Source organism: Mariniradius saccharolyticus AK6, from assembly GCF_000330725.2.
Lineage (GTDB): Bacteria > Bacteroidota > Bacteroidia > Cytophagales > Cyclobacteriaceae > Mariniradius > Mariniradius saccharolyticus.
Genome location: NZ_AMZY02000020.1, coordinates 1 through 115,343, shown reverse-complemented (window position 1 = coordinate 115,343; position 115,343 = coordinate 1). Strand labels below are relative to the sequence as shown.

Genomic DNA, 115,343 nt, shown 5'->3' with positions numbered 1-115,343 from the left:
AATGCGATTCTCTTAGGAAAGCCAACGGTCAAAGGAACGCGAATTTCGGTTGAACATATTGTGGGCCTTTTGGCAAACGGATGGACTGAGCATCAAATATTGGAAAATTATCCTCGATTAAGCCCGGAGTCTTTACAGGCGGTTTTCGCCTATATCCACGAGTGCCTTAAAGACGGTCTTTTATACTCCAACCCAATTTCAGAACAGTCTTGAAGTTTCTTGCAAATGAAAATGTGCCCCTTGCGAGCATTACTCGGCTGAAAAATTCCGGGTTTGATATCAAGGCGATTGGTTCGGATAATCCAGGTGTTTCAGACGCAGAAGTAATGATGCTTTCCATTGACGAATTTAGAACAATAATCACCTATGACAGCGATTATGGTGAGTTGATATTCAAATATGGATATCGGCCAATGGCTGGAGTAATTTTTATAAGGAATCAACCTGCCGATCCGTTTGAAACTGCTACCATCATCGACAAACTGACCATGAATAAGGGGATCACTTTTGAAAGGGCGTTGACGGTGGTCGATAAAGACCATATCAGGCAAAAACGGTTCTGAACAACTACCCCACAAACGACTCCCGTAAATACTTCGCTGTGTGAATACCCTCTTGCTGCATCAGCTCTTCTGGGGTGCCTTCAAAGGTGATATGTCCGCCCTTTTCCCCACCTTCCGGTCCCAAGTCAATTACCCAATCTGCCGCCTTGATGACCTCAGTGTTGTGCTCGATTACGATCACAGAGTGGCCTTGGTCTACCAGTGCATTGATGGAGTACAATAACTTCCGAATATCGTGGAAGTGCAAGCCAGTCGTGGGTTCATCAAAAATAAAAAGGATATGGTCGCCCGGCTTGGTGCCGCCTTTTCCCAAGAAAGACGCCAACTTGACCCGCTGCGCTTCGCCACCTGAGAGGGTGTTCGAGGATTGTCCCATGCCGATATATCCCAAGCCAACTTCCTGAAGCGCCTGCAAGCGGCCCGTGATTTGGGTCTTGCCATTGAAAAACTCCAAGGCCTCGTCGATGGTCATGTCCAATACTTCGGATATGTCTTTGTCGTGGTATTTGATGTCTAGGATTTCGTTCTTGAAGCGTTTGCCTTTGCAGGATTCGCAGGTAAGGTGAATGTCTGCCATAAACTGCATCTCTACCGTGACCGTTCCTTCGCCTTGGCAGGCTTCACAGCGGCCACCGTCCACATTGAAGGAAAAGAATGCAGGCTTATAGCCACGCTGTTTGGCCAAAGTTTGCTCGGAGTAGAGCGTGCGGATGGCATCATAGGCCTTGACATAGGTGACGGGATTCGAGCGGGAGGACTTGCCGATGGGGTTTTGGTCCACAAACTCCACTTGGGTGATCTTTTTATAATCACCCTCCAATTTGTCAAAACGGCCCGTCTCATCGATGACCGTTCCCAGGGTTTTTCCCAAGGCAGGATAGAGGACTTTCTTGATCAGCGTGGACTTGCCGGACCCACTGACACCTGTCACTACGGTCAGCGCCTGCAAGGGAAAGCGGACAGTCAGGTTCTTCAGGTTGTTTTCCCGAGCGCCTTTGACTTCGATGTATTGCCTCCATTTGCGGTTGGAGCGCTTGTCTTGGATTTTCTCTTCCCCCCGAAGGTATTTGGCTGTGAAGGTATTGGCTTCCACGAGCATGTCCTTCAGATCTCCCTGATACACCAAGTGTCCTCCTTTGACTCCCGCTTCTGGTCCGATATCGATGATTTGGTCCGCAGCTTTCATGATTTTTTCCTCGTGCTCGACCACGATGACGGTATTGCCCAGGTCCCGTAGGGAATTCAAAACCTCAATCAATCGGTCCGTGTCCCTCGGATGGAGTCCGATACTTGGCTCATCCAAAATGTACATCGAACCTACCAAAGCAGACCCGAGCGAGGTGGCCAGTTTGATCCGCTGATATTCACCACCCGAAAGCGTGGAGGTCAACCTATTGAGCGTCAGGTACCCCAAGCCAACTTTTTCGATGTATTCGAGCCTATTCAGGATTTCTTTAAGCAGACGGTTGGCGACCTTTTGATCAGTTTCTGAAAGCTCCAACTGCCTGAAGAAATTGAGGCATTTTTCGATCGGCAGGAGCACCAGGTCGGTGATGGACTTGCCGCTGATCTTGACATAGGAGGCATCCTTTCTGAGCCTTGTGCCCCGACAATCGGGGCAGGTGGTCCTTCCCCGGAATCGGGAAAGCATCACCCTATATTGAATTTTGTGGGTCTTCGTTTCGAGGTCGGCAAAGAAGTCGTTGAGGCCTTGGAAATACTGGTTGCCCGTCCACAACAGATCTCGGTGCCAATCTTCCAATTCCTCATAGGCCCGGTGGATGGGGAAATCGAAATAGATCCCCTTTTTGACCAAGGGTTCGAGCCATTTGCTGCTGCTTTCTCCCCGCCACGGAGCGATCGCACCTTCGTAGATGCTGAGGCTTTTGTCCGGGAAAACCAAATCAGGATCGACGCCCAGTACATTTCCAAAACCCTCGCAGCGCTTGCAGGCGCCGTAGGGATTGTTGAAACTGAAGAAATTGACCGAGGGGATTTCGAAGCTCATGCCATCGAGTTCGAAGCGGTCCGAGAAGGTTTTCCTGACCTTATCGGGCACAGTGACTGTGCATTCCCCATGGCCCTCAAAAAATGCCGTCTGCACAGAATCGGCTGTTCGGAATTGATTGTCTTCATCCCCAGGCACAATGGATATCCTATCGATTAATATTTCCAGGTTTCCTTTGGGCAAGCTCGGCGCATGTACCATATCCTCGACGAAGTAGGCATCGCCATCAATCAGGATACGGGTAAATCCCTTTTGGAGCAGCAGTTCGAGCTCCTGCTTCACGTTCCGCCCAGATGCAATATGCAGGGGGCAGGAGATCATCACTTTTTCCCCTTCTTCAAATCCCTGGATGAAATCCACCACATCCGTTACGGTATGGTGCCTGACCTCTTCCCCACTTACAGGCGATATTGTACGACCGATCCGGCTGAAAAGCAATTTGAGGTAATCATAGATTTCTGTGGTCGTTCCGACAGTGGATCGGGGGTTTTTTGTTGTGACTTTTTGTTGGATCGCAATGGCTGGAGAGACACCCTTGATGTATTCGACGTCGGGTTTTTCCATCCTTCCGAGAAACTGCCTTGCATAAGAACTAAGGCTCTCCACATACATCCGTTGTCCTTCCGCAAAAAGCGTATCGAATGCCAGGGAAGACTTGCCCGAACCTGAGAGACCGGTCACCACCACCAGCTTGTTGCGGGGAATGGCAACGCTGAGGTTTTTGAGATTGTTGACCTTGGCATTTTTGATGATGATAAACTCCTTGGGGTCAAGGTGATCTACGGAAATGGCAGGTAAGGAAGTTGGATTATTCATAAACCGCGAAGATACCCAATCAACCTCGGAAATGGTAATTTGTTGAAAAGATTAGCCCTCGATCCGCCAAAGCGCATAGGCATACAAAAAGTAACGTGGAAATCGGTACAGGCTGTTGATGAGGTATTCTCTTCTTCCCAATCCGCCGGCACCTCCCAAAAGGGAGACCAAGCTGAAAGGAATTGGGCTGGTAGCGGCCACGATCACCAATTCGCTCCCGTATTTTTCGAACATAAGCCTATATTTTCTGACCAACTTGCTTTTTCCGTGAAGCCAGTCTATCCTATCCCTTAGGAATCGGCCCAGAAAATAATTGAAAGCACCAATGCAATATGAAAAAATAGAAAGTATGCAGATACTCCAAGCGTAGGGGCCGAGGTATTGGGTCTGCATGGCCCAAAGCATAAACAACTCGGGCGGTATGATTCCAAATAACAACTCGGAAGCGAAAAACAGCACCATGACCAAATTTGGCCTTTCATACAAGGGCTGCATCCAATCAAACCGCTCGGATTCGGTAAAGTTGAAACGTATCAGGTGTAGTGCCAGGATTAATATCCCAAAGCCCAAAAAACCCTTGAGGATGTTACTGATCAAAAACCTGTGCCTGTCGTAAAGAGACCGAGGTGTTTTCATTTTTGATTTATTTTCCTCAATATATTGAATCCCGTAGAGATTCTCCTTCTGTCGGTCAATGGTATTTTTGTCTTATTTTTGCGCCAGCCTACCAAAAAATAACATGGAGAAAATTGCACCAAACAAAGTCGTCGCTATCAGCTATGAACTGCACGTGGATGACGGGGAATCCGGCAAAACCTTCCGCGAAAAAGTAAGTCCCAGCGCGCCTTTTCATTTCCTATTCGGAACCGGACATGTATTGCCGGCTTTGGAGGCAGCTATTGAGGGGAAATCAGCAGGGGATAGATTTGAGGTGTTTATAGACTTCGAACATGGATATGGGGACTATGACGACAGCAAAAAGGTCATCCTTCCCAAAGCCAACTTCAAAGAAGATGGGAAGAAAAACAAAGACCTTCTCAGAGTCGGCAAGGTCATTCCCATGCAGGATGATAAGGGAAACCACCTGCGCGGAGAAATCACCAAAATCGATTATCGTGGCGTGCACATGGACTTCAATCCGCCTTTGGCCGGTTTCGATTTGTATTTTACGGGACAGATTGTTTCTGTACGTGATGCGGACCCCGAGGAAATTGCCCATGGACATGTGCATGGTCCGGGAGGGCATCATCACTAAAAGTGTTTTTCGGCAATGATTTAGGAAACTTTTTCCTTATTCGGGCCGGGTTTTCCAACGTTCATGCATCCAAACCCATTGAAGTGGGTCTTTTTGGATGAGTCGTTCGGAGGCTTTTGAAAGCATTTGGGTATTGGTAATCAAATCAAGTTCCTCGTTTCCTGTTGATACCATCTCCAAAGCGGGGTAAATCGTCAAATGTTGCTGCAAATCCTCACCCAAGCACATGCCCATCGGTACGACTTTGGCGCCTGTGCGCAACGCGAATAGCGCCGCGCCTACAGGCGTAGCTGCCGGAATACCCATAAAGTCCACAAAGACACTCTTCACCGTGGTATCCTGATCGATCAACATGCCCACTACGCCCCCTGATTTCAGGTTGCGGACCACCTTTAGGTTGTCTTTTCCGCGTTCGATCGCCTCTGCTCCCCTTCGGCTGCGATTTTCCATCATCAGGGCGTTCAGTTTGGGATCCTTAAGTTGCTTTCCGATGATCTGGGGCCGGAGATCCATCAGGGCGAGGTATGTTCCGATCATTTCAAAAGCCCCAACATGGGCACTGAGCACAATTACGCCCTTTTTAGATGCCAAAGCTTCTTTGAGATTTTCTTCGCCGACGACTTCCACCACTTTCTTAAAATCCCCGAGCTCCTTCATGTTGACTGACCTGAATACATCTGCGGCATTCTTTCCTATCATCTTGAAAACCCGCAGACCTATCGCTTCAATCTCGGCTTCAGTTTTTTCCTTCCCATAAACGAGCGTCAAGTTGTTGATCGTCTTTTGTCGGGGATCCTTGAGAAGTCTAAAGGCAAGGGCCCCTAATCCACCACAAAAAATAAGCAAGGGCCTTCGGGGGCAAATGCTGGCAAGAAAAAGCAAGGCACGCACGAAAACCAGCAATAACCAATACTTTATTCTTTTGGGAAAGGGTCTCTTTTCGTTCATGATTTGGGACATCTTTCTGGCACAGACAAAATAGAGGGCTATGTACCCATTACAAGGGTATAAACGGCATTCCGGCTGTAAAAATAAATTGCCGTGATAAATTTTGCACCGAAAATTGCCTTATGGTTTTTATAAGGCTTTTTTTTCATTTTTGAACATGAAAAAAATCCTCTGCATCCTTCTCTCCATTTCAGCTTGTTTTCCCGCGTTTTCACAGGGTAAGTACATAACGTTATTCGAAAAATCCGGCGGAAAAGAAACTCCTGAATACGGGGCAGTGATCGATTATTTCCAGCTTCTGGCACGGGATTTCAAGGCTGTGAAAATCGTTGAGAAAGGCATGACGGATGCTGGATATCCTCTTCATGTCGTCCTTTTTGATCAGCAGGGCGACTTTGATCCGGCCAAGTGGCACAAGGACAAGCGACCCGTCCTGTTTGTCAACAATGGTATCCATCCCGGTGAGCCGGATGGGATAGATGCCTCCATGATGTGGCTGAGGGATATTCTCTTGGGAAAAATCAAAGTACCCACCGACCTCGCAATAGCCATCATCCCAGTCTACAACATCGGCGGGCATCTCAATCGGGGTTCCTTCAGCCGAGTCAACCAAAATGGCCCAGAGGCCTACGGATTCCGCGCAAATGCCAGAAACTACGATCTCAACAGGGATTTTATCAAGGCTGATACACGCAATGCGCAAAGTTTTCAGGAGATCTTCGCTTGGCTGAGTCCACACATAATTGTCGATACGCATGTGTCCAACGGCGCCGATTACCAGCATGTGATGACCCTGATTTCTACCCAACACAATCGACTAGGCGGAATGCCGGGAAAATACCTTCGGGAGGAATTGGATCCGATGTTGTATGAAAAAATGAAGTCGAAAGGATTCCCCATGATCCCCTATGTCAATGCCTACGGCTCGAAGCCGGAGGATGGCTGGAACCAATTCAAGGATTCGGGACGGTACAGCAGTGGGTTTGCAGCACTTTTTGGGACCTTGAGCTTTATGCCTGAGACACACATGCTCAAACCCTATGACCAAAGAGTGAATTCCACCTATGCGCTCTTGGAGGTTTTTTTGGATGTGTTGGCCCGTGATGGTCAGCGCATTGCCGATATGGTCAACGCGGACCGAAAGGCGAAAATCAACCAAGTGAACTTCGGACTAAACCACACCATCGACAGAAGCGAATACCGCGAGTTTGAGTTTCTTGGCTACCGCTCCGGACAAAAAACATCCGAAGTCTCCGGACTGCCGAGGCTCTATTACGACCGCGAGCAAGCTTTCACGGCGACAATCAAGTTTTATGACGGCTACCAAGAAACACTGACGATCCAAAGGCCGAGGGCCTATCTCATTCCCCAAGGTTGGTTTACCGTCATCGAAAACCTAAAACGGAATGGTGTCAGGTTGGAGCGATTGGAAAAGGACACCCTCCTCACCGTAGCCGCCTACCATATCGCCGATTTTCAGACTGCCCAAAGGCCATTTGAAGGGCATTACTTACACTCCCAAATCAAAGTGACCAAATCCACAAGGGCGATTACCTTCCGAAAGGGCGATTACCTGATTCCGATGAATCAGGAGGCAAACCGCTATATCATCGAGGTGCTGGAACCCGAAGGCGAGGATAGTTTCTTTGCTTGGAACTTCTTTGATACCATTCTGCAGCAAAAGGAAGGCTATTCTGCTTATGTCTTTGAGGACCTTGCGGCATCGTACCTGCGTGAAAATCCGAGCCTTCAAAAGGAACTGGAGGCTGAAAGGGCCAACAATCCTGAATTTGCCAAGAACGCCTCCGCGCAACTCCGCTGGGTCTACGAGCGCTCGCCGTGGAAGGAAAAGGAACACAACCTGTATCCTGTTTTCAGGTTGGAATATTGAGTTTGAAAATACAGTTTGGGTGTTTTGTTGTTTCTTTGGGGCTTGAAAACAGCTGCTAGTTTTTACTTATGAGTAATCCACCACCTAATTTCCTCCAAAGACTCCAATCAAAATGGAACCTGCAAAGCCTTCGGCAGGTCCTATTGGTGTTGCTCGTTTTTGCCCTGACGGGATTCACGATCCTGTTTATCAAAAAACCCATTTTCGATTTTCTCGGCATCAGCATGGAGCGGGGTGGGTTTTGGAAGACGGTGGTTTACCTCCTGCTCGTGTTGCCGCTGTACCAGATTTTCCTCCTGGCTTGGGGATTTGTGTTCGGGCAATTCGCGTTTTTTTGGGAAAAGGAAAAGGCATTATTCAGGAGGATTATCGGAAGGAAGTGATTTTCCCAAAGTTCTTTGTGTAGAAAGCCTGTGAAATAAAGAACGGGTTTTTCATTCTGTCGCTTTTTTCCACATATAAAAAAATCAAACAATGGGCTTCCACGCTGGATTGAATCCTTAAATTTGAGCCCGATTTGATTTTCAATTCATTATTATCATGGCCAAAAAAAGAGGCAATGCCCTTGAAGAACATGAGAAGCGTAAGCTGAACAAGCAAAACCTAGGCAAGCTCAAAGGGATTTTTCGATTTGTTTGGCCCTACCGGGCAAATTTTTTCTGGGGAATGCTTTTTCTGCTTATGTCGAGCCTTACGCTGCTGACATTTCCTTTTGTAGCAGGAAAACTGATAGATACAGCTTCCGGAAAAGAATGGCTTTTGAATGACATCAACAGCATTGCACTTGTTCTTTTGGGAATTTTGCTGGTGCAAAGCGTCTTTTCATTCTTTCGGGTATGGCTGTTTGCCAAGGTTTCGGAGAGCAGCATGCGGGATATCCGGACTGCTCTTTATGCAAAATTGGTACAGTTGCCGATGACCTTTTTTGACAAAAGGCGAACCGGGGAATTGATCAGCAGGATCACTTCCGACGTCAGCCTGCTGCAGGATACGTTTTCTGTGACTTTGGCCGAATTGTTCAGGCAGATCATCACGCTTTTGGCCGGTGTTGGGTTCTTGATTGTCACCACACCAAAGTTGACCCTGTTCATGCTGGCGACTTTCCCTGTTTTGATCATTCTGGCCATGGTCTTTGGGAGATTTATCAGAAAGCTCTCCAAGCAGACCCAGGACGAACTCGCGGCCGCAAATGTGATCGTAGAGGAGACGCTGCACTCGATTATGACCGTAAAGTCCTTTACAGGAGAAGATTATGAATCCAACCGCTACAAACGCGGTCTTGACCGGGTCGTCCAAATCGCGATGAAAGCAGCGGGCTACCGTGGTGCGTTTATCTCCTTTATCATTTTCGCTTTGTTCGGCGGGATTGTAGCTGTGATGTGGTATGGTGCTTCCTTGGTTGCTTCAGGAGAGATGAGTGTGGGCGATTTGGTGTCATTTGTATTGTACACCACGTTTATCGGCGGTTCGATTGCTGGCTTGGGTGATATCTACGGACAAATCCAAAAGGCCATTGGTTCCTCCGAGCGTGTCTTGGAAATCCTCGACGAAGCTCCGGAAGCTTCGACGGCAGATTATCAGGCAACTCCGATTTCAGGCGAAATTTCTTTCCAAAACGTCAAATTCCAGTACCCCACAAGGCCCGAGGTCGACGTGCTCAAGAATGTCACGTTCCACATTGGCGCCGGCGACAAAGTGGCCTTGGCCGGACACAGCGGGGCCGGCAAATCCACCATTATCCAGTTGCTCCTGAGGCTATATGAGCTAAACCACGGCAGTATTCTTGTAGATGGGAAACCTTTGGAAAAATGGAACTTGAAGCAATTGAGAAGAAATATTGGAATTGTTCCGCAGGAAGTGCTGTTGTTTGGGGGAAGCATTCGCGAAAACATCGCCTATGCCAAGCCCGGTGCGAGCGATGAGGAAATTATCGCAGCCGCCAAAAAAGCAAACGCCTGGCAGTTTATCAGCAAGTTCCCCGAGGGCTTGGATACCAAAGTAGGCGAGCGAGGCGTCAAGCTGTCGGGGGGACAGCGGCAGCGCGTGGCCATTGCACGGGCGATTTTAAAAGATCCGGCGATTTTGGTTTTGGATGAAGCTACTTCTTCGCTAGACGCCGAATCAGAGGCTTTGGTTCAGGAGGCACTTGACAAGCTCATGAAAGATCGGACGACGATCATCATTGCGCACAGGCTCGCCACCATCCGCAAAGTCGACCGAATTTATGTCCTCAAAGAAGGCGAAATCGTGGAACAGGGTTCACACGATACATTGGCGAAAAAATCTGAGGGCTTTTATGCCAATTTGGTCAGGTTGCAGTTTGCAGATACCTGATCGGAAATTTCAGTTAAACAACATTTCATGAAACCGTACACTCCTTTTTACATTCTTTCGATTTTTTTGCTCGGCGCTTGTTTTTCAAAAGCCAATAAAGACTTCCCCGAATCTCCAACCACTTGGGAAATCTTCGAAACGGGAACCGATATCTCAATCCGCGGGCTTTCCCCAATTACCGAGCAAATCGTATGGGCGAGCGGCTCAAAAGGTACTTGGCTGAGAACGTTGGACGGAGGAAATACCTGGGAATCCGGTATCATCGACGGGCTTGACTCCGTCGATTTCAGGGATATCGAGGGCTTGGATGCCAAAACCGCCATCGTGGTAGCGGCAGGACAGCCGGCAGTCATCTACAAGACCAATGACGGTGGACAGACTTGGGAAAGGAAATACGAAGGACCGGCAAATGCATTTTTGGATGGCCTTTCCGTCAACCAATCCCATATCTATGCGATCGGCGACGTTGTTGACGGCAGATGGATGGTTTTGGAATCAAGAGACCAAGGAGAGACGTGGACTTGGCTGGAACTATCGCCCGATGGCCCGGATGGAGGCGGTTCCTTTGCTGCTTCCGGATCGACGATCCTTGCGGATGGAGACTATATCTGGTTTGCGGCAGCAGGCACCAACAGCAAGATTTATTGGTCCAATAACAAAGGTTTTCATTGGGAAAAATTTGAAGTCCCGATGCTGCAAGCGGAAGACAGTCAGGGTATTTTTTCTTTGGAAAGGATCGACCAAAGTACCTTGGTGGCCGTGGGAGGCGATTTTGCGAAACCTGACCTCTCTGAAAACAATGCGATGATTTCTTTGGACAGCGGCAAAACCTGGAACTTATCGAAAGGGAATTTCCCAACAGGCTATAGGTCAGGTGTAGCATACTTCCCTAGATACAACTGGCTCATTGCCGTGGGCCCAAATGGAAGCGATTTTTCCAAAAATGTGGGCGAAAATTGGGAGCGATTCTCCGATGAGGGGTTTCATGCGGTGAAGTTGGACCATACAAAAACCTCTGTTTGGGCTTCAGGCGCCAATGGGAGGATCGCCCGGTTGAATTAATATCCGGTTTTTCCAAAATCTGCTGCAAATTTGCCAGAAATCGCATAAACTTTTGGGCGGGGTTTGTCAAATAGCTCTAAGTTATGCTATCTTTAAAACTCCCGAAAGTAGTATTTCCAATACCGTTCGGCGTTCCAGTTTCCACCTCAACCTATTCAAAGCTATGTCAGATTTCGATATCATTCCGTCCATTTGGCTGATCAACGGGAAGTGTGTCCGTCTCAAAAGAGGGGATTTCTCGACAGAAGAAGTGATTTCTACCAATCCACTCGGTATTGCCCAGGCTTTTGAGGATCATGGGATCAAATGGCTCCACTTGGTTGATCTGGATGGTGCGAGAAGGGGTGAACCGAAGAATTACCACGTATTGGAAGCAATTGCGGGCTATACCGACTTGATCGTGGATTTTACTGGGGGGATTTCGACGGACGGGGATGTCATCAAATGTTTTGAATTTGGAGCCAAAACAATCACCGCTGCTTCTGTAGCAGCTACTTACCCCGAGCGCTTTTCGCAATGGCTTGTATCCCATGGCCGCGAAAAAATCATTCTTGCCGCCGACACCAATCCACAGGATATGAAAATCAAAACCCGCGGATGGCTGAAAAAGACCGAGATCGATGTGATGGATCATATCGAATATTTCTACGAACGTGGGCTGAAATACCTCAAAGTCTCCGATGTGACGCGTGATGGGGTGATGGAAGGACCAAATTTTGATCTTTATAAAAAGATCGTCGAAAAATTCCCCAAAATCCACTTGGCAGCGAGTGGAGGCGTACGCAATATCGATGATTTCAAACGCCTCAAAGATATTGGCGTGACTGCCGTGGTTTTTGGCAGGGCATATTATGAAGGACTGATTTCACTCAAAGACTTGGACAGGTTTATCGCCGAGAATGTCTGAAAAGGTCTATTGACATAGGCTATCCCCACAATTCAATAAGAGAATTTAAAAGAAGACAGGTCATCCTGTCTTTTCTTTTTTCGGGAAAGTTCGATTTGGTAGAGGTACTCCCCCAACTCCGCGAAAAACGGGAATGCAATCTCCTCGTACTCGTATTTGTCGTCGTTCAGCGTTTCGTCGGAATTGGCATAAATGATCGCCGACACAAAAAATTCTATGCCATTTTCGAAATCCACAAAATAGCTTCCATCCAAAAGATGACCATACGCATTCCCTGTTTTGTTGAAAATCCGGAATTGGGCTGGAATAGGGCTTTTGTCCGTGCCGAACTTGAAAAATTTCGAGTAGCTGTCGTAGTATTCCGGCAGCGTATATTTTGGATAATCGGATTCACCGGGCAGCATGGACATGTATTTCAAAATGAACTGTCGATCAGCTTCAGAGACTTGAAAACGCTCTGAAGGTTTGAATTTCTCGGGAAACACAATCCGCTGCACCACGCCATGAAGATCGCTCAGGGCAAATTTGTTTTTGTAAGTGAATTCCATCGGCTGCTCGACCAACTTGCCGCCGCTGTAGTAAGCCTTTCCGATCGTTGGGTTTCCACGATTGACGTAGACGGATGTCGTTTCCCTGCCAGGGATGGCAAGGACCGTCTTCCCAGTAGCATCCACAAAACGAACCGGATTGAAATGTCTGTTTTCAGCCTCTGACATAGGCATGCTCAGGCGATGGTTGATAACAGTGTGGATGAGGCCCTTTTCGCGCATTTTTTGGTTGATGTAGTCCTGTCCAAGCAATTCGTAGAGCCTGTTATAGGCGTCATTGTCACTGACAAGGAGTATCTTCTTGATGTAATGAGCGATGCTGGGAAGGCCGCTTGCTGAAGTATTATCCGTCCAAGCGGGTATTTGGGAGGCGCGGACCGAATCGGTCAACATCGGGGTGTCGGCTGTGAGTCCCGGAACCTGCTGCTCGCCTAGCCATTCCAAAGCCAAGATGGCAACCGGCAATTTCACCGTGGACGCTGGGTAGAAATAGACTTCATCATCTAGGCGATAGTCAAAATTCCGCCAGGATGGGTTGTTGTTCTTGTCCCGGTCGATTTGGGAATAAAGAATTTGTGCCTTGTAAACGTCCGGATTTGCAAGGACTTTTTGCAAAACTGGATAGGTGTCGGGTATTTTGGAGAGTGGATCCTTTTTTTGGGCAGATGCAGTAAACCCTGCCAAAACAAAAAGGAAAAAGAGAATAGACTTTAACCCCATATCGATCTGTATTTATACTTGGTTCATCATGAACAATTCTGTCAATACCTGATCCAAACGCTCCAAATCGGTTACTTCGTGGGCCGCAGAGACAACGATCCGATTGATACATGGATCATTAGACGTAGGATAAGGGAAAGAGGAAACGATGAAACCGAATTTTTCCAAATGATCCACCCAAGCGACATCTTTTAATCCGTACACAGGGAAGTTCGGATCATGTTCCAATTTCCCAAAGGTATCGAGGGAATTAGCAAGGGACATATTTGCATGCAGCTTTTTTCGCTGATTTTCGAAAAGATCCAATCCCTCCAGAAAGGCAAAAAGATAGGCAGGAGGCGGTGGGGAAGCACCCCGATAAGTGGCTGTCATCCGAATCTTTCCCAGTATTTCTTTTGGTCCAAGAATAATCCCGGCTGGCATTGAAAGGCCCTTTCCCAATGATCCTGAAACGAGAAAATTGACTGGCAAATGCTTCCACAGGTGATAACATCCATAAATCCCCTCGCCCAATACGCCGAAGCCGTGACTGTCGTCAATCAGCAAAGTATATTCATGTTTGGACGGAAGCTCCCTAATCCAATCAAAATGATGGACAGTTGGATGCAATACATCTACCGAATTGGAAAGGATCAGGATATTCGAAGCGGGCAATTTCGCTGCTTCATCCTCACACCAAGTTTTCCAAGCTTCCCGAGACGAATGGGATTGGATTGAAACTTCGGAAGGAAGCACAGCAGGATGGGTCCCCGGCGCTATCCAAATGTGTCGGTGTCGCGTTCTTAAAAAATCAACAGCTGTATTTCCTGCCAAAAATCCTGAGCTCCAAACGATAGCATCTGGTGCCCCAGCATCCAATGCAAAATGACTTTCAAATTTTTCATAGATATCCAGCCGGACATTGTTGATGCGACTCAAGCCATGGCTGATACCGTAGCGGCGGAGTCCCTCGGTGATTTTTTCTTCAAATGCCTTCACTTCACCCATACCCAAGTAGGAAGTACCGCTGAAGAAGGAAAAGTCCTTACCCTGGTAGCGAATTTTTGTCCCGATTTTTGAGCCTAAGGTGTAAATGGAATCCATGAAAGCGGACATCTTGATGCTTTCAAAAATACAATTATTTCCGTGCAGCAATTGCCGAAGGGCCCTTTGTCCATTCAAAATATGTCGGTAACAGATTTTTTTCTTTCTTTGCAAGTCCTCCCAGCACGCGCGAAGATTACCCAACTTACATGGAATTTGGAAATGCCCATTAAACCCTCTTTAGTAAATCTCTTCTGTTCCATCCTCTTTGCCGCACTGTTCAGTCTCAGCAGTTGTCAGGATACAGCCTGTGGCTGCGACCCCGAGACCTTGGTTTATTCCAATGATTTTTCAAAATTGGATTTAGCAAACTTTGAAAATGGTCGCCTATTTGTATTCCAGCGGGATACCTTGTTGGGAAATTACCACAATGAAGAAGTAACGGTGACGGTTCCCAATTTGCCTAGTCACAATATTGTAAAGGTCACGATCGAACTTTGGACGCATGACAGCTGGGACGGGAATCCCGATGAAGGTATTTCGGGTCCCGACTTTTGGTACATGGTCTTGGACGGTCAGGAGGTCTTTAGGACAACTTTTTCCAATAGTCCCTGCGTCTCCACTTTTTGCTTACGGCAGTCATACCCCGATATTTTCTTTCGACAAAATGATCCAAAAACAGGGGCGATTCGGACTAACCTTCCGGGACTTTGCCTCTTTTCTGCGACGCCAAACTACACCACGATATATAGCTTTTCCAAGCTGATCGAGCACGATACAGACTCGATCAAGATCACCTTGGGCGATGAGTTGCGTCAAACGAATAGCCCAAATCCAAAATGTGACGAAAGCTGGTCAGTTGGGAAAATCACGGTCCACACATTGACGGTGTTATGAAAGCGCGGAAAAATATCTTGACCATTATCTTCTCGGTGATTTTGGCTGCCCTAGGGTTTTTAAGCCCTGCTTTAAAAGCCCAAACCGTTCCTTTGGGTACGCCGGTGTTGGAAGAATACATGCGCCGCATGCAGCTGTTGGGAAAATTGGACAAAAACGTTTCCTTCAATATCCGTCCACTCTATCCCGTAGAGGCGTTTCAGCGGACGGTTGGTTTCGATTTGGATAGCACATTTACCAATGTGGACACCTCAGAATTTCATCAGCGATGGGGTGAAAAACACCCGCTGACCATTCTGGTTCTCCCAATCACGAACCGCCTGCAATTCACTTCCAATTATGCATTTGGCGCCAATGACGGAGCGATGATTCCGAATCGGGGTTTTCAGAACATTTTCAGTTTGGGAGTCCACACAAGTTTCTGGAAATTTAGTTTTCAGTTTCAACCTGAGATCCTGACTGCGCAAAACAAGGACTACCAAGGGTTCCCGATCGAGCATCAATCCACTATCCTGTATTACTATGAATACCTAAACCGCATCGACATGCCCGAGCGATTTGGGGAGGGTTCCTACAACCGGTTCTTGCCTGGGCAGTCGAGCTTCAGAATCAACCACAAAGGCTTGTCGCTTGGTGTATCCACGGAAAACCTATGGTGGGGCCCAGGTAAACGGAGTTCGCTGCTGCTGAGCAACAATGCGCCGGGATTTCTTCATTATACCCTCAACACCCAAAAACCAATACAGACGAAAATTGGGGGATTTGAATGGCAGCTGGTCGCTGGGACTTTGAAAAATTCGGGTTATTTGCCTCCGCATTCCGATTACATTTTCCAACAAAACCCGGTCTTTTTCCCGAAGCGCGAAGGTGAAGACAGGTATATGTCAGGGCTAATAATCAGTTATCAGCCCAAGTGGGTCCCGGGGTTTTCTATCGGCTATGGCTCGGTCAACCACATGTACAAGGCCGACATGGTCAAGTTTGAGGATTACTTGCCGATTTTCAATGGAGAAAAAGGGTTGTACAATGTATTCAACCCCGAACGGGACAGACGGCAACAATTCAGCTCTGGGTTTTTCCGCTGGGTAAGCCCCGAGGGACATTTTGAGTTTTATGGTGAATACGGCACCCGCGGCAATTCGATCCGGGCTGCTGACTTTCTGATCACCCCTGAGCGTAATCGCGGATTTACCCTTGGGTTTTCCAACCTTTTCCCTTTGAAAAAGGAGCGGCAGTTTATCCAAGTCAGTGCCGAGATGACCCAAACGGGACAGACCATCCGGCAAAGCATCCGCAATCTCGATACTTGGTACATCCACAACCATGTGCGTCATGGTTATACCCACCGCGGACAAGTCATGGGTGTGGGATATGGGCCTGCCGCCAATGTCAACTGGGTAGAGATCGGCTGGGTGAGGGATTTCAGCAGGATCGCTTTCCAGTTTGAGCGTATCGTGTACAACAATGATTTTTACAATTTCCGCTATGAGGCTTCCAAGGATTGGCGAAACAAGTATGTGGATTTGGTTCCCTCTTTGATTGGGGAATGGAGATTTGGAAACTTGCTGGTGCACGGCAATTTCCAATTGGTAAAGACGCTCAATTACAAATGGTATCTCGAGAATGTCCCCGATATCTACTTTGTGCCAGGCTTGGATAAAAATAACTTTGTGGCCAATATTGGATTGACCTACATCCTCAAATAGAAAAAACGCCACAAGAACCATGTGGCGTTTTTTGCAAGGTAAAATCTGTAATGTCAGATTGAAACAATTTTTTCTTCGTGCTCGAGATTACCGCAGGTGAATGTCAATGGATTCACCCTAAGGCAGGAAATGTTCCAGATTAATCCAGTCTGTTGCGCTCTTCGGTGCTGCCGCTTCTATTGGACACACGGAAGTTCTCGCCCTTGGCAAACTTATACCTCAGCGTGAATCGGACACCTTGGTTGCTTCGGTACTGTTCAAATTTAGTGTCAATGTTGTCAAACTGCACGTTGGCGCGGATAATCTGCGTACGGAACAAGTCGGTTCCATTTACTGTCAGGCTCAATTTATCCTTGAGGATATCTTTTGAAATCCCTGCATCCACCCATCCGAAACCTTTGATGCTTGCCTGTCCATATTGCGCCGGACCGACATACATACCCATAAGCTCTGCTCGGAATCCCTTTGGCAAGTTGATTGTGTGCTGAGATCGGACGGTCAATGAGGTCTGGGACACATCGAGAAGTGCATCGCCAATCATTGATTTCCATCTGGAGTTGGTCACTTGCACCATGTTGTTGGTATTCCACCATTTTTTGATCTCGAAAGGAATCATCGCCCTGACGTTCCAGTTTTGGGCCTTGTCAAGGTTGGCAGTGAAAGTCGTGGTAGTCCTGGATTCCTCGTCTTGTGTGAATATCTGCTGAAATGCATCCGTCGTCAGTGAATATCCAAGCGTCAGCTGGTAAGCACCTTTGTACACATGGTTCATTTCCAGATTATTGGAATATTGTGGTCTCAGGTACGGATTTCCCGTTTCCGTGGTCAACGGATCGATGTAGTAGACGAAAGGATTCAAGAGGCGATAATTAGGTCGATTGATTCTCCGGTTTGCATTATACACGATTTGGTAGTCTTTGCTGACCTGCTGCTGTATATAAAGGCTCGGGAACAGATCGATGTATTCCTGTTTGTCAACACGTCCAAGTGTGACTGAGTTGCCTTTGATGTCGGAATATTCAGTCCGCAAACCAGCTTGGAAGCTAACTTTCTCTGAGAATTTGCTTTTGTAAAGTGCATAGGCTGCAAGTACATTTTCCTCATAAATGAACCGATTGCTATTTGGATCTGGCTCAAAGGGCTCTTCCTCCACCGCTTTGCTGAGGTCAAGGTCATTGTCTGAAGTTACCCAACTTCCTTTCAGACCGGTCTCGAGTACCCGGCCTTTTCCGAGAGGCTTGACAAAATCCACTTTTGAGGTAAAAATCGAGTAATCCATCTCATTCAAAGTCAGGATGTAATCTTGGCCTGCGTTGAGTTCATTGTCGTTCATCCACCTGTTGTTGGTCAGGAGGGAATTGGAATTGCTTTTCATTCTGGTAAAATCCATGTCAGCACTCAACTTGGTTCCAAGTGTATCCAACTGACCTACATAGTGGAAATTTCCAAAGATTCTCTTGTTGGCTGCCTCGGTATCATTGAATGAACGTAGGAAAAACAGGTCGACGGTTCCGGGGTTAGTGATTTCGGTCAGTGACTTACCGATGTTGTCGCCATTGTACTGGGAAGCCTGCAGATTGACGCCCACGCTGTGTTTGTCGTTGATTTCATAATCGGATCCTCCGTTGAAGAATAGGCTTCTATTCTTCATCGTGATCGAGCTGTGTTGGTCAAAATTGGAGACACCCTCCTCTAACTGGAAATTCCGATTGATGCTGATGTCGTTCACGAAATTGAATTCGTTGTAATTCAGGCTGGCTTGGTTGGTCCATTTGCCTTTTTTCACATTGAGGCTCATGCCTGTATTGGGACCAAAAAGTCCATTGTACATCCCTCCTGCCTGTATGTTTCCAAACATGCCGTTGATGTTGTTTTTCTTCAATCGAATATTGATCACGCCTGCCGTTCCCTCCGCGTCAAATCTTGAGGTGGGATTATTGATGATCTCGATGCTCTTGATGTTGTCGGCAGGCATAGAGCGGAGGAAATTGGCCAAGTCGTTGGCGCTCATATAGGTCTGCCGGTCATTGATCATCACAGTAACCCCTGATCGGCCATTGAGGTTGATGTTATTGTTTTCGTCCACGTACACTCCCGGAGACCTTCCAATGACATCAAGGGCCGAGTTGCCCTCAGCCATGACGGTTCCTTCTACATTGACGATGGTCTTATCCGCTTCCACGATGATATCCGGCCGAGTCGATCTTACCGTTACCTCGTCCAGATTTCCCAATTCCTCTTCAATGGCAATCAAACCAAATTCCTTCACAACTCCGGGTTTGATTTCAAAGACTTCCGTCTTCAAGGATTGGTAGCCTATGGAAGAAATCGATAACTGGACTTTCCCGACCCTGGCAGATTCGATAAGGAATTTTCCTGATTCATCGGTAACGGCTCCCGTAATCATTGCGCCACTTTCTGCTTCGAGCAAGGCGACGTTTGCAAATGGGACAAACTGGCCCTTTTTGTCCTGCAGTTGTCCGGAGATCTGACTGAATTCCTTTGCCGCCAGATTGCTCAGGCCGAGAAAGAAAGAAAACAGCATCAGAAAAATTTGAGTGGAGATTTTCATAATAGTTGGTTTAGCAATCAATTGTCTGTGCCATCCATTATGAAAATTCGGTGCCAAGGAAAAAAAATAACATTAAAATACTGTTTTTCAGTTATTTACAAGTTTGATGAAAATAAACCCATGTATCATAACCGTACACTCTGGACGTTCGGATCGGTACAATTCATGCTGAAAATTCCAATATCCAATAGTTCCTCTGGCACGATTTGGGCATAAAAAAACACCCCGAGGCTGGTCCCGGGGTGGTAGTTCATAAAAGCGAATGCTTATTTCGCCGCAGCGTATCGTTTGGCGACCTCATCCCAGTTGATCACATTCCAAAATGCGGCGATGTAGTCAGGTCTCCTGTTCTGGTAGTGCAAGTAGTAGGCATGTTCCCATACATCCAAGCCAAGTATTGGAAACCCTTTTACCTCAGCAACGTCCATCAGGGGGTTGTCTTGGTTGGGTGTTGAACTCACAACCAGCTGTCCGTTTGCAACGCTCAGCCAAGCCCATCCAGAACCAAATCTCGTGGCAGCAGCTTTGTTGAACTCCTCCTTGAATGCATCAAATGAACCGAATTTCGCATCGATAGCGGCCGCTAATTCACCTGTAGGTTTGCCGCCTCCATTTGGAGAAAGTAGGTTCCAAAACAAGCTGTGGTTATAGTGACCACCTCCATTGTTTCTTACGGGAGTATTGCTGCCCGCCACTTTCATCAACTCCTCAAGGGATTTGCCTTCAAGGGCTGTGCCGGCGATGGCATTGTTGAGGTTGGTCACGTAGGCGTTGTGGTGCTTTCCATGGTGGATTTCCATGGTTCTGGCGTCGATATGCGGTTCTAGCGCATTGAAGTCGTAGGGTAGTTTTGGAAGTTCAAAAGCCATATTTGCTTGTAGGTTTTGGTTAAACATGAAAATTTATTGTCAGAAGTTAAGCTTCTGGTTTTTCAACCATTTCAAAATCGAAATGGTTCGAAAAACTTTTGTTTCGCTTCAGTTTCTCAATTTTCTAAAAAAATTATCCAACAGCTTTTTGGATTCGTCAGCCAAAAGTCCTGAGACTACTTTTGTTTTAGGATGCAGTAGGTTTTCTTGATGACGGGTATATCCTCTTTTTGGGTCATCGGCTGCATAGTGGATTTCGCCCAACTGTGCCCAAAAGCATGCCCCTGCACACATGCTGCATGGCTCCAAGGTTACGTATAATTTGCACTCTGGAAGATACTTGGCGCCAAGGGCATGGGATGCGGCGGTAATCGCCAGTATCTCGGCATGGGCCGTGACATCGGTGAGCTTTTCGGTTTGGTTGTAGGCCTTGGCGATAATGCGGTTTCGGCAGACAATTACTGCACCCACGGGAATTTCTCCCTCCTCAAAGGCAATCTGGGCCTGCTTGAGGGCCTCATTCATAAAATAAGCGTCCGAGAATAAATCCATATCCAAAGTTAATCGGGGGAAAAACAAAAATGGCGCTGATTTCCAAGAAACCCGCGCCATTTACACTCTTATGGCTGGACTAAATCAAGCCAAACAATGCAAGAAATTCTTTCCTGACCCCCTCATTGATAATCAGCGCCAATACCAAGGATACGACGAGACCGATGCTTGCCTTAAATATGTCTTTCCGGGTAAGGTAAAGTGCCCTGAAGATATTCACCCTTCGTTTCTCGACCTTCTTTGATTTTGCAATTGCGATTGCCAATTCCCTGCCGGCAAGCAAACCAATGAAGACCCATGTAGTACTCATGGGGATGTTGTTGGCCATTTTGAAGTAAAAGAGGATGACCGCATAGACCAAGTCCACAAGTGTGGCTGCCCTAACGTCAGTGACCCTTGTCTTTTCGTTGACGACGGACTGTATACGATCTCCCTTCATGTAAAATAGGAATCCCAATCCAAGGAAAATAAAGCTGGTAAACCCAACAAATTCCCAAAGACCCAGCTGTCTCGGCAAAAACACGGCGATATTGGCCGCATCCTGCATAATCCACACCGACCAAAGCACCGCCGAAGTAATCCACTGGAAAACATCCCAAATTGGACTGGGTTTGCCCTTGAGGTAATTCTCGACGAATTTCTCCAGAATGAACCAAACGATGATGGCCAATACAAATGCCAGACCATACCCGATGAAGGACTTCTTCATAACATCTACGATGGTGCCGGCTTTGTAGGTGAATACGTTGAGCAGCAAGAATGTCGTCGAAACGGGCATTCTCAACCTGGTAAGCACCAACAATACGATGGGGGCTGCCAGCTGTAGGAAAACAAAGCTTTCGGGTGCCTTCTCCAAACCAGGGACCATGAGTCTTTGGTAACTCACATCCCCGTCGTAGGTCACCCAACTGTAGGTGACGGTTCCGACAAAAACCAAACCCATAAACAACCAAAGCCAATACCACTTCCTGTTTTGGTTCGAAGCAATGAAGGTACCGATCGTCTGGATACTGTCGTTGGCGATCGCAGAATACGCAGCCAAACCAAACCCGAACCACATGGCCAAGTAAGTATATGGTGTGATGATACCAGCAATCGAAATCAGGATACAGATGATTATCAAAAATGATCGTTCTTTCTTCGTAAAATCAAAAAGTGCATAGGAGGCTTTAGATAATGCATCCTGGTTGATGTTTTGGTCTTTGAGCTTGGCCATGCAGAGTTTTTTTGTGGAAAATTGATTTCCGGTGCAAATTTATGGAAGAAAATCCGGGACCTATGTTAACAAATTGTTAAGGCTTTCTGCCTCACAAAGATAGTTTCTTATTTTCAGGGAAATTTATTATTGGATAAACAATAATTTGATTGGTCAAAAAAGTTTGAATCCTTAATTTTAGCAAACAAGTAACAGGAACAGCCGCAGGAATGGATAAGTTTGTTAACATAAGGTTCATGGCAATTATCCCGGTTTCTGAATCCTTTGAGTTTATTTTGCGATAAATTAGAACAGAACTCGAACCCCTTCCCTGAGGGGTTTTTCTATATATGACCGAAACCACCCAAGCCAAACCAAAAGCCGGCAAGTTGCGGAAAGCAATGATCCTGCTGTTAGGACTCCTGCTTTTCCTGTTTTCGATCGATTTGTTGACGCTGTCGATGATCCGGCTCAACAATGACTTGGTGGAAGAGCTGCTCAATGCTACAGACAATCCCTTTATCGGGTTGTTTGTTGGTTTGTTGATGACCGCTTTGGTTCAAAGCAGCTCGACCGTGACCGCGATGGTCGTGGCGGTCGTTGCTTCCGGCAGTCTAACCTTGTCCCAGGCAGTACCCGTGGTCATGGGTGCGAATATTGGCACCACCATCACAAGTACCCTTGTAGCGTTTTCATTTTTCCTCAAAAAAGGCGAGTTCAAGCGGGCGATGTCTGCGGGGGTAGTCCATGATATCTTCAATATCCTCACGGTGTTGATCCTATTTCCACTAGAATTTTATTTTGATTTTTTGAGTAAACTTGCGACAAGGCTCACCATCTACTTTTTTGATGCAAACAATGTCTTGGACACTTCCTACACCTACAATGTATTGTTTACTAGACCAGTGACCAATTGGCTTTACGAATTGTTGAATATGCCAATTCTCACTTTGATCCTTGCGGTGGTGTTGTTACTGCTTTCGATTAAGTTTCTGTCTTCGGCCGTTTTGGACACCTTTATCACCCAAGATGTGAAAAACTTAAACAAGCACATATTCAAAGATCCGTTTATTGCCTTCTTGTACGGAATGATCGCGACGGCGGCAATTCAGTCCAGCACGGTTACCACTTCGCTGGTGGTACCCGCAGTTGCCAATAGGAAAGTCTCCCTGATGAAGGTTTTTCCGTTTATCATCGGCGCAAATATCGGCACCACAATAACGGCTGCTATAGCCGCGATTTATAAAACAGAAGCTGCAATTAGTTTGGCGATTGTCCATTTTCTATTCAACCTTATGGGAGCCTTGATATTTCTTCCCTCAAAATCCCTGAGAAACATCCCTGTGAGACTCGCAATTTTTTTGGGCAGTAAATCCGCGGATTTTAAGATCATCGCCTTGGCTTATATCCTGTTGACGTTTTTCATTATTCCCTTCTTGCTCATCTATTTCAACAAACAATAGAAAAATCTCCCGAGGTATTTCTCGGGATGCAAATTCACAAGTTGAAAAAGTAACGAAGGTTTGGAGCATTATTTCAAAAAACCAGCGGGAAAGACACCCATTGGGCCTAAGCTACTTTTGACTTTATTGGATTCCAGCAACTATTTGAACGCCTGAACTTGTCCCAATCCTATCTGCACCTGCTTGAATAAGCCCGACGGCTTGTTCGTAGGTTTTGATGCCGCCGCTTGCTTTGATTCCCACGCTGCTGGGAAGGTTGGCACGCATAAGGCGGATATGTTTTTCCTTGGCTCCTTCCGGGGCAAAACCCGTGGAAGTCTTCACAAAATCCGCCCCGGCATCCGCACAAATACCGCAGGCCTCAATGATCTCCTTTTCGCTGAGATAGGCTGTTTCGATGATGACTTTAAGGATTCGCTCTTGCTGGTGGCAAACTTCAGCGATGCGGGAAAGCTCGATTTTTGGCCAATTCATTCCAGCCTTGAATGCGGTCAACGACCATACGACATCAATTTCATCTGCACCCAATTTGATCAGCTGCTCGGTTTCAATAACCTTGGTTTCCGTGAGGCTATACCCCAAGGGGAAACCCACGACGGTCACCAACTGGATGTTTGCGTCACCTATCTCACGTTTCGCTTTTTTGACCCAAAATGGAGGGACACAAATTCCCACAAAGCCATATTGCTTTGCCTCTTTGACAAGATTTTCGATGTCAGCATCGATGGTTTGGGCCTTCAGGACAGTTTGTTCGATGTAGCGCTCAATGTTTTTCATATTTCTTCCTCATTGCCTTCCACAAAATCCTTTAGGAAAAAGAACTCCAAAGTCAGATCTCCGTCTTTGGCAATCGTTGCCTTTTCAAGAATTCCGGATGATTCCTTCAAAAGTTCGGGAATAAAATTCCGCGTCAGTTGATCTCCAAATTCCTCGGAGGCATCCCTAGGAAGCTCTGTTGGCAGGTTGTCGATTGCCATCACAGAGATGCTGTTTTGCTTACCAAAAGCCTCCAATTCCTCAAAGGTGTATCGGTCGATATCGTAAACCGGATGATGGACAGAAGATGGACGGATAGTGGTAGGAATCGACCCGTCTATGTCACAGGTGATATCGGCTATGACTGAGAGATTGAAATCCTCAGATTGGATATGCTCCCACTCAAACAGCCGTGGTGCCCGTCTATCCCAATAGGCCCCTGCCATAAGTATGTCGGCGACCTCAGCATATTTCAGAAAGTGGCTCTCGTATATTTCCGGGGTTTGGTAAAACTGCTCCTTCTCGAAGCCTCCGTCTGTTTTTCTGCGGTTATAGTCGGCACAGGAGAGCGCCGTGAATACCGGTTCCTCAAAGTATTGGAATAGGATTTCCTTGGGTGATACTTGTGCGATGCCTACGGTATTGAGTACTTCCAAAATACCTTTTCCGACTCGGCCCGAACCTGTCACGATGATTTTGATTGGGGGAAGTTGAACCTTTTTGAGTTCGGTGTCTAGTTCGGTCCGATCAAAACACTCGTAAGCACGCTTGATATCATAGAGTCCGCTTTTTTTACCATAGGTCCAAAGTCCATTGTAAGCACCTACAATTCCCGCCCACCTTCCAAAGGCTACAGTTCTATTCCCTGCCTCATCCTTCAAGACTTCGTAGTCCAGTAAAGTGATGTTTTTTTCCAACACAGACTGCAACAGCGCTCGGTTGTGCTTTTGCTTCTTGATAGTATGAGAAAAGAAAATGTACTTTTTCTCGGGAATGAGCAAATGGACAGGCACTTCTTTGATGCCCATCAGTAAATCGCAAAAAGAAATATCTTCGACCACCGGGATACCAGCCAATTCAAATTCTTCATCTGAATAGCATCTGTGGGGACTGGATTGGACGTAAAATGACAATTGGTCAGGATATTGGTCAGAAAGCGACCTCATTTGGTTAGGTGTGAACGGGGTCCGTTTGTCAGGCTGGGTTTTCCCTTCCCTGATGATTCCTATTCTCATTTGTGGGAAATTAAATGGCCAAACTGTTCGGAAAATTCAAAAAGTATACGCATACATTCATCGGCCAACATCGGTTTTGGGTATTTTTTATTTGTTTGATCATTTAGGATATTGGCAAAAAAAGTGATTTCCATGGGCTATTGGGTTTTGGTTATTTTTTGGGCTTCGTTCTATTTTCTGCATTCTGTATTTGCAGACATGAAGATAAAAAGAAAATTCAAAGGTTGGTTGGGGCCAAAGTTTATCTGGTACCGCTTGCTATATAGCCTATTCGCCACGATCCATTTCCTTGGGATTTTCGTGTTTACGGGTACACTTCAGGAAATCCCCATCTTTGCCACTTTCCCGCTAGCCAGCTACTTTGGATACATGTTAGCCACCTTCGGCACGATCATATTGGTCAAATCTTTCCAAAAACTCAGCCCGTTTGAATTTATCGGATTTTCACCTTCGGACGAATTCACAAAAGCCGACCGATTGGTTGTTTCCGGACTGCACGCCCATGTACGTCATCCGATTTACTCAGCGCTCATCTTGATTTTTGTGGGGTACACATTGGTGCAGCCTATGCCGTCTTCAATGATACACTTGGGAATGCTCATTATCTACCTGCCGATTGGGATTTATCTGGAAGAGAAAAAGCTGATCGAAAAATTTGGACAGGCTTATATAGACTATAAGAAAAAAATTCCTGCCTTGATCCCAAGAAAAAAATAAGGACCGGCCTTTGCCGATCCTTATTTCATTTCAATCCAATCCGAGGAATTCAACATCAAACACGAGGACGGAGTTTGCCGGGACCCTTTCGACCGTGGTCCGGTCTTGGTAGGCCCAAGGCGAAGGAATGATTAGAACTCCTTTAGACCCGCTTTTCAAGTTCCTGAATCCCACATCAAATCCCCGAATTGCTTCGGAGCCACCGAGGGAGAACTGGAAAATTCGATATTGGCGGTTTTCGTCGTAGATATCGTTTTCTCTTGCGACAGATTCGCTGTTTGTATCAAACACGATTCCGTCAAGGAGTCTTCCGGTATAGTTACAGTAGATAAGATTGCCAACAGATGGCTTTATCCCATTTCCTTCTTCCTGAACGATGATCACAACGCCGCTTGCATCATGAATCCTGTATAGGGAATCGATTGGGGCCGTCTTCAAGAAGTCGGCGATGAGAAGGCTATCTCTTTTCAGATTTCCCGCAAAGTCATAAACAGGACCACCGAAAGGATTTCGCGGGGTACATGACCAAGCGGCAATTATACCTAGCAAAACCAATAAAATTATGTTGCTCTTTCTCATGGAAGCTCGTCCTCTACTTTAATCTTTTTCACTTCTATAAGATCCAGCTCGAATACCAGCGGAGAGTTTCTGGGAATGCTGCCCACTTCTTCCGATCCATATCCATAGAGAGAAGGCATAATTACCGTGGCTTTATCACCTTGCTCCATTTGCAGAATTGCAAACTCAAAACCTGGGATTGTAAAACCAAAGCCGATGGGATACCGGAGTGGCTCATACTTTCGGCTAGAGGAAAATATGTTATTCGCCCGGGCGACAGATTCTATCGAAGTGTCAAAGACACGGTTATCGAGAAGCTTTCCGGTATAGTTTACACTGATCGTATCGCTCACTTCGGGCTTTTTGCCACTGTTAGAAACAGACGTCCAGTAGATCCTAATACCAGTGCCATTGTCTACCAGTTCCTTTGCGGAAGGGATTGGATTTTCGTTGACATACTTTTCGATCGCTGCCAAATCCCGCTCCAAGATAATCTGTAAGTTTTCATCATCAGAAACACATCCAGTCAGTAATCCGACCAAGGCAATCAACAGCAAGCTTAACTTTTTCATTATTTTATTTTTGAACGTCTGTGATCTCTACGTCAAAGATGAGGATAGAGTTAGGCTTGATCATTCCGCCTGCACCCCTTTCGCCATAGGCCAATGTGGAAGGAATGAAGAATTTGGCTTTGTCTCCTTTTTTCAACAATCCTAGACCTTCGTCCCATCCTGGAATAACCCTACCTTCGCCTACGGCCACTTCCAAAGGAGCGTAACCGCCCATGCTGTCTCTTTGCTCATTGTAGACGCCGTTGGCTTGCGCCAATTCCTTCATGGAAGTGTCGAAGATGGTTCCATCCAACAGGTATCCCGCATAGTGAACAAAGGCCAAATTCCCGGTTTCAATCTCTGGACCTTCACCTTGTTTCTCTATGACGTAGTAGAGCCCCGATTCTGTCTTGGAAGCTTGGATATTTTTTTCCTTGAGATAATCCTCGATCAATTGCTTATCAGTCGCCAATTGTTTGACGGCATTTTCTTCCATCTTTTTGATTTGGGCTTCCTGGAGCGCATTGAAGTAAGTCTCCACGCCTGCTTGGTCAGTCACGTCGATGACGCCTATCTGGACCTTCACGTCCTGATCTTTTTTCAGGAACATCGGGATGTTGTTTTCGCCGAAAATCTTTTCAGCCTTGGCTACCAAGGTGATACTGTCTCCTTTTTTTAAGCCAAGGAAAATCTCGTCCATTCCGCTCTCTTTTGGAAGAGAGTCGTTGTACAGGATATAGCCTGGCATATTGGAGTCGTAAGTGGAAATGAAGGTGGAATCCTTGTCGTTTTTGACGATCAAGTGGTACAATATGTAGTCACCGTTGTTAGGCTTGGTGTCTCCTTCCTTGACAAAGGTGTATTCGATACCATCGGAAGTGGTCATTTTCTTCTTGCAGGACATCAATCCACTAGCCGTTGCAAGCAACATGACCGAAAATACAAATGCATTAATTTTTTTCATGAACAAGTTCAGGTTGAGTAAATAGAGAGGTATAATTTTGTTTGATTAATATTTCAAATTTTTCAGTGGTTTCGTCCAAACTGAGTTGGGACTTTCCTCCTGAGGCATTTTTATGCCCTCCGCCGTCAAAATATTCCGCGGCAAACTTATTGACCGCTACATCATCGGTGGACCGAAAAGAAATCTTGATGCCATCTTCACGCTCGGTAAAGAGCGCGGCGACATGGATCCCGTCCAAAGATAAGGCATAGTTTACGAGACCTTCTGTATCCCCGGTTTGGGAATCGAATTTCTTGAGATCTTTTTTGCTGATTTTGAAATAGGCAGTCTTCAAATCTTGAAGAATCACTAGCCTTCGCGTGATTGCAAAACCGATAAATTTCAAGCGATTGATACTATTGGTATCGTAGATCAGCCTTGAAATCTTGGTATTGTCAGCGCCGATATCGATAAGTTCGGCCGTGATCAAGTGCACATTCTTGGTCGTATTGGGGTGCCTAAAGCCACCTGTATCGGTCATGATTCCTGCATAGAGACAATCGGCAATATCCTTGTCGATCATATGCTTGCAGCCAATATTTACGATCAGCTCGTATACCAACTCGCAGGTCGCAGCCGCAGCCGTGCTCCAGTATCTGAAGTCGGCAAAATCCTTTGGATCCTGGTGATGGTCGACGTTGACTTTATAGGCTTTTGATTTATCCACGTAGGGAAGCAGTCCATGCATTCGCTTGGGGCAGGAAAAATCCAAACAAAAGATTATCCCGGCTTCCTTCACCTTTTCAATCGCAAGTGGCTGCTCCTTTGGGTCTTCAAAATTAAGGACCTCCTCGTTGCCTTTCATCCAATGCAAAAACGACGGATAGTCAGAGGGAGTGACAACTGTGACCTCGTGTCCCAATTTGAGAAGGAAATTAGCCATCCCCAAGCATGAACCAAGAGCGTCGGCGTCGGGCTTGTGGTGGGTGGTGATGACTACTTTTTGGGGAGAGGAAATATGGTGTTTGAATAACTCTAATTCGCTCATTGGATAGCAATTGCAGTGTCCTTAGCAAAGCACACAGTCCGCAAATGTCAGGATTATTTTTGAAAAATCCCAATTGGCCTAACTTGTTAACGTTGAAACAGATAACAGAGAATTCACAGTCCCAATATGGAATTTCATTGATTTCACTTAATTTTGCACCCACATTTAAACCTACAAATATCATTATAATGGCAGGGAACAGAACATTTACCATGATTAAGCCTGATGCTTTTGAAGCAGGCAATTCGGGAGCGATATTGAAAATGATCGAGGAGGCAGGCTTCAAAATCGTAGCGATGAAAGCCACCCGATTGACTCCTGAGTTGGCAGGCAAATTCTACGAAGTACATAAAGCGAGGCCCTTCTACGCCGACCTTTGCAACTATATGTCATCCGGTCCGATCATCGCGGCCATTTTGGAAAAAGACAATGCAGTGGAGGATTTCAGGACCTTGATCGGTGCCACCAACCCCGCCAATGCCGCTGAGGGCACCATTCGCAAAATCTTCGCAAAATCCATCGAAGCCAACGCTGTGCATGGCTCCGACTCAGACGAAAACGCCAAGATCGAAGGCGACTTCTATTTCAGCCAATTGGAACGCGTACTCTAATTAAACTATACTAGAAGCCCTAGGCCCCATGTTGTCAAAGCATGGGGTTTTTTGTTATCCGGCAGAACCGATTCCCTTGGCCATCAGTCCAGCCAAAATGGGTATCACAAGAAGCAACAAAAGCTCAAGCCTCAAGGACCAAAAAATCCCCTTCGGCACTGCGATTTCTTCCTCAGGATCGCCCTTTCTGTTTTTTAAAAAGAACACCGTCGGATATATCGACAAAATCCCTATCAATACGAAGAGCGTGAGTTTGACATGGAAAATCGGGTTTTTACTGTAAAAATCCGTAGGCTTTCCGATACCACCCAACCAAAGCGTCATCCCAACGCCAAGCAAAACCAAAGCCGCAAGCCCATACACCGCATCGATTTTGGACAGTCTATCCAGTTCCCTCCTTGAGAGAGTATTTTTCAACAGCAAATGCTCGGAGACAAGCGAGCCCACAATGGCAAAAATGCAGATGAAATGGAGGTAGCGAAGGATGATTTCAGTGGTCATAGGAAAAAGATAATTTTACATGATTTCAATATCCGACAATTTAGCCGAACAAGCAAAATCCAAGCATTAAACAAAAAAGGCCGGTCTAGGGAGAGATTGCCACCCAATGACCGGCCTAAAATGACACAAAACAAATATTACATCTTTGCGGAATAATTTGGCGCTTCCCGCGTAATGCTGACATCGTGTGGATGTGATTCCTTTACGCCGGCTGTTGTAATTTTTACAAACTTGCCGTTTTTCTGTAGGTCCTCTACAGTCTTGGTGCCGCAGTAGCCCATCCCAGCCTGAAGTCCTCCAACCAATTGGTACAAGACTTCCGAAACAAGGCCTTTGTAGGCAACCCGGCCGACGATTCCTTCAGGAACGAGTTTCTTGATGTTATCTTCGGCGTCCTGGAAATAACGGTCTTTGGAACCTGATTCCATCGCTTCCAAGGATCCCATGCCGCGGTAAGTCTTGAATTTTCTTCCTTCGTAAATGATCATTTCGCCCGGGGCTTCTTCTGTTCCTGCCAATAACGACCCGATCATGATAGAACTTGCTCCCGCCGCGATTGCCTTGACAAGATCGCCGGAATAGCGAATACCACCGTCCGCAATCACTGGCACATTTTTTCCTTTAAGGGCTTCGGCACATTCAAACACAGCAGAAAGCTGTGGCACTCCGACACCGGCAATGACTCGGGTAGTACAAATACTGCCTGGGCCTACGCCCACCTTGACGGCATCCGCGCCAGCTTCCGCCAAGGCAATGGCCGCTTCCGGCGTGGCGATGTTTCCGACAATGACCTCCAAATCAGGGAAAACAGACTTGATTTTTTTGCAAGTATCAATCACACCCTTGGAATGCCCGTGAGCGGTATCGATGGAAACCACGTCGACGCCCGCGTTTTTGAGGGCTTCGACCCTTTCGACAATATCCGCAGTCACACCGACAGCTGCGCCTACGCGTAGTCTTCCGTATTCGTCCTTGCAAGCGTGCGGCTTATCCCTCCTCTTTAAAATGTCTTTGTAAGTGATCAAGCCAGTCAGCTTATAATCCTCATCTACAATCGGCAGCTTCTCAATCTTAAACTCCTGCAGAATCTCCTCCGCCTGCTCCAGCGAAATCCCAAACTTGGCCGTAATCAGATTCTCCGAAGTCATGATCGTTTTGATCTTGACGTTTTGATCTTTGATGAAGCGCAGGTCGCGGTTGGTAATAATCCCTTTGAGAACCCGGTCACTGTCGACCACAGGAATACCTCCAATGTGGAACTCCCGCATGATAGCCTCTGCATCCCTTACCTTGGCTTCGATATCCAGCGTAATCGGATCCAATATCATCCCAGCCTGCGATCTTTTCACCTTGCGGACTTGGGCTGCCTGCTTTTCGATGGACATGTTTTTGTGGATAAATCCGATTCCACCTTCCAATGCAATCGCAATGGCAAGCTCCGCCTCTGTCACTGTGTCCATTGCCGCGGAAACAAGCGGAATGTTCATTCTAATGTTCTTGGTGAGTTGCGAGGAGGTATTGGTGTCGCGGGGGAGGACTTCGGAGTAACCCGGTACGAGAAGCACGTCGTCGTAGGTGAGCGCTTCAAAAAGGAATTTATCGGAGCTTCGATTCATGGCAAATTGGTTAGGTAACCCTATTTGCCCGCCAAAGATACTAACATTTTCCCCAGCCAATCAATTCGGCTCGGAATAATATTCTTCCAGTCAGTCTAATTAGAGAGATATGCGAAAAACCATTTGGAAATTGCCCGAGTCCAAACCTTCTTCCGTTTCATTCGGGGAGCGTTTCTTTTTTCCGTTAGGAATATTTGGAAAAAATTAGATTTCTCCTGTCATATAATTCCGACTTTTCCACACCAAGTATCAGACATGCAGCACGAGCAACTGGAACAAACCGTCAAAGCGCTTCACCGTGACGCCTACATTTGGGCACGGCAGTGTTGTCGATTCGACGATGAGATGGCCAAGGATGTGCTGCAGCAGGTGTATTTGAAGATATTGGAAAGCAAGGCCGTCTACGGCGGGAAGTCCTCAGTCAAGACTTGGCTGTTTTCTGTCATCCGATTTACGGCAAATGGTTCCATGGCACAGGCGAATGCGATCCTGCCGCTTTTGGAGGACTACGATGTGCCTGATGAAATGGTGTCCGGTTACGCGGACCAGTCTCCCGAAGAGCTGATTCAGCTATTGCCCGCCAAGCAGCGAGAAGTACTTTTGCTGGTATTTTACCATGGATTGACTTTGGAAAAGGCAGCAGAAGTGATGGAAATAGGACTTGGCACAGTGCGAACACATTATGACCGGGGAAAGAAAAACCTGAAAAAATTGATCGAAAAATCCAGAATCGAACAGTGATGAAAACCGAACACGATAAAGAAATCGAAAGCTTCTTCGCCCAATTGAAGGAAAAGGATAACGAGATTCAAATCCCTGATTTCCCGAAAGCGAAGAGACAAAGAAGTGTCAATTGGTGGATTCCGTTGGGGATCGCGGCTTCTTTGGTAATGGCTGCTTGGTTTTTTGCGAGGGATGAAGCAGTGCAATCCTTGGAACAGGACGTAATCATCATAACCCTTGAAGAAAAACCCAACCATGAACTCCAATTCAAGATCGAACGAACATCCGAGTTGGAGTCTTGGGAATCTCCTACTTCCTCATTATTGAATGAATTTTAATCGAAATTGTATGAAAAAGATATTGATAATTGTGATGATCCTCAGTTCAGGTGTCACCTATGCACAGGACATGTTCGAAGAGGTGCTTTTTACAGCCAATCAGGTTTTCCAACACAGATTCACCATTTCCCTTTCTGACCAGCAGGCAGAAAAAATAAACAAAATAAATAGTCAAAATTCCAGTGAATTCAGTGAGATCAAATGGGATTTGGACGAGGCTACCGTAAAATTGAGGAAATTGCTACAAGAGACTAAGGTAAATACTGAGGAAGTTTCAAAGCAAATGGACCTTATCCTCAAATTAGAAAACTCGTTGAAGCGTAAGAAATTGTTGACTTTGGTTGCCATTAAAAATGAACTTAGCGTAACCCAGCAAAAGCAGCTTCAGGAACTTAAAGAGATTAGTGACATATCAATTCCATTTTCCCATGGCAGAAGCAAAACGGCGACTGAAGCCAGCCCCGATCCAAGCATAAAACTTAAGGTTTCCGCAAATGCCGATAATAGCCCATTGATGTTATTATCAACAAAGGATGGGAAGGTGCCTATTGTAGATATTGAAAAAATAAATCCTGATGATATTCAAAGCATTGAGGTTATAAAGGACAAATTTTTACTCGAGAAATATGGTGAGAAAGCCAAAAATGGAGTTGTTATTATCACACTCAAAAAAGACAAGTAGGTTAAATGATCCCCCAAGACTTCCAAACCCTTGGGGGATTAGTTTTTTTCATCAATCCAAAAACCTCCAGCTGCTCTTGAAGTTTCTCGGGATTTTTTCCTCCTTCATCCGCGCGCGGAGCAGCTCGATTGGCATGTAGTTTTGGGTAATAAAGAAATCGTGGAACTGTTTCTCGGTCATTTTTCCGGACTGGACCATTTCATTTTTCAGCGAATAGACCTGCAAACCCCCAATCATATAGGCCAATTGGTACAGCGGTCCATAGTTGCCCTCAAATGAACGCCTGACTTCGGCTTCTGCATTGGCGCGCTCGTGGCCCACTTTGTCCACCAAGAAGTCGATGCATTGCTGCGGTGTCCACTTGCCAAGGTGGTAATTGAGCGAAAAGACAATCCTCGCCGCCCTGTGCATCCTCCAGAAAAGCATACCGACCCGGTCTTTGGCATCACGCGGAAACTGCTTGTCCCACAGGTTAAACTCCCAATACAGTGTCCATCCCTCGATCCAAAAAGGCGTGTAGAACAACCTCCTGTGGGGGAAATACCGCTGGTTCATAAACTGCTGCAAGTGGTGTCCGGGGATCAATTCGTGTTGGACGGTCGCACGGGAAAAATGCGGATTGTTGCCACGCATGCTCATCATCTTCTCTTCGTGGGTCATCGTAGAGGTTGGATAGGAAATGATGATCGTTTCTCCTCCGAGGAAAAATGGACTCACCTTTTGCCGCTCGGCTGACATCATCGTGGTCCGCCAGGTCTCCTTGGCCATTTCCGGAATCGTGATCAAATCCCTCGTTTCCAAGAACTGAATCGCTTCTTCTGCCATTTCCCCGACCATCTCGGGCCATTCGCCTGCGGGGACATAGGTGTTTTTGACGGATTCCAATGCCGCTTTCCAGTCATTTCCAAATCCCAATTCCTGTGAGGCTTTGAGCATTTCGCGCTCACACCAGGCATATTGCTTTTCCCCTTCCTTGAGGAGTTCCTCGGCGGTGTAGGGGATCATGTTGTAGGCCAATTCCTTTTCGATGGCCAGTTTGCCGACCGGCTTGCCGATGATACCCGAACCGTCATCCTTTACCACAGTGTTGACAAAGTGGGTTTTCAGGAATGCTGCGTAATCCTTCAGGGTTTTGTCCAGGCTTTTCCAAGGCTCTTTCATCCACCAGGTGAAATCCGGATCATAGTCGTAGTAGAAATTGTATGCCTCCTCGGTGCTTTTCCGGAGGGATTCCACCACTTGGGAAGCGAGGTCGGCTTTTTGCCAACTGTCATAAGGAGTGGTTTTCTTGGTTTGCTCCCACTTGGTCTTCACAGCCTTCTCCACTTTTGCAAACTCGGCAGCCAAATCCTGTGCCTTGGGCTTCACGGCCATCCGGCGGGTTTGGTAAAATTGCTCCAAGGGCGCCGCCACATCGGTGACGTTTTTGACCAGCTTGAAATCCTCGTAGGCGGCTTGGTGGAAGAACAGCTCCTTTTCCAGGTGGTTTTTCATCAATTGGTAATCCAGTTTGCCATCCATGGAATAGGAATCGTATGGCATTCTTTCCAAGGCCTGCAGCCAATCCGTGTAAAGCCGATCCATGCGCACAAAATACTCCTCCGAAAGCCGGTTGTTGTATTTTCGATTCAAGGCGCCGAGATCTGCCTGAAAGCTCATCACGGCGTGGTACATTTCGGTTGCCGAGACTTGGAAGCTCAGAAGGAAGAGAAATAAAAAGATCGCCTTTTTCATAGAATGACAGCTTTGGGGAGTTCTTTGATTTTCATCATAACGGTATTCCAAATTCAGCATAATGAGCGTAAAAACCCAATCTCCCTATGACCAAAGCTGAAATAGTTTGGATAGATGGGTGGCTTTCAAAATATTCAGCCATGGGTCGAAACATTTCCTCATTCGAAATGAGTTATTTTCCAAACTTGCGAGATGCCAGCCTCTAGTACCGATAAAGTATTGACCCCGGAGCTTGTCCGAATATTGAAAATCTTCGGGTTGGTTTCGATATTGCTCGTGATCGGTCTGTCGTTTTTCAATGAAAAAAGGGCCAACAACTCAGGAACCGCACCTTCACCCATGCGGGTAACGGATGCGGAACGGATATTTTTTAAAAATGTAAGATCGATTGCCTATGATATCGAAAACCTCAAAGAGGCGAAGATGGTGGCCTACAGGCATTCCAAGATATCCGAAAACAGCCAAGTTACCAGCCTTCCTGTAGCCATCCTTCTCAATCGAACCAAGGACGAAGCTTACCTCTACTGGGAATTTCCCAATGACAGTATTCCGATTGTGGTGAACTGGGAAAATCCCAGCAACGGCAAGTCAGGCGAGATTCGTTTTGAAGGTGGAGACAAATTTGCCCACCTCGCTTTCGGGAAGGACATTTTCCCCCTGCTATCCAATGAAGAGGTGAATTTTGGGATCAATTTTTCGGGTAAAAAGATAAAGATCTTGGAAACCGAAGACGCTCGGATGCCGGTCTTGACGAGTCTAAAGGATTATTTCAAACTCATCAACAATACCGGCAAATAAAAAAAATCAATTGCCACAACTATTTGAATGACAGAAAGATGCTTGCTTATTTTTTGCCAAAATAATTTTTTGAATTATCAGAATTTACCAAAAACAGAAACGTAAAATGATCTTTGTTGCAGTCATTTATTCGTTCATTTGGGTATTCATCTCCATTTTTAGTAGCCATGAAAAACTCCCCAAAAGTTATCCGAATCTCAGCGTTATTGACGCTTTGTTTGTTGTCTTTTTTAACATCCGTCCAAGCCCAGCGCCTGATGGCTGTTTCTGACAACCTTCTAAAAAACGGAACTGCATATCCGGTAACATGGAATGGTATGTCTACTTTTCCCAAGTTCCGATTTCATACCTTCCAAGTTGTAGAGGGTAAAACTGGATTTACAAAAACCAAATACAACTCCAAGCTATTCGACCGTTTGGAAACCTCAAAATCTGACCACAACGGCTCATTTTTGATATTATCGCTAGCTGGCGATTCAGCAATGGTCAATTTCAGCAGAAACCTTGACTACCGGGGACTCACGAGCGGGGGTATCGTCATTGGAGGAATCCAATTTGGGGGAGGTGACGAAGAGGTTTTGGAATCCAAGGACAACTATGCCGCTTTGATCGAGACGAAACCAACAGAAACGGCTTGGAAACTGGTAGTTACGAAAAACTATGGCACAGAAGTCGGCTCAAATTTCTTCGGATGGTTGACGGATGGCAACCGCAGAATAGATATCAAAGCGGTGTTTGACTACCAAGAACCAGGAAAAAAAGGAGCTATGGAACTCATGATGGGTAGTGAATTTTGGCACAAAGGATTTGAATTTTTTGAGGATGCCCGATCTATTGGTGCAGTGCAGTTGGGGCCTAACAAAAAACAATTTGTGATTTGGCTTGCAAATGACTTGGATCCGTTGACAGAATTGGTGTTGGCATCTTCTTGCATTGGTCTCCTGCGGGATTTTATGATCGTGCTACAATAAAAACCGGTTGGAAAACACAGTGGCATACCATGTTTTCCAACCGGCTATTTATTAAAACTTCAGCTTTAGGCCAGCTAAAAAATTGGTCCCCGCTTGGGGATAGAAGAAATTCTCCGTCACCAGTTCCCGCCCGGTATTTGCTTCATTCGCGACAAAATAGCTGAAAGTATAGCCGTTGGGCTCGTAAAGCTGGTTGAAGATATTGTTGACCAAAAGGGTAAACTCGAGGTTTTTCACAAACCTTGGTCGCAGCGCATAATTGAACCTCAGGTCTTGGGTCATGAAAGGATTGAGGCTTCTCGCTTCGTTTTGGGTATTGTCGAGAAACTGCCTGCCGACATATTTGGAGAGCAAGTTGACCTCAAATCCAGGAAAAGGTCTGAAGTCAATCACCGCAGCGGCGACTACATTGGGGGAAAATGCGATGTCCGTATTGGTGTGGACAATTGTCTCCTGCCTAAAGTCGTCTGTGGAATAGTCGTCCAAATATTCCGTGAACTCGTCGATTTTGTTTCTACTGAGTGTTAGGTTACCCGCCAACGTCCACTTCGGCGACAAACGGTACGATGCGTCCATCTCGATACCGGCTCGGAATGAATTCGGTACGTTTTCGCGGATATAGGCACCCACGTCATTCAGTTGGCCCGTAAGGACGAGCTGATCCCTGTAACGCATGTAGAAGAAGTTGAAGTTGTAATTCCAGTTCCCCTCTTGGGTACGCACACCCGCCTCGATGTTTTGGAGGTTTTCGGGTTTTGGCGCTTGACCGCGTTGGCTGTCCGTAAAGTCGTTTCTGACAGGTTCCCGGTTGGCAACGGCATAGGACGCGTACCAAGTTTGACCGGATTCATTTTCGTAAGAAATACCCAATTTGGGGTTGAAAAACCGGAACGTATAGAATCCTTCGATATCCCGCCGGTCGTCGTTAATGCCATTGAAGCGGTAGTTGATTCCGCGGAATTGTAGGTCACCAAACAAGAACAATCCTTTGGAAACCTCATAGGTCGCTTTGGTATAAAGGTTCAGGTCGTCTTTTACCGCATTGTTGTCATAGTAGCGGTCACGGATTTGGGTAGGTCCGGCCGTTCCCATCCAAATGATTTCCCCAAAATGATCCCCATCGTACCGATTGGCGCCGCCACCCATGATGACATTCCATCGGGAATCGTCGGAGATATAGTTCAAAGAGAACACAGCACCGTAAAAATCATTGTCCAGCCACCTTCTGCGGATGATATCGGTACGGGTTATCACCGAATTGCCTATCACGATCGGATCCAGACCATAGCGCGACAAGCGGTCATCTTCCCTGAACTGTTCGAAAAAACCGCGACCGTAAGTGTAGTGTAGTCCCGCGTTGGCCTTCCAGTTCGCGTTCCAATTTCCCGTATAGAGCAATTGATAATGGTCCTGCTGGTAATTGTCGGTTTGATTGTCGTAGGTATAGGCATTGAAGGTCCGGTTGGTTTTCAATAACGCTTCCGGTACGCCTTCCCAGGCTTGGTAGGTTTGCTCTTTGCCCGAAAACATGTTGACTTTGACGACGTGCTTTTCTCCATAATATCCTCCCGAAAGAAAATAGGAGCGCAGATCCGAGAATGCCCGATCGATATAGCCGTCAGACGTAATTTGAGACAGCCTGGCATCAAAGGCCCAGCGATTATTGAGGAGGCCTGTTCCGACTTTGACCATATGCCGCCAAGTATTGAACGAGCCAAAAGAGTTGTCCACTTCGCCAAATGCCTCTTCCTGGTGTTTGTCCGTTTGGATATTCATGCTCGCACCGAACGTAGCTGCACCGTTGGTGGATGTTCCGACGCCCCGTTGGATTTGGATGTTTTCGACGGAAGTCGCGAAATCCGGCTTATTGACCCAAAAAACGCCGTGGGATTCGGCATCGTTGAGCGGGATGCCGTTGATGGTGACATTGATCCGGGTTTGGTCGGAACCACGAATCCTCAGCCCGGTGTAGCCGACTCCGGCACCCGCATCGGAGTGTGTCACGACCGAGGGCGTGAAGTTGAGAAGGACAGGAATATCCTGGCCGAGGTTCAGTTTGGCAATTTCCTCCCTGCTGACAGTTTTGAAGGTAGTCGGGGTACGCTCAGAGGCGCGGGTGGCGTAGACGATAAATTCCTCCGACAGGATACTGCTTGGATTCAGGCTAATTTCCATTAGTCCGGCAAGAGGCGATTCGACTTCCTGCAGGTAGCTCTCATATCCCATGTAACTCACGCGGAGGTTGTATTTCCCGGAAGGAACGTTTTTGACTTCGAAATAACCATTCAGGTCTGTCGTCGAACCCCTCCCTGTCCCGGTCAGGACGACATTTGCACCGACGAGGGTTTCGCCGTCCTTGCTTCTGACGACGCCTCGGATTGTGGACTGCGCGATCGCAGCCGAACCTATGAGCAGCATTGCCCAGAGGAAAAAGATTTTTTTCATGATGTACGCTTGTACCGCTTGTCGCAGTGATTTGGTGAAACATCGGAAAACCTAGGGGCGGTCTTCCTTTTTTGTTTGACCCATCCAATGCTGAAATCCTATCCTATGCGCGCAAAACGCCGACATACGCCAGCGGACTTTAAGTCATTTCTCCGAAAAGAAACTCTGGATAGTATTACTGCAATTGGTTACTCATTTCCCTTCGCCGGCACTACCCGGATCAGGTCTTGTGGGTATGATCTCAGCCCGTTGTATTAAGGCACCCCTCATGATCTGTGACAAAGTTATGTTGGAATGTTTCAGATTTCAAACCCATCGGTCAATAAAAAATTTCCGTTTTGAGTAGGTCCTGATTATGCCGAGCGAAAATATGGAGAAGAATTGGCGGTATCAATCAGCTTTCGGGAACTTGGTATTTGAATCCCAAAGGGCAAAAAATTGTCAAAAAAAAAGCCAAAGCATAACGCCTTGGCTTTGATATTTTTCGGTTAGGGTTCTTTTAAACTCTACCCAATTCCCGCAGGTGGTTCACGTGTGAGACAAAGGCGTGGCGCATTTTGGAATGTTCCAAATAGGGTATGTTGTATTCTTGGCAGGTTTGCTTGATAATCTTACTGATGGCGGGGTAATGCACGTGGGAGATATTCGGAAACAAATGATGCTCAACTTGATAATTGAGCCCACCGACCAGCCAAGATAGTACCTTGTTGTCCGTGGCAAAATTGGATGTCGTCTTCAACTGATGTATCGCCCAATCGTCCTCCAATTGGTGGGATTCGGCATCTGGAATTGGGAAATTAGTCTCCTCCAGCGAATGTGCCAATTGGAACACGACACTGAGGAAAATCCCCGTAGAAATGCCAAATGTCAAAAAACCAATGATCCAAGCAGACCATCCGAGCATGTAGACCGGAATTGCAACGAACAGTACCAGGTGCAGCAACTTAAATCCCCAAAATGAGACGTGGTCCATTGCCTTCATGGGTTGGAGGGGAGTACCGCCGACACGCCGCTGTACGTATTTTTTGTAGTCCGTCACAAACACCCAATAGAGATAAAGAATGGAGTATACAAACAGGAAATAATGGTGCTGGTAACGGTGGATTTTGTAATGTTTTTGGGCTGGACAAAGCCTCAACAAGGGCCGAGCATTCATGTCATCATCCATTTCGGGAATGTTGGTGAACGTGTGGTGGGCCACATTGTGCTTGGTTTTCCACATAAACACGTTGGCTCCTAGGAAATTGATGGTGACGCCCGCGAGTTCATTGACCCATTTTTTGCTGCTAAAGCTGCCATGTGCGCCATCGTGCATCACGTTGAAACCTATTGCAGAGGCTAAACCTCCCAGGAGTATACACTCCAACAAGGCTACTGCCCAAAATGGTGTAAAAAACACCAAATGGACATAGGTGGCAACGAACAAGGTCACCAACAAAATGGCTTTCCAATAAAGGGATAGATTACCGGTTGGTTTGAGTTTTTGTTCGTTGAAATACGATCTGATCCGCCCTCTGAGTTCTGACTGGAAGGGCGTTGCTTTACTGAATTTTGGAATTTGCATTGGGTAATTCAATTATTCGAGGGTATTCTAATTTTAGTGTAAAAAGTGAAATTTGCACAAGATACGACAAATACTTGGAGAAAGCACTAGCAATCAGGCGGTTTTATTGAATATTCAAAACGCAAAGCCCAGCTGAAGCGCAAATTCCAATGAAGTCGGACGATTGGCACCGAAGCGGACCGGTACCGGAACGGTCATGAACCAGCTCGTATATTCCCCCACCCGGAGGGTTTTGGATATCACCGGTGTCAGGCCATACCGACCTGATGTTTCGAAAGAAGCGAGGGCGTTGAAGTTCCAGCCACCAGGTATGTGGAATTGGATGCCGGGATTGAAAACAAGGTTATCCATCCTACTGGTACCCTCCGAAAAAGCGATGATAGGCACCAATTCGAATATATAGCCGTAGCGTCCACTTTTTGTGGCCAAGATAAAACCTGCCGGGAAACCCATGGCAAATCCATCGCTGAAGTTGGAGATACTCTCGCCATCTTGGAATTTCACCAATGGCATCAGGTAGCTAAAGTAGCCTGTGACCCGCGCCACTTCGGTCGGATTTGGTTTGTCTTGTGCGGAAGTTTCATGCGCCGCCGCCGCAAAAAAAAGTACCGCGATAAAAAGGAGTTTTTTCATTTTGTCAATGTCTTTGGGGTTTACTGAAATGATCAAAAATGATTTCTAAGGTCTTAAAAATAAACCACATTTCTACACAACATGTGGGGTCGTTTTCTAGTGATATTTGAAAAAAAGCAGGTAATTATTCAATCCCCAACAAGGCTTTCACCTGAGCGATAGCCGTTTGAAGTCTTGCTGATTTATCACCCGAAACCACATAAAAAGGAACTCGGGAGGCTTCAAGCGTCTCATGGTATTTCCTAAAAAAATATTGCCGCATCTCCGGAGCGGGGTGCTCACGCAGTGGATCGTCTTGCCAAGGGATATCGATATTGGCCAATAGGTAAAGATCATATTTCCGAGCTTTGATCTGATATTCTATCCAAGGATCAACTTTTCCAAACCGATGTTGGCTCCAAATCTTGATCACCTGCAGGTCAGTATCACAAATGAGTAGGCCTTCATTATTTGAAGCCATTTGATCCTCAAGATTTGTTTGGCCTTTTGCGATTGCGAGCAGGTCCTCGTATCGATACTGCCTGCCGAGATTCTCCAAATACTCCCTCGCATATTCCGGAACCCAATCGCATCCAAAGTGTGCGGCTAAAGCTTCCGAGATAGTGCTTTTCCCTGTTGACTCGGGACCGATCACGACCACTTTCCTAAGCATATTGCTCGACGTTGGTTTTGGCTGCTTTGATCCAGGCAAAAAGTCCGATCACAGCGAGCACCGTGAAAAACAAAAACTGGAACGATGTGAGCAGCAATTCCTTGTGAAAATACAGGGGCACAGATGCGACGTCAGTCACAATCCAAGCGATCCAATTCTCCACTTTCTTTTTTGCCATTAGCCACATGCCCACGAATGCCGAAGCCGTCGTGAAGGAATCCCAATAAGGCACATCCGAATCGGTGAAGTTGCTCAGCACGAATGAGAGAACAGCGTATGACCCAAAAAACAGGGCCAAAGAATAAATGATACCCATGCGGTCAAGCCAGGTTACGGGAAGCGCTTCCTTCTCCTTTTGCGGACGAGTCCACCAGAACCAACCATAGATGGACATCGAAAAATAGTAAGCATTGATGCCCATATCCGCGTAGAGCTTGAATTTCAGACAGATGTACACGTAAATCAGGGTGCTGATCATCCCCGTTGGGAATACCCAAATATGTTTTTTGATCGAATAAACCACACTCGCAATTCCAAAAAACACAGCAATGCCCTCAAGCCAAGTAATCTGCGCGATGCCTTGCCTGATTCCCTCCCAAAACCATTGAAAATCCATAGGGCGAATAAAGCGAGAAATTCAGTGATTGAAAAATTATTGTAAAAGCGGCTGAAAAAGGAAATTGGATTTCGGTCCAAAATTTTTCTTTCCCCAAAGATATAATTAGATTTAGGTGACTTGGGATTTTTCGATCCAAAAAGTGGAAACGCGCCGGGGACACATATTGCCTTTTGCTGAAGAGGCGGATTTGGGAAGACGGAGCAGGCAAATCAGAACAATAAGTTTTTTTAACAGTATGATCGCGAGAAAATTCACTTTGGCAGACCTTCCCCTTCTCAACGATTGGCTTCAGACTGAGCCTGCAAGGAAGTATTTTGGCGTGCCCGAGGATTGGCTCCACGAGATCGAGGCCAACTTGGATGCCGATTGGATACATCATTTCATTGTCGAGGACGGCAAGCCTTTTGCCTTTGTCCAGCATTACGATGCCCATTTGGCACCCTTGGGCATTTGGTCAGAGGCACCTTTGGGATCAGCGGGGATTGATTTCTTGATCGGGGAATTGAGTTTTTTAGGGAAAGGGTACGGGTCAAAATTGGTTGAGTTCCTCGTACGGGATATCCGTGCCACCGGAGGATTCGAGCATGTGGTCGCCGACCCAACCCCAGAAAACAATGCTTCAATAAGGCTGCTTGAGAAAGCTGGCTTCAGCGCCCACTCAAGTGGACTGTACATCAAACGGCTATCGGACGTGCCTTGGAGCTACTACCTCGCCAAGGAAACGGATATCCCGGAGATCACCGATCTTTTTTACAACACGATCCAATTTGTCAATATCAAGGATTATACGAAGGAACAAGTCGACGATTGGTCCTATTGGCACTCGGCCATGGACAAATGGCAGCATGGGATTTGGCATGACTTCTTTGTGAAGGCCGTGGACGGGGCCAAAATCATCGGGTTTGGTTCCCTGCGGGAGGATGGCTATTTGGATTACCTTTTCACCCACAAAGACCACCAACATCAAGGAGTGGGTCGTGGACTTTACCAGAAACTCGAAAATCAGGCGCGCGCAAAAGGTCACAAGTCGATCTATGCCGATGTGAGCATCACAGCCAGGCGTTTTTTTGAAAACCTGGGGTTTGAGGTGGAAATAGAGCAATTGAAAAAATCGCACTTTCTCGAGTTGGTCAACTACCGCATGAGGAAGGCACTTGATTAGCCGAGCCCCTGTTTGGTTTTCATACATCCTTTGCAATCGCTCCATTTGTCCAAAATCACAGGTCTGTATGAGTTGATTTTGATTAACTTGCCTCTCTTGAACACAAGCTGGATGAAGGAAATACTGATCGTAGGTGTAGGCGGAGGAATCGGAAGCATTTGCCGGTACGGGCTGAGTCTATTGTGTCAAAAATTCATCCCGAGCACATTTCCCTTTGGGACTTTCATGGCTAATATGTTGGGTTGCGTGCTGATTGGGGTATTTCTTGGGATTTTTTACAAACAGGCGGAAATCCCAAAAGAATGGTACCTCCTCGGGGTCACAGGCTTTTGCGGCGGATTTACGACCTTTTCCACTTTCTCTTCCGAAAACCTTCAAATGCTGCAACAAGGAAATATTTCCCTTTCCCTCATTTACATTGGCGTAAGCGTCGCATTGGGCCTATTGGCCGTCCTGCTGGGTTTTTACCTGGCGAGATGATTGCTTGGAAAACAATTTTCAGGTTTGCAGGCTTTTGTAGAAAATGAATAATCCCATGAAGCAAGTATTGATAACAGGAGGGTCGGGCCTGGTCGGCAGAAAAATCACCGCGCTGCTGGAATCCAAAGGACATACTGTAGCCTGGCTTAGTCGCGACCCAAAGCGCAACAAGCAACTTTCCTTTGCCTGGGATGTAGAAAAACAGTTCATCGACCCAAAGGCGATTGCTTGGGCCGATGCCATCATTCACCTTGCCGGAGAAGGTGTGGCCGAAAAAAGATGGACAGCCGAACGCAAGTCAGCGATTCTGACCAGCAGGACAGCCTCGACCGCGCTCCTTCTTGAAGCAATCAGGATATCTCCCAAGGTCCCAAAGGCATTCGTTTCGGCATCTGCGGTGGGGTACTATGGATTTGATACCCATGACGCATGGGTGGATGAAAATTCAGAGTCAGGTGGCGATTTCTTGGCAAGCGTAGTAAAGGCTTGGGAAAACAGCGTGCAGCAGATCGCCAGCCAAGGCCTGAGGACGGTTTTGCTTCGGATAGGAATCGTGCTGGACAAGGACGGCGGTGCATTGAAGGAAATGATGAAACCACCGGTCACCGCGCCTTTGGGCACGGGCCGACAGTGGATGAGTTGGATACATATCGAGGATTTGGCGGGGATGTTTTTGTGGGCATTGGAGAATGAAAAAGCCTCAGGCATCTACAATGCCGTCGGTCCAAACCCCGCTACAAATGCTTCATTGACAAAAGTGGCTGCGAAGTTTGCCGGGAAACCCTATGTCGGTATCGGCGTACCTGCTTTTGGATTGAAGCTGGCCTTGGGTGAAATGGCGCAAATGGTGCTTGGCGGCAACAAAATTACCTCCAAAAAAATCCAGGAAGCAGGGTTCAAATTCAAATATCCGGAGTTGGAAGGTGCGCTGCGGGAGGTTTACAAATGAAAGTCGCTATTTTGCTGATCAAGAAATCGTGATGATTCACCAAATGCAATATGAATAAATTGATTTTCTTGACATTTCTCTTAATTCCTTTCCGAATTTTTGCGCAAGTGAACTACGATGAAATAAGAAGTAAGGTATTCTATTCCGCCGATTTTGACACGATAGACGAAAGTATCCTAATTATACACAAGAAATTTGCAATTGTGATCTTTAAGCAAAGTGAAATGGATTCAATGGTTCAAGCAACACGCAATTCTGCGGATTTAGAGTCCTTTAGGTCCTTTGAACGACACGATCACTTAGTGAGCCTTCTCAATGAAAATCATCAAAAAATTTCTTTGACTGACTATTGGTTTGACTACTCAGATTCCGAGCGAAAGGAAATGTTTGGTCATTCAAATTACTCTAATCCTGATAAAGCCATATTGGAACAATTATTCTTCGTCGGAGGAGATTTGATTCTGGGTGGCAAAGTGATGATCATTGATAGCAAAGAAAAAAAGATTGTCAAAAGCAAAATGAAAATCAAGCGTGTAAAAGGGTTATTTGGAACCAGATACGTGGAATTTAGACTGCCTAACAAAAAAGCGTTTTGGAGAATTACGACAAGCCTTGGAGAATAAAAAGCTCTAAAGATTCATAACACATTGTCGCTTTTTTTCAACGAACAAGTCCCGGTTGATTAACTTCAAAAACCCGGAGTTGGAGGCTGCGCTGCGGGAGGTGTATGGAAAGTGAAATCGAAAGAAACTGGATGGTTTTGCAAACCTATTCACCAAGCTCTCCTTTTTCGCGAAAGTGCTTTACTTGTTTTTCCCAAGATTTGTAACGTTGACTTTGAAAATAGTCAACCGATGTCTCTCCGTCAAATTCTTCGGGTGGTGCGGGTTCGTTACCGCTTAAATATCCGCTTATCCAATATCTCGACTCTTTCGACATTTTGGTTATCTCGCAGAGCGATATGCAAAACGTGGTGTCTTTTTTTGGGCAATAGGCATGTATACGACCTTTATACGTGTGCGGATTCCCCAAAAGAAAATGCTTCCCATCGCAATGGCCGATTTCTATCCAAAGCACTTTATTGTATTTCAATTTCTCGTCCATTGGCTGCCTCTTTCTGCCATTAAATAGCTCGATTTCTTCAAAAATCAAATCAATTGCTCGATTATCTTCATAGGCAGAAACATCTTGCCTGAGGTATGAAGTTTCTCAAAACCATACTGCAGGTAAAAGTCAACTGCCTTATTGTTGATTGGGTCGACAACTACTGCCATGGCACCGATACTCTCGTTTGACAGCACGTAACTTCTGAATAATGCATCTAAAAGTAGAAATTCACCAAGTCCGTTACCTTTCTGTGAAACATCTCTCGCTAGACGCCCTAACAAAATAACAGGCGCATTGTAGCTTTTGGGTACTTGTTTTATAAACCTTTCCGGAATCATTTCTCTTCCAAGGCTTTCACTAGACAGCGTATAATATCCCAAAACCTTTTCGGCATCATTTATTGCTACGAAGCATGTTGCAAGCCGCTTCCGAACGTCTTGACTCACTTGCGTCTTAATATATTCTGTCAAGGATTCTTCTTCACAATAAAATTCATGTCGATTATGGCTTTTTTCCAGTAAAACAATCCTCACAACAATGCAATCTTAGATTTGTACCTTTTCGCGGCCTCAATCAACCTCTTGTTCGGTTTTTGGCTACTAAACACAGCTTCAAAAAACTTTTCCCGATCTTGTTCGCTCGCGATGATTACCTCATTTTTTGCGATAATCTCCGTAGCCTTTTCTTTGACTATGCGCACCAAAAAACTGCTAAAGGATTTGTCTCCACTCATTTTTTGGGCTTTCAAAAAAACCTGCTTGTCGGCAGCGGAAATCCGAATCTCAATGCGCTCGTCTTTGCTGGAAGTTGATATTGTATCCATGGCGAATTTTTTTACGAATGTACGGCAAATAGTCGTACATAACAAATTGAATAATAGTCGTATCAAATCGTTCAACTTTGACATCATTCAGATTGATTACCCTCTTGGAATATGATCCCTTCCGACAGCCAATCGAAAATTCCCGCTGGGCAAAATGCTCGTTAAGTCTTTGTCGCAGACTTCCTCCCAATCACAAACCACAGTACCGTGCCCAAGAGGGGCAGGAATAAGACAATCAGCACCCAGATGAGTTTGTCGTTGTTCCCCGCAAACTTGCTGCTGACCACATCATAGATCGTATAGGCATAAATCAAGACGCCCAATATTCCGATGCCGAACATATTTTTGTTTTTTTATAAAACTTAAAAACACTTTTTCACTGGAAAATCCATGAGGCTGCGGACACCATAGAGTATCCAAATTTTACCTCTCAAACGAAAGTACAGAATTTTGTTCTCAAAAAGGACTAAAATCGACCCCGGTTCATTTCTTCAATCCTATGCATTTACGCCTGAAACTTGCTCTCTTTCTCCTTTTTGCCCTCCAGACCATCGGTATTTCGCAAACGGATCTGGGCTATTATTTGCCAAAAGGATATACCTACGACCCCAAAGTGCCCAAGCCAAAAGATATCCTCGGCTTCGAAGTGGGGGACTGGCATGCCTCGCATGACCAAGTGGTGATGTACATGCAAGCTTTGGCGGCATCTTCCAATCGGGTCAAATTGGAAGTCATCGGCAGAAGCTACGAGATGCGTCCACAAATCGTGTTGACAATCACTTCCCCAGCAAACCATGGTAAGCTGCCCCAAATCCTGGCTGAGCGTCAAAAACTCCGTGACCCGGCAGCCAATCCCAACCTTCAAAACATGCCTTTGGTGATGTGGGCAGGCTATTCGGTACACGGCAATGAAGCGAGCGCCGTGAATGCATCCTTGCTTGCAGCCTACCATTTTGCAGCAGCCAATGAGATCGCAGCTGATCTAGACAACATCATCATTCTCCTCGACCCAGCGCTCAACCCCGATGGCGTCAACCGATTCGCCTCTTGGGTCAACTCCCACAAGAGCTACGTGATGAACGGAGATGCCAACAACCGCGAACTCAACGAGGCCTGGCCGAGGGGTAGGACCAACCACTATTGGTTTGACCTCAACCGCGATTGGCTACCCGTGCAGCATCCCGAGTCCCGCAACCGCGTCGCCAAGTTCCAGCAGTGGCTTCCCAATATCCATTTGGATTTTCACGAAATGGGCACCAATTCGACCTTCTTCTTTCAGCCCGGCGTACCAGCGAGAAACCATCCCTTGACTCCCAAAAAGAACTTCGAACTCACCGAAAAGATTGGCCTTTACCATGCCAAGTATCTGGACAGGATCGGATCGCTGTACTACACGCAGGAGAATTTCGATGATTTCTACTATGGAAAAGGCTCCACCTATCCGGATGTCCAAGGCTCGGTCGGGATTCTTTTTGAGCAGGCCTCTTCTCGGGGACATTTGCAGGAGAGTATCTATGGCCCGGTGACATTCGCCTTTACGATCCGCAACCAGTTTGTCTGCACACTTTCTTCCTTCGAAGCAGCCAAGGATATGCGGGTGGAAATGAACACATACTTGAGGGATTTCTACAAAGAAGCTAAAGCCGAATCCGATGTAGATCCCAACAAGGCCTACATTTTTGGCGCAAAAGAGGACGGCGGCCGTACTTACCATTTGGCAGAAATGATCCTCCAGCACAAGATCGACCTGTTCAAACTCAACGAGGATATCACCGTCAATGGCGTCCAGTTCGAAAAAGACAAGGCTTACATCGTGCCGCTAAACCAGCCCCAATACCGACTGATCAAATCCCTCTTCGAAACCCGCACAACTTTCCAAGATAGCTTGTTCTACGATGTTTCGGCTTGGACCATGCCGATGGCTTTCAATCTGGATTTCATGGCACTGAACAGCAAGATCCTCAACCTTGCCAATGTCGAACAGGTGAACCAAAGCGCTCTGATGTTGAAAAAAGGCAAGGTCTTGGGAGAAGTGGGCAGCTACAGCTACCTATTTGAATGGAATGAATACTATGCCCCCAAAGCAGCGTATGCCTTGATGGAAAAAGGATACCTCGTCCGAGTGAGTCACGAGCCACTGATTCTCCCTGACGGAAAGCCCATGGCACGGGGCAGCATCCTCGTCAGCAGGGGTCAATCCAACCGCAGCGAGCAGGATTTACACAATGATTTGGTGAAAATCGCCGCAGAGACGGGAATTGATATCCACGGCATCCAAACCGGCTACACCCAAGGCGCAAATATCGGTTCACCAAAAATCGACGTCCTCAGCAAGCCTTCCATCGCCATCCTGGTGGACGGGGGTGTCAGCAGCAATGAGGCAGGCGAAATTTGGCATTTGTTGGACCAGCGCATGCAGATGCCTGCGACCTTGCTGCCTCTGTCCAGGATAGGTGCTGCAGATTTGTCAAGGTACAACGTCATCGTGATGCCTGAAGGCGGCTATGGACAACTCGGAAAATCCGGCGCTGAAAAGCTCAAGGACTGGGTCAGAAGCGGCGGTACGCTGATAGCCCAGGGCAATGCGATGTCCTGGCTTGACCAGCAGGAAGTCGCTGCCTTCAAATTCAAAACTGTTCCGTACGAGGACAAACAAGTCCAAAGACGCTATGCCGATTTTGAAAATGCCATGGGCGCAAGGGTCACAGGAGGTGCCATCATGAACGTGAAGCTGGACATTACTCATCCTTTGGGCTATGGCTATACCAAAGCCGAGCTTTTCTCATTCCGGGACAATAACCTCTTTCTCCAAATCTCCGAAAATCCATACGCCAATGTGATGGTCTATCCGGAATCGCCTTTGGCTTCAGGTTACTTGCATCCTTCCAACCGCGATCAGATCAAAAATACCGCTGCCATCAAAGTCTCTGGACAAGGGCAAGGTCGTGTGATTGGCATGGCAGACAACGCCAACTTCCGCGCCTTCTGGTTTGGCACCAACAAGCTGTTTCTTAACGCGGTCTTTTTTGGGCAAACCATTAATTCGGGAACTGCGAGATAGTTTCACCAAAGTTGAATGAGCCTTCAGGACCGCAATCCTGAAGGCTTTTTTATTTCCCTTCGGGTATCATTTCTGCCATGATTTTGGCGGAAAGCAGACAGAGCGGAATGCCGCCCCCGGGATGGACGCTGCCGCCGCAGAAGTAGAGGTTTTTGATCTCGGAGGAAAAATTGGCGTGGCGCAGGAATGCCGCATACTTGTTGTTCGAGCTGTTGCCGTAGAGCGCACCATTGGCACTTGAGGTGCGGGATTCGATCGTTCTTGGGTCGAGGATATCCTCTACTTCAATCAGGGACTCGACATCGGTTTGCAGGATTCGATTCAGTTTTTGAAGGATGTTTTTTCGAGCCTCTTTGATCAACCTATCCCAATCCTGACCCTGGTTGTTGGGTACATTGATCATGGTAAACCAATTCATGCAGCCCTCGGGAGCGTCGTCTTTTTTGTAAACCGATGTGATATTGATGTAGACCGTCGGATCGTGGTAGATCGTTCCCTTTTGGAAAATATGGCTGAATTCCTCCCGGTAGTTTTCCGAGAAAAAAATGTTGTGCAAATCCAATTCGGCGAAGTCCTTTTTGATCCCCCAATAGAAAATCAAGGCCGAGCTCGATTTGGGTTGGTTCAACAGTAGTTTTGGCTGCTTTTGCTTCCGCAGGATGGTCTTGTAGGCGTTGACCATGTCCATATTGGTCACCACAAGTTCGGCGGTATGCCGGGTCCCTTTGATGCTGACACCAGATGCCTGTCCATTTTCGACGAGGATTTCCTCGACTTTTTGACCAAAATGGAATTTCACACCCAAGTCCAAAGCCAATCGGTAAAGACTCAGCGTGATATCGTGCATGCCTTTGTTGGGAAAGAATGCTCCGATATTGAATTCCAAATGCGGAATGATGTTCAAGGTCGCCGGGGTCTCGTAAGGATTGGAGCCGTTGTAGGTGGCGTACCGATTGAACAGCTGCACGACTTTGGGGTTTTGAAAATGCCTTTCATTCGCTCGGTTCATCGTGCTGAAAATCCCCAACTTGCCCATCCTTAAGTAAGACTTGAGCGCATCCTTATTGACCCAGGTGCCGAAACGGTGCAGTGAGCGGTGCATGAACAGCGGTGCCAAATGCTGATAGATGTACGAGGATCGTTCCAAAGCCTTATGTACATGCGCTGCCGGCTCGCCGAGTTGCTGTTCGACTTCCTGCGCAAATTGATCCAAATCGGCAAATGCATTGAGACGCGTACCATCCTCCCAGAAATAATGGCAAACAACGGGAAGTTTGGTGTATTGGAAATGTTCGTCCGGGTTTTTCCCCGAAATCCGAAACAGCTCCTCCACCTGTTCGGGAAGTGTGAAGAGCGATGGCCCCGCATCAAACCGATAGCCTTGGATCTCAATTTCCGAAAGTTTCCCACCTGGATACGCGTTCGCTTCGAAGACCTCCACCTGGTAGCCCTTGTTGGCCAAGCGAATCGATGCCGCGATCCCCGCAATCCCCGAACCGATGATGATGGCTTTGTTTCCCATGCTATTTTTTGATATGGAGCTTAACTTTTGAAATATGGGGATTTGTTTTGAAAAGGGAAAAATGCCGCGGATTTATTAAAAGAAAAAGCCCCTTGCTGGTCTTCAAGGGGCTTTTTGATTAGAGTTTTTCGAAAATGCGCCTGAAGCTGCAAGCTTCCGTCAAGCGGCTGTGTAGCTCGGCAATCGGAACGCGCTCCTGTTCGGTCGTGTCCCTGTGACGAATCGTCACCATGTTGTCTTCCAAAGTCTGGTGGTCGACGGCAATGCAAAACGGCGTCCCGATCAAATCCTGACGCGTGTATCGCTTACCGATCGAAGCCGCTTCTTCATAAATAATGTTGAAGTCATATTTCAACAAATCCACGATTTCGCGTGCTTTTTCGGGTAATCCATCTTTTTTCACCAAAGGAAGAATGGCGGCTTTCACAGGCGCTATGGCCGGGTGCAAGCGCAAGTAGGTCCTTTGCTTTTCCTCGGATTGCTCGTCCACGTAGGCGTTGCAAAGCGTCATCAAAAAGAGCCTGTCGGCACCGATGGAAGTTTCGATCACGTAAGGGATGTAGTTTTGGTTGATCTCGGGATCGAAATATTGCTGTTTCTTTTTGGAGTATTCCTGGTGGCTTTTCAAGTCAAAATCCGTGCGGGAGTGGATACCTTCCACTTCCTTGAAGCCAAAGGGGAACTCATACTCGATGTCCATCGCCGCATTGGCGTAGTGGGCGAGCTTCTCGTGGTCGTGCCTGCGTAGTTTTTCCTCAGGAATACCCAGTGCCTTGTGCCATTGCATGCGCGTGGCGGCCCATTCCTTGTACCAATCCAACTCAGAGCCTGGACGAACGAAAAACTGCATCTCCATCTGCTCAAACTCGCGCATCCTGAAGATGAATTGTCTGGCAACGATCTCATTCCTAAAGGCCTTGCCGATTTGGGCGATACCAAAGGGAACCTTCATCCTTGCCGTCTTCTGGACATTGAGGAAATTCACGAAAATACCCTGTGCGGTCTCAGGTCTGAGGTAAATGGTGGAAGCATCTTCCGCTACCGACCCCACTTGGGTGCTGAACATCAGGTTGAACTGACGCACTTCTGTCCAATTGGACGTACCTGAAATCGGGCATTTGATGCCTTCGTTGACGATCAATTCGCGCACGGCAGCAAAATCCTCCGCTTCCAAAAGTCTCGCCAGCGCGGCTGTAAGCGATTTCGCTTTTTCCACTTGGCCTTCTTTTTCCAGCTTGGCGGCGTGTTCTTCGACAAGGACATCCGCCCGGTAGCGTTTTTTGCTGTCCTTGTTGTCGATCATGGGATCATTGAAGCTATCGACGTGCCCTGATGCTTTCCAAGTCGTCGGATGCATAAAAATTGCCGCATCGATGCCCACGATGTTCTCGTTGAGGCGGGTCATCGTTTCCCACCACAGGCGCTTGAGGTTGTTTTTCAACTCCACCCCATACGCTCCATAATCGTACACAGCCTGAAGGCCATCGTAGATTTCGGAAGATGGGTACACAAACCCATACTCTTTGGCATGGGCGATAATATCTTTCAGTTGCGTATTTTCCGCAGTTTGTTCGGTTTTTGCCATAGGCCGCAAAATTAAAGAAATTGGTCGAATAGCAAGGAGGAAAAATGAACTGCAACGATTCCTCAGACTCCTCCTTCGTCGGAGTGACAACGAAACGCATTGCCCTTTAGCAAAGTCCAATTGACAGATAGGGCTTCAATTTGTCGTCCCGAAGTCCCGATTGCTATCGTAGAGAGGGACCTATCAAAAAGCTGGGTTGTGCTGCTTTTCCGAAAACAGCACTTTCTTGGCAAGAGCTGATACACACAAAATCCTGCTTCAAGGGAAGCTGGATAGCGAAAATCACCCCAAGACAACCCTCCTACCTTCTTGATGGCTTTTGAAAGCGGCCTCAATTATCTCCAAAACCACAATCGCTTCCTCCATTTTCACCTGAAGCGCGGTCCTGCCCAAAATAGCATCGGCGATATTTTGGTAGAAAAGCCGATAGTCTCCCCTCAATGTCGGTTGGGGTTGGGTTTCGTTTTCCAGGTAAAGTTTACCCCAGGATTCCTCGGGTTCCACACCCCAATCATCTCCCCTTGGCGGAATACCAGCCTTCATGGCTTTTTCCTGCACGTCGAGGCCGTATTTGGAATAGCTGCCCTTTTCTCCCAACAGCAAGAACCTTGGCAGTGGTGCATTCACCATGACTGAGGCTGTCAGCCTGACTTTCAAATCCCCATACATCAGCGTAATATCAAAAAAATCATCCGCCGCGGCTTCGGTTCGCTGTTTCAGGATGTCTGCATACACCCAATCCGGCTTTCCAAAGAGCACGACTGCTTGGTCGATCAAATGCGTACCGAGATCATAGGTAATCCCGCTTCCCGGCAAGTCCTTTTCCCGCCAGTTGTTGACCAAATGTGGCCTGAACCGGTCAAAGTGTGACTCGAAATGCACAATCCTTCCCAAGGTGCCCTGTTGGAGAATCTCTTTAACAGTTAAAAAATCCCCGTCCCAGCGCCGGTTTTGGAATACCGACAACAGCCTTCCTTTTTCCGTTGCGAGCGCATCCAATTGCTTGGCTTGCCCAGAAAATACCGTCACCGGCTTGTCCACGACGACATGGAGACCCGATTCCAAGGCGAGTTTGGCTTGCGGAAAATGCAGCTCATTGGGCGTGACGATCACGACCAAGTCAGCCACTCCGGCTTCCAACAGTGACTCCAGGCTTCGGAAAACCTTCACATGGGGATACTTCTCTTGGGACTTTGCATGGTGCCGTTCGACCACGGCGGTAAGCTCCAATTCCGAATTCTCGTGGATCAGCGGGGCGTGGATTTTTTCTCCCACGGAACCATACCCAACGAGTGCGACCCTGATCTTTTTCATATTCCGATATCGATGGCTTTTCTGATAAGTTCGCTGACTGAGCTTACTTTCAACTTGGAGTGGATCTTTTTTCGATGCGCCTCTACGGTGAACAAACTCAGGTTAAGGCTTGCCGCAATTTCTTTGTTGGTCATGCCATTTTTGATCATGCGGAGAATCTGTGTCTCTCGCTTGGAAAGCTGGAATTTGAGTTTGTAGTAGTCCGTGTATTCGTCAGACTCGGTTTGCTGCTGAAGCTTGGAGTAGCTGGGAAGATAGTTCCCTTCGAATACCTCCCGGACCGTATAGATCAATTCATCTGGATCGGAGTTTTTGAGCACATAGGCATCGGCTCCGAGTTTCATGCTGCGGTTGTAGATTGCCTCGTCGTGGTACATGGACAATACGATGGCTTTGGTCTTTGGACTGGTTTTTTTGATGGCTTCCAATACCCCCGCCCCGTCGAGCACAGGCATATTCATGTCGGTCAGGATGACATCGACTTCATGGGTTTTCAAAAAGTCAAGTAAATCCTTTCCATTGGAAAAAATCCCGTCCACGCGCAGATCGTCCTCTTCCTCCAAAAGGCCCGCTATGCCTTTTGCAAACATTTTATGGTCATCGGCAAGCGCTATTCGGATCATGGTGATTCAATGAATCGAAAATATAGGGGAAGAAAGTCAATTCGGCAAAAGGAGTTTGACCTGTGTACCTTTTCCCGGGGCGGCAATGAGCTCGAGTTTACCACCGATGGTTTCCATGCGGTATTGGAGATTGCGGAGCCCCTGTCCGTTGGATTGTTGCCTGAGGTCAAATCCTTTTCCATCATCCTTGATCAAAATCTCTGTTGGTGATTTCCCTGCATTGATTTCGATCGCAATCATACTAGGCTGCGCATGTTTGATGGCATTGTTGAGGCATTCTTGGATGATGCGAAACAGCACCAACTTTTGGTCCTTGCTCAATGTGAGGGATGGCCCATGGCAGGAAAAATCAACGGTACAAAAGTCGAGGTTTCCGATTTTTTCCAATTCCCTCTGGATGAAATCCTCTAGGCTTATCGTTTCGACCCAATCGAGGTTCAGCGCCTTGCTGAGTGAACGTACCTCTCTGATGATGTCATTGAGCATGTTCTTACCTTCGGAGATTTTCTCGGGCTTGGTGCTGGAAAGATTGAGTTTGGCGAGGGAAAGTAGCTGACCGACGTTGTCATGAAGCTCCCTGCCGACAAAGGAAAGTACGTCCTCCCTGATTTCCTTTTCCACGTTGAGGATGGTCTTTTCGTATTCAGTTTGGATGGCTTTGAGCCTTTCCTTGTTCTTGATCTGCTTCTGACGGTGGTAAAGCAGCATCAGTACGATAAACGAAACCATCAAGAGCATCAGGAAGAAGCCCAAGAGGATGATTAGAAATAAGTCTGATCCTTCATCTTGCATGGATAGCCGTTTTTTGCATTTTTTTCTTACTCCAGATATTTAGGCATCAAGATTTACTTGTTGCCAAATCATTTGGGAAATCATCCTGATTTCCTTCCCTCAGCAAGGGGAGATAATAGACCAAACCAAAAGATAGATACATTGTGCCTCCGATCAACTTCAACATGAAATTCAGCGTGCCCCAAAGTTTGGCATCCATCGCGATTACCTTTGGGAAAAACGCGAAAAAAAGAAAAGAGGAACTGAAGAAAAGTAGCAATAGCGTTGCCACCCAAAAATCAGGGATTTTCCACAGTTGCTTTTCGAGATAATAATCATAAAACATGATTTCAAAAAAGTAATAAAAACAGCCAAAGATAATTAATAGGCTTGCTACAGTTACGCTGAAATTGTGGAATTGATCAATTGGACGAAAGAAGATCGTGTACACAATCGAATATAAGAAAAACGCTCCTGCAGTTGACCGAAGCAAAAACTTGCTTTTTTGATTATTTACAGCAACTGCGAGGAAGAACAATATCAAGATCGTTTCTCCATATACGGCGCCAATATTGTATATCCAACCGTTGTTAATCCCGCGTAGGCCCAGATACTTCCCATAAAACTCGACGGCAGACACCAGTGTCAAGATTATGAATACCAGTCTGTGGCTACTTCTAAACTCTTTCAAATCCAAAAAAAAACAGGGAATGCTGAATAGCATCCCTGCCCAAATCATAAGGTTGTACCAGTTCAATAATCCCACTTGCTTTACGGGTTACAATTAGGCGGACATAGTTGCCCAAGGTTTCTGACGGATTCCCCAGAGGATTGGGATCTGAGAGCAGGATCGCTGTTTTCACCCGTTACATCAATAATCCCCCTTTCAGTCCTGTTTGCAGCTGCGATCGCAATCGACATTCTACCGATATAATCTTCCCTATCCTTGCGGTCTAGGGGAATGATATCCAGGTTTTCCTTGTCGTATTGTCCAAAATACATCTTGAGCCCACCTGCCTTGGGGTCGGTCATATCGAGTAGGGACTGTATCAGGTCCCGGTCGAAGAATACCCAATCGGATTGCTCGGCGATATCCTTGCCGTCCTTGTTTTTGCCTTTGACGCATTTTTTGACGGACTTATCATAAGCCCGCCGGAATAGCTCCAGTTGTTCCCGAGTCATGTTTGGTTTTTTAATTGGTGAAAAATCAAACCGAATCCCTCAGCTCAAATGCCTTTTATGTAGGATTTTTTCATAAATCAAAGGAATAAAAAATGCAAAACCAAATACAAAATACATCGTCCCGGCAATAAACCTATTGAACCCAAAGAGCACTTTTACATTGGCAAGGACAAAATCGGGGATGAATTGATACGCTCCAAAAATCAGGAGTGCCTCCAAATAGAAGAAGATAATGGCGGTCGGAATCCAGAAATGCGGCAACAAAAGCAAGTTCCAATCTTCAAACATTCGAAGGTTGAGGATTTGGCTGAGGAGCCTTCCTGATAGAAACAGAATAAAAAGACCAAAGGGCAAAAAAGCGAAATATTGAAAGACGGTTCGGATATCCTGAAGCTGAACCGAGACAACCATGCCCCAGACCGACAGAAAAAGCGTGACAAGAAGGATGATCTTTCTGAAAAACAGGGATTTCTCCATAAAATAAAAATAGCCTATCAGCAGCAGGGATTCCAGGTATACAAAACCAATGTTGTATCCGAGGGAGTTGTTGATGTGCTGTCTTGCTGTAAGCAGGCCGATTGTTTCCAATACCAACACCATGGCGAGGATGCCTAAAAAAATCCGTTGTGAAGGATGATCGGTTTTCTTATCAAAGACCAAATACAAAGCCGATGCAACGAGGCCAAAGGCGATGACTGTCAAATAAATGCTTCCAAACATTGGTCTAATTTTGTTTGAAAGTTAAGCGATACATTAAAACGAAAAAATCCCCTGTTTGGGGTATTTTTTCGAAAAAGCAGAAAAAAAGGGCGGCAATTCCCAGAATCACCGCCCTTTTTCAGCCAAAATTGTTTCGTTTAGGCCTTTTTCTTGGCAGGGACAACTTCTGCTTTTTCCGCTTCAAGCTCTTTCTTCATCAAATCCACCACGATTGGGGAAGCAATGTAGATAGACGAATAAGTACCCACGACGATACCGACAAACAATGCAAAGGAGAATCCTCCCAATACCTGTCCGCCAAATAGCAAGAGGACGATCACCACAATCAATGTCGTAAAGGAAGTGATAAGCGTTCTTGAAAGAGTCTGGTTCAAAGCGTCATTGAACATTTGGGTAAGCTTCGTAGTACCCCTTACCTCGAGATTTTCGCGGATACGGTCAAATACGATCACCGTGTCGTTGATAGAATAACCCACCACGGTCAATATCGCAGCGATAAAGACTTGGTCAATTTCAAAATTTGCACCCAAGGCATTGGCAATCGCAAAGGCTGCTACCACAAACAACACGTCATGAACCAAAGCTACAATTGATCCCAAAGAGAACTGCCACTTGCGGAATCTCAACAAGATATAGAGGAAGATTGCAGCCAAAGCGAAGAACATCGCCTCAGCAGAAGATTTCTTGATATCGTCTGCAACGGTTGCACCTACTTTGGAAGATCCTGTGATTGCAAACTGGCCGGATCCCAAATTGCTTGCGTCAGTGGCATAGGTCAGTCCAGTTACTGCAGCGATTCCGTCACGAACTTTTCTCTCGACTTCTGCATTGGAGTTGTCATCGTCCTCATTGATCATGTAGGAAGTGGTCACTTTCATGATGTTGTCGGCACCGTAGGTTTTGACTTCCACGGATCCTTCGAATTCATTGTCCAAACCCACCTTGAGGTCGGATGCAGGCAAGGCCTGGGAGAAAGCTACGATATAAGATCTACCTCCCGTAAAGTCCACACCAAACTTCAAACCATTGATCATACCGATCGCCAAGCCCAACACGATTATGCTTGACGAAATGAGATAGGCAACCTTACGCTTGCCCATGAAGTCAATATTGAGGTTGTTGAGCAAGCCTTTTGCAAATGGGGTAGAGAAGGAGATATTGCTCTTGTCGCCTTTTTTGGACATCCAATGCACGATCAGCCTCGTGATAAACACAGCTGAGAAGAATGAAGACGCAATACCGATCATCAATACAATCGCGAAGCCCTTTACCGGACCTTGGCCCAAAGCATACAAAATCGCACCGACCAAGAAGGTGGTCAGGTTGGAGTCAAAGATGGATGAAAACGCCTTGCTGTAACCCTGGTTGATGGCGGCAAGCAGATTTGACCCATTTGCCAATTCTTCCTTGATCCGCTCGAAGATCAACACGTTGGCGTCAATCGACATACCGATGGTCAACACAATACCCGCGATACCTGGCAAAGTCAATGCAGCACCCAATTGGGCAAGGATACCGAGGATAAAGAAAATGTTGAATACCAGCGCGGCGATGGCTACCAAGCCGCCCTTGGAGTAGTAGGCAATCATAAACAATACAACCAATACCAAGCCTGCGACCATCGAAATGATACCCTGGCTTTGTGCTTCTTTACCCAAAGTTGGGCCGATGATGGCTTCTTCCACGATTTTGGTTGGGGCAGGAAGGGAGCCTGATTTCAGGATGTTTGCCAAGTCCTTGGCTTCATCGATCGTGAAGTTACCAGTGATTTCAGACTGTCCAGAAGGTATTTCACCTTGTACCATCGGAGCTGTGTAGACGAAATCGTCAAGCACAACCGCGATTCTTCTGCCGATATTGTCCCCTGTCAATTTTCTCCATTTCCTTGCGCCATCAGCATTCATTTGCATGCTGACTGCAGGGCGGGAAGTCTGGTCCAAAGTCTGACGTGCGTCCGTGATGACATCTCCTTCCAATGGCGCTTGGTCTCCCGTCCTATCAGTTTTGATACCGAACAATTCCAAAAGCTCAACGCCAGTCGTATTGTCAGGCTTTACAGACCAAAGGAACTTGGTGTTTCTTGGCAACAGGGATTTCACGTCCTCGCGTACGAAAATCCTGTTGATCGTCACCGTGTCGCGAACCTCATATACGAGAGCGCCCCCACCTTTGGAAAGGGCGAAAATGGGGGAAACTGAAGAGGAAAGGTCAAGAGAATCAGTTCCTTTTGACAATTGCTGTTCCAACTCACTAGCCGCCAAGCTGTCTTGCTGTGCAGGAGTGGTCGCTCCGGTATCTGCGGCCTTTTTTGCCACTGCTTCGGATACGAGGAAGTCATTGACCGCCTGCAACTCCATGAAGTACTCATTTGGCTCGGCAACTTCCCAAAACTGGAGCTTAGCCACACCTTGGAGCAGGTTTCTAACCCTTTCAGGATTGGACACTCCAGGAAGTTCGATTTGGATTCTACCTGAGCCTTGGATACGCTGGATATTTGGCTGGGAAGTACCAAAACGGTCCACCCTGGTCCTCAAGATATTAAAAGAACGGTCGATCGCATTTTCAACCTCCGTGTCGATGATCTGAAGGATGTCGCTATCAGAGGATTCCAAAGAAATCCTGCCACGGTTTGCAGCGGTAGCGAATACTGAGCTCAGGTTCTTACCGGCCGCTTTTTCTTGCCAAGCGCTGTAAAATAGGTTGACGAATTTCTGGTTGGAGGTTTTCGCCTGCTGGGTAGCGTCTTCCAATGCTGCATTGAATGCCGGGTCTTTGCTATTACCGGAGAGTCCCTTCAGAATTTCCACCGGGGAAACTTCCAAAGTGACGTGCATACCACCCTGAAGGTCAAGACCTAGACCAAGCTCGGTTTCCTTGATTTCTTTGTAGGTGAATTTGGCACCGAGGAAGTTGTACACCGGCTCTCTATAGATCGAGTCGAGGTACGCTTGCTTTCTGTCGAAGTCGACGTTGCCTGCAGCATCAGTCGCGAAAGTTTCAGCTTTCTGCTGAATATTGTTGGATACGAATGTGAATGACAGGTAATACAGACACAATGCTGTAATGACTACCGTCAAAAACACGATAACGCCTTGGTTACGCATATTGATTGTTGATTTGTTTTAGTTACGAATTGGATTGTAATCCCAAAGGGATCAAGTGGATGAGTTAAAAAAACGAATCAGGGAGCATTGGGAGAGATGATGCGCTCGAGCAATATTTCCCAAAAAGGATAATTCAAAGGGGCAGAGACCGAATGACCTGACCGGACTGGCGGTTCAAAACTGACATATTCGTAAATCAGGTGAAAAACCTGTGAAGCAAGACCCGCGGCAAAGGGCACAACCGCGTCTACAGCGACGTTGAGGTAGGTTTCGTTTCCCGAAGAAGAATCCTGTGCGGATTTATCAGTCTGTTCGGTGCCGTCGAATTGCTTACTTTCTAAGGGAAAATACTCAGACGCCGATACCAAAAGGCAAAAAACAAACACGAGCAGCAGGCTCAGTCTTTGTTTCCACAGATTGGTATGGTTCTTCGTTTTGGTCATGGGACGCAAATATAGAAAGAAATGTGATTTCCAAAGGGAAAAGTAGGAATTATGCAAAGGGAGTGAAAATCAAAGTGAAACCTTAGTTTTAGCCCGCAGGTAAGTTCGGATGACATCTAAGGCTTTGTCAAAATTCCGATTGTTGGTCACAATGAGGTCGGCATCGCTCTTGAATGGCTCAATATACTTCTCGTAGGTCGGCATCACGTGCATCTCATACCGGTAGAGTACGTCGTCAAGGTCATAGCCCCGCTCGACCTTGTCCCGCACGATCCTCCGCTTTAGCTTGATGTATTCCTTGGCATCGATAAAGATTTTTAAATCCAGCAAATCAGCCAATTCGGGATAGTAGAGCACAAAAATACCTTCGACCACAACGACCGGCGCAGGTGCGAATTCAAGGATTTTTGGTTTTTTGTTGGGATTGTTGAAGGTGTATTCTTGTCTGTAAACTGTCTCTCCGTTTTGGATTTTACGGATATCCTCGGCGTATTGGGCGAAATCAATGGAGCCCGGCGTATCAAAATTGTGGATACCCATGTCATCGACCGGCTGCAGGTGGCGGGGCTTGTAGTAGTTGTCCTGGGAAATAAGACATACCTCGCCAGGGCCAAAGGCATGCAGCAATTTATCCAAAAATAAGGTCTTGCCAGAGGCACTACCACCCGTGATACCGACAATAAACGGTTTTTTCATGGGGGTCAAAAATACGGAATTATTTCAGAAAGTCAGCCAAGGCCTTGACGGCCTTGCCTCGGTGACTGATGGCGTTTTTTTCTTCCATGCTCAGCTCCGCAAAGGTTTTTTCAAATCCCCTTGGGCGAAAGACAGGATCATATCCAAAGCCTCCCGTGCCGATCCTTTCCTGCAGGATTTCCCCTTGCGCTTCACCGACAAACGCATATTCCTTCCCATCCAAAATCAGGGCAATCACCGTCTTGAAACGGGCCGCACGGTTCGTTTGTCCTTTCATTTTTTCAAGCAAAAGGGAAATATTCCGCTCGTCGCTGCGTGGTTCACCTGCAAATCTACCCGAATAAACCCCCGGCGCCCCAGCTAAAGCATCTACTTCCAAGCCCGTATCATCGGCAAAGCAATCCACGCCATAGTGGTCCTTGACATAACGGGCTTTTTGAAAAGCATTGGCTTCGAGCGTATTGCCGGTCTCAGGAAGCTCTTCCCGACAGCCGATAGCCTCGAGCGAGACGATGTCGAAGTCAGGGCCCAAGGCGGCTTTCACTTCGGCGATTTTCTTGGTGTTGTTTGTGGCGAAGCAGATTTTCATGGCGGTAAAATTAGACAGAAATCCTCCAATTGGGAGGCCGTCCGAAGGAATGATGTATTTTTGAAAATCAAAAATCGAAGTCCATGAAAAAAATCACTGTCTACTGCGGTTCCAATAAAGGAAAAAATCCCGCCTACGCCGAGGGTGTCTTGGCTTTGGCCAATGAAATGGCAAAGCGCGACTTGGCACTTGTCTATGGCGCGGGGAATGTCGGCTTGATGGGTGTGATTGCTGACGCCCTGCTCGCCGCCGGCAAAGAAGTGTATGGCGTCATCCCCCAAAAACTCGTAGACATCGAAGTCGCCCATCGGGAACTCACTGAACTTACCGTAGTCGAAACCATGCGTGACCGGAAATGGCTGATGGCCGAAAAAGGCGACGGTTTTATCGCAATGCCGGGCGGGATAGGCACTTTTGAGGAGCTATTCGAAATCATGACCCTCAACCAACTCGCCTATATCCAAAAGCCGCTCGCACTGTATAATCTCCATGGATATTATGACAAGCTCCTTGATTTCCTTTCCCATGCCTGCCGGGAAGGTTTTTTGCACCAAGCCCAAATGGACCTTTTGATCGTAGATGAAGATCCCGCTTCGCTACTCGACAAAATGCTGGCCTTTGAGCCAAAGTATATCGAAAAGTGGGAAGTGAAATAAGGGGGATTCGAAAATTGGGAGATCAGGAATTTGAAAATTGAGTCGTAGTCCGATTGAATTGATAAGTCACGGAATCCGCTTGGGCTAACCCGATTTTTTTTCCTCTTTATCGTTTTTTGGAAGACCGAGAAGATAGTGGATCGGCATCGGGCCGTTTTTGACATGTCCGATTTCCCAATCAAATTCGTGTTGGTTTTTCAGCCTTGTGACTATACCCCGCATTTCTTTTTCTGAATAAACCCGAATGATCGAGGCGATACCGTCCCAAAGGATATACAAAGGAACCAAGGGCAGCAGGTAGATAAACGGGATCACATTCCAGCGTACGGGTCGCATAAAAAGGGTAAAGATCAGGACATTGGGGATGACAAAAAGCATCGAGAAAATGCTGCCCGCATTTTTCCCCACTGGTTCAAAAATGGCAATCGGAGAACGGGTGTCGACGGCATTTTGGAGAATCATTTGCGCATCTACAGGTCTAAAATGGTGGAAGGCCCCAAACAAGGTCCTGAACTTGCCTTGGAGATTTGCGGGGGCTGATTTGGCATCTGTTGGTACCTGTTCGTAGCGAAACAATTCTGGGTCTATGGCCACCGTTTTTTCAAAAGCCTGGATATTCGGGTAAAAATCGGTCAGCGTAATTTTTACGTTGGGCATTTCTTCCTTCAGTTTTTTACCCAAATTGATCAAACCACCGCCTCCCCCTGAAGCCAAATCAATCCATTCAGCCTTTCCGCTTGCGGAAATTCCCCGCTTTAAGATCGGAAGGATCGGCTTATAAATATCAAACTTGGTGGCGATAAATTGGAGATAGTCGGTCCCATAGTCCCGCCAACTTTTTGGGAACCAAGGCAAGTCCTCCCACTCGAGTGGATGAAATCTTCTCATCTCGATACCAATTTGATAAGTATCTAAGTTCGGATAAAATCTGGTTTTTGTAAATGAAAGATTAAAAAAGAGAAATTTATCGTGATCAATCAGTGACAAACGATGAAAAAGGTCACTTGATGATTCATTAAACTTTTCCGATTAAGCTTGAGAATCCACAATTGCCATCAATTGTTCCAAGTAAGCTACATCGTCTTGGTCGAAATCATCCAAACGGTCGCTGTCTACATCAAGCACAATCCAGACTTTCCCCTCCCTGAATCCGGGCACGACGATTTCGGACTTGGATGCCGAGCTACAGGCGATGTGCCCCGGAAAAGCCTCCACGTCGGGCACCAAATGTGTTTTGGCTTCCTTCCAAGCCGTACCGCAGACACCTTTTCCAAATCCTATCCGTGTGCACGCCAATGGTCCCTGGAAAGGTCCCAAAACGAGTTGCTCGCCCTTGACCAGGTAAAAACCCACCCAGAAAAAGCCAAAAGCCTCTTTGAGCACGGCAGCCACATTGGCCAGGTTAGCATAAGTATCGGATTCGCCCTGGATCAAGGCTTCCACTTGGGGCAATATGGCTTCATATTTCTCGGCTTTGGAGGCTGCCGTAGGGATGTAGAGTGATTCTGCCATGGTTATTGATTTCTGAAATAAATTGTAAGCTTGTCGTTTCCGATTATTGTTTCGTGTTCAATTTTTCCAATCAAGAGTGGCGCCTCAATCCCTTCTCCAAAAACCGTATCCGATCTAAAAACCCTTGCTTCGTCCCAAAGGTTCTGGTCAATGAAACTTTGAAGCAGCTTGGCCCCTCCCTCGACAATGATGCTCTGGATTCTTCTACCGTAGAGATCTTTCAAGACGGCTCCCAGTTCAAATCTTTCACCCAAAGCCACGAATTCCAAGTTTTCCCGCTTTTCGGAATAGTCTCCGGTGTAGCAAATCGTGGCTTGGCTTTGGTCGAACAGATTCAGTTTTTCGTCCAGGGCACGGTGTTTATCCAATACGATCCTAGTCGGATTTCGGCCGGCCCAATCGCGGACATTGAGCTGCGGGTCGTCGTATCGGGCGGTATTGGTAGCAACCATGATGCCGTCCTCCTCCGCACGCCAGCGGTGCACCAACTGACGGCTGAGCGAATTACTGATCCATTTGGAATCAAAATTTTCCCTTGCGATAAAGCCGTCTGCAGTTTGGGCCCATTTGAGGATGATGTAGGGTCGTTTCTTTTCCATGAAACAGAAAAACCTGCGGTTTTGGAAACGGACCTCTTGTTCCAAAATACCTGAAACGACTTCTATCCCTGCTGCCCGGAGAATCTGGATTCCTTTTCCGGCGACGAGTGGATTTGTATCCAATGCCCCGATTATGACTTTTTTGACTTTCTTCTCTACCAAAAGATTGGCGCATGGGGGTGTTTTTCCCCAATGGGCACATGGCTCCAAGGTGACATAAACCGTAGATTCCGAAAGCAAATCCTGATTTTTGACCGCCGCGACTGCATTGGGTTCGGCATGTGGACCTCCATATTTCTCATGATAGCCTTCGCCGATGACGGTGTCACCGTGTACGATCACACAGCCGACCATGGGATTGGGGCTGACGCTACCGAGTCCTTGCTGGGCCAATTCAATGGCCCTGCGCATGTACATTTCGTCGAGAGACATTCCGATCATGGCCGGGCTCGCAAAGTGATGGGTTCGAGTCGGGTGCTTGTTCTGGCTTTCACCTCCACGCCATTCCGGATCTCTGGCAAATACTTGGAGTTGAAAGGAACGATTGAAAGCGTATGCAATCCCAACAAGCCCCGGACGGTGAATTTCCCTGAGGATTTCTCCACACCACTGACCGCCACCGTATCGGTGGCTTTTATTGCATAAATGACAGCCCCTTCACCGCTTGGGCGGATACTGCCAGTGATTTGGCCGGTGGTGGAAGAATCAAATGCGCGTAACTGAGGGTCAAAAACAAAGACCGAATCCGGATTTTGCAGCAGGCTAATGGATTTGAAAACCTCCAGGTCCATAAAAATGTCGTGGGAAAACGCGGCCTCAAGGGGAATGCGCACCGCTATCTCTGGATTTTGATCCCCTTCTGATGCAAATACCAAAGGGTACTCCTTGCCTTTGATGACGACATAGTTTGTCTCTCCCAGCTGAAGTCTTAGCTTCGTGATATTTCCGACTTGCAATTCTCCGCGTCCGACCAGAAAAGTATTGTCGGCCAAAAGCGCCATCAGATTGACCTTCTTGTTGGGAAGGATATTGGGGAAAAAAACCGGATCTGAGTTGTCCTGTCCCCGCGTCCCGGGTCCTTCTACCTCCACGCCGAGCACTTCTACCCATACTTCGTCAAAATCCGCCGGTGCATCCACCAAGAAAATATTGGCCAGCGCCGTCGTACGCTCTGAATCCGCCGTGCAGGCTATCAAGAGCAAAAAGGCCGGAATTAACAAATAGGAGTACTTCATGACGGGGTAAAATTACTATTTTTGGCCATGATGCAATGGGAAAAGTTATTGGCAGCAGACCGGCTAAAAGCCGGAAAATCCGCGGCCATCTCGGGGGAATCCTCCCGAACGGAGTTTGAAATTGATTATGACAGGATCATTTTTTCGGCTCCTTTCAGAAACCTACAGGACAAGACCCAAGTATTCCCGCTCCCCGAGCATGATTTCGTCCATACGCGTTTGACCCATAGTTTGGAGGTATCCAGTGTCGGCAGGTCCTTGGGCAAGGCAGTGGGTGACTTTTTGCTCGAGAAATATCCCCATCTCAGCCAACATGGAATCGCCGCCTCGGACATCGGGGCCATTGTTTCCGCAGCGGCTTTGACGCACGACATAGGCAATCCTCCCTTTGGTCATGCCGGCGAAGAGGCGATCTCGGATTTCTTCAAATTCCATCCCCATGGAAAAGTTTGGCAGGAACTGGTCGAAAAGGCCGAATGGCAGGATTTGTGTCAGTTTGAGGGAAATGCGCAGGGATTTCGCATGCTGCTTTCCAAAGTAGCGGGACTGAAGCTCTCAGCGGCTACGTTAGCTGCCTTTACCAAGTATCCCCGCCCAAGTCTGGTGGATCAGCGGGACAAGTCCCGGCGCAGCCAAAAGAAATACGGCTTCTTTGCCAACCAAAAGCAAGAATATGCCGAGCTGGCAGTGGCACTCGGTATACCTGCGGTCGCCGAAGACTGCTACCTTCGGCATCCGCTGGCATTTTTGGTGGAGGCGGCGGACGATATCTGCTATAGCATCATCGATTTGGAGGATGGCTGCACCTTAGGACTTTTGCAACTGGAGGAGGCCGTTTCCCTATTGGCCCCGATCTTGGGAGGCCAGTTCAAACCAGAAAAGTTGAACACCTACCCCAGCCAAAGCCAAAAATTGGGCATTTTGCGTGCGATGTCCATTCGCCAGTTGGTAGTGGAATGCGTGGAGGTTTTCAAGGAAAAAGAAGTAGAAATCCTCTCCGGCACTTTTGACCAAGCGCTGACAGATATCATCCCATCGGCGGCGGCATTGGCAAACATTTCAGCAGTTTCGGTGAAAAAAATCTACCGCTCCAAACCTGTTTTGGAAAAGGAGGCCGCTGGGTTTCAAGTTTTGGAAGGCTTGTTGGAGGTTTTTGCAAGGGCGCTTTACCATCGCTTTTATAGGACGGAACATTTTTCTGGACAGGACAAAAGTATCTTGCGGCTGTTGCCCGAGACCTTCCCCATGGAGGGTTGGGGAGAAGACATCAACCCCTATCCACTTTTGCGGAGCTTGATCGATTTTGTATCCGGCATGACGGATAAGCATGCATTATCCCTTTATCGACGGGTGAAAGGGATTTCGCTGCCTGGGGCCTAGTGCATCGACCATTTTCAAAAAGGCTGAATTCAACCTATGATTACTTCACTCACTGGGAGATTTGCCACAGTGGCTTTGCTCCGAAATCCCTATGCATTGTGCCCCTGAAACACTATTTTAGCGGCCGAAAATAACCATCCCTAAATATGAGCATCAGAATTGAAAAAGATACCATGGGGCCTGTTGAGGTGCCCGCGGACAAATATTGGGGCGCACAGACACAGCGCTCGATCAACAATTTCAAAATTGGTGGTGAAAAGAACCGCATGCCGATCGAGATCGTGAGGGCTTTTGCGATTCTTAAAAAATCCGCCGCCTTGGCAAATGCCGAATTGGGGGTTTTGGAACAGGATAAGGCCAAAATCATTTCCCAAGTCTGCGACGAAATCCTCGCAGGCAAGCATGACGACCAGTTTCCATTGGTCATCTGGCAAACAGGTTCTGGAACCCAATCCAACATGAACGCCAACGAAGTCATTGCCTATCGGGCACATGTGATTCTCGGGGGGTCTTTGGAAGATGCAAAGAAGAAAATCCATCCCAACGACGACGTCAACAAATCCCAATCCTCCAACGATACCTTCCCGACAGCCATGCACATTGCGGCCTACAAGATGGTGGTGGAGACGACCATTCCGGGCGTCGAACTCCTACGCAACACGCTAAAAGCCAAATCGGAAGAATTCATGGGCGTGGTCAAAATCGGCCGTACGCACTTCATGGATGCGACCCCCCTTACCCTGGGGCAGGAGTTTTCGGGCTATGTCGCGCAATTGGACCATGGCCTGAGGGCGCTGCGCAATGCACTTCCACACCTGACCGAGTTGGCATTGGGCGGTACTGCGGTAGGCACTGGGTTGAACACGCCGAAAGGATATTCCGAGTTGGTTGCCAAAAAGATTGCCGAGCTTTCCGGCCATCCATTCATCACGGCACCAAACAAGTTTGAAGCCCTGGCTGCCCATGATGCCATCGTGGAAGCCCACGGCGCCATCAAGCAATTGGCAGTAAGCTTAATGAAAATCGCCAACGATATCAGAATGCTTTCCTCTGGTCCAAGGTCCGGAATCGGTGAAATATTGATCCCCGAAAACGAACCCGGATCATCGATCATGCCGGGCAAAGTGAATCCCACACAAATCGAAGCCATGACTATGGTCGCGGCACAGGTGATGGGCAACGACGTAGCGATCGGCATCGGCGGTTCCAATGGACATTTTGAGCTCAATGTCTTCAAGCCGATGATCATTGCCAACTTCCTGCAGTCGGCGCGCTTGATCGGGGATGCCTGTGTCTCCTTCAATGACAACTGCGCCGTGGGTATCGAGCCCAATCACGCGATGATCAAAAGACATCTGGAAAACTCCCTGATGCTGGTGACTGCACTCAATCCCCATATCGGCTACGAAAATGCGGCTGCCATCGCCAAAAAAGCCCATAAGGAAGGCACAAGCCTTCGCGAAGCAGCTTTGGCCTTGGGACTATTGACCAATGAGCAGTTTGACGCTTGGGTCAGGCCTGAGGATATGATCGGAAGCTTGAAGTAGGTGCGAAGTTAGAAATACGAAGTTATAAGTACGAAGTATGAGTGCTTCGACCGTACTGAACGGATAGGATCGATCAAATGCAAGTGAAAAAAGAGAAAGCCTGGGATTTCCCGGGCTTTTTTTGTTCCCCACAGGCTCGTCAAAAGAGTCCTCAAGGGGCTGCAAAGAGTTTTGGAAATTCAAACTTCGATTGCAGGTTTTTATATAAATATTTACTTATAATATTCATTTTAAATATAAATAAAAACTAATCATTTGAATCCGCCAAATTTGCACCGTTAACCAAAAAAACACCGAGGATATGACAAGGATAACAGTAGCAAAGGGCGACGGAATCGGCCCGGAAATCATGGATGCCACGTTGGAAATCATCTTGGCAGCAGGTGCCAAACTTGAAATCGACGAGATTGAGGTGGGAGAGAAAGTGTACCTCGCCGGCAATACTTCAGGCATCGCAGCAGAATCCTGGGACACGATTCGCCGCAACAAGATTTTTCTCAAGGCACCCATCACAACACCTCAGGGTGGTGGCTACAAGAGTCTGAATGTGACTACGCGTAAGTTTCTGGGACTTTATGCCAACGTGCGCCCTTGCATGAGTCTGCATCCCTTTGTAAGTACCAAGCACCCGGTGATGGACATCGTCATTGTCAGGGAAAATGAGGAGGACCTGTATGCCGGCATCGAGCATCAGCAGACCGACGAAGTGGTCCAATGCCTCAAGCTTATCAGCCGTCCAGGTTGCGAAAAAATCGTACGCTATGCCTTTGAATATGCAAAGCAGCAGAATCGCAAGAAAGTAACCTGCTTCACCAAAGACAACATCATGAAGCAGACAGATGGTCTGTTCCACCAAGTATTTGACGAGATCGCCAAGGAATATCCCGAAATAGAAAACGAACACTGGATCATCGACATCGGGGCAGCCAAAATGGCTGATACGCCGGAGGCCTTCGATGTAATCGTTATGCCCAACCTGTATGGGGATGTTTTGAGTGACGTGGCCGCGCAGATTACTGGCTCGGTAGGATTGGCTGGTTCGGCCAATATCGGCGAAGAATGCTCCATGTTCGAAGCGATCCACGGTTCGGCACCAAGAAGGGCAGGTCAAAATGTGGCCAACCCATCAGGGCTTTTGCAAGGTGCCATCATGATGCTCAACCATATCGGGCAAACTGAGGTCGCCGAGAAAGTCCAAAACGCCTGGTTAAAGACTTTGGAAGATGGTATCCATACTTATGACATTTTCAAAGAAGGAACCAGCAAGCAAAAAGTCGGCACCAAGGAATTTGCACAGGCAGTGATTGCCAACTTGGGCATGAAGCCATCCATCCTTAAGTCTGTCTCCTACGCCAACAATTCGGCCCTGAACCTACCGAAGTACAAGCGTAGGGCTGCTGCCAAAAAAGAACTCGTGGGAGTGGATGTGTTTGTGCACTGGGCAGGACTTGATCCAAACGAGCTGGCCGAAAAGGTGAAAAGCATTGGAACCGGCGGTATCGAATTGACCATGATCACCAACCGCGGCATCAAGGTATGGCCCGACGGGTTCAAGGAGACATTCTGCACCGACCATTGGAGATGCAGGTTTAAGCCAAAAGATGGTGCCAGCATCACCAAGCAAAGCATTGTGGAACTGCTCAAAAACGCGATTGATCAGAATATCGATTCGATCAAAACAGAAAATCTCTACGCCTTTGACGGGAAGGCCGCATACTCCTTGGGTCAGGGGCAATAGTTTCCCTCCTCCAAGTCGGATATAATTTATCTTCTTTCAGCCTATTGAAACCTAAAACCTTGTTGGGGGAAAATTCCAAATCGGAACAATCCTCAGGCAAGGTTTCTTTGTTTCTTCTCTTTTGAACAAAAAAACAGCTTTCGATAAAAAGACCATTTTTAGGGTAGGAATAATGATTAACTAATCGGATATTTATTCAATTTGACTATGGCCTCACTTGTGGCTGTCACAGTAATCAATTTTGGTTGACTTTATGAGGAAACTGTTTCATTCACTTCTGATCGGGTTTGGGATGATTATATTGATTTGGATATGGGCTGATTCCGTGTTTTCAGATATGTGCGGAAATCAAATCGTGTCGGAGACCTATTCCCCCAACAAAAAATACAAAGCGGTGATTTTTGTCAGAGATTGCGGCGCCACTACAGGATATTCCACTCAGGTGGCGATATTCGAGCATGATAGCCAGCTAAGTAATAGCATGTGGGGAAATGTATTGATTGCGAGTGACGACTATTACGGTGAACATTCCAATGACTTTGGCGGTCTTGACGTTAGAGCGATTTGGACAGACAATCAAAACGTCACCTTGATCTTTGACCACAAAGCAGATGTCGACATCAAGGAAACTGAATTAGACGGTATAACCATCAAACATCAAGATGTGCAATAAATCCAGGTACTCAAGTTCTACCCGGCAAGCTCCAAGGTATCTTCTGCTCCTTTTTATCTTTGCCGCCTGTTCACCAAAAAATTCGGGCAAGGCTAAAAATGCTGATTCTGGTTCGGAGGGAGAGAGCTTTCCAGTTTCTTCGATTTTGTTGACTGAATCAGAACTTGGGGAAATGGATTTAAAAAAACTTTCACAATCCAATCTAATTGAAGAAATCAATACTCATTTCCCAGGTTTCCTTATCTCAAAAACAATTGGTCAACAAGACGGTCCAAATTTTGACCTATATCTTGTGACCCAAAAGGAGCAAGAAGTTTTCTCGATTGCGATGAAGCACGATGAAGATTCAGTGGTTGACTATCTGGTAATCGAAAGCAATATGATTGAGGATATGTATGGCGTGTCCGTTGGTTCGAATATCGAGCATGCGATTAAAAATCGCCCGAATCTAGTATTTTATACCGACTTGCATTTCAATGTTTACGCTAGCTCGGAAGGGTCCAGAATACAATATCGACTGAAAGGAGACCTGAAATTGCTCAATGATTCCACCCTTGTAGCTGAGGATTTTTCGGTGGCACAATGGCAGGTTGAGAAAATGGAAATTGAATACTTGATTTGGAGAGAATGAATTTTTAGGAAAGTGAAACCTTTCACCAAACCAAATTCAGGACTAACTTCAATCAAACCGTCATCTTCACTTCGGAAGTACCCATTGTCAACACTTCACCTTCGATAGGAAATCATAGCTCGCTTGGAGTGCCTGCTGGGGATTGGGTGTGTTGTCTTTTTCGAGGAAGAAATGCTTTGCCCCGGCTTTTTTGGCTTCGCAGAGAATCGTCTCAAGATCCAAAACACCCGCTCCCGCATCTGCCAAATAGGGGAACATACCCATCCATTCGCCCATGTTGCTGCCATCTTTGGCAAAAGTCTTCTTCTCCGACATATCCTTCACATGCAGCAGGGGGAACCTTCCGGGATTGTTTTTCAGATAATCCACGGGGTTGATGCCCGCCGCACTGAACCAAAACACGTCCATTTCCATCTTGACCAAATCCGGATCTGTATTGTCCAAGATCAATTGAAACGGAATGGTCCCATCGACAGGTTTGTGCCCATAGCCATGGTTGTGGTAAAAGAAAGTCAAACCATATTTCTTGGCCGACTTACCCACTTCATTGAAGATATCTGCCGTGCGCTTGTAGTCATCGAGGGTCTTGCGCATATCATCCGGTATCATGGCAATGCCGACATATTTGTGCCCAATGACATCCGCAGCCTCGGCCACACCCGCCATATTTTCACGCAGTGTTGGCAGGTCGACATGGATAGCGGGAGAGGAAAGCTTGTATTTTTTCAAAAGTGCTTTCAACTCCTTAGGGCTCTTGCCAAAATATCCAGAACCAGAGAAACCCAGTGCCTTCGCGGCCATTTCCCACTGCTTCTTGGCCGCTTCCCCACTGTAATCGTAAGGGCCAAAAAACTCAAGCTCACTAAAGCCCATATCGCTGATCATTTTCAGCGTGCCTTCAAAATCCTGTGAAAGGGATTTTGGCAGGGTAAAAAGCGCCACGCCCAAGTTCCCTACTTTGGCGGGATTGGCGGCAAAGATCTCAGAGTTTGGAAGTTGGCTGGCCAAAGTGAGGGCAGTAGTGGTTTGGAGGAATCTTCTTCTGTTCATGGTCGGATTTTGGGGTATTGTTAATAACCAAATTTACCCAAATCAATGTCGATCAAGTTTGGTTCTCCAAATATTTTTTCACTTTCAAAGCCCGAAAATACACCACGATCAGAGGGATCATCCAGAAGATTTCGGAAAATGCCACATGGAAGATCGTTCTCTTGTTCCAGCCAAGTTCGGGCAAAAACTGTCCAAGAAACCACGCCAAAATGAGTATTTTCCCAATAATCCCGGCCAAGGTCAGGTATCTCCAACTGATTGGATAAAAAGCACTTAGGAAAATAAAGAACCCCACCAACATCCCAACGCTGCCCATCGTAGTCGGGGAGGCGCTGGCCACAAACCCTTTGTCCATGGAAAACCAGCGCAGGAGGTCCGGACCGAAATACCTGAAAAATGCCGCCCAAGCAAACGTGTACATGCCGATCAACAACAACATGCCCCGCATCGGCATGGGATAGGTGGGAGTATTTTCCTGACTCATGGGATTTGTTTATCTTCCAAAGCATAATCAAAATTCGAGTGCTTTGGTTATCCAAAGGTAAACTTCAATAAGCAGATGATAAAAAAGAACCACTTCCTTTTGCTCCTTTTGGCTGCAGTTTTCACTACCGTGGGTTTTGTCGGCGGGAAAATGCTCGCTGAGATCAATCCCGAAGCCATTTCCCAGGCGGAGATATTGGTCGGTCTCGAATTCACGCCTGTGGAGCGGGACAGCATGTTGCAAAATCTCCGCAACCATCGGGCGAGTTTCGAGACGATGCGCAAGCAGCCCTTGGCAAATTCCATCGCCCCCGCACTGTATTTCAACCCACTTCCCCACGGCTTTGTGCCGAAACAGGAGCAGAAATCCCCCAACTGGGGATTACCAGGTCAGGTGGATTTACCCAAAAGGGATGTCGATATTGCCTTTCTGTCCGTCGCGGAGCTTTCTGTTTTGATCAAGAATAAACAGCTGAGCTCGGAGCGATTGACCAAAATCTATCTCGACAGGATCGAGCGGTATGCGGATACACTTCAATGCCTGATCACACTGATGAAGGAAGATGCGGTGGCGAAAGCCAAAGCAATGGATGCAGAACTTGCCCAAGGAAAATACAGAGGTCCCTTGCATGGGATACCCTATGGCATCAAGGATCTTTTGGCGGTGAAGGGAACAAAAACCACTTGGGGAGCTACTCCCTACAAGGACCAAGTGATCGACGAGACTGCCACCGTCGTGGAAAAGCTGGATGCAGCCGGGGCGGTATTGGTTGGTAAATTTACACTTGGCGCCTTGGCGATGGGCGATGTCTGGTACGGTGGTGTGACCAAAAACCCATGGAATCTGACACAAGGTTCCAGTGGTTCATCTGCTGGCTCCGGTTCCGCCGTGAGTGCCGGTTTGGTGCCATTTGCCATAGGTACCGAGACGCTCGGAAGCATCGTATCGCCCTCGACCCGAAACGGCGTGACCGGTCTGAGGCCGACATTTGGCAGGGTAAGCCGGCATGGGGCGATGGCCCTCAGCTGGTCGATGGACAAGGTTGGACCTATGTCCCGCTCTACTTTGGACAACGGGATTGTACTTTCTGTGATCAATGGTTTTGACAATAAAGACAAAAGCACGATTCCTGCCGCTTTCAATTTTGATGCGGACAAACCGCTCAAGAGCCTCAAGATTGGCTATTTCGCCGCTTTTTTTGAAGGCATTCGCCCCAATATCGACAAAGACAAAAAGGTATTGGATGACCTGCGGGAAATGGGACTTCAGCTTGAGCCCGTTGAATTGAAGACTTCCGTCGACCCAAGCAGCATGTTGATCTCACTTTATGTCGAAGGCGCAGCGGCTTTCGATGATCTCACCCGCTTAAACTTGGACGACCAATTGGTGGCACAGCACCGGGGCGCTTGGCCCAATCTTTTCCGTTCATCGCGGTTTATCCCCGCGGTCGAGTACATCCAAGCCAATAGATTCCGCAGTATCTTGATCGAAGAGATGCATGCCCTTTTCCAACAATACGACGTGATCGTCACGCCGACCTATGGCGGTAACCAATTGCAGATCACCAATTTGACGGGTCATCCCGCGCTGTGTATGCCCAACGGATTTGCCGATAACGGAAGCCCTACTTCGATTACGTTCCTGGCTAATCTGTTTGACGAGGAAAAGCTGATTATGCTCGGTCGCGCCTATCAGGAAAAGACCGATTGGCAGCGGAAGCGGCCTCCTTTGTTTAGCAATTGATTTAATGTATCTTTAGGTGGTTGACTCTTTGAGTAGGTGGGCTTAAAGAAAACAAACCAATTGTTTTATGAAAAAAGAAGAAATTTACGAGCTTTTTGATCGATTTGAGCAAGCTAGGTATGTTTTGGAGGGACTTGAATGCTGGAGCGGTCGCGAACTCCAGTCCATTCTTGGTTACGCAAAATGGGAGAATTTTGAAAAGGTGATCTCAAAAGCAAAAGAATCATGCAAAAATGCAGGGGAAGACGTGGGAAATCATTTTCCTGATGTCAGGAAAACGATCCAAATGCCAAAGGGCGCAGAAAAGCAAATTGATGACACGCTTTTAACACGATATGCCTGTTATTTAATCGCGCAAAACGGAGATTCGAGAAAAGAGGAGATTTCATTTGCACAAAATTATTTCGCAGTTCAGACAAGACGTGCCGAATTGGTTGAAAAACGCCTATTAGAATATGAAAGACTAAAGGCGAGGGAGAAATTGAGCCAAACTGAAAAACAATTGTCTGGAATTCTCTATGAGCGAGGTGTCGACAACCAAGGTTTTGCGATAATTAGGTCAAAAGGAGACCAAGCACTTTTTAGACTATCCACTTTTCAATTGAAAAGGAAAATGGATATTCCGGAAAATAGACCTTTGGCAGACTTCCTTCCCACAATTTCGATTAAGGCCAAAGACTTGGCAGCAGAAATGACGGGGTTGAATGTACAAAGCAAAGACCTAAAAGGCCAGACTAAGATTGAACAAGAGCACATTGACAACAACCTTGCGGTCCGAGAAATGCTAGGGAAGCGAGGAATAATTCCAGAAAACCTCCCTCCTGCCGAAGATGTCCGAAAGGTGCAACGAAAGCTCGAAAGTGAGGAAAAAAAGGTTTTGAAAGATGCCAAGTCCAAAGGAGGAAAGGGAAAGTAGCCAAATCGTAATGCGCTGATTTTTTCAATGCTCGATTTGCGGGAGGGCAAGCAGAATTTTGGTATCTATGTCCCAGCCATCAATTAATCAATAAACTGCAGCATGCATTCATTCGACTTAGCGGTCATCGGCCTGGGTGCCCTCGGTTCCGCCGCCCTTTGGCAACTCAGTAAATCTGGGAAAAAAGTACTTGGTATCGACCAGTTTTCACCGCCACACACCATGGGCTCTTCCCATGGAGAGACACGAATCACGCGTTTGGCAGTCGGCGAAGGCGCTGATTTTGTACCCTTGGTCATGCGCTCCCATGAAATCTGGCAGGAAATCAAAGCTATGACCGGCATACAAATCATGCATCAGGTCGGGGGTTTGTTGATGGATTCGGGCGGAAGTGCCTGGTCAAAACACGGTTCTGATGGGTTTTTCAACCGCACCGTCAAGTTTGCCGGACAGATGGGTATTGCCCACGAAGTTTGGGATCAAAATAAACTGGTCAGCCATTTCCCGGAGTTTAACCTAGAACCTAGCGGCATAGCTTACTTCGAACCAAGTGCAGGTTATTTGATCCCGGAACTCGCCGTGAAAACCCAAATCCAGCTGGCAGAGAAAAACAATGCCATCGTGAAGACACACACCAAAGTACTTGGGATCGCTCCATCCAATGGCGGCGTCAGCATCCACACCAATCAGGGGGAGTTTTGGGCTGAGCGGGTTGTTTTAAGCACAGGAGCTTGGGTAAAGGATTTTCTCCCCCCAAGCCATAAAACACATTTCAAGATTTGTAGGCAGATTCTCCATTGGCTTCCGATCGAAAATGGCAAGTTCGCCAACGGAAAGATGCCCGTGTTCATGTGGGGCTTCGGCAAGGGGGCAGAGGACTTTATCTACGGATTTCCCTCTTTGGATGGTAGGACGGTCAAGGTGGCCTCGGAGTCTTTCAGGGAAAGTAAGCATCCGGATACCTTGTCAAGGGACGTATCTGTCGAGGAACAGCAGCATTTTATTCGGGAAAAGATTGCCGGAAGGCTAAATTTTGTAACTCCCGAAGTCAAGGAGTCGAAGGTCTGCATTTACACCATGACGGAGGATTCCTATTTCGTGGTGGATGCGTTGCCGGATTTTCCCGAAGTAATCGTGGCCTCACCCTGCAGTGGGCATGGTTTCAAGCACTCTGCGGGATTAGGAGAAGCGATTGCACAACAAATGACCCGTGGAGAGTCGAGTATTGACCTCACCCCGTTCAAATGGAAAGGTGAGGAAAAAGTTAACTGACCTTGGCCAAGTTGTTTTTGGCCTATTTTGAACTTCCCCTTTTCTGACAATTATCAGCCTTTTCAAGGATTTATATCATCATACCACGAACGAGACCTTTCCCCAAAAATGGTAACTTTGATTTCGGGAAATAGAGATGAATCCCGAAAAGCGAGAAATTTTGGCATATTTTTAAAAATTAAACCCATTCAATCATGATTACCGAGGCAAAATTAGAATTGAAAACTTGGGTGGCCCAAATGGAGGCCCATTTTACACCCGAGAAAGTTCATTGGTGCGATGGCTCCAAAGAAGAATACGACGCGCTTTGCCAACAATTGGTAGATAAAGGCACATTTATCAAACTGAATCCTGAAAAGAGACCCAATAGTTACGCCTGTTTTTCCGATCCAAGCGACGTCGCCAGGGTGGAGGATAGAACCTATATCTGCAGCCGAAGGAAGGAAGACGCCGGCCCGACCAACAATTGGATGAATCCTTCCGAAATGAAAAACATCCTCAACGACCTGACCAAAGGAAGCATGCAGGGCAGGACGCTTTTTGTGATTCCGTTTTGTATGGGTCCTGTTGGTTCGCCACTTGCCCGCTACGGTGTCCAAATCACTGACAGCGAATATGTAGTGATCAACATGAGGATCATGACCCGAATCGGGAAGCAGGTAATGCCTTACCTCGACGAAAACTTCGTAAAGTGTATCCACACGCTCGGCGCACCTTTGAAGCCCGGCCAAAAAGACGTGAAGTGGCCTTGCAACCCTACCGTCAAGTATATCACCCATTTCCCTGAAGAAAAATTGATCATTTCCTACGGCAGTGGCTATGGTGGAAACGCACTCTTGGGCAAGAAGTGTTTTGCGCTTCGTATCGCAAGTTCCTTGGGCAGGGAAGAAGGTTGGCTCGCGGAACACATGCTCATTATGGGTGTAGAAAGTCCCGAGAAGGAGAAAAGTTACATTGCAGCGGCATTCCCGAGCGCATGTGGCAAGACCAACTTTGCCATGCTGATCCCGCCAAAAGAACTCGACGGATGGAAAATCACGACTGTGGGTGATGACATTGCTTGGATACACAAAGGCAGGGACGGTAGGCTTCACGCCATCAACCCCGAGGCGGGATACTTTGGTGTCGCTCCCGGCACCAATTACAAGACCAATCCCAACGCTATGGAGAGCATTAAGTCCAACACCATCTTCACGAACGTGGCGATTACTGCCGACGGAGATGTTTGGTGGGAAGGCATGACCAAGGAGGTGCCTGAAGGCTTGACGGATTGGCATGGACAGCCTTATGACAAAAACAGCGGAAAACCCGCGGCACATCCGAATTCCCGGTTTACCGCACCCGCCTACCAAAACCCGGTTATCGATCCCGAATGGGAAAATCCAGAAGGAGTACCGATCACGGCTTTTGTGTTTGGAGGCAGAAGGAGCAACACTGTTCCGCTTGTCTATCAAGCGTTCAATTGGAGCTTTGGCGTATACATGGCGGCCACGATGGGTTCTGAAATGACGGCCGCGGCATTTGGCGAAATCGGTAAAGTACGACGGGATCCCTTCGCCATGCTACCGTTCCTGGGCTATCACTTGGGTGATTATTTCAACCATTGGCTACAATTTGGAAGAGATTTGAAGAATGCTCCAAGGATTTTTGGTGTCAACTGGTTTAGAAAAGACAAGGATGGAAACTTCGTATGGCCGGGATTTGGCGATAACATGCGTGTCCTGAAGTGGATTTTGGGTAGATGTAAGGGAAGAATTTCCGCTGTGGAGTGCCCTATCGGCTGGAGGCCAAGGTACAAAGACATGGATTGGCATGGCTTGGACGGTTTCACAAAGGATGATTTCGAAGAAATCATGCTGATCGAACGGGAGCCTTGGAAAAAAGAACTTCTTGGCCATAGTGAGCTCTTCGAACAAGCATACGACAAGATCCCAAAAGAATTCCTATTCATGCGCGAGTTGCTGTTGTCCGCCCTGTGGAGATCTCCCGAGAAAATCCAGCTTGCTCCCGAACGAACTGAAGACCATTAGCGCGATAGTTTTGCTGCGAGAGATGCCAAGAAATATCGCTTATATTTGAGTATATGAATAAGACCATTCCCTTTTTGCTGCTACTGCTGGGCTTTTTCCCAGCAGTGAGTGGCCTTTGCCAAACCTCCAAAACCCGCCTTCAGCCAGGAAGGCTGTATGCTTCTGGAGAGGAGATCTATGCCCCGACTTTTGGCTTTACCTCCAAAGTACCTGATGGATGGGTGGGGGCATTGCCGAGAGAGACGGAGGTATTCCTGCTGAACGCAAACAGTGGCTTTTTTGGAGAGATGTATGTGTTTGGCAGGGAGCAGACAGATCTCAATCGGCTGGCGGAAGATTGGAAAAAAGGAGTGAAAGTCACGGAAACCCTGACGCTGATGGCGGTAAATCCAAGGGTTGAAGGCAGTCTCCTCTTCGGAGACGTGCAGGCCACCGGCAATTTTGTCAACAAGAACTACCGGGGATTTGCCGCCACTCGTTGTGGGGACAAAGGCTATTGTATTACGGTTCTGGCAGTTTCGCTGGAGGAAAATACCAGTCTGGTCAAAAGTGCTGCCTTCGAATTCTTGAATTCGGGCACCTTTGATTCACCTCGAATCATTGATCCATTTGAAGATTTTGACTGGAAAGCGTTTTTGTCCAACAAGCTGATGGTCTCCTACGACCAAATTTTGGGTGGTCAAAAACAATCTGAAGTCAACCTTTGCGGCGACGGAAGCTTCAACGCAAGTGTTCGAAAAAAAGGACTGTTGAAGGACACCAATCCTGAGTATAAGGGAAGAATGTCAGGAACCTGGCGGGTGGAAGGAGCGGGTAGCCAAGCCGTTTTGACCTTGGAATTTTCCAAGAAAAATCTTAGTCCTTTAACGGTCAACCTTATTTTTGTAGAGGAACAGTTGATGGTTGGTAACGAGCGCTATTACGCCAGCGAATCGCAGGAATGTAGATAAAATGTCCTCCACCTTTAAATTCTTTCATGGTAAATCCGCTACGCCCACTACGGTTTGGTTACCTTTTCACTTTGTAGAAGGTTAACGGGCCGGCGCAAAGGACATTTGGACCGCATGGACCAAAATCCATTTCCAACTGGGATTTTCTTTCCCTAAGCGTCACCGTGACATCTCTTTCCCTGTTCCACTCGAATGCCACCAATTCCTCGCCTGAGACATACCACCGCCCTGTGCCTTCCGGGAGACCGAGCCAATCCGTCTCATTGAGCGTTAGCTTGTTTCCGCTGAGCTCAAAAGTTCCACTTACAATCGAATTAAAGCCTGATTCGATCGCGGAATTCGGTTGACGGGCGATCGATTTTTGCTCGAAAGTCCCATCCTCATGGAAGGTGTAGGCCATGACAAAATCCAAACCTGTCTCTTCGTGTACCGATCCTCTTTCCCAAGTTCCCAAAAGGTGAATAAATTCAACATCATCATCGTCACTGATGCAGGAAAGGGACAGAAAAATCAATATTGGGTAAGCAAGTAACCGAAATATTTTCATAGCCAAACTGATTGAGTATATCTTGAAGACGAAGTAAAAAGCGGTTTTGTCCCAGATTAATCTCAAGAATTAAATCCAATCAAAAAGAGCAGGCCAAGGACCTGCTCTTTTGCTTTTGGTGACCCAAGAAGGGCCATCTCAAACTAAACTTATTATCACGCTTACTCTTTATTTTGGGTTATTGTGTTAACGTCAATCTTTGAGTATTTCCTCTTCCACTTCATAGTATCCTTCATCTTTTCGAGGAAGGGCAGAGGACCCCATGAGGTATTCGTCCACCTTGACAGCTGCTTCCCGACCTTCCGAAATCGCCCATACCACCAATGACTGGCCACGACGCATGTCACCGGCGAGGAATACTTTCTTGTTGGTACTTTGGTACTCTTTGGATTTTGGAAGCGTGTTTTCCATCGTTTGAACACCAAAGGCTTCCAACAATCCATTTTGCGCTGGCCCTGCGTACCCTATCGCAATGAATGCCAGATCGCAAGGCAATGTCCTCGTAGTACCCGGAACTTCCTCAAACTGCATTCTGCCGCCTTTTTCTTTCCATACGATATCCACCAGTACGAGCCCGGTCACTTCCCCTTTTTCATTTCCAACAAATTCCTTTGTCAAAATGGAGAAAAACCGCTCGGCACCTTCTTCGTGGGAACTGGAAGTTTTCAGGGTCATTGGCCACTCCGGCCAAGGATTCAGCTCTGTGCGCTGCTTGGGAGGTTTTGGTAGAAGTTCGAGTTGGGTAATGCTCGCCGCGCCGTGCCTATTGGAGGTTCCGATGCAGTCGCTGCCCGTGTCACCACCACCGATGACGATGACGTGTTTTCCGGTTGCGGAGATTGGGTTTTTGGCTATTTCACCGCCGATGACCTGGTTTTGTTTACCCAAAAACTCCATCGCAAAATGCACTCCTTTCAAATTGGCACCTTTGATTTTCAATTCTCGGGGCTGTTGGGCGCCAGTAGAAAGTACGACTGCGTCAAAGTTCCTCAGGATGTTTTCAGCCTTGATATTGAAACCAACTTCAGTTCCGGTACTGAAAATTACACCTTCTTGCTCCATCACGGACACACGTCGATCGATGACCCATTTTTCCAATTTGAAATCAGGGATTCCATATCGGAGTAATCCGCCGACTTTTTTGTCCTTTTCGAAAAGGGTCACCTCGTGCCCCGCCTGGTTCAATTGATCCGCCGCGGCCAAGCCCGCCGGGCCCGAACCGATGACGGCCACTTTGAAACCGGTCCTTTTCACAGGAATCCTGGGCTTCACGAACCCGAGCTCATAGGCTTTTTCGGCAATGTTCTTCTCGATCAACTCGATTGCAACTGGATCTTTGTTGATACCGAGGACGCAGGACCCCTCGCAAGGAGCTGGACAAATCCTTCCGGTAAACTCCGGGAAATTATTGGTACTGCGCAAAATATGAAAAGCTTCTTCCCATTCATTGCGGTACACGGCATCGTTGAATTCCGGAATGATATTGCCCAAAGGACAGCCTTGGTGGCAAAACGGGATCCCGCAATCCATGCACCGTGCCGCTTGATGGTTGAGCTTTTCGGCATCAAATGGCTTGTAGATTTCCTTATAATCGTGGATACGTTCCTCCGGAGTCCTAGACTCCGGTAGTTCTCTTTTGAATTGGATAAAACCCTCTTTCGCTCCCATCTTATACCAATGTTGTAGATTTCTGCAATGCCCTTTTTCTCAATACTTCCTTGTAATCCCTCGGGATGACCTTGATGAATTTCTCCCTGTATTCATTCCAATTCTGAAGAAACTCATCGGCCAGTTGGCTTCTTGTCAGGGAAACATGCTTGTTGAGCTGTTCTTTGATCGTCACAAAATCATCCTCATTGAGCGGATCCAAATCGACCATTTCCTGATTGATCAAGTGGATGTAATCCTTCAAGATGTAGGCGATTCCACCACTCATTCCGGCTCCGAAGTTTCTGCCGATTTCACCGAGATTGATCACCAATCCACCCGTCATATATTCGCAGCCGTGGTCTCCAATACCTTCGATGACGGCCTGTACGCCGGAGTTTCGGACGCAGAAACGTTCCCCACCTTTGCCGTTGATATAAGCCTCGCCGGAAGTAGCTCCGTAAAAGGCCACGTTGCCGATGATGATGTTTTCCGAGGCATTGAAAGTTGCATTTCGGCTTGGGTAAATAATCAATTTACCGCCGGAAAGCCCTTTCCCAAAATAGTCATTGGATTCGCCTTCCAGTTCGAAAGTCACTCCCTTGGTCAGGAAACCACCAAATGTCTGTCCCGCCGAACCCACAAAGGTGTAGTGAATCGTATCGTCGGGCAATCCAGGGCTTCCGTAGATTTTGGAGATTTCATTGGACAGCATGGCCCCGACTGTTCGGTCCGTGTTGGCGATTTTGAAATGGCCACGCACTTCATTTGCCTGCTCCAATGCGGGGATTGCTTGCTGGATCAACTGCCTGTCCAGAACGTTTTTCAACTCAAATTCCTGGTCAATCTGCTTGTGGATACCCACATGGTCAGGAACTTCGACCTTATGGAAAATCGGGCTAAGATCCAGCTTGTCCCATTTCCAATGGTTCAGATGGCCCGTGGATTTCAGTACATCGCTTTGGCCGACCATTTCATTGATGGTCCTAAACCCAAGTGAAGCCATGATTTCCCGTAGGTCCTGCGCCAGGAATCGGAAGAAGTTAACGACATGGTCCGGGTCTCCGGTGAATAGTTTCCTCAACTCAGGATTCTGTGTCGCTATTCCAACCGGGCAGGTATTCAGATGGCATTTCCGCATCATAATGCAGCCCTCGACCACAAGGGCTCCGGTAGAAATGCCCCATTCCTCGGCTCCGAGAAGCGTGGCTATAGCGATATCTCTCCCGGTTCTCAACTGACCGTCGGTTTGTAGCGTTACCCGGCTTCTGAGATTATTCTTCACCAAAGTCTGATGGGCTTCCGAAAGGCCCAGCTCCCATGGTAAACCCGCGTGCCGAATCGAGCTCAGCGGAGAAGCCCCGGTACCTCCATCGGCACCCGAGATCAAGATCACATCGGCCATGGCTTTGGCCACGCCGGCTGCGACTGTCCCAACCCCCGCCTGTGCGACCAATTTGACATTGATGCGGGCTTTTCGGTTGGCATTTTTAAGGTCAAATATCAATTGGGCCAAGTCCTCAATCGAGTAAATATCATGGTGCGGCGGTGGGGAAATCAATCCCACGCCGGGAGTAGAATGCCTTACACGTCCGATCCAGTCGTCCACTTTATGTCCGGGAAGCTGACCGCCCTCTCCAGGCTTCGCTCCCTGTGCCATTTTGATTTGGAGCTCCTCGGCGTGTGTCAGGTAGTTACTCGTGACGCCAAATCTGCCGGAAGCTACTTGCTTGATAGCAGATCTTTCCCAGTCTCCGTTTTCTTTCCGCGCGAATCTGATTTCGTCTTCACCGCCCTCCCCACTGTTGCTTTTGGCACCGATACGGTTCATGGCTATCGCCAAGGTCGAATGCGCCTCGTGTGAAATGGAGCCAAAGGACATCGCGCCTGTCGCGAAGCGCTTGAGGATAGATTCGACCGGTTCGACCTCCTCAATTGGAATCGAAATCCTTTTCTTGAATTCAAAAAGTCCCCTGAGGGTCAACGCATCTTTGGTTTGCTCGTTGATTTTCTGGGCAAACTTCTTGTAAAGCCCGTAATCATTGAGCTTGGTGGATTTCTGCAGCAAGTGGATGGTCTCCGGATTAAAGAGGTGCATTTCGCCCCGTCTTTTCCATTGGTACACACCACCCGATTCCAAGATCGGACTCTCCGTTTGGTAAGCCGCGTGGTGTCTCACCAAGACTTCCTCGGCGAGCTCATCAAAACCTATTCCCGAAATCCTGCTGATCGTGCCTTTGAAACACCTGTCGATGACCTCAGGACCCAATCCAAGCGCTTCGAATATCTGGGCGCCTTGATAAGACTGAAGCGTACTGATGCCCATTTTGGACAGCACTTTCAATAGGCCGTTCCCGATTGCTTTTTGGTAATTGTAGAAAAGCTGGCTTTGGGGCAAGTCCTTTGCATAGGCTCCCTTTTCATTGAGATAAAGCAAGGATTCCAACGCCAAGTAAGGATTGATCGCCGAAGCACCGTAGCCGATGACGGTCGCAAAATGGTGTGTCTCTCGTATGTCGCCAGCCTCTACAACAAGCCCTGCCCTGGTACGAAGTTTCTTTTTCACCAAATGGTGATGAACAGCGCCTATGGCCAAGAGGCTTGGAATCGGAGCTTTTGATTCTGTACTGTTGCGATCAGAGATGATAATGATGTTTTTGCCAGCGTAGATCGCTCCCTCCGCTTCCCGACACAATTGGTTCAATGCCTCCAAAAGCCTTCCGGGCTGATGATCTGCATCGAAATGTGCATAAAGCGTCACGGTACGATAGCCCTGGTCTTCCAAATGTTTGATCTTCTCCAAATCCTCGTTGAGCAACACAGGCTGGGAAATATGGATTTGACGTGTATGGCGTGGGCTTTCTGCGAGGATATTGTGGCTTTCCCCGATTCTTGTAAATAGCGACATCACCAATCTTTCCCGGATTGGGTCGATCGGCGGGTTGCTTACTTGTGCAAAAAGCTGCTTGAAGTAATTAGATATGTGTTGGCTTTGCTTCGACAATACTGCCAACGGCGTATCCGCACCCATGGACCCGACGGCCTCATAACCTGTTTCCCCCATCGGTGTCAAAATCACTTTTAGATCCTCGGAAGTGTAGCCAAAAACCGTCTGTCTCCTTTTGATGTCCTCCGTGGAATATGGGTGCTCCAATTTTTCAGGATCTGGCATCATCCTGAGCTTGAGCCTTTCTTCGCGTACCCAATCTTCATAGGGTTTATTATCACATACAGAGGATTTGATTTCCTCATCGAAGGAAATCTTCCCCTTTTGAAGGTCTGCCCAAAGCATCCTTCCTGGGCTGATGCGGCCTTTTTCTTTGATAGTGGACTCCCGAATCGGCAAAGCACCAGCCTCAGAGGATAGTATCAGCCTGTCGTCGTTGGTGATAAAATACCGAAGCGGCCTGAGCCCATTTCGATCCAATGTAGCTCCAAGGGACTTCCCGTCCGTAAAAAGCAAGGCAGCCGGTCCATCCCAAGGCTCCATGAGCGAAGCGTGGAATTTGTAAAATGCCTTTCGGTCCTTGTCCATCATCTGATTGTCCTGCCAAGCCTCGGGCACCATCATCATCATCACGTGTGGCAAAGAACGACCACTCAAGGTCAGCAATTCGACCATTGCGTCCAAATTGGCGGAATCCGAATTGGCCTTGTTGGTAATCGGCATTAGCTTAGCAAGTTCATCATCCGAGAAATTCGCGGAGCGCATAAGCGTCTCTTTGGATTTCATTTTGTTGAGGTTCCCGCGGATCGTATTGATCTCCCCGTTGTGGGATAGGTATCGAAATGGCTGTGCAAGCCGCCAGTTTGGGAAAGTATTGGTCGAAAACCTCGAATGCACGATCGCCAAACCAGAGGTTATATTTTTGTTCGACAGGTCCTTGAAGAAAGGTAAAACCTGGTCAGTCCTCAGTTGACCCTTATAAATGAGTGTAAAAGCAGAAAAGCTGGCGAAATAAAACTCCGAGTTTACGCCAGCAACTGTGTTATTGATACACTTGGAAGCGTAGTTTCTGAGCACATAAAGTTTGCGCTCAAGTTCAATATCCCGTAGGCCTGCTTTGTGACGGACAAACACCATCTCGATATTCGGCATCACCACCAAAGCCCCTGATCCCGGGACAGTCTCATCCACAGGTACGTTCCTGTAGCCTATCAACTCAAAATTCAGTTCTTCTATAATCTTATTGAGCAGCTCTTTGGAGCGTTTATACAACTGCCTGTTTTTTGGAAAAAATGTCATTCCGACACCATATTGTCCTTCTTCGGGTAGATTAAACCCAGCCCTTGAAGTGACGTCCCTCAAAAAAGTATGTGGGATTTGAATCAGTATCCCCGCACCGTCACCGGTTTTGGGATCGCTACCTCTTCCTCCCCTGTGCTCCATATTGCTCAGCATGTACAATGCATCGGAAATCGTCTCATGGCTTTTTTGGCCTTTGACATTTACTACCGCACCTATGCCGCAGGAATCACGCTCAAATTCCTCCCGATATAGTCCTTGATTCATTACAAATAGATTTAATAGGTTTTTGAGAATAAGTTGCGAATATTACAAAAAATTTTGTTTTTTTTAAAATTGCAATAATGTAATAGGTATAAAAATGCACAGTTTGCACATAAAATCGCTGTTGTTTGAATTTTCAAAAAATTAACATTTGCCATTTTTTGATACCACTTTTTCAAAAAAAGACAAAATGTTGCCTAATAAAGGTTCAAAAATTCCTTCTTTTTACTTAAACCGAGAAGAATTTCCGAAATCAGGGTTTCTCAAAAAATTTTCGAATTTTTTTTCTGTGATTTTATGTGGCGGATTCGTCCATTACATTTATATTCAATGTCATTTCGATCAAAATATGGAATATTATTCTGAATAATGTCAATTATCAGAATAAAATAAATAGAAAAATCAGAAATTTGCCGCCGCAGTTAGATATCATTCCGCTAACTGAGCCCATTCACCAAACATTTGGAAAAAACCCAGTCAAGCCCAAGAATCTTATTCACCTTTCGCCTATACACCCTAATCCATGTGATTGGAATCATGGTTCTTTTCACCATCCAAAAGTCTTACTTTGACCTTCTTGATCTTTTTGGTATCCACTGCCAAAATGGTGAACTCAAAGTTTTCAAAAACCAACTTTGCCCCGTTTTTCGGAAGCGCGGAATTGAGTTCCAGCAGCAGTCCACCGAGTGATTCGCTTTCTCCCTTTACTTCTTCAAATATCTGCGGGTCAATCTCCAGCTTTTTGCAAAAATCATTCAGAGAAATCCGGCCTTCAAACACGAATGTGTTCGGGTCAATTTCCTTAAAGAAAAAGTCATCCACGTCATCAAATTCATCATTGATCTCCCCGATGATTTCCTCAATGAGATCCTCCAATGTCACAAGACCCGAGGTACCGCCATATTCATCCACGACGATGGCCATGTGGATTCTCTTGCGCTGAAAATCCTTCAAAAGCGTATCTACCTTTTTGTTTTCCGGCACAAACAAGGTCTTCCTTATAAGGCTTTGCCATTCAAAGTGCTCATCCTCATCGACATGTGGAAGAAGGTCTTTGATATAAAGGATTCCTTCGACATTATCGATCGTTTCCCGGAAAACCGGAATCCTGGAATACCCGCTCTTGTTGATCTTGTCCATGAGCTCGTGGAAATCGGTCCCGTATTCCACGGCTGTAATCTCCAGCCTTGACTTCATTACCTGCCTGACGGCCAGGGTGCCAAAATTCACAATTCCTTTCAGGATTTCTTTTTCTTCCTCTGATGTGTCGTCGGAGGTTATTTCAAGTGCTTGGTTGAGTTCATCAACCGAAAGTGAGTAACCTTTCTTTTGGATTCTTTTTTCTATTACATTGCTGATACCCATCAGGAAAAATGAAAGCGGCCTTACAAGCACGGAAAAGAAGTAGATAATTGGCGCCATCATCAAAGAAAACGGGACCTTGGCCTTTGTGGCATACACCTTGGGCACGATTTCCCCGAAAAAAACAATCGCAAAAGTCACTCCAATGGTTTGGATGAGGACGATGACTATACCCGTAGCACCCGAGCCAAAAACCGTCCAAGTCACGAAAGTCGTCAGCGTCACAATAGCGATGTTGACGAGGTTATTGAGTATAAGGACCGTGCTGAGGAGAGATTTCGGATGATCAACGAGCTGAATTACTTTTCGAGCGCGTGGATTACGCTCTTCATCCATTGCTGCAATATCATCGGAATTGAGTGAAAAAAAGGCAACTTCTGAGCCGGATATGAGACCGGAAGCAATCAGTAGCAATATGAAAATGATTGCGTTGATAACAAAATAACTGGCAGAAATGGAGTTCATTTCCGCCAGCAGTATAAGACTCGGGTATGGATCGTCCATTAAAGCGTGAAGATGATATGCGCAAAAATAGCGAAATCAAACTCAATTCTTCAACAAATTGATTTAGAAGGGCAAATCATCATCGTCCATGGATGCTTCTGCCACCTGTGGCATCTCTCCTCCGGATGGTTTTTGAGCATAGCCGCCTGTCGAAGAGCCAGTACCGCCGGTCCCCTCCGGCTTGCCCCCGAGCATGGTGAAATTCTGAACCCTGATCCTGACTTTCTTCCGATTGTTTCCCTGTTCGTCTTGCCATGTGTCGGATTTGATTTTTCCCTCCACATACAATTGCATACCCTTTTTTAGGTATTGTTCGGCGATTCTCGCCTGACCGTCCCACACTTCCAAATCATGCCACTCGGTGCTTTCAATACGGTTGCCATTCCGGTCTTTGTACGCCTCGGTTGTCGCCAAACGAAGATTTGCAACCACCTTATCTCCTTCGAGATGTTTCACCTCTGGGTCTGCACCAAGGTGTCCGACCAATATTACTTTATTGACTCCAGCCATAATGTTTGATTGTTTAAATGATTGACTAAAAAACCTCGGATAAGTTAATAGTTTATTTTTCTCCGTTCAAATATTTGAGCAATAATCTTGGTTTTCCCAAGCTTTCCAGTTGATCTACATGGACAAGCTTGAATCCATTCTGCTCCGTCCAGTTTTTGAGAGCTGGGAATCCGACATCGCTTACTTCGAACCTTACAAAGCTGGCAAAAATCCTTTGATGGGTAAGGATATGTTTGAACCAATGACGTTCATCTTCGACAACCAATGTCCCAAATTCTCTAAGTTCCGCGAATACACGGGATTCAATCCACTCCCTTTGAGGAAGTAGGGCGGTTTCCACCAAGGGGAAATCATGCAATCCCTGCCATATGTCTCCTTCGCCTCGCTGCTTCACTACCAGATAATCACCACATGTGACATGTCCGTATATAAAAAAGCGCTCCTTTATTCTCGTATTTTTTACTTTGACAGGAAGTTCGCCTACCATATTTCTTGCGTATGCAAAGCATCCATCTCGCAGGGGACACGCGTTACAATCAGGATTGATAGGCACACATTGCAGGGCTCCAAACTCCATGATCGCTTGGTTGTATTCACCGGGATTTTCTTTGGCTATAAGTGTGTTGGCGAGTGCTTGAAATTGTTTTTTTCCAAGTGAGCTATTGATGTCTTCAGAGATTCCGAAATACCTCGAGAGCACACGGAACACATTACCATCCACGACCGCGACTGGCTCATCGAAGGCAAAAGACGCAATCGCCGCGGCAGTATAACTCCCTATGCCCTTCAGTTTGGAAAGTTCTACGCTATTGGCTGGAAATTCACCATTGTAATTGTGGACAAGCTGATTGGCGCATATATGCATGTTTCTCGCCCTGCTGTAATAGCCCAAGCCCTGCCACATACGCAGTATTTCGTCCAAGGGGGCTGAGGCAAAAGATTGGACATCAGGGTACTTTTCAAGGAATTTCTCAAAATAGGGAAGCCCTTGAGCCACCCGGGTTTGTTGCAGGATTATTTCGGAAAGCCAAATGATATATGGGTCTTTCGTGTTGCGCCATGGCAAATCACGTTTGGAATGACCATACCAATTTAATATTCTTCCGACAAATGCTTCTTTATTCAAAATCAATGATAATCAATAGGTTAAGACCAGCGCAAACAATTCAATCTAATTTTGGACATTTTGTTTTTTAATTGAATCGCATCCCATAAATTTGCAGTCCCAAAAATAGTTGGTTAATAGCTTGTTAAGCTTGTTCGTAAATAATTTAAATTCATTCAACAGTGACTAAGGCAGAAGTAATCACCAAGATTTCGGAAAAGACCGGGATTCAAAAAGACGATGTGACTCAAACCGTTGAGGCTTTCTTCAAAGTGGTAAAGGATTCCATGGCTGAAGGGGAAAATATCTATGTGAGAGGTTTTGGAAGCTTCATCAACAAGAAGAGAGCGAAGAAAATCGCAAGAAACATTTCTAAAAATACAGCTATCGTGATCGATGAGCACTTTGTGCCATCATTCAAGCCTTCCAAAGTTTTCATCGAAAAAATCAAGGGAAGCAAAAAAATCAAAGAACTTGAGCCTCAGGAGGATTAATTCCTGAAGCTTTTGCCTATGAAAAAAGCCCAAGTCATCGCCGTAGTTTTTGCTGTCATCTTTGTAGGGGGATTATACTCTTTGCCGAGGGTGGTGGTGGACAACGAGGAAAGCGGGGCAGCCTTGCAGGAATCAGGCACGGAGGAGCAGTCCTCTGCGCTCAACCAAATGCATGATGCGCCGATGGACGCAGATGACAGGGCAAGCTTGTATCAGTTTCAGCAGTCCTTTGAGGATGCCAGTCCGGAAGAATCCCTGGGAATCGCCGAAAAAATAGGCGAGATTTACTCCAAGGCAGGCAAATATGATTCTGCCGCATACTTCTTGGGCTTGGCCGCGGAGCGGACTTCAAGCCCTGAGAGTTGGGAGAAAGCAGGTACTGCTTATTATGAAGCATTTACCTTTGCGCTCAATGAACAAAAAATGAGTTTTTTGGCCGAAAAGACCAGAAACTACTTGAACAAAGTTTTGGAAAAAGATCCAAAACGCTTGGACCTCAAGACAAAAGTGGCCATGACGTATGTATCTTCCGCGAATCCGATGCAAGGTATCACAATGCTTCGTGAGGTTCTGGAGGAAGACCCGACCAATGCCGACGGTCTTTACAACATGGGCGTCCTGTCGATGCAATCGGGCCAATACAAAAAAGCCGCGGAACGGTTTGAAGAACTTGTCAAATACCACCCTGAACATATCCAAGGGCAGTTTTATTTGGGAGTCAGCTACTTTGAGTCCAAGCAAAACAACAAAGCAAAAAAGCAATTTCAGGAAGTCCAAGGCATGACGCAGGATCCGATGATCCTATCGAGTGTGGAGAGCTACTTGGGAAGGCTATAAAATAATTGTTCCACTTAAATCTTTAAAACTATGCCTTGCGGTAAGAAAAGAAAGAGACATAAAATCGCTACGCACAAGCGTAAGAAAAGACTGAGAAAAAACAGACATAAGAAGAAGTAATACACTTCTTCTTTTTGAGTTTTTACACTACACGTTCATTTAAATCCTAAAAACAGACACGATTGAGCACAGAATTAGTAATTGATTCGTCTCAAAACGGTAGTCGCATTGCCCTTCTCAAAGACAAAAACCTGGTTGAAATCCACTCAGAAGGTGGGGAAAACCAGTTTAAGGTTGGGGATATCTATTTGGGTACTGTCCGTAAAATCGTCAATGGGCTCAATGCAGCATTCATCGACGTAGGCTATGAAAAAGACGCCTTCCTGCATTACCAGGATTTGGGTCCACAGATCAACAGCCTAAACAAGTTTATCAAGCTTGTCCGGAACAACAACTATCCAAACCACAATCTGAAGGGGTTTGAGAGGGAACCTGATATCGAAAAGCTGGGGAAAATCTCCACAGTTTTGACCAAAGGAAATCAGGTATTGGTACAAGTGGTCAAAGAACCCATCTCTACCAAAGGCCCGCGACTATCCTGTGAGCTCTCCATTGCAGGTCGCTATTTGGTTTTGGTGCCGTTTTCCGACACGGTCAACGTATCCAAAAAAATCCGAAGTGCCGAAGAAAGAAAGAGGCTGGTTCGCTTAATTACCTCCATCAAGCCAGCCAATTTCGGCGTGATCATCCGCACCGTGGCCGAGGGACAGTCCGTCACCGAACTGGACAAGGACCTCCGCAACCTTCTCACCACTTGGGAAGAAGGGATGAAAAAACTCCTCAAAGCCAAAGGGCGCGACAAAGTAATCGGAGAAATGAGTATGGCATCCTCCATCATCAGGGACCTACTCAACGAATCGTTCGACGCAATCACCGTAGAGGATGAATTGGTCTATGATCAAATCAGGTCTTACATCAGGTCTATAGCCCCTGAAAAAGAAAAAATCGTAAAGCTTTACAACGGTAAAGCCAAGCTCTTTGAAAGTTTTGGAATTGAGAAGCAAATCAAAAGCTTGTTTGGACAGACGATAAGTCTCCCGCAGGGAGGATACCTTATCATCGAGCATACCGAAGCCCTTCACGTCATTGACGTCAACAGTGGGAACAAGTCCAACCAAGAAAGCGACCAGGAAACGACTGCATTGAAGACCAACCTGGTAGCAGCCAAAGAAATTGCCCGACAATTGCGACTCCGCGACATGGGCGGTATCATCGTGATCGACTTCATCGACATGAAAAAGGCTGAAAACAAAAAGGCCATTTATGACGCGATGCGGGACGTTATGAAAGATGACCGCTCCAAGCATACCGTACTACCGCTCAGCAAGTTTGGTCTCATGCAGATCACGAGGCAGCGGGTACGTCCGGAGGTCAACATTGTCACCAAAGAAACCTGTCCCGCATGTAATGGCACGGGTAAGATACAAGCTTCCATCCTCGTCGCCGATCAGCTCGAAAAAGATCTCGAGCATATGGTGACGATACAGAATGTTTCCAAAATCCACATTGGGCTACACCCCTATCTGTATGCGTACTTTACGCATGGCTTGATTTCCAAGCGGGTGAACTGGTTTTTCAAATACTTCAAGTGGGTAAGACTGATCAAAGACTCTTCCCTCCCGGTGACGGAATACAAATTCCTGGATGACGCAGGAGAAGAAATAGAACTTCAAGTAAAAAGCGAGGCCGAGTAGGCTTCGCTTTTTTTTTAGTTTTTTTGTGCGGACCACTAGGAAATTAGATGATCGCTTGTTTACTTTTAGACCTAAATCAATACACAATAGATTCTCAATCACCCCTCATGACTAGAATGAAAAATTTCTTCCTTTCAGCACTATGCTCTCTTTCAATCAATGTCATCAGTGTCGCCCAGACGCATGATTTTTACTACAAAGTCAAGCATGTGCCCTTGGCAAAGCCCATTCACGCTGTCGACAGTATTGTTGGACAAGAGGTATTATTTGACAAGAGAATAGTCTCATTCTATCCCGATGAAGACAATAAGGCGATTTCTCTCGAAATAAGGGACACCAATATCAAGGGCACCAAGTTTCTCAACTCTGGATTCTTCCTCGTCTATGACTATCAGAATCATTTGATCAAATGGTCCCGTGCCACTGACTTTTTGAATAGTAAATTCGAACAGGTACCTGCTCTGTTGATAGAATCGACCTTGAAAAAAAGCCTGAGCAGGGATCTTCAAACTGGCAACATCAAATGGGAAGCAACGACCGATATGTATTACGTTCAAAAAGAGTCCAACATCGCAATCGGATATCCATTTTTGCGCCCCGGAACCAGAAAATCAGACGTTTTGAAGGGAATAGATTTGGATAATGGAAAGGAGCTTTGGCAGCGGGTCATGCCAAGAGAATATGGGTGGAACGATGTCTTTGATTTGAACGACTCGATGGTATGTGTCGTGGCCAACGGGCTTCAGGCCGTAAATATCAAAGATGGTTCGGGCTGGGCCTATTATACACAGACAGGCACTTCAGAAATCAACAAAGGCTCACTTGCAGCCACGGGCTTGGGCATCGGTTTGGGACTTCTGACGGGGTATTACTACTACGGGATTAGCCAAGATGTGCTGACAGGTATCGTTTCAAACCCGATTTATGCAGATGATAAGATCTACCTGGCTTCAAGGGAAAAGATATCCTGTGTAAATGCCTCGAACGGAAAGGTGATTTGGTCAAAGCCCTTGGTTGAAAATATGGCTAGCTCTGGTACAATCTTTCTGGAAGATGGCCTGGTGTACCAAGTGAACCTGGGAAAAGCCAATCTCGGTGGAGTACTTCCAATCAAATGCGGCAGTCCCTATATCGTTGTATACGATTCTGAGAATGGGAGTCAAGGATACCTTAGCATGCTTCCGCTTGAGGGATTTGTTTCAGATCTTTCGGTGGGTGATAATTATATAGAAGTCGTTGGAAAGTCTCAGTTGATTCGAGTCGCAAAACAAACCGGGGAAATCGTAAAGGTTTATCCTCTGGGAACCGGCAAGGAGAATTTCTGGACAACCTATATACGTGAACCTCTTTTTTACAAGCAGGGCAATCGTTTCAAACTGCTGCAGGAAGAATATCCTGAAGCCTTTTTTCTGAGGACGAGTGAAAAAGAAGTGCTAAGGATAAATCATGACCTGAACATGATAGGCAAATTCAATTCCGAGGATTTTTGGCAAATAGTTGGAGTCTACAAAGATTTGACGGTATTGATGAATAAGGAAAGCATCTCTGTTGTCCAAGAGGATGGTGCAGAGGTGCTGACATTCGAAAGAAAGGAAGCCACCCCATTTCTTGTCGAGCACAATTTATTTATCGTGCACAAGTACAAGCTTCAAAAAATCAACATCCAAAGCCTGACAGGTAAACTCATGGCTATTGCTGGCGATAACTGAACCAGTTAATTTCTACCGAGTGACTGTCGAAAGCTGAGTTGTGTTATGCCAAATCAGTTCCCCTAAATTTCATCTGCAGACCACGGAGGAAATAACGCAGGACTTGGTCCTTGCAGGGGCGGTATTGGCTTTGGCTCGGATTGCGGAAGATTGCACTGAGTTCGTGTTTGCTAAATCGGAACCCAATTAACCCGAGTATTTCCAAAATATCCTCATCCTTGAGTTCAAGGGCAATCTTCAGCTTCCGGAAGACTTGGTTGTTGTTGAGGCTTTTCTCGGGCAGGGGCTGCTCGCCTTCTTTTTTCCCACGCTTCAAGATGATGAATCCGTTGAGAAAAGCCGCCAAATCCTTGTCGTAGATCGGCTTGAAAGCCGGGTCCTCGTCTTTTTTCAACCAATTGCTGACTTCCTCCCGGTTGGTTTGACGTCCACCCTGTGCAAAAAGGTCGATCATCTCAAAATCATTGAAATCAAAGGTATAGCGCAGGATGCGGAGGGTGTCGTTGTTGTTCATGAATACTGGAAAATATGTGCTTGAAAACCAACAGATTAATCACCAGAAATGAAAATTCCGTCAGAGAGACGACGGAATTTACGTGAATTCCGGCAGTGAGGTGAGGCATTTTACATAAATTCCGTCATTATGGAGTCAGGATCATAGCTGCTTGGCTTCAAGAGGAATGGAGGCTAGGGTCAAACTTGGGGACTATTTTACCCCGTAGCTGAGGCGCATAGTGATGGATGCGGTTTTTTCCTTCGAAGAAGTATTGAAGGTGCCACCCCAAGAATAGTCCTCTGTGGAATTTTGTCCCGTAATCTGGAAAATCCCCATATTGGCTGAAATCAACCTGCCAAGATCCGAACCGGAGTTCTCCGCGATCTTCTCTGCACGGACACGTGCGTCTTCGGTAGCTTTGGAGATCATTTCAATCTTGAGACTTTCGAGTTGGGTATAGTAGTACCGTGGCGGCTGCGAATAGAACCTCACTCCTTGGAGCAGCAACTCGGTAATCTCACGTGAAATCTTTTCCACTTTGTCGACTTCATTGGATTCGATCTGCAGGGACTGGTTGAGTTGGTAGCCGAGAAACGTCTGCCCGATATAATTACCGTTGGCGCTGTAGTTTTGGCGGTATTGGGGATTGGTATTGATGGCTTGGAAGATGATCTTCTCTTTTGGGATGCCCTTGCCAATCAGGTAGGCGGTAACCGCCTGCCGGTCTTTGTCCAACTCGGAATAGGCAGTTTTGATATCCATATTTTCCCGGCTGAAATTGCCCTCCCAAACGACAAGGTCTGAAGTGAAATTCTTTTGACCCAAGCCCGTCACTTCAATCGCGCCGGACTTCTTGTTGCGGTTGATGACCGCATTTCCCAAAATGGCGGCGGCGATGATGATCGCAAGCGCAAACAAGGCGGCGGCAAAGTTTCTTTTCATAGGAGTGTCTGGCGATGGGGTCTTTTTCATGAAATGTATGTGGCGGACAAGGATTGAATATAATCAATTTCCTGTTTGGAAGAAAACGAATAGTTGTACCAAATTGTGTTTGATCGAACTTATTTGTTGATATCGACTTGGACCTTGCCACTTCCCTGAAGGTACAGCCTAATGTCATTCTCAGTCTGGAAAATTCCGATCACGTCCAAGGCACTTTCCTCCACCTTCATGGTGCCAAATCCCAAGTCCAAACGGAGCATCTGCTGCAGGGTATTGGGCGCATCAGCCAAAATCCCACCAATCGGAAAACTGGCGACTTTTTCGATTTGCCGTTGGATTTTGGCCCTTTTCAATCTCATCGCAAGGTTGGAAAAAAAGTCGTCGGACTTCACGTCGAACTGCGGCTTCGTCAGTTGGATTGTCTTTGCATCAGAGTCATAATCAGCTATTCCTGCGAAGTACATTTTCCCGCTGATTTCCTTCTTATCCTTTCTGACCGCTTTGAAATCCATGGACAGCAGCGTCTTGTCTCCATATTGGCTAGTGTGGAGATTGCTTGGGACCAAGGTGGTTTTGCTGTCTAGACGCAGTGTTTGACCAGAAAACTGTCTGTTCAAGTAGCTGTCCAACTCAGGAAATGGAATTACCACAGGTATCTTCACGTCCAGTCCATTGTCTTTCCGATCATTTGGAGAAATGGCAGGCAATGGCTTTTTTACGACCTTGGGAGCATTCCCAATGCCGGCGTCTATCGCTCCCTCCAAACCGACGTATAGCCTCAGCACCTGGTCGGCACCGAATTCTTGGCTTACATGAATGGACTCGGGTTGGGTACTGAGATACGCGTGAAATCCATCCAATTCCATGCTATGGCTCCCTGCAAACATGTCCCAAGTTTCTTGGGCAGTATGCCTGAAATCCAATTGGATTAGGTTGGAGGCCAACATTTGATTGTCCAACACACGTTGGACTTGCCGTTCGATCAAGGGCTCGAGGTCGATTTCAAAACCCAGCAGGTTGTAGCGCAAGGACCGTCCCCAATTGTCGATCTGGAGGTCCTTGATTTGGATGTCCCAATTTTCACCGATCGCTGGCTGGAAGCGAAACTGCGGACTGATACTTTCATCAAAGGGAATACTCGTGGAGAGTACCTGTCCAAATACCTTTTTCTCAATCTTCAAGCTCCCCCTTACTTTCATGGGCATCCTGACCTGCAGATTGCTATTGTCCAAGCCTTGGAGCTTGATGGGGCCATTACGGTCCACATCGACATCGGCCGTCAATCCCGAGCCCAAGGAAAGACCTTGGTCCTGAAACAGTTTACTGACCGGGACGGCATTGAGTCGGCCCTCGATCTGGGTTAGGGGGATTTCGATCGGAATATTGATGCTCGATGTGGCAAACGGAGGTCCGGGTAGCGTCGGGGTCGGAGGGTTATCGGGCTTGATACTTTTGCAGGAAGCCAATAGGATTATTGCAAAAAGAACTATTCGGATGTTATGCTTTGGCATAGGGCGGTAGGTCGAATTGTCCCTGAGGTCCAGAGCGACAAATCGGGGACTTGTTGGTTTGAACGGGAAAACGCAAAAATAGGGGAACCATTTTAATGCCAAATGAATTAATTTCCCGACGGATTCTTTCACCCAAACCATTCAGATGATTTCCCCATGGACTGGATTCAATTAAAGGACGCTTCCCAAATCGAAGAAATCAAAACGACAAGCAAATCACGCCCCGTATTGATCTTTAAGCATTCCACCCGTTGTGCGATCAGCGGCATGGCGTGGGACCGGCTCAAAAGGAATTGGAAAACCGAGGATTTTGAAAAGATTCAGCCTTACTTTTTGGATTTGCTCAGCTACCGGAATATCTCCAATCAGATTGCCGCACAATTCGACGTGTACCACGAATCCCCACAAATCATCCTCATCAAGGACGGCAAGGCCGTCTACGACAACAGCCACATGGGCATCAGCTATCAAGACATCATGTCCCGCATCGGCTAATCGCCGATGGTTTACTTCTGTCCAATACTGGTGATATGTGCCAATATTCCCCGGACAATGAGGAATTGGGCAAGGATGTAAGTACCCATCACCAAAACGCCTGACTCGGGAAATGGCTTGTAGAATTTATTCATCGCCAAAATGCCATCCGAAAGCATAAATAGTACCGCTCCCAACATCACCTGCCAAAAACTCAAGGAACCCGTCTTTCCATACCGTTCACGCGCCGTGGTCGCCATAAGGACAATCACGACAAGGTAGATGACAACGGGGATTTTTAGATTGCCAAGTCCTGCATTGATAAAGAAATAGAACATTGCCGCCAAAAGGTAGATGGGGAGGTTCTGGAAAAACAACTTGATGAAGTTGACCTGACCGATGGAAAAGGGATTGGTCTGGGCAAGCTTAAACCCGATGATGTAGCAGACATGGGCCATCAGGAATGCACCCAACCCGTACAAGAACAGGTCCGGGAAAATAAGCAGCACATCCCCCAACCAAGAAAATATCAAAGCTGCCGATATACTTTTTCGCAGCAGCGTTCCCTCCATATTTTTACTGATTGCCAAAAAGTAGACCCATAAAAAAAGAATTATACCAGGTTTTGAAAAAATACGGTATTCCTGTTGGCCATTTGCTGTCAAAAACACATCCACAATGGCAAAAACCATAAACAAATAGAGCCAAAGTATGTTCTTTTTTTTCATGATCTGTAAGAGATTATTGTCAAGCTGGAACAATATACGGTCTATTATTTCGAAAATCCAGAGAAACGCAACGCTTAACATTGAATTAAAGATTCCTTAACATGAGTACCGCTGAACAAACTTAATTCTAAATTTATTGGAGAAAAAGCAATACAGACTGTTTAAAATACAAAAATTAGCCTTAGAAAAAATTTCCTTCTGATTCCAATGTTAAGTTAATGTTAAGTAATATTGTGAACAAATGTTAAAACTTAACAATTCCTACAAAAAAAACTTAGGGTTGAGTTCTACATTTGTACTGGAAAACTTAACCGATTCCTAAGCTTTTAATCAATATTTTCCACAAAAATCAAAATTATGAGGCAATCATTACTAAAGAGTGTTCTGGCAGTGGCTTTGCTGGTTTTCGCGACCAGTTTAGCATTTGCACAGGGGGTTTCCACTTCCAGTATGACTGGTAGGGTGGTAGACAGCAAAGGGGAGACGCTTCCCGGCGCAAACGTAGTGGCTACCCACATGCCATCCGGTACGCGGTATGGCGCGGTGACCAACATTGAAGGTCGATACACTATCCCCGGCATGAGGGTAGGTGGTCCTTACAACGTGACTGTATCTTTTATCGGCTACGAATCACAAACCGTGGAAGGCATCTTCTTGAGCTTGGGTATCGCTGCCAACGTCAATGTGACGATGCGGGACACAGGTGAGGAACTGGCCGAAGTCGTCATCACAGGTGAGAAGAACTCTGTGTTTTCTTCAGACCGTACCGGTGCCACTACCGCCATCGACAACCAAACTATCAACAAGCTTCCTACCATTTCACGTAGGATTGGCGATTTCACCCGTTTGACTCCGCAGGCATCAGGTTCTTCCTTTGCCGGTCAGGACAACAGGTTGAACAACATCACCGTGGATGGTTCTTATTTCAACAACTCCTTCGGTCTCGGTGGTCAGCCTGGCGACCGGACTGGTGTATCTCCAATCTCCTTGGATGCGATCGACCAGATTTCCGTGAACATTGCTCCTTATGACGTAAGACAAGGTAACTTCACCGGTGCTGGTGTAAACACCGTAACCCGTTCCGGTACCAACTCCTTCACAGGTTCTGCCTACTATTTCTGGAGGGGTTCTGACAATGTAGGTACCCAAGCAGGTGACAACACCTTCAACCCAGGCGACTTCAAATACAGACAAGTAGGTTTCCGTGTAGGTGGTCCCATCATCAAAAACAAATTGTTCTTCTTCGCTTCATTTGAAGATGACAAGGAAACAAGGCCAGGAACAACCTTTAGGGCCAACACAGGTTCTGAGGCCATTGCGGGTAACGTGACCCGGGTGCTTGCTTCCGATCTCAACAACTTGAGGAACTATTTGAGGAATAACTTTGGCTACGAGACCGGTCCTTACCAGGACTACGACCACTCTACGGTAGCTACCAAGATCCTTGCCAAGATTGACTACAACATCAATGACAAGAACAAGCTGAGCGTACGTTACAACCACCTTGATTCTTCTACCGATGTATTGGCTTCCGGTTCTTCTTCTTTGGGTTTTGGTGGTAGAAATGGCAACCTGAATGCCTTGAACTTCCAAAACTCCAACTACATCATCTTCGAAAATATCCGCTCTATCGTGGGTGAATTGAACACTCGGATCAACACCAACATGACAAACAACCTGATCGTAGGTTACACCTATCAGGATGAAAGCCGTGGTTCAAGGGGTGACTTCTTCCCGATGGTGGATATCCTGAAAGACGGTGCTACTTATACCACATTCGGTTTTGAGCCATTTACGCCAAACAACGAATTGAGGTACAAGACTTTCCAATTGCAGAACAACGTACAGATCTTCAAAGGCATCCATACCATCACCGGTGGTCTAAGCGTGGAAAGATATCAATCTGAAAACGTGTTCTTCCCAGGTTCCCAGTCGGTATACACCTACAACTCCCTCGAGGATTTCTATGCGGACGCTAATGCATTTTTGGCTGGCCAAGCAGGACCTTCCACTGTGAGGAGATTTGAAGTTCGCTATAACAACATCCCAGGCCAAGAGAAGCCAATCCAGCCTTTGAAAGTATTGTATGCTGGTCTCTATGGGCAGGATGAGATCCAAGTCAACAAGGACCTCAATGTCACCGTTGGTTTGAGGATTGACGTGCCATTCTTCGGTGAGACTGGTTTCAGAAACACAGAAGTGGAAGGCTTTAACTTCAGGAATCCTGCGGGAGAGACTGTTCAATTCAGAACTGACAAATTGCCTGATCCGAACATCCTTTGGTCACCTAGAGTTGGTTTCAACTACGACCTCAGCAAAGGTGCACGCACTACACAAGTCAGGGGTGGTACCGGTATCTTCACCGGCCGTCCTGCTTACGTGTGGATCTCCAACCAAATCGGTAACAACGGTATCCTTACAGGTTTCGACAGGTTGAACAACGTGACCAACAGACCATTCAACCCAAATCCAGAGACCTACAAGCCTACTTCAGTCAGCGGTGCTCCTGCTGCCAACTATGAATTGGCTTTGACTGAGACCAGCTTCAAGTTCCCACAAATCTGGAGATCCAATATCGCCATCGACCACAGGTTGCCATTGGGCATCATCGCTACGGCTGAGTTCATCTACAACAAGGACGTAAACGGTGTCGCTTACTATAATGCCAACTTGGACAATCCAAATGCCGCATTCTCAGGTCCAGACCCTAGACCAAGATGGATTCCTGATTCAAGGCCTTCTACCGATCCAAACCGTGACCCATTCACCAACAGGATCAACAACAAGATCGACAACGCGGTAACCCTTTCCAACCAAGCTGTTGGCAACTCATGGGTGGCTTCCATTTCCTTGGAAAAACCATTCGCGAATGGCTTCTACGGTAAAATTTTCTATAGCTACGGTGAAGCCAAGAATACCGTGGACCCAGGATCTATCGCTTTCGGTTCTTGGAACAACAACCAACACCAAGGTGATCCAAACAATCCCAGACTTGGCTTCTCTGCCAATGCCATGGGCCACAGGATCGCTACTGCTTTGAACTACACTGCCGATATCTTTGACTTCGGTCCAACTACCTTCTCCTTGTTCTGGGAAGGCAGGACTATCGGTAACGGTAGCTACGTATATGGTGGTGATTTCAACGGTGACGGTGGTTTCTCCAACGACTTGATCTACATCCATGCCAATACCAATGAAATGAACTTCCAAGAGTTTACTTCTTCTGGAAGAACTTTCACAGTCGCAGACCAAAGAGCTGCTTGGGATGCTTATATCAAGCAAGACAAATACCTGAACGCCAACAGGGGTTCCATCGCTGAGCGTGGTGCGGTATTTATGCCAATGGTTTACAGGGCCGACTTCTCTTTCGCCCAGCAATTGTTCACAACCAGCAAAAAGCAGACCTTGGAATTCAGGATAGATATCCTCAACGTTGGCAACTTATTGAACAACAATTGGGGTGTGGGCAAGGCTTTCTTAAGCACGCAGCCTTTGATTCCTGCAGGTGTGGATGCCAACAACCAGCCTGTATTCAGAATGAGAAACTTCGGTACCAACTTGATGTCTGAAACCTTCGTGCCTACCGCCAATGCCGGTGACGTATGGAGATTACAGTATGGTCTGAGGTTCAACTTCTAATTATTCACTTATAAGCCACGAAAAAGCCCCTGAGCAATCGGGGGCTTTTTGTTTTAGTTAGGCTTAACGGTCACCAAAATGACTTCGAAGAGGAATTTTGGAAGGTTGGCAGGTTGGGGAAAAGGGATTTGGCACCTCTCCCCGGCCCTCTCCTCGAGGAGAGGGAGATTGCACCTCTGGAAGAGACTGTGGTTCAGATTTCGACATACTAAGCCACAGCGTGGCGTTTTTATTGTAGCAAAGGGGATCCCCTTTTGATCACGAGCCTCGGAGAGGCGATTTTTTATTTCAGATCTGGAAGTTAGGATGTTTGGATGTTAGGAGGTTGGAGAATTAGGGATTGGGGATTGAGCACCTCACCCCGACCCTCTCCACTAGAAGAGGGAGAACACCGCAGCGGGAGGGGGCGTTCGGCAGGAGATGGGAGAATCGATATTTTGGCTAAGTACGGTGGTGAGTATCTGGGAATAGTGGAAATCAAACTTGAGGAAATCAATGAAACGAGTTTAGCCCAATTGGAAGACTATCTAAGAGTCAGACACCAAATATTATTAATTGGCGATTATTGGAGTGAGGGAAGTGAACCCAAATGGGTGGGACTTTTAGTGGGTTCTTCTATCAGTCCAAGTTTGCAAGCCAAGTTATCCAGCAGGTATCAGTTCGAAGGAATTCCAATCGCAGGAATGACGATTAGGCGGTTTCGAAGTGAAAAGAGCGAAATTTTCGTCATTTCCGATACCTTTTTTAAATTCTTTTATACTCAAAAGGACTACTCAAAATTCATCTTTCAAGGGAAAGAGTTCAACAAAGGAAAACTAGTTCATGCAGTCATTTCTGCCCATGTCGAACGCAAGCCTGATATTACATTTTCAGAACTGAAGCGGGATTTTCCGGATAGCATTCAAGGAAGTAGCTTGGGGGTGTTTGACCTAACTGCATCAGCAGAAGAAATCTTTCAAAGATGGCGTCATAAAAGACATTACATCAAAGAAGACGAGATTATCAAACTGCAGGATCAGAGCATCTCGACTAGCACACAATGGAATCCGAAAAATATCAATGAATTTATCAAACAGGCCAATAAACTGGGCTGGAAGATTGAACTGAAGTAGTATGCTAAAATATGAAAGCCAGATTGTCACCTACTTTGCTGAAAAGATCAAGAATGAGATCGTACGCAAATGTATCAGGGATTTGCAGCGTTGTAAGGTTACACTTTCTGGACAAGATTCAGGATTGATCAATGTATGGGAGGAAATCTGTGTTCAAATCCAAGGGGAATATTCTTTTTATTGGGACTCTTATGAGGAAACTGTGGAACTTTTTCTTCAACCCTATCTGGAAAAACTTAACCAGTATGAATAATTTGCATTGTGGCTGCAAACAAAAAAAGGCCTTGGCTATGAAGACGATAGCGATAATGGCCCATTTCTAGATCCTAAAGATATAGCGGATTACCTAAAATCTGGTATTTTTGAATCCGTCGGAAAATGGAGCAACAAGAGGATTAGGTGGTATTTGGAGCGTGGCGGCGAAGTTGATATCTAATAATTAGGAATGAAGTTTATAAATCCCAGCGAGATATCGAGTAAGGTGATGACCCTTCTTGATGAGAGTGATGAATTTGCGTTGCTTGTATCACCCTATGTAAAAATCCTGAAATGGCACAAGCTTCTGAAGAAGCTGGAAAACTTAGGCAACCGAAATATCCCCCTCGTGTTCGTTGTTCGTGAAGATGCTGGAAATGCCAATTCATTTGACGAATTGGACAAACTTGGGATTTCCTATGAACCAAGGAAAAATCTACATTGCAAGCTCTACCTCAATGAAAAATACGGGATTGTATCGTCGATGAACCTCTTGTGGAGTTCGGAAGTAAACTCTTTGGAACTTGCCTACCAGACCGAAACAGATCAGGAATACCAGGAATTGATTTCGTTTTGCAAAAGGTATCTAGAGATTGACGTCAATACTTTCTTCCAATCTCCGAACCAAGAGCAGCTTGGTGTGGATTGGCGTGATTTGCTGTATGAAACGTTGACAGCTTCAATCGGGCGCCCTGTAAAGTTGAATCAAAAAGCTGGGGAACTTTCAATCAATACCACCCGAAATAATTACACCGCATTTATTTGGAATTCAAAGATAAATCGATTGCGCATCTCCGGAATTCTCACCCAAAGAGAGTTTGATGCTTTGCAATATGATTCCCGTCTTCTACCAAGAATCAAGGGCTTGGAACTTGAGTTGATTGACGGAAAGAGAAGGCATTACAATACGATATGGGGGACGCTCGACAGATCATTAAATACAAGGACTTTAGAGGAAGCTGATCCAAATGAAGTAAGTCTTTTATCAGAATCCATTGCCAACTTCGTACTGGCAATAGACGAGTTAAAAATGTCGCTGTAAGGTTGAATTTTCTCGCAAAATTCAAGGCCAACCCCTTTGCTGCTTGCAGATATAGACAAAATAGATTCAAGATAGGTGCAAAATATCCTGTTATCTAAATAGCGAACCAAAAATGGTATTTGACCGGTGAAGGAAAAGTCGGTATTGACGTTGCGTGCCAAATACAACAACTTCTCCGAAGCAGATCGGTTTGGATCAAATTGCATTTAGATTTCGCTTGTCCTTGAAAGCAAATCCAACCGTAACTGAATCCACGTCATCTTTGAGAAAAACCCATTGTCAAAATTAATTTCTTTGGATTTTGAGAATCATTCGACTATTTGATTATTTTTCACTAAGAATATAAATTTTGGTGATTCAATGCAAGTCGCCAGAAACCTATCGATTAGTCGATTTCAACACTTTATTGATAAAAAATGAAAAAGACCTATACAGTTTTAATGTTTATTGCACTTATTTCTTTTGGGTGCCAGGATAATCAAGATATCATGCCGCCCGAGCCCGACCTTCCCGTCACTAACGGTGGAAAAGATTTTTTAGATGTGGATGAATTCAGTGTACAGTTGAATGCAGATGACTTAAAGGAAGATGAAAAAGGGGTATGGAAGATTCACTCTGGAATGATTGATGAAAAAGTATCATTCACGGACAAATCTGATCCAAAAACTGTCTTTAATGGTCTTCCGGGAGAAAAATACAAGCTACTTTGGGAGGTAAGGAAAGGATCAAAGTCGACAATCGACACAGTAACGGTTAGTTTTTCTCCGCTAAACACAGAAATTTCAATCGGTGTTGAGGACTACTTCAGCACACGGGTCATACTCTATGGGAAATCATATGGACGAGGCAGCTGGACAGTAGAAGGGAAATATCATCATCTTTTGGGAAATTCCGATCCGGCTGTAAATTCATCGAGCATCAAATTAATCGGTTTTGAAAATGTAGATTACAAGATTACTTGGACCACATGGTATGGTAGTAAATCCGCATCTGCTACTTACCAATTTAGAACTGGTCTTTACCATCAAGATGAAGCACTAGAAGATTTGTCAATATTGAATAGGGAAGGCTATTATAAACGCAATAGCAATGGAGATGTAACCGAAATAAATCTTAATGGAGATCCCAAAGCCTGGATGTTTGGCGATTTAGAAAACTTCCCTTCACTGAAATCTCTTGTACATTTGACAAAGTTAGAGTTGTCTGGAGATGGATTTCATGCTTTCCCCGAGGTGATTACATCAAATTATCACAAACTAAAATACTTAGATATTTCAAGTAATTATTTCCCAAGTATCCCGGAAAACCTAGGAGATTTGAAGGAACTTGACACTTTGATTTTAAACAATAATCTTCAACTGAAATCGATACCTACGCGAATCGGGGAGCTAAAAAAACTAAAGTATATTAACATCGCAGGTATTGGAATAAGCACTTTGCCTGAATCCTTCAGCGAGCTTGTAAATCTCCGTTACTTGAACTTGGAACTTAATGGAATAGAAAAGCTTCCCGAGCAAATCGGAAACCTAAAAAATTTAGAAGTATTTAGGGGTCCTGTGCTTTACCAAAGCATTCCAAACTCCTTTTCGAATTTGGCAAAATTAAGGTTTTGTTTTTTTACGGTGACCGGCGACGAAGCGATTCTCCCAGCGGATTTCGGCAGATTGACCGAACTTGATACGCTTTGGCTTTACGGCAATTACAAAAAACTTCCGGAGAGTTTTGGGAACCTTAGAAAGTTGGATTTTTTCATCGCAAACAATGGATCAGGTTTCAATTCTATTCCCGAAAGCATCGGTAATCTTGTAAACCTAACGAAACTCCACCTTTCGGTTGATGTGCCGAGTTTGCCTAAATCATTTACCCAACTTGTTAATCTGCAATACCTTTCATTCAAAGGAAACTTAAACTACTTGCCTAACGATTTTGACAAGCTTGAAAATCTTGTCTCGTTTGGTGCTATCTATGTACAGCTCAAAGAAATCCCGACAAATTTTGGGAATCTAGAGAATCTAAGGGAGTTCAACGTAGCTGGAAATGAAATTACGTCCATTCCGGAAAGTGTAGGGAAACTAAAAAACATTCGTGAGCTGAATTTCGCCCGAAATGATATCAGTACTTTCCCAAGGAGTTTTGCCAATTTGGCCAATACGCTTTATAAACTTGCCATTCACGGAAACGCCTATTCTGAGGAGGAGCTAAATATTTTGAAAACAAGCTTGCCCTATACAAATATCGTTACTTGGATGCCGGGCGATGATTAGGTAAACGCAAAATGATTATGTCTGCCCAAAACCGACGTGGCTGGACCAAAGGCTCCGCTGACGCGGATTCAAGAAATGCTGGAAAAAATTGGTCAAAAATACCACCTAAGTTCAGGTGGTCATCGGACTCCAAAGGCAATGTCTAAGCTTTTGGCTTTGAAGTGTCAGTTCCTAGCTGCAATGTTCGGACTTTTTGTTGGTAAGTTTCTCCCCAAAGGCTTGTGTCATCACAGACCGGACATTACATCACAATCCTGGGTTCGGAGAGTCATGAAAACGGGGAGAAACCACCCCAACGCGGGTGGAACATTAATAGCCCCGGGGTAAGGTGTTTGTCCTCTACTTCTACCTACGGCTTGCCTTGAGCACCGAAACCCGGGGAAACAGGAATTGGCGATGTTTTGGTTTTTGGGGGCGATTTGGTCAATTGGAGAAATTGGGTTTTCACCAAAAACCGGGGAGGATTGATCCTAATCGTGGATTGTGTCGCCATACCTTGGCATGCCCATCAACCGTTAATTCCGATGTTACTTTTTTTCTTGTCAAAAAAAGTAACCAAAAAAAAAATAAGAAAGTCCGATCCTAGGCTAACGCACGAGGCCCTAGCCGGCCCGGCGGACTTTCATTCCCCGCGCGCGACCAAATGAGGTATTATGTACAGTTTGAGGGATTGAGCACCTATCCTTGAGGAGAGGGAGATGTGGATATCATCCTCCCAAGCCCATTCGTCTCATCACTTCCCACTTATTTTCCATTTTCTTCAAGAGTGCAACATCCTTGAACTGGTAGTGTGCTTGGAAGGGCTGGGCCTTGACGTAGGACCAATAGTCGTCGAAGCGCTGGGGCTTGGTGTCCTTGAAGGCGATGGTCATGTGGGGATGGAAGGCCTTATCGCTTAATTCCTCCTCGAGTTTGAGGGTGGTGCGGCAGAAGCCGGAGAGGGCGGACTGGAGGGTGCTGAGCGCAGGATTGGCCTTGGGGGCAATGAAGAGCACCCGTTTGCCAAACCTGTCAAAACCGGAGAACTCCAAGTCGATGGGGCCGAATGCTTCGAAAAATGTTTCCAAGCGCTGGGCGAGCTCGCCCTCCTTAGCCTCATTCCAATGAAAGGGCATCTTGATGGTAACGTGGGCGGGGGATTTCAGGGCATATTTGATATTGAATTTTTCCTTGAGTTGCAGTTTGAGTGCGGTGGCTTGTTCCTGCAGGGGACCTTCGGGGACGAGGGCAAGGAAATATTTGCTGATCGTTTTTGCCATTTAACACAAATATAAATCATTTGGGGGCGGACGGTTTCCAAAATTGGACCACAATCCCTTAAATTAGATTCCAAACAATATTTTAAAAGACGTAACTTAGACAGACACTGTTAGCAAGCCCCTATGAAGCGTTTTGAAAAAGTAATGATCGGCTTGGATTTGAGCCAAATGGACAATATACTGATCCAGAAACTCCTATTGATCAAGGACCTGATTGGACTACAGAAGTTATACATCATCCATGTCTCCAAGGATTTGTCACTGCCGGAGGAGGTGCGGAGTCATTTCCCGGACCTCGTGGCGCCCGTGGACGAGACGATCAAGTCCGAAATCAAGTTGCTTATGGGCGAAATGGATCCAAAGCATGTGCTCGACTACGAGGTGATCGTGGAGGAGGGCAATCCCCTGCCTACTTTCCTGCGTTGGGCCAAAATCAAGGATGTGGACCTGATTATTGCGGGGCGGAAGAGTTCGCTGAAGGGAAGCGGTTCGTTGTCGAAGAGCCTTGCCCAAAAAGCCCCCTGCTCGGTTCTTTTCCTGACGGAGCGCAATGTCTTGGACCGGATCGAGAAGGTTTTGGTGCCTTTGGACTTCTCTGAGTATTCCAAGTTGATCTTTGAGTTTGCCGACAGGATCTGCAAGGATTTGGGTTCGACGATCGTAGGGCTCCACATCTACGAGGTTCCGCATGGCTATTACAAAACCGGCAAGACTTATGAGGAGTTTGCCGAAATCATGAAAGGGCATGCGGAAAACGATTACAAGAAATTTGTGAAGAAAAACCTAGACGGGGACTTTGAATGCCATTTTATCCTCGACGACGAGCGGCACGCGGGCGAGTTGATCATCGACTCGGCCAAGGAACATGGGGCCGACCTGATTATCATGGGTAGCAAGGGCCGAACATCCTCGGCTTCGATCCTATTGGGAAGTGTAGCCGAGAAATTGGTACAGGCCAACAATGAGATCCCTATGCTTATCCTCAAGAAGAAAGGGGAAAATATGGGCTTTTTTGAGGCTTTGTTTAAGATATGAGGTTACTGCTTGAGCAGGGTGTTTAATAAATTCAAAAAGGTTCGCGGGAATTACAGCCACAAAAGAAAAGGGACGAGGTGTCAAATCTCCTCCCTTTTTTATTTCGGTCTCAACAATTCTTGAATTCCTAATCAAGTTTCTCATTCTCAGAAACACTATTCCCTTTACCTCCCAGCACAAAATACTCAAACCCAGTCTCGATTACATTGAAGTAATTGGCATCTTTCTTTAAAAGGACTTTGATTTCAGGGAATTTTATTTTGCCCACCTTGGTAGGTGTGAATTCTATCAGAATCGTATCCTGTTCGACGAAAAGCGTTTTCGAGCATCCTTCTATGGTCTCATTTTGAACATTGACCAAATCAGGTTTCGGACGTTTTGCGCAGTCAAAATAGGCCCTGGTGACTTTCCATTCAGGTTCGAGTGAATAGATTCGGACCAAGACTTTTTGATCGACCCTTACCGTATCGGGTGCCAACATTTCAAGCCTAGGTTCATGACTGCTGAGGGTGCAGGAGGTTAAACCTAACAACAGTAACAGGAAAACCATTTTAAGAATAAAGTCTGCGTCATTAGTTTTTCCATGAGACCAAGATAATGGTTTTAACTCCAAATTACGATTACCCGAACACGACTCCGAAAGCCAAGGGTGACAAATTTGCCGAGCGGCGACTTGAATTTTACGCAACATGAGCGGATTTTTCGATCTATTCGGCTCAAAAATTCAAGATTTATGAGCCGATTAGGGAAATTAATCGGCTCAAAGCTTGGGAACTGGCTTACCTCCAATATCGAGATCCCAATAAAAAAACCCAAACCCGCCTCCCACCCTTTTCACTTTGCAACGAAAGCCATTTTTCCATACCTTTTTGTTTCCAATTAACTTATTCCCAAATGAATAAAAATTTTTGTTTCCTGCTCGGTCTGGGCCTGTTGGCTTCCTGCCGCGAGCCGGAAGTGCAGCTTGACCACGACTACAGCCAATGGCAGACCTTTGGAGGCACCAAGGACGCCGCGCGCTATTCGTCCCTTGACCAAATCAATACCCAAAACGTCCAACAACTGGAGCTGGCTTGGACTTACCGCACGGGCGATGCCACGGACCGTTCCCAAATCCAATGCCAGCCCATTGTCGTCAATGGAATGCTCTACGCGACTTCACCCCAAGTCAATGTCTTCGCCCTGGATGCGGCTACGGGTGCGGAAATCTGGCGCTTCAATCCCTTCCAACTCCTCGGAGGCCAAAACTCCTGGGCTGGTACCAACCGTGGCGTCACCTACTGGACGGATGGCACGGCCGAGCGTATCCTCTTCTGCGCGGGCAATTGGCTGATGTCCCTGGATGCAAAAACCGGTCAGCCGGACACAGCCTTTGGCGATGGAGGCAAAGTCGATTTACAAAAGGATTTGGATACTGAAATGGAGCAGTTTCTGATCGTATCCAACACGCCCGGGATCATCTATCAGGACAAATTGATCCTCGGTATGCGCCTCTCGGAGGGGCTTGACGGGGCGCCCGGACATATCCGTGCCTACAATGTGCGGACGGGCAAGCGGGAATGGATTTTTCACACCATCCCACATCCCGGGGAGTTTGGCAACGAGACTTGGCAAGAGGAATTCCGCGACTATATCGGCGGCGCCAACAACTGGGCGGGCATGAGTCTGGACGAAGCCCGTGGCATCGTCTATGTCCCGACGGGCTCCGCAACCTATGATTTTTGGGGTGGGTACCGTCACGGCGCCAACCTGTTTGCCAATAGCCTGATTGCCTTGGATGCCAATACCGGCAAGCGTATTTGGCATTTTCAGGCGGTTCACCATGATGTCTGGGACCGGGATTTCCCTGCCAATCCCAACCTGATCCGCATCAAAAAAGACGGAAAGTGGATCGATGCCGTAGCCCAGACTTCCAAGCAAGGATATGTCTATGCCTTTGACCGGGTAACTGGTCAGCCGATATGGCCAATCGAAGAAAGGGAAGTTCCCCAATCGACATTGGCGGGGGAACAAACTTGGCCAACGCAGCCCCATCCTACCCTGCCGGAACCTTACATGCGGATGGTTTACACCGAAAATGAAATCCTGCGACTGACACCCGAGTGGGAAAAAGACATCCGTGCGAAACTGGAAAACGTCCACTACGGCAATATGTGGCTTCCTCCCTCTGATTCGCACGGCGTGGTCCTGTTTCCCGGCATGGACGGCGGTGCCGAATGGGGAGGATCTTCCTTTGACCCCTTGACCCAAACGCTCTTCGTCAACGCCAACGAAATGCCTTGGATCCTGCGGGTGACGGCCAATCCAAAGTTTGCGGATATGGGCCAAAACATCTACGTGAATTACTGTGCCAACTGTCATGGAATGAACCGCAAGGGGAATCCCCCGGCTTTCCCTTCCCTCGAAAACATTGCTTCAAAACTTAGCCGTCCCGAGCTCGCAAGCCTCATCAACAACGGAAAGGGCGCCATGCCTGCCTTTGCCCATATTCCTGAAAAAGAAAGGGCGCTGTTGGTGGATTTCCTGTTGGGCATAGAAAAAACGGACAATGCAGAGAAAAACGAGCTGGCGGGAGGACGGGAGCGCCTGTACCCACAGTTTTACCTCAATGGCTACTCCCGTCTCCTGACCGAGGACGGCTACCCCGGCATCCAACCCCCTTGGGGCACGCTGAGTGCAATCGACATGAATACCGGAAAAATCAAGTGGCAGTCCGTGTTGGGGGAATTTGAAGCGTTGACACAAAAGGGAATACCACCGACCGGAACCGAAAATTACGGCGGACCTGTCAGCACCGCGGGTGGTTTGGTGTTCATCGCGGCCACCAAGGATGAAAAAATCAGGGCTTTCGATAAGGAAACCGGCAAAGTCCTTTGGGAAGCCAAATTGCCTGCCGCAGGACATGCCACGCCGGCTGTCTATGAAAAAGACGGGAAACAATTTGTCGTGATTGCCTGTGGTGGAGGAAAAGGGACTCCATCGGGGGACTCCTATGTGGCCTTTGCACTTCCCGACAACAAACCAAAATAGCCATGAAAACCAACACATTTCAACTCTCTCCCAGCCAAATCGAAGTCTACCACCAAGACGGCTACCTCCGGATTCCCGGCTTTTTCTCCAAAGAAGAAATCGACAAGCTCTACGGCATCGCCCTCGCCGATGATGCCATGCGAAAAAATGCGCTAGACCTCAACGACCGGGAAGGCAAGAAGACGCGGCTCTCCCTGTGGTTTACGCCGGGGAATGATACCTTTGGCTACCTCGTGCGCTGCCAAAAGATGGTGGACTCGGTACACACCTTGTTGGGTGTAGATTCGCCGGTTTGCCATTTTCATTCCAAGCTGATGCAAAAGGAGCCCAAGGTAGGTGGAGCTTGGGAATGGCATCAGGACTACGGCTACTGGTACAAAAACCAGTTCATCTTCCCCGACCAAATGATGAGCGTGATGGTGGCGTTGACCGAAGCCACGAAGCAAAACGGCTGCCTTCAGGTCATCAAGGGTTCCCACAAGCTTGGCCGTGTCAACCATGGTTTTGCAGGGGAACAGGTCGGTGCGGATATGGTCATGGTCGAAAACGCGCTGAAAACCATGGAACTTGTGTATTGCGAGTTGCAGCCTGGCGATGCGCTATTTTTCCATAGCAATCTACTGCATCGCTCCGCCGCCAACCTGTCGGATTATCCACGCTGGTCACTGATCGCTTGCTACAACAGCCAAAGCAATATTGCCTACAACGAGACATCAACCGCCTGGAAAGTGCCGGTCAATGTCGTTCCCAATGAGGCCATCCTCGAATGGAAATCTGAAGCATTTTCCAAATCAGACTTTCTCAAAAAAGAAAACGATCCGGCACTGAAGGATACGGGATGGGAAAAATGAGATTTGAGACATGAGACACAAGAAGCAAGATGCGAGAAACGAGAGGCGAGAGGCAAGAAGCAAGAAACAAGAGGCCAGAGGTGCAGCTATGGACTATGGACCATTGACTATTGACTATTGACTATTTGTGCATGCCTGATATAGGTTGACAAAAA

104 protein-coding genes and 1 riboswitch (1 of these 105 running past the window's edge) are annotated in these 115,343 nt (G+C 46.7%); of the genes, 47 read left to right on the top strand and 57 right to left on the bottom strand.

The genetic code is table 11. From position 1 onward, the window contains the following. Both C943_RS18985 and C943_RS18980 read left to right on the top strand, forming a co-directional pair. On the top strand, window positions 1-213 hold the 3' portion of the coding sequence (locus C943_RS18985; RefSeq protein WP_008631172.1) for a DUF433 domain-containing protein. It extends 30 nt beyond the left edge of the window; only the last 213 of its 243 coding nucleotides appear in the window; its start codon lies beyond the left edge, outside the window; its stop codon occupies window positions 211-213. After that, on the top strand, window positions 210-563 hold the full coding sequence (locus C943_RS18980; RefSeq protein WP_008631171.1) for a DUF5615 family PIN-like protein: 354 nt from the start codon (window positions 210-212) through the stop codon (window positions 561-563). The genes C943_RS18985 and C943_RS18980 overlap by 4 nt, the downstream gene beginning before the upstream one ends. A gap of 4 nt (window positions 564-567) precedes the next feature. Here the strand turns inward: C943_RS18980 and uvrA are convergent, their stop codons facing one another. Together uvrA and C943_RS18970 are read right to left on the bottom strand one after the other, a co-directional pair. After that, window positions 568-3,387, bottom strand: coding sequence for an excinuclease ABC subunit UvrA (uvrA, locus tag C943_RS18975; RefSeq protein WP_008631170.1), 2,820 nt, complete (start codon window positions 3,385-3,387; stop codon window positions 568-570). A 51-nt stretch (window positions 3,388-3,438) separates the two neighbouring features. Continuing rightward, a complete protein-coding gene (locus tag C943_RS18970) occupies window positions 3,439-4,023 on the bottom strand; it encodes a VTT domain-containing protein (protein WP_008631169.1) in 585 nt (194 codons plus the stop codon). 103 nt (window positions 4,024-4,126) lie between these two features. Between C943_RS18970 and C943_RS18965 the strand changes: the two genes are divergently transcribed. After that, complete coding sequence (locus C943_RS18965) at window positions 4,127-4,642, top strand: FKBP-type peptidyl-prolyl cis-trans isomerase (protein WP_008631168.1); 516 nt, start codon at window positions 4,127-4,129, stop codon at window positions 4,640-4,642. A 36-nt stretch (window positions 4,643-4,678) separates the two neighbouring features. Here C943_RS18965 and C943_RS18960 read toward each other — a convergent pair whose 3' ends face one another. Continuing rightward, the gene (locus C943_RS18960) at window positions 4,679-5,590 is read right to left on the bottom strand and encodes a lysophospholipid acyltransferase family protein (RefSeq protein WP_211208901.1); all 912 of its coding nucleotides are present in this window, start codon (window positions 5,588-5,590) and stop codon (window positions 4,679-4,681) included. 157 nt (window positions 5,591-5,747) lie between these two features. Here C943_RS18960 and C943_RS18955 point away from each other — a divergent pair, with 157 nt between their 5' ends. The 5 genes from C943_RS18955 to C943_RS18935 all read left to right on the top strand — a co-directional run bounded on the left by C943_RS18955 (window position 5,748) and on the right by C943_RS18935 (window position 11,784). Beyond that, on the top strand, window positions 5,748-7,481 hold the full coding sequence (locus C943_RS18955) for a M14 family zinc carboxypeptidase (RefSeq protein WP_040481367.1): 1,734 nt from the start codon (window positions 5,748-5,750) through the stop codon (window positions 7,479-7,481). Window positions 7,482-7,549: 68 nt separating this feature from the next. After that, on the top strand, window positions 7,550-7,864 hold the full coding sequence (locus tag C943_RS18950; protein WP_008631163.1) for a DUF6787 family protein: 315 nt from the start codon (window positions 7,550-7,552) through the stop codon (window positions 7,862-7,864). Window positions 7,865-8,021: 157 nt separating this feature from the next. Next, window positions 8,022-9,815: an ABC transporter ATP-binding protein gene (locus tag C943_RS18945; RefSeq protein ID WP_008631160.1), complete on the top strand. Its 1,794-nt coding sequence runs from the start codon at window positions 8,022-8,024 to the stop codon at window positions 9,813-9,815. Window positions 9,816-9,842: 27 nt separating this feature from the next. Beyond that, entirely contained in the window at window positions 9,843-10,877 is a 1,035-nt protein-coding gene (locus C943_RS18940; RefSeq protein ID WP_008631158.1) for a WD40/YVTN/BNR-like repeat-containing protein, read from the top strand. A 163-nt stretch (window positions 10,878-11,040) separates the two neighbouring features. Continuing rightward, the gene (locus tag C943_RS18935; protein WP_008631156.1) at window positions 11,041-11,784 is read left to right on the top strand and encodes a 1-(5-phosphoribosyl)-5-[(5-phosphoribosylamino)methylideneamino]imidazole-4-carboxamide isomerase; all 744 of its coding nucleotides are present in this window, start codon (window positions 11,041-11,043) and stop codon (window positions 11,782-11,784) included. A 32-nt stretch (window positions 11,785-11,816) separates the two neighbouring features. Here the strand turns inward: C943_RS18935 and C943_RS18930 are convergent, their stop codons facing one another. Both C943_RS18930 and C943_RS18925 read right to left on the bottom strand, forming a co-directional pair. Continuing rightward, the gene (locus tag C943_RS18930) at window positions 11,817-13,052 is read right to left on the bottom strand and encodes a serine hydrolase (RefSeq protein ID WP_008631154.1); all 1,236 of its coding nucleotides are present in this window, start codon (window positions 13,050-13,052) and stop codon (window positions 11,817-11,819) included. Between the two features lie 12 nt (window positions 13,053-13,064). Then, window positions 13,065-14,135 carry an aminotransferase class I/II-fold pyridoxal phosphate-dependent enzyme gene (locus C943_RS18925; protein WP_040481444.1) on the bottom strand — a complete coding sequence of 357 codons (1,071 nt, stop codon included), beginning with the start codon at window positions 14,133-14,135 and terminating at the stop codon, window positions 13,065-13,067. 81 nt (window positions 14,136-14,216) lie between these two features. Between C943_RS18925 and C943_RS18920 the strand changes: the two genes are divergently transcribed. Both C943_RS18920 and C943_RS18915 read left to right on the top strand, forming a co-directional pair. Further along, window positions 14,217-14,972, top strand: a complete 756-nt coding sequence (locus tag C943_RS18920) for a hypothetical protein (RefSeq protein WP_245545567.1) — start codon at window positions 14,217-14,219, stop codon at window positions 14,970-14,972. Continuing rightward, on the top strand, window positions 14,969-16,678 hold the full coding sequence (locus tag C943_RS18915) for a capsule assembly Wzi family protein (RefSeq protein WP_008631150.1): 1,710 nt from the start codon (window positions 14,969-14,971) through the stop codon (window positions 16,676-16,678). The genes C943_RS18920 and C943_RS18915 overlap by 4 nt, the downstream gene beginning before the upstream one ends. Before the next feature lie 139 nt (window positions 16,679-16,817). On the opposite strand, the gene C943_RS18910 is transcribed toward C943_RS18915, so the two are convergent. The 4 genes from C943_RS18910 to C943_RS18895 all read right to left on the bottom strand — a co-directional run bounded on the left by C943_RS18910 (window position 16,818) and on the right by C943_RS18895 (window position 21,887). Continuing rightward, window positions 16,818-19,250: a TonB-dependent receptor gene (locus tag C943_RS18910; RefSeq protein ID WP_008631149.1), complete on the bottom strand. Its 2,433-nt coding sequence runs from the start codon at window positions 19,248-19,250 to the stop codon at window positions 16,818-16,820. A gap of 266 nt (window positions 19,251-19,516) precedes the next feature. Further along, entirely contained in the window at window positions 19,517-20,119 is a 603-nt protein-coding gene (locus C943_RS18905) for a superoxide dismutase (protein WP_040481440.1), read from the bottom strand. 108 nt (window positions 20,120-20,227) lie between these two features. Next, window positions 20,228-20,671, bottom strand: coding sequence for a nucleoside deaminase (locus C943_RS18900; RefSeq protein ID WP_040481364.1), 444 nt, complete (start codon window positions 20,669-20,671; stop codon window positions 20,228-20,230). Between the two features lie 79 nt (window positions 20,672-20,750). Continuing rightward, window positions 20,751-21,887, bottom strand: a complete 1,137-nt coding sequence (locus C943_RS18895; protein ID WP_008631145.1) for a hypothetical protein — start codon at window positions 21,885-21,887, stop codon at window positions 20,751-20,753. 329 nt (window positions 21,888-22,216) lie between these two features. Here C943_RS18895 and C943_RS18890 point away from each other — a divergent pair, with 329 nt between their 5' ends. Next, window positions 22,217-23,329, top strand: a complete 1,113-nt coding sequence (locus C943_RS18890) for a Na/Pi symporter (RefSeq protein ID WP_008631136.1) — start codon at window positions 22,217-22,219, stop codon at window positions 23,327-23,329. 123 nt (window positions 23,330-23,452) lie between these two features. Here C943_RS18890 and deoC read toward each other — a convergent pair whose 3' ends face one another. After that, window positions 23,453-24,106: a deoxyribose-phosphate aldolase gene (gene deoC, locus C943_RS18885; protein ID WP_008631132.1), complete on the bottom strand. Its 654-nt coding sequence runs from the start codon at window positions 24,104-24,106 to the stop codon at window positions 23,453-23,455. Then, window positions 24,103-25,320: an NAD(P)-dependent oxidoreductase gene (locus C943_RS18880; protein WP_008631131.1), complete on the bottom strand. Its 1,218-nt coding sequence runs from the start codon at window positions 25,318-25,320 to the stop codon at window positions 24,103-24,105. The genes deoC and C943_RS18880 overlap by 4 nt, the downstream gene beginning before the upstream one ends. A 198-nt stretch (window positions 25,321-25,518) precedes the next feature. Here C943_RS18880 and C943_RS18875 point away from each other — a divergent pair, with 198 nt between their 5' ends. Continuing rightward, window positions 25,519-26,037: a methyltransferase family protein gene (locus C943_RS18875; RefSeq protein WP_245545566.1), complete on the top strand. Its 519-nt coding sequence runs from the start codon at window positions 25,519-25,521 to the stop codon at window positions 26,035-26,037. 30 nt (window positions 26,038-26,067) lie between these two features. Here the strand turns inward: C943_RS18875 and C943_RS18870 are convergent, their stop codons facing one another. From C943_RS18870 to C943_RS18855, 4 genes are read right to left on the bottom strand one after another with little or no spacing between them, the layout of a single operon-like run. After that, window positions 26,068-26,616: an FKBP-type peptidyl-prolyl cis-trans isomerase gene (locus tag C943_RS18870; RefSeq protein ID WP_040481362.1), complete on the bottom strand. Its 549-nt coding sequence runs from the start codon at window positions 26,614-26,616 to the stop codon at window positions 26,068-26,070. Then, window positions 26,613-27,167 (bottom strand): FKBP-type peptidyl-prolyl cis-trans isomerase, encoded by a 555-nt coding sequence (locus C943_RS18865; protein ID WP_008631125.1) that lies wholly within the window; start codon window positions 27,165-27,167, stop codon window positions 26,613-26,615. Before C943_RS18865 ends, C943_RS18870 begins: the two co-directional genes overlap by 4 nt. 4 nt (window positions 27,168-27,171) lie before the next feature. Next, window positions 27,172-28,110 (bottom strand): FKBP-type peptidyl-prolyl cis-trans isomerase, encoded by a 939-nt coding sequence (locus C943_RS18860; RefSeq protein ID WP_040481360.1) that lies wholly within the window; start codon window positions 28,108-28,110, stop codon window positions 27,172-27,174. Next, window positions 28,097-29,137: a DHH family phosphoesterase gene (locus C943_RS18855; protein ID WP_008631118.1), complete on the bottom strand. Its 1,041-nt coding sequence runs from the start codon at window positions 29,135-29,137 to the stop codon at window positions 28,097-28,099. The genes C943_RS18860 and C943_RS18855 overlap by 14 nt, the downstream gene beginning before the upstream one ends. Window positions 29,138-29,325: 188 nt before the next feature. Here C943_RS18855 and C943_RS18850 point away from each other — a divergent pair, with 188 nt between their 5' ends. Then, window positions 29,326-29,748, top strand: a complete 423-nt coding sequence (locus C943_RS18850; protein WP_008631110.1) for a nucleoside-diphosphate kinase — start codon at window positions 29,326-29,328, stop codon at window positions 29,746-29,748. A 54-nt stretch (window positions 29,749-29,802) separates the two neighbouring features. Here C943_RS18850 and C943_RS18845 read toward each other — a convergent pair whose 3' ends face one another. Continuing rightward, window positions 29,803-30,249, bottom strand: coding sequence for a DUF2214 family protein (locus C943_RS18845; protein ID WP_008631109.1), 447 nt, complete (start codon window positions 30,247-30,249; stop codon window positions 29,803-29,805). A 137-nt stretch (window positions 30,250-30,386) separates the two neighbouring features. Further along, on the bottom strand, window positions 30,387-31,865 hold the full coding sequence (guaB, locus tag C943_RS18840) for an IMP dehydrogenase (protein ID WP_008631107.1): 1,479 nt from the start codon (window positions 31,863-31,865) through the stop codon (window positions 30,387-30,389). A 255-nt stretch (window positions 31,866-32,120) separates the two neighbouring features. Here guaB and C943_RS18835 point away from each other — a divergent pair, with 255 nt between their 5' ends. From C943_RS18835 to C943_RS18825, 3 genes are read left to right on the top strand one after another with little or no spacing between them, the layout of a single operon-like run. Continuing rightward, entirely contained in the window at window positions 32,121-32,606 is a 486-nt protein-coding gene (locus C943_RS18835; protein WP_008631105.1) for an RNA polymerase sigma factor, read from the top strand. Then, window positions 32,606-32,926, top strand: coding sequence for a hypothetical protein (locus tag C943_RS18830; RefSeq protein ID WP_008631103.1), 321 nt, complete (start codon window positions 32,606-32,608; stop codon window positions 32,924-32,926). The genes C943_RS18835 and C943_RS18830 overlap by 1 nt, the downstream gene beginning before the upstream one ends. Window positions 32,927-32,936: 10 nt before the next feature. Continuing rightward, window positions 32,937-33,608 carry a hypothetical protein gene (locus C943_RS18825; protein ID WP_040481358.1) on the top strand — a complete coding sequence of 224 codons (672 nt, stop codon included), beginning with the start codon at window positions 32,937-32,939 and terminating at the stop codon, window positions 33,606-33,608. 51 nt (window positions 33,609-33,659) lie between these two features. On the opposite strand, the gene C943_RS18820 is transcribed toward C943_RS18825, so the two are convergent. Continuing rightward, complete coding sequence (locus C943_RS18820) at window positions 33,660-35,342, bottom strand: DUF885 family protein (protein ID WP_008631098.1); 1,683 nt, start codon at window positions 35,340-35,342, stop codon at window positions 33,660-33,662. Window positions 35,343-35,534: 192 nt separating this feature from the next. Here C943_RS18820 and C943_RS18815 point away from each other — a divergent pair, with 192 nt between their 5' ends. Further along, the gene (locus C943_RS18815; RefSeq protein ID WP_008631095.1) at window positions 35,535-36,140 is read left to right on the top strand and encodes a hypothetical protein; all 606 of its coding nucleotides are present in this window, start codon (window positions 35,535-35,537) and stop codon (window positions 36,138-36,140) included. A 167-nt stretch (window positions 36,141-36,307) separates the two neighbouring features. After that, on the top strand, window positions 36,308-37,111 hold the full coding sequence (locus C943_RS18810; RefSeq protein ID WP_157198621.1) for a hypothetical protein: 804 nt from the start codon (window positions 36,308-36,310) through the stop codon (window positions 37,109-37,111). A 51-nt stretch (window positions 37,112-37,162) separates the two neighbouring features. On the opposite strand, the gene C943_RS18805 is transcribed toward C943_RS18810, so the two are convergent. From C943_RS18805 to pnuC, 5 genes are all read right to left on the bottom strand, one after another. After that, entirely contained in the window at window positions 37,163-39,556 is a 2,394-nt protein-coding gene (locus C943_RS18805) for a TonB-dependent receptor (RefSeq protein ID WP_008631092.1), read from the bottom strand. Window positions 39,557-39,736: 180 nt separating this feature from the next. Continuing rightward, window positions 39,737-39,833: riboswitch (TPP riboswitch) on the bottom strand. 222 nt (window positions 39,834-40,055) lie between these two features. After that, window positions 40,056-41,120 carry a fatty acid desaturase family protein gene (locus tag C943_RS18800; protein ID WP_008631091.1) on the bottom strand — a complete coding sequence of 355 codons (1,065 nt, stop codon included), beginning with the start codon at window positions 41,118-41,120 and terminating at the stop codon, window positions 40,056-40,058. A 114-nt stretch (window positions 41,121-41,234) separates the two neighbouring features. Continuing rightward, the gene (locus C943_RS18795; protein WP_157198620.1) at window positions 41,235-41,753 is read right to left on the bottom strand and encodes a hypothetical protein; all 519 of its coding nucleotides are present in this window, start codon (window positions 41,751-41,753) and stop codon (window positions 41,235-41,237) included. Between the two features lie 124 nt (window positions 41,754-41,877). Further along, window positions 41,878-42,405 carry an AAA family ATPase gene (locus C943_RS18790; RefSeq protein WP_040481354.1) on the bottom strand — a complete coding sequence of 176 codons (528 nt, stop codon included), beginning with the start codon at window positions 42,403-42,405 and terminating at the stop codon, window positions 41,878-41,880. After that, window positions 42,398-43,021, bottom strand: a complete 624-nt coding sequence (gene pnuC / locus C943_RS18785) for a nicotinamide riboside transporter PnuC (protein ID WP_008631078.1) — start codon at window positions 43,019-43,021, stop codon at window positions 42,398-42,400. Before pnuC ends, C943_RS18790 begins: the two co-directional genes overlap by 8 nt. A 238-nt stretch (window positions 43,022-43,259) precedes the next feature. Here pnuC and C943_RS21870 point away from each other — a divergent pair, with 238 nt between their 5' ends. The 4 genes from C943_RS21870 to C943_RS18765 are packed head-to-tail and all read left to right on the top strand — an operon-like array spanning window position 43,260 to window position 46,238. Continuing rightward, entirely contained in the window at window positions 43,260-44,186 is a 927-nt protein-coding gene (locus C943_RS21870) for a GNAT family N-acetyltransferase (RefSeq protein WP_157198619.1), read from the top strand. 45 nt (window positions 44,187-44,231) lie between these two features. Next, window positions 44,232-44,666, top strand: a complete 435-nt coding sequence (crcB, locus tag C943_RS18775; RefSeq protein WP_008631074.1) for a fluoride efflux transporter CrcB — start codon at window positions 44,232-44,234, stop codon at window positions 44,664-44,666. Between the two features lie 55 nt (window positions 44,667-44,721). Then, the gene (locus tag C943_RS18770) at window positions 44,722-45,615 is read left to right on the top strand and encodes a TIGR01777 family oxidoreductase (RefSeq protein WP_008631072.1); all 894 of its coding nucleotides are present in this window, start codon (window positions 44,722-44,724) and stop codon (window positions 45,613-45,615) included. Window positions 45,616-45,665: 50 nt separating this feature from the next. Further along, a complete protein-coding gene (locus tag C943_RS18765) occupies window positions 45,666-46,238 on the top strand; it encodes a hypothetical protein (protein ID WP_040481350.1) in 573 nt (190 codons plus the stop codon). A 145-nt stretch (window positions 46,239-46,383) separates the two neighbouring features. Here C943_RS18765 and C943_RS18760 read toward each other — a convergent pair whose 3' ends face one another. From C943_RS18760 to C943_RS18745, 4 genes are all read right to left on the bottom strand, one after another. Next, window positions 46,384-46,767, bottom strand: a complete 384-nt coding sequence (locus C943_RS18760) for a hypothetical protein (RefSeq protein ID WP_040481348.1) — start codon at window positions 46,765-46,767, stop codon at window positions 46,384-46,386. Next, the gene (locus tag C943_RS18755; protein ID WP_040481346.1) at window positions 46,764-47,255 is read right to left on the bottom strand and encodes a GCN5 family acetyltransferase; all 492 of its coding nucleotides are present in this window, start codon (window positions 47,253-47,255) and stop codon (window positions 46,764-46,766) included. The genes C943_RS18760 and C943_RS18755 overlap by 4 nt, the downstream gene beginning before the upstream one ends. After that, window positions 47,252-47,545: a type II toxin-antitoxin system TacA family antitoxin gene (locus tag C943_RS18750; protein WP_008631065.1), complete on the bottom strand. Its 294-nt coding sequence runs from the start codon at window positions 47,543-47,545 to the stop codon at window positions 47,252-47,254. The genes C943_RS18755 and C943_RS18750 overlap by 4 nt, the downstream gene beginning before the upstream one ends. A 161-nt stretch (window positions 47,546-47,706) precedes the next feature. Continuing rightward, complete coding sequence (locus C943_RS18745) at window positions 47,707-47,886, bottom strand: PLDc N-terminal domain-containing protein (RefSeq protein ID WP_008631063.1); 180 nt, start codon at window positions 47,884-47,886, stop codon at window positions 47,707-47,709. A gap of 158 nt (window positions 47,887-48,044) precedes the next feature. Between C943_RS18745 and C943_RS18740 the strand changes: the two genes are divergently transcribed. Beyond that, the gene (locus tag C943_RS18740) at window positions 48,045-50,606 is read left to right on the top strand and encodes a M14 family metallopeptidase (RefSeq protein WP_008631061.1); all 2,562 of its coding nucleotides are present in this window, start codon (window positions 48,045-48,047) and stop codon (window positions 50,604-50,606) included. Window positions 50,607-50,655: 49 nt separating this feature from the next. Here C943_RS18740 and crtD read toward each other — a convergent pair whose 3' ends face one another. From crtD to C943_RS18680, 12 genes are all read right to left on the bottom strand, one after another. Next, the gene (crtD, locus tag C943_RS18735) at window positions 50,656-52,128 is read right to left on the bottom strand and encodes a 1-hydroxycarotenoid 3,4-desaturase CrtD (RefSeq protein ID WP_008631059.1); all 1,473 of its coding nucleotides are present in this window, start codon (window positions 52,126-52,128) and stop codon (window positions 50,656-50,658) included. Window positions 52,129-52,246: 118 nt separating this feature from the next. Further along, window positions 52,247-53,713: a glycine--tRNA ligase gene (locus C943_RS18730; RefSeq protein ID WP_008631055.1), complete on the bottom strand. Its 1,467-nt coding sequence runs from the start codon at window positions 53,711-53,713 to the stop codon at window positions 52,247-52,249. 282 nt (window positions 53,714-53,995) lie between these two features. After that, window positions 53,996-55,027 carry an oxidoreductase gene (locus C943_RS18725; protein WP_008631049.1) on the bottom strand — a complete coding sequence of 344 codons (1,032 nt, stop codon included), beginning with the start codon at window positions 55,025-55,027 and terminating at the stop codon, window positions 53,996-53,998. Continuing rightward, window positions 55,024-55,650: a response regulator gene (locus C943_RS18720; protein ID WP_008631046.1), complete on the bottom strand. Its 627-nt coding sequence runs from the start codon at window positions 55,648-55,650 to the stop codon at window positions 55,024-55,026. The genes C943_RS18725 and C943_RS18720 overlap by 4 nt, the downstream gene beginning before the upstream one ends. A gap of 36 nt (window positions 55,651-55,686) precedes the next feature. Beyond that, window positions 55,687-56,442: a sensor histidine kinase gene (locus C943_RS18715; protein WP_008631044.1), complete on the bottom strand. Its 756-nt coding sequence runs from the start codon at window positions 56,440-56,442 to the stop codon at window positions 55,687-55,689. A gap of 46 nt (window positions 56,443-56,488) precedes the next feature. Then, the gene (locus tag C943_RS18710; protein ID WP_169334643.1) at window positions 56,489-57,070 is read right to left on the bottom strand and encodes a hypothetical protein; all 582 of its coding nucleotides are present in this window, start codon (window positions 57,068-57,070) and stop codon (window positions 56,489-56,491) included. 122 nt (window positions 57,071-57,192) lie between these two features. Beyond that, window positions 57,193-57,603, bottom strand: a complete 411-nt coding sequence (locus tag C943_RS18705) for a hypothetical protein (RefSeq protein WP_008631037.1) — start codon at window positions 57,601-57,603, stop codon at window positions 57,193-57,195. Between the two features lie 39 nt (window positions 57,604-57,642). Continuing rightward, a complete protein-coding gene (locus C943_RS18700; protein WP_008631025.1) occupies window positions 57,643-58,323 on the bottom strand; it encodes a hypothetical protein in 681 nt (226 codons plus the stop codon). 137 nt (window positions 58,324-58,460) lie between these two features. Beyond that, the gene (gene secDF, locus C943_RS18695; RefSeq protein WP_008631023.1) at window positions 58,461-61,427 is read right to left on the bottom strand and encodes a protein translocase subunit SecDF; all 2,967 of its coding nucleotides are present in this window, start codon (window positions 61,425-61,427) and stop codon (window positions 58,461-58,463) included. Between the two features lie 77 nt (window positions 61,428-61,504). After that, window positions 61,505-61,870 (bottom strand): hypothetical protein, encoded by a 366-nt coding sequence (locus C943_RS18690; protein ID WP_008631021.1) that lies wholly within the window; start codon window positions 61,868-61,870, stop codon window positions 61,505-61,507. Window positions 61,871-61,939: 69 nt separating this feature from the next. Then, the gene (locus C943_RS18685) at window positions 61,940-62,566 is read right to left on the bottom strand and encodes a uridine kinase family protein (protein WP_040481338.1); all 627 of its coding nucleotides are present in this window, start codon (window positions 62,564-62,566) and stop codon (window positions 61,940-61,942) included. 19 nt (window positions 62,567-62,585) lie between these two features. Next, a complete protein-coding gene (locus C943_RS18680; RefSeq protein ID WP_008631017.1) occupies window positions 62,586-63,155 on the bottom strand; it encodes a non-canonical purine NTP diphosphatase in 570 nt (189 codons plus the stop codon). 83 nt (window positions 63,156-63,238) lie between these two features. On the opposite strand from C943_RS18680, the gene C943_RS18675 reads away from it, so the two are divergent. Beyond that, a complete protein-coding gene (locus tag C943_RS18675; RefSeq protein WP_008631015.1) occupies window positions 63,239-63,811 on the top strand; it encodes an LOG family protein in 573 nt (190 codons plus the stop codon). A gap of 84 nt (window positions 63,812-63,895) precedes the next feature. Here C943_RS18675 and C943_RS18670 read toward each other — a convergent pair whose 3' ends face one another. From C943_RS18670 to C943_RS18655, 4 genes are all read right to left on the bottom strand, one after another. Then, window positions 63,896-64,699: a hypothetical protein gene (locus tag C943_RS18670; RefSeq protein ID WP_008631013.1), complete on the bottom strand. Its 804-nt coding sequence runs from the start codon at window positions 64,697-64,699 to the stop codon at window positions 63,896-63,898. A gap of 141 nt (window positions 64,700-64,840) precedes the next feature. Continuing rightward, entirely contained in the window at window positions 64,841-65,323 is a 483-nt protein-coding gene (locus tag C943_RS18665; protein WP_008631011.1) for a GAF domain-containing protein, read from the bottom strand. Window positions 65,324-65,325: 2 nt separating this feature from the next. Further along, window positions 65,326-66,354: a bifunctional diaminohydroxyphosphoribosylaminopyrimidine deaminase/5-amino-6-(5-phosphoribosylamino)uracil reductase RibD gene (gene ribD / locus C943_RS18660; RefSeq protein ID WP_040481435.1), complete on the bottom strand. Its 1,029-nt coding sequence runs from the start codon at window positions 66,352-66,354 to the stop codon at window positions 65,326-65,328. 5 nt (window positions 66,355-66,359) lie between these two features. Next, complete coding sequence (locus C943_RS18655; RefSeq protein WP_008631007.1) at window positions 66,360-67,157, bottom strand: DUF4382 domain-containing protein; 798 nt, start codon at window positions 67,155-67,157, stop codon at window positions 66,360-66,362. 27 nt (window positions 67,158-67,184) lie between these two features. Between C943_RS18655 and dgt the strand changes: the two genes are divergently transcribed. From dgt to C943_RS18630, 5 genes are all read left to right on the top strand, one after another. Then, complete coding sequence (dgt, locus tag C943_RS18650; protein WP_081610509.1) at window positions 67,185-68,537, top strand: dGTP triphosphohydrolase; 1,353 nt, start codon at window positions 67,185-67,187, stop codon at window positions 68,535-68,537. A gap of 146 nt (window positions 68,538-68,683) precedes the next feature. Beyond that, the gene (gene fumC / locus C943_RS18645) at window positions 68,684-70,084 is read left to right on the top strand and encodes a class II fumarate hydratase (protein ID WP_040481336.1); all 1,401 of its coding nucleotides are present in this window, start codon (window positions 68,684-68,686) and stop codon (window positions 70,082-70,084) included. Between the two features lie 301 nt (window positions 70,085-70,385). Then, entirely contained in the window at window positions 70,386-71,822 is a 1,437-nt protein-coding gene (locus C943_RS18640) for an NADP-dependent isocitrate dehydrogenase (RefSeq protein WP_008630998.1), read from the top strand. Between the two features lie 253 nt (window positions 71,823-72,075). After that, window positions 72,076-72,495, top strand: coding sequence for a DUF5412 family protein (locus tag C943_RS21590; RefSeq protein WP_008630995.1), 420 nt, complete (start codon window positions 72,076-72,078; stop codon window positions 72,493-72,495). Continuing rightward, the gene (locus tag C943_RS18630) at window positions 72,485-73,126 is read left to right on the top strand and encodes a hypothetical protein (protein ID WP_040481334.1); all 642 of its coding nucleotides are present in this window, start codon (window positions 72,485-72,487) and stop codon (window positions 73,124-73,126) included. The genes C943_RS21590 and C943_RS18630 overlap by 11 nt, the downstream gene beginning before the upstream one ends. 87 nt (window positions 73,127-73,213) lie before the next feature. Here the strand turns inward: C943_RS18630 and C943_RS18625 are convergent, their stop codons facing one another. Both C943_RS18625 and C943_RS22130 read right to left on the bottom strand, forming a co-directional pair. Further along, window positions 73,214-74,176, bottom strand: coding sequence for a sugar phosphate isomerase/epimerase family protein (locus C943_RS18625; RefSeq protein WP_008630988.1), 963 nt, complete (start codon window positions 74,174-74,176; stop codon window positions 73,214-73,216). A 52-nt stretch (window positions 74,177-74,228) separates the two neighbouring features. Further along, window positions 74,229-74,660, bottom strand: a complete 432-nt coding sequence (locus tag C943_RS22130) for a hypothetical protein (protein WP_040481332.1) — start codon at window positions 74,658-74,660, stop codon at window positions 74,229-74,231. Window positions 74,661-74,735: 75 nt separating this feature from the next. On the opposite strand from C943_RS22130, the gene C943_RS18615 reads away from it, so the two are divergent. The 5 genes from C943_RS18615 (at window position 74,736) to C943_RS18595 (ending at window position 81,571) form a co-directional block, all read left to right on the top strand. After that, entirely contained in the window at window positions 74,736-76,403 is a 1,668-nt protein-coding gene (locus C943_RS18615) for an amidase (protein WP_008630985.1), read from the top strand. Window positions 76,404-76,470: 67 nt separating this feature from the next. After that, window positions 76,471-77,319, top strand: coding sequence for a DNA damage-inducible protein D (gene dinD / locus C943_RS18610; protein ID WP_008630984.1), 849 nt, complete (start codon window positions 76,471-76,473; stop codon window positions 77,317-77,319). A 102-nt stretch (window positions 77,320-77,421) separates the two neighbouring features. After that, complete coding sequence (gene solA / locus C943_RS18605) at window positions 77,422-78,591, top strand: N-methyl-L-tryptophan oxidase (protein ID WP_008630983.1); 1,170 nt, start codon at window positions 77,422-77,424, stop codon at window positions 78,589-78,591. A gap of 194 nt (window positions 78,592-78,785) precedes the next feature. Further along, complete coding sequence (locus C943_RS18600) at window positions 78,786-80,621, top strand: phosphoenolpyruvate carboxykinase (GTP) (protein WP_040481331.1); 1,836 nt, start codon at window positions 78,786-78,788, stop codon at window positions 80,619-80,621. Window positions 80,622-80,674: 53 nt separating this feature from the next. Next, a complete protein-coding gene (locus tag C943_RS18595) occupies window positions 80,675-81,571 on the top strand; it encodes a hypothetical protein (RefSeq protein WP_008630981.1) in 897 nt (298 codons plus the stop codon). A gap of 58 nt (window positions 81,572-81,629) precedes the next feature. Here C943_RS18595 and C943_RS18590 read toward each other — a convergent pair whose 3' ends face one another. The 6 genes from C943_RS18590 to mutY form a co-directional block, all read right to left on the bottom strand. Continuing rightward, window positions 81,630-82,118 (bottom strand): hypothetical protein, encoded by a 489-nt coding sequence (locus C943_RS18590; protein ID WP_040481330.1) that lies wholly within the window; start codon window positions 82,116-82,118, stop codon window positions 81,630-81,632. Window positions 82,119-82,310: 192 nt separating this feature from the next. Continuing rightward, window positions 82,311-83,786 (bottom strand): glutamate synthase subunit beta, encoded by a 1,476-nt coding sequence (locus tag C943_RS18585; RefSeq protein WP_008630976.1) that lies wholly within the window; start codon window positions 83,784-83,786, stop codon window positions 82,311-82,313. A gap of 1 nt (window position 83,787) precedes the next feature. Further along, complete coding sequence (gene gltB / locus C943_RS18580) at window positions 83,788-88,278, bottom strand: glutamate synthase large subunit (protein ID WP_008630974.1); 4,491 nt, start codon at window positions 88,276-88,278, stop codon at window positions 83,788-83,790. Window positions 88,279-88,791: 513 nt separating this feature from the next. Next, the gene (gene gldE / locus C943_RS18570; RefSeq protein ID WP_008630972.1) at window positions 88,792-90,141 is read right to left on the bottom strand and encodes a gliding motility-associated protein GldE; all 1,350 of its coding nucleotides are present in this window, start codon (window positions 90,139-90,141) and stop codon (window positions 88,792-88,794) included. Window positions 90,142-90,204: 63 nt separating this feature from the next. Further along, window positions 90,205-90,651: a single-stranded DNA-binding protein gene (locus tag C943_RS18565; RefSeq protein WP_008630969.1), complete on the bottom strand. Its 447-nt coding sequence runs from the start codon at window positions 90,649-90,651 to the stop codon at window positions 90,205-90,207. Between the two features lie 52 nt (window positions 90,652-90,703). Beyond that, entirely contained in the window at window positions 90,704-91,783 is a 1,080-nt protein-coding gene (gene mutY / locus C943_RS18560) for an A/G-specific adenine glycosylase (RefSeq protein WP_008630967.1), read from the bottom strand. A 155-nt stretch (window positions 91,784-91,938) separates the two neighbouring features. On the opposite strand from mutY, the gene C943_RS18555 reads away from it, so the two are divergent. The 4 genes from C943_RS18555 to C943_RS18540 all read left to right on the top strand — a co-directional run bounded on the left by C943_RS18555 (window position 91,939) and on the right by C943_RS18540 (window position 96,550). Continuing rightward, window positions 91,939-92,250, top strand: coding sequence for an HU family DNA-binding protein (locus C943_RS18555; RefSeq protein ID WP_008630965.1), 312 nt, complete (start codon window positions 91,939-91,941; stop codon window positions 92,248-92,250). An 18-nt stretch (window positions 92,251-92,268) separates the two neighbouring features. Then, the gene (locus tag C943_RS18550; RefSeq protein WP_008630964.1) at window positions 92,269-93,087 is read left to right on the top strand and encodes a tetratricopeptide repeat protein; all 819 of its coding nucleotides are present in this window, start codon (window positions 92,269-92,271) and stop codon (window positions 93,085-93,087) included. Window positions 93,088-93,269: 182 nt separating this feature from the next. After that, window positions 93,270-94,841 (top strand): Rne/Rng family ribonuclease, encoded by a 1,572-nt coding sequence (locus tag C943_RS18545; protein ID WP_008630962.1) that lies wholly within the window; start codon window positions 93,270-93,272, stop codon window positions 94,839-94,841. Window positions 94,842-94,948: 107 nt separating this feature from the next. Further along, window positions 94,949-96,550 (top strand): outer membrane protein assembly factor BamB family protein, encoded by a 1,602-nt coding sequence (locus C943_RS18540; RefSeq protein WP_008630960.1) that lies wholly within the window; start codon window positions 94,949-94,951, stop codon window positions 96,548-96,550. Between the two features lie 43 nt (window positions 96,551-96,593). On the opposite strand, the gene C943_RS18535 is transcribed toward C943_RS18540, so the two are convergent. From C943_RS18535 to C943_RS18525, 3 genes are all read right to left on the bottom strand, one after another. Beyond that, window positions 96,594-97,064: a YehS family protein gene (locus tag C943_RS18535; RefSeq protein ID WP_008630958.1), complete on the bottom strand. Its 471-nt coding sequence runs from the start codon at window positions 97,062-97,064 to the stop codon at window positions 96,594-96,596. Window positions 97,065-97,256: 192 nt separating this feature from the next. Then, entirely contained in the window at window positions 97,257-97,988 is a 732-nt protein-coding gene (locus C943_RS18530; RefSeq protein WP_008630956.1) for an SIMPL domain-containing protein, read from the bottom strand. 119 nt (window positions 97,989-98,107) lie between these two features. Further along, window positions 98,108-99,499 (bottom strand): DUF4403 family protein, encoded by a 1,392-nt coding sequence (locus tag C943_RS18525; RefSeq protein ID WP_040481430.1) that lies wholly within the window; start codon window positions 99,497-99,499, stop codon window positions 98,108-98,110. 156 nt (window positions 99,500-99,655) lie between these two features. On the opposite strand from C943_RS18525, the gene ytxJ reads away from it, so the two are divergent. Continuing rightward, window positions 99,656-99,994, top strand: a complete 339-nt coding sequence (ytxJ, locus tag C943_RS18520) for a bacillithiol system redox-active protein YtxJ (protein WP_008630949.1) — start codon at window positions 99,656-99,658, stop codon at window positions 99,992-99,994. A gap of 11 nt (window positions 99,995-100,005) precedes the next feature. Here the strand turns inward: ytxJ and C943_RS18515 are convergent, their stop codons facing one another. Beyond that, complete coding sequence (locus C943_RS18515; RefSeq protein ID WP_008630947.1) at window positions 100,006-100,701, bottom strand: lysoplasmalogenase; 696 nt, start codon at window positions 100,699-100,701, stop codon at window positions 100,006-100,008. A 357-nt stretch (window positions 100,702-101,058) separates the two neighbouring features. On the opposite strand from C943_RS18515, the gene C943_RS18510 reads away from it, so the two are divergent. The 5 genes from C943_RS18510 (at window position 101,059) to C943_RS18490 (ending at window position 109,013) form a co-directional block, all read left to right on the top strand. Then, window positions 101,059-104,340, top strand: a complete 3,282-nt coding sequence (locus C943_RS18510; protein WP_008630944.1) for a TonB-dependent receptor — start codon at window positions 101,059-101,061, stop codon at window positions 104,338-104,340. A gap of 347 nt (window positions 104,341-104,687) precedes the next feature. Next, window positions 104,688-105,452, top strand: a complete 765-nt coding sequence (locus C943_RS18505; protein ID WP_157198616.1) for a PDDEXK family nuclease — start codon at window positions 104,688-104,690, stop codon at window positions 105,450-105,452. 1 nt (window position 105,453) lies between these two features. Next, the gene (locus C943_RS18500; protein ID WP_008630940.1) at window positions 105,454-105,705 is read left to right on the top strand and encodes a hypothetical protein; all 252 of its coding nucleotides are present in this window, start codon (window positions 105,454-105,456) and stop codon (window positions 105,703-105,705) included. A gap of 192 nt (window positions 105,706-105,897) precedes the next feature. After that, window positions 105,898-106,749 (top strand): hypothetical protein, encoded by an 852-nt coding sequence (locus C943_RS18495; protein ID WP_008630925.1) that lies wholly within the window; start codon window positions 105,898-105,900, stop codon window positions 106,747-106,749. A gap of 416 nt (window positions 106,750-107,165) precedes the next feature. Then, window positions 107,166-109,013: a leucine-rich repeat domain-containing protein gene (locus tag C943_RS18490; protein ID WP_040481322.1), complete on the top strand. Its 1,848-nt coding sequence runs from the start codon at window positions 107,166-107,168 to the stop codon at window positions 109,011-109,013. A gap of 707 nt (window positions 109,014-109,720) precedes the next feature. On the opposite strand, the gene C943_RS18480 is transcribed toward C943_RS18490, so the two are convergent. Continuing rightward, window positions 109,721-110,272 (bottom strand): 2'-5' RNA ligase family protein, encoded by a 552-nt coding sequence (locus tag C943_RS18480; RefSeq protein ID WP_008630919.1) that lies wholly within the window; start codon window positions 110,270-110,272, stop codon window positions 109,721-109,723. Between the two features lie 123 nt (window positions 110,273-110,395). On the opposite strand from C943_RS18480, the gene C943_RS18475 reads away from it, so the two are divergent. Further along, complete coding sequence (locus tag C943_RS18475) at window positions 110,396-111,307, top strand: universal stress protein (RefSeq protein WP_008630918.1); 912 nt, start codon at window positions 110,396-110,398, stop codon at window positions 111,305-111,307. A 127-nt stretch (window positions 111,308-111,434) separates the two neighbouring features. Here C943_RS18475 and C943_RS22125 read toward each other — a convergent pair whose 3' ends face one another. Then, window positions 111,435-111,857 (bottom strand): hypothetical protein, encoded by a 423-nt coding sequence (locus C943_RS22125; RefSeq protein WP_169334642.1) that lies wholly within the window; start codon window positions 111,855-111,857, stop codon window positions 111,435-111,437. A gap of 344 nt (window positions 111,858-112,201) precedes the next feature. On the opposite strand from C943_RS22125, the gene C943_RS18465 reads away from it, so the two are divergent. Continuing rightward, complete coding sequence (locus tag C943_RS18465) at window positions 112,202-114,337, top strand: outer membrane protein assembly factor BamB family protein (protein WP_008630913.1); 2,136 nt, start codon at window positions 112,202-112,204, stop codon at window positions 114,335-114,337. Between the two features lie 2 nt (window positions 114,338-114,339). Then, the gene (locus C943_RS18460; protein WP_008630910.1) at window positions 114,340-115,188 is read left to right on the top strand and encodes a phytanoyl-CoA dioxygenase family protein; all 849 of its coding nucleotides are present in this window, start codon (window positions 114,340-114,342) and stop codon (window positions 115,186-115,188) included. Window positions 115,189-115,343 lie beyond the last annotated feature (155 nt).

Coding starts and splice junctions, on each gene's coding strand:
- uvrA (WP_008631170.1), bottom strand. CDS start 3,387: ATGAATAATCCAACTTCCTTACCTGCCATTTCCGTAGATCACCTTGAC.
- C943_RS18970 (WP_008631169.1), bottom strand. CDS start 4,023: ATGAAAACACCTCGGTCTCTTTACGACAGGCACAGGTTTTTGATCAGT.
- C943_RS18965 (WP_008631168.1), top strand. CDS start 4,127: ATGGAGAAAATTGCACCAAACAAAGTCGTCGCTATCAGCTATGAACTG.
- C943_RS18960 (WP_211208901.1), bottom strand. CDS start 5,590: ATGAACGAAAAGAGACCCTTTCCCAAAAGAATAAAGTATTGGTTATTG.
- C943_RS18955 (WP_040481367.1), top strand. CDS start 5,748: ATGAAAAAAATCCTCTGCATCCTTCTCTCCATTTCAGCTTGTTTTCCC.
- C943_RS18950 (WP_008631163.1), top strand. CDS start 7,550: ATGAGTAATCCACCACCTAATTTCCTCCAAAGACTCCAATCAAAATGG.
- C943_RS18945 (WP_008631160.1), top strand. CDS start 8,022: ATGGCCAAAAAAAGAGGCAATGCCCTTGAAGAACATGAGAAGCGTAAG.
- C943_RS18940 (WP_008631158.1), top strand. CDS start 9,843: ATGAAACCGTACACTCCTTTTTACATTCTTTCGATTTTTTTGCTCGGC.
- C943_RS18935 (WP_008631156.1), top strand. CDS start 11,041: ATGTCAGATTTCGATATCATTCCGTCCATTTGGCTGATCAACGGGAAG.
- C943_RS18930 (WP_008631154.1), bottom strand. CDS start 13,052: ATGGGGTTAAAGTCTATTCTCTTTTTCCTTTTTGTTTTGGCAGGGTTT.
- C943_RS18925 (WP_040481444.1), bottom strand. CDS start 14,135: ATGGATTCCATTTACACCTTAGGCTCAAAAATCGGGACAAAAATTCGC.
- C943_RS18920 (WP_245545567.1), top strand. CDS start 14,217: ATGTCGGTAACAGATTTTTTTCTTTCTTTGCAAGTCCTCCCAGCACGC.
- C943_RS18915 (WP_008631150.1), top strand. CDS start 14,969: ATGAAAGCGCGGAAAAATATCTTGACCATTATCTTCTCGGTGATTTTG.
- C943_RS18910 (WP_008631149.1), bottom strand. CDS start 19,250: ATGAAAATCTCCACTCAAATTTTTCTGATGCTGTTTTCTTTCTTTCTC.
- C943_RS18905 (WP_040481440.1), bottom strand. CDS start 20,119: ATGGCTTTTGAACTTCCAAAACTACCCTACGACTTCAATGCGCTAGAA.
- C943_RS18900 (WP_040481364.1), bottom strand. CDS start 20,671: ATGGATTTATTCTCGGACGCTTATTTTATGAATGAGGCCCTCAAGCAG.
- C943_RS18895 (WP_008631145.1), bottom strand. CDS start 21,887: ATGGCCAAGCTCAAAGACCAAAACATCAACCAGGATGCATTATCTAAA.
- C943_RS18890 (WP_008631136.1), top strand. CDS start 22,217: ATGACCGAAACCACCCAAGCCAAACCAAAAGCCGGCAAGTTGCGGAAA.
- deoC (WP_008631132.1), bottom strand. CDS start 24,106: ATGAAAAACATTGAGCGCTACATCGAACAAACTGTCCTGAAGGCCCAA.
- C943_RS18880 (WP_008631131.1), bottom strand. CDS start 25,320: ATGAGAATAGGAATCATCAGGGAAGGGAAAACCCAGCCTGACAAACGG.
- C943_RS18875 (WP_245545566.1), top strand. CDS start 25,519: ATGAAGATAAAAAGAAAATTCAAAGGTTGGTTGGGGCCAAAGTTTATC.
- C943_RS18870 (WP_040481362.1), bottom strand. CDS start 26,616: ATGAGAAAGAGCAACATAATTTTATTGGTTTTGCTAGGTATAATTGCC.
- C943_RS18865 (WP_008631125.1), bottom strand. CDS start 27,167: ATGAAAAAGTTAAGCTTGCTGTTGATTGCCTTGGTCGGATTACTGACT.
- C943_RS18860 (WP_040481360.1), bottom strand. CDS start 28,110: ATGAAAAAAATTAATGCATTTGTATTTTCGGTCATGTTGCTTGCAACG.
- C943_RS18855 (WP_008631118.1), bottom strand. CDS start 29,137: ATGAGCGAATTAGAGTTATTCAAACACCATATTTCCTCTCCCCAAAAA.
- C943_RS18850 (WP_008631110.1), top strand. CDS start 29,326: ATGGCAGGGAACAGAACATTTACCATGATTAAGCCTGATGCTTTTGAA.
- C943_RS18845 (WP_008631109.1), bottom strand. CDS start 30,249: ATGACCACTGAAATCATCCTTCGCTACCTCCATTTCATCTGCATTTTT.
- guaB (WP_008631107.1), bottom strand. CDS start 31,865: ATGAATCGAAGCTCCGATAAATTCCTTTTTGAAGCGCTCACCTACGAC.
- C943_RS18835 (WP_008631105.1), top strand. CDS start 32,121: ATGCAGCACGAGCAACTGGAACAAACCGTCAAAGCGCTTCACCGTGAC.
- C943_RS18830 (WP_008631103.1), top strand. CDS start 32,606: ATGAAAACCGAACACGATAAAGAAATCGAAAGCTTCTTCGCCCAATTG.
- C943_RS18825 (WP_040481358.1), top strand. CDS start 32,937: ATGAAAAAGATATTGATAATTGTGATGATCCTCAGTTCAGGTGTCACC.
- C943_RS18820 (WP_008631098.1), bottom strand. CDS start 35,342: ATGAAAAAGGCGATCTTTTTATTTCTCTTCCTTCTGAGCTTCCAAGTC.
- C943_RS18815 (WP_008631095.1), top strand. CDS start 35,535: ATGCCAGCCTCTAGTACCGATAAAGTATTGACCCCGGAGCTTGTCCGA.
- C943_RS18810 (WP_157198621.1), top strand. CDS start 36,308: ATGAAAAACTCCCCAAAAGTTATCCGAATCTCAGCGTTATTGACGCTT.
- C943_RS18805 (WP_008631092.1), bottom strand. CDS start 39,556: ATGAAAAAAATCTTTTTCCTCTGGGCAATGCTGCTCATAGGTTCGGCT.
- C943_RS18800 (WP_008631091.1), bottom strand. CDS start 41,120: ATGCAAATTCCAAAATTCAGTAAAGCAACGCCCTTCCAGTCAGAACTC.
- C943_RS18795 (WP_157198620.1), bottom strand. CDS start 41,753: ATGAAAAAACTCCTTTTTATCGCGGTACTTTTTTTTGCGGCGGCGGCG.
- C943_RS18790 (WP_040481354.1), bottom strand. CDS start 42,405: ATGCTTAGGAAAGTGGTCGTGATCGGTCCCGAGTCAACAGGGAAAAGC.
- pnuC (WP_008631078.1), bottom strand. CDS start 43,021: ATGGATTTTCAATGGTTTTGGGAGGGAATCAGGCAAGGCATCGCGCAG.
- C943_RS21870 (WP_157198619.1), top strand. CDS start 43,260: ATGATCGCGAGAAAATTCACTTTGGCAGACCTTCCCCTTCTCAACGAT.
- C943_RS18770 (WP_008631072.1), top strand. CDS start 44,722: ATGAAGCAAGTATTGATAACAGGAGGGTCGGGCCTGGTCGGCAGAAAA.
- C943_RS18765 (WP_040481350.1), top strand. CDS start 45,666: ATGAATAAATTGATTTTCTTGACATTTCTCTTAATTCCTTTCCGAATT.
- C943_RS18750 (WP_008631065.1), bottom strand. CDS start 47,545: ATGGATACAATATCAACTTCCAGCAAAGACGAGCGCATTGAGATTCGG.
- C943_RS18745 (WP_008631063.1), bottom strand. CDS start 47,886: ATGTTCGGCATCGGAATATTGGGCGTCTTGATTTATGCCTATACGATC.
- C943_RS18740 (WP_008631061.1), top strand. CDS start 48,045: ATGCATTTACGCCTGAAACTTGCTCTCTTTCTCCTTTTTGCCCTCCAG.
- crtD (WP_008631059.1), bottom strand. CDS start 52,128: ATGGGAAACAAAGCCATCATCATCGGTTCGGGGATTGCGGGGATCGCG.
- C943_RS18730 (WP_008631055.1), bottom strand. CDS start 53,713: ATGGCAAAAACCGAACAAACTGCGGAAAATACGCAACTGAAAGATATT.
- C943_RS18725 (WP_008631049.1), bottom strand. CDS start 55,027: ATGAAAAAGATCAGGGTCGCACTCGTTGGGTATGGTTCCGTGGGAGAA.
- C943_RS18720 (WP_008631046.1), bottom strand. CDS start 55,650: ATGATCCGAATAGCGCTTGCCGATGACCATAAAATGTTTGCAAAAGGC.
- C943_RS18715 (WP_008631044.1), bottom strand. CDS start 56,442: ATGCAAGATGAAGGATCAGACTTATTTCTAATCATCCTCTTGGGCTTC.
- C943_RS18705 (WP_008631037.1), bottom strand. CDS start 57,603: ATGACTCGGGAACAACTGGAGCTATTCCGGCGGGCTTATGATAAGTCC.
- C943_RS18700 (WP_008631025.1), bottom strand. CDS start 58,323: ATGTTTGGAAGCATTTATTTGACAGTCATCGCCTTTGGCCTCGTTGCA.
- secDF (WP_008631023.1), bottom strand. CDS start 61,427: ATGCGTAACCAAGGCGTTATCGTGTTTTTGACGGTAGTCATTACAGCA.
- C943_RS18690 (WP_008631021.1), bottom strand. CDS start 61,870: ATGACCAAAACGAAGAACCATACCAATCTGTGGAAACAAAGACTGAGC.
- C943_RS18685 (WP_040481338.1), bottom strand. CDS start 62,566: ATGAAAAAACCGTTTATTGTCGGTATCACGGGTGGTAGTGCCTCTGGC.
- C943_RS18680 (WP_008631017.1), bottom strand. CDS start 63,155: ATGAAAATCTGCTTCGCCACAAACAACACCAAGAAAATCGCCGAAGTG.
- C943_RS18675 (WP_008631015.1), top strand. CDS start 63,239: ATGAAAAAAATCACTGTCTACTGCGGTTCCAATAAAGGAAAAAATCCC.
- C943_RS18670 (WP_008631013.1), bottom strand. CDS start 64,699: ATGAGAAGATTTCATCCACTCGAGTGGGAGGACTTGCCTTGGTTCCCA.
- C943_RS18665 (WP_008631011.1), bottom strand. CDS start 65,323: ATGGCAGAATCACTCTACATCCCTACGGCAGCCTCCAAAGCCGAGAAA.
- ribD (WP_040481435.1), bottom strand. CDS start 66,354: ATGTCTCTCGACGAAATGTACATGCGCAGGGCCATTGAATTGGCCCAG.
- C943_RS18655 (WP_008631007.1), bottom strand. CDS start 67,157: ATGAAGTACTCCTATTTGTTAATTCCGGCCTTTTTGCTCTTGATAGCC.
- dgt (WP_081610509.1), top strand. CDS start 67,185: ATGATGCAATGGGAAAAGTTATTGGCAGCAGACCGGCTAAAAGCCGGA.
- fumC (WP_040481336.1), top strand. CDS start 68,684: ATGAGCATCAGAATTGAAAAAGATACCATGGGGCCTGTTGAGGTGCCC.
- C943_RS18640 (WP_008630998.1), top strand. CDS start 70,386: ATGACAAGGATAACAGTAGCAAAGGGCGACGGAATCGGCCCGGAAATC.
- C943_RS21590 (WP_008630995.1), top strand. CDS start 72,076: ATGAGGAAACTGTTTCATTCACTTCTGATCGGGTTTGGGATGATTATA.
- C943_RS18630 (WP_040481334.1), top strand. CDS start 72,485: ATGTGCAATAAATCCAGGTACTCAAGTTCTACCCGGCAAGCTCCAAGG.
- C943_RS18625 (WP_008630988.1), bottom strand. CDS start 74,176: ATGAACAGAAGAAGATTCCTCCAAACCACTACTGCCCTCACTTTGGCC.
- C943_RS22130 (WP_040481332.1), bottom strand. CDS start 74,660: ATGAGTCAGGAAAATACTCCCACCTATCCCATGCCGATGCGGGGCATG.
- C943_RS18615 (WP_008630985.1), top strand. CDS start 74,736: ATGATAAAAAAGAACCACTTCCTTTTGCTCCTTTTGGCTGCAGTTTTC.
- dinD (WP_008630984.1), top strand. CDS start 76,471: ATGAAAAAAGAAGAAATTTACGAGCTTTTTGATCGATTTGAGCAAGCT.
- solA (WP_008630983.1), top strand. CDS start 77,422: ATGCATTCATTCGACTTAGCGGTCATCGGCCTGGGTGCCCTCGGTTCC.
- C943_RS18600 (WP_040481331.1), top strand. CDS start 78,786: ATGATTACCGAGGCAAAATTAGAATTGAAAACTTGGGTGGCCCAAATG.
- C943_RS18595 (WP_008630981.1), top strand. CDS start 80,675: ATGAATAAGACCATTCCCTTTTTGCTGCTACTGCTGGGCTTTTTCCCA.
- C943_RS18590 (WP_040481330.1), bottom strand. CDS start 82,118: ATGAAAATATTTCGGTTACTTGCTTACCCAATATTGATTTTTCTGTCC.
- C943_RS18585 (WP_008630976.1), bottom strand. CDS start 83,786: ATGGGAGCGAAAGAGGGTTTTATCCAATTCAAAAGAGAACTACCGGAG.
- gltB (WP_008630974.1), bottom strand. CDS start 88,278: ATGAATCAAGGACTATATCGGGAGGAATTTGAGCGTGATTCCTGCGGC.
- gldE (WP_008630972.1), bottom strand. CDS start 90,141: ATGGACGATCCATACCCGAGTCTTATACTGCTGGCGGAAATGAACTCC.
- C943_RS18565 (WP_008630969.1), bottom strand. CDS start 90,651: ATGGCTGGAGTCAATAAAGTAATATTGGTCGGACACCTTGGTGCAGAC.
- C943_RS18550 (WP_008630964.1), top strand. CDS start 92,269: ATGAAAAAAGCCCAAGTCATCGCCGTAGTTTTTGCTGTCATCTTTGTA.
- C943_RS18540 (WP_008630960.1), top strand. CDS start 94,949: ATGACTAGAATGAAAAATTTCTTCCTTTCAGCACTATGCTCTCTTTCA.
- C943_RS18535 (WP_008630958.1), bottom strand. CDS start 97,064: ATGAACAACAACGACACCCTCCGCATCCTGCGCTATACCTTTGATTTC.
- C943_RS18530 (WP_008630956.1), bottom strand. CDS start 97,988: ATGAAAAGAAACTTTGCCGCCGCCTTGTTTGCGCTTGCGATCATCATC.
- C943_RS18525 (WP_040481430.1), bottom strand. CDS start 99,499: ATGCCAAAGCATAACATCCGAATAGTTCTTTTTGCAATAATCCTATTG.
- ytxJ (WP_008630949.1), top strand. CDS start 99,656: ATGGACTGGATTCAATTAAAGGACGCTTCCCAAATCGAAGAAATCAAA.
- C943_RS18515 (WP_008630947.1), bottom strand. CDS start 100,701: ATGAAAAAAAAGAACATACTTTGGCTCTATTTGTTTATGGTTTTTGCC.
- C943_RS18510 (WP_008630944.1), top strand. CDS start 101,059: ATGAGGCAATCATTACTAAAGAGTGTTCTGGCAGTGGCTTTGCTGGTT.
- C943_RS18500 (WP_008630940.1), top strand. CDS start 105,454: ATGCTAAAATATGAAAGCCAGATTGTCACCTACTTTGCTGAAAAGATC.
- C943_RS18495 (WP_008630925.1), top strand. CDS start 105,898: ATGAAGTTTATAAATCCCAGCGAGATATCGAGTAAGGTGATGACCCTT.
- C943_RS18490 (WP_040481322.1), top strand. CDS start 107,166: ATGAAAAAGACCTATACAGTTTTAATGTTTATTGCACTTATTTCTTTT.
- C943_RS18480 (WP_008630919.1), bottom strand. CDS start 110,272: ATGGCAAAAACGATCAGCAAATATTTCCTTGCCCTCGTCCCCGAAGGT.
- C943_RS18475 (WP_008630918.1), top strand. CDS start 110,396: ATGAAGCGTTTTGAAAAAGTAATGATCGGCTTGGATTTGAGCCAAATG.
- C943_RS22125 (WP_169334642.1), bottom strand. CDS start 111,857: ATGGTTTTCCTGTTACTGTTGTTAGGTTTAACCTCCTGCACCCTCAGC.
- C943_RS18465 (WP_008630913.1), top strand. CDS start 112,202: ATGAATAAAAATTTTTGTTTCCTGCTCGGTCTGGGCCTGTTGGCTTCC.
- C943_RS18460 (WP_008630910.1), top strand. CDS start 114,340: ATGAAAACCAACACATTTCAACTCTCTCCCAGCCAAATCGAAGTCTAC.